Below are 115,343 nucleotides of genomic sequence, written 5' to 3' on the forward strand. Positions count from 1 at the left end.
TGCATACCCATGTGCCGCTTGAAAATGCATTCCTGGTGCATGGCTGGGAGGTAAAGCTGAACAAGGAACATGATGTCGCCGTTGCGCCCGTGCATCGCTTAGGGATCATTTTCCTGAGCCTGCTGGTACTGATGCTGATACTTTCTATGGTGTTGGTCAGGCCGATTGCCAAGCGCATTACCCAGCCGTTGGAAGCGCTGACTCAGTTCGTCAAGAAACTGAGACAGCCTGATGCAGTGCCACCCCCGCTGAGCGGCCCCTCTGAAGTGCAATCCCTGCACCAGGCTTTTACTCAAATGGCCGCAGAGCTGGAAGCTTCAGAGCAGCAATTAACGCGTGCCGCCAAACTGGCCGTGGTCGGTGAAATGGCTGCGGCCATGAGCCATGAGGTACGCACACCGTTAGGCATCATGCGTTCGTCCGCGGATGTGTTGAAGCGTGAACCCGCGCTGAGTGAAGATGGCCGCGAAGTGCTGGGATTCATTATTTCCGAGACCGAGCGCCTGAATAAACTGGTCACGACATTGATTGATTCGGCCAGGCCGCGGGCACCAAGCAAAACACCTCTCGAGCTGCAGTCGCACTTGCAACATGTATGCGATATGCTGCAAAAGCAGGCACAGGATAAACACATACAGCTGTCATTGGACGCGCCGGTCCCCGTCACTATCGCCGTAGATCAGGACCAGATGACACAGGTCATGGTCAACCTGATCATCAATGCCATCCAGATATTGCCCGAGTATGGCCAGGTGGTCATTTCCCTGACACGAGATGCACAGTATGCCTATCTGTCGGTGGCAGATAATGGCCCCGGGGTGCCACCTGCCCAACAAGGCCATTTATTTGAAGCCTTTTTCACCCAACGCGCAGGCGGTGTCGGGCTGGGGTTGGCGGTGGTCAAACAAATCGTCGAAGCCCATGGTGGTACAATCTCTTATAGTAGTAGCCCATGGCAAGGCGCCCAATTCAACCTTGCCCTTCCATTTGAGAGTGCCTAGCGTCCGAGCCTAACACCATGTCAGCCCCCATTACTATTCTTGCCGTTGATGATGAGCCCAATATGCGGCGACTGCTGGAAATCAGCTTGCGCCAGGCGGGTTACCGCGCCCTGTCAGCCAGCCATGGTCGTGAAGCGCTGGAGATGATCCAGCAGCAGCAGATAGACCTGGTCGTCAGTGACTTGCATATGCCGGGCATGAACGGTCTGCAATTGCTGGAAACCCTGCGCAAGGAATATGAACACCTGCCGTTCATCATGGTCACTGCGCAGGGCGAGATCAAAACGGCAGTAGAGGCCATGAAGCTGGGGGCCAGCGATTATATTTTGCGCCCGTTTGAACTGGAAACGCTGGAAGTGGCGATTGATAAAGCCCTGACCCTCAAACGCATCACCCAGGAAAACACTTTTTTCAAGGAAACCCAGCAACCCGATGTCACCAGCCTGGTGGGCAATAGCCCGCCCATGCAAACATTAAAACAGATGATTCAGCAAGTAGCGCCTGAGCGGGCTACCGTATTCATTGTCGGTGAAACCGGGACAGGTAAAGAGCTGGTTGCCAAAGCACTGCATGAGGCTTCCACACGCAAGTCAGCATTGTTTGTCGCCGTCAACTGCGCGGCGATTCCGGCGGACATCCTGGAATCCGAACTGTTCGGTCATGAAAAGGGGGCTTTTACCGGCGCCGTCAAAGAGCGTGTTGGGAAATTCGAGCTCGCTAATGGTGGCACATTGTTCCTGGACGAAATCACTGAAATGCCCATTCAGTTGCAATCCAAATTGCTGCGCGTGTTACAGGAAAATGTCATTGAAAAACTGGGTGGCAACCGGCAGATTGCGCTGGATGTACGTGTGGTGGCCGCGACCAACCGTGACCCCATGCAAGCGGTCAAGGAAGGCAAGTTACGTGAAGACCTCTACTACCGTCTCAATGTCATACAGCTTCAGGTGCCGCCACTGCGTGAGCGCGGGCAGGACGTGAGCTTGCTGGCCGATTATTTTCTTGTGAAGCGTCAAACCAAACTCAGTGAGAGTGCGCGTCTATGCCTGCAAGAATATCGCTGGCCAGGAAATGTGCGGGAATTGGAAAATATTCTGGAACGGGCTGCCATCCTGGCTGGCAATCAAACCATACAGCCGCAGCATTTACCCGCAGATATTTCGCAGCAAATTACAGTCTCTGGCGCAAACACAAACAGTGACAACTCCGACAATAATGACTTATCTATTCCGCGTGCCACAGAAGCCATAGAGCGCCGCCTGATCTTACAGGCACTGGACGCTTGCCAGGGCAATAAAACCAAGGCTGCCAAGCTGCTTGAAATCAGCGAGCGCTCACTTTGGAACAAATTAAACCAGTACGATTTACGCTAGAGCCTCCCAACCACCTTATGCCGCCCACAAATAAGCATCCATCGCCAGGATGCCGTAGGTATTTTCTGGGGTAAAGCGCACGACCGTCCCCTTGCCGCTACCTGCAGCCACAAATAAGGGCATCAAATGATCTTCTGTTGGGTGCGCCTGCTTCCCCCGTGAGCACTCTGCCCGGTAATTGAGCAGGCTTTTCCATTGTTGCGCTTGAATGCGCGCTGCGATCCAGTCTGCAAATGCGGTGACATAAGATAATGGCGCCGCATCGCGGTCGCCGGTAAAAAAATCTGCCAAATTATGCGTAATCGCCCCAGAAGCGAGAATCAACACGTTTTGCGCATGTAATGTTTGCAGGGCCTGTCCCATCGCAAATTGCTGGGCAGGCGAACTGCGGCTTTGTATCGACAATTGCGTGACCGGTATACCTGCCTCTGGATACATCAGCATCAGTGGCACCCATGCCCCATGATCCAGCCCGCGCTGGGGATGTATTTGCACAGGGATCTCATGTGACTGCAATAATGCAGCCACATGCTGCGCCAGCTGCGGTGCACCAGGCGCCGGATATTGTTGCGCATACAAGGCCCGAGGAAATCCGGCAAAATCATGGATGGTTTCCGGCTGGCTGGCCAAACTCACGGCCGGCACCCGCGTATCCCAATGCGCTGACACCACCAGGATAGCATCCGGCTGCGGAAAGCTGGCGGCGATGTCCGCCAGCACACGCCCGGTGTTCCCGGGCTCCAGGGCCAACGTAGGCGCGCCATGCGAAACAAACAGGGTCGTCATTGCCGGCTAATCCAATTAACGGCGACGGTTATCCACGCTGAACGCACCCGCACCAAACGCAACGACCATCAATAGACCACCGGCAATGGTGAAGTTTTTCAGGAACATGATTTGTTGCATTTGATCAGCCATATTGTTGTGGAACAAAAAAGCTGCTGCAATGGTAAACACCGCAATGCCTGCTGCAGCCCAGCGCGCTTTAAAACCCACCAGCAAGGCGATCCCTAATACCAGTTCGACAAACACCGCAATGGCATAGGCCACTTCTGGCAAGGGCGCACCCACACTTTGAATGTAGCCGATGGTCCCGGCCGGATTGGCCACTTTCCCTACACCACTCAGTATAAAAATCAGTGATAACAAAATACGACCAGCGGCGCTGGCGGCGGATTGAAATGCGTTCATGTGATGCTCCTGTAAGTATGTTGTGAGATGCCATATCAGCCTGGCATCACTCCCTGAGGCTTTTCAGCTGATGAGGCATTGTATAACTAAAACAAAACAATGATAATCATGCCAATTATGGTAAAACTGTCTCATACAGGTTGACAATCAATGGCATCTATCGAAGAAATGCAGTTTTTTGTTGAAGTGGTCAAGCATGGCAACTTCACCAGTGCCGCTCATGCGTTGGGGATCTCCAAACAGCTGGTGAGCCGCCGTATTATCGCGCTGGAAGCGCGACTTGGGGCACGGTTACTTTTACGGACAACCCGCAAACTGTCCCCTACCGAAACAGGCAAGCTATTTTTCCAGCGTGCACAACAGATATTACAAGCCATCCATGATGCAGAACTGGAAATCAGCAACCGCTCGGATGAGTTACGCGGCTTACTCAAACTCTCTGTTCCGCTCTCTTACGCCAACCTGAGGCTAGCCCCAGCCCTGACGGCGTTTATGCAGCAACACCCGCATGTGGATATCTGGCTCGATGCAGACAACCGGCATGTGGACATGATTAGTGAAAGCTATGACATGGTCATTCGGGTGACCGATCAACCTGAAGAAGGCATGGTGGCGCGCAAACTCGAAGATGCCGCTTTGCGCTTTTGTTGCAGTCCGGAATACATTGCACGCAATGGCATACCGGAAACGCCCCAGGCACTGGCAAAGCATGCCTGCCTGACACACCGCGCCAGCGAATGGGTGTTTAGCGATCACGACCAGATACACCGCATTCCGATTCATGCCAAGCTAAGATCCAACCATGGTGAGGTATTACGTGAGGCTGCCCTGGCTGGCCTGGGCATTACAGGATTACCCGCCTTTTATGTGCTGGATGATTTGCACAGCGGGCGCCTGGTGGAAGTGTTGGCAGAATTCGTCATGCAACAGGGAGGAATTTACGCCATGTATCCCTATCATAAGCAGGTGTCTGCCAACACCCTGGCGCTGATCGAGCACCTGCGAAACTGGTTCCAGCCTGCGCAGTCCTGAACAGCCGGCTGTGTTGCCAACGTGTTATTCAACCAGCAACACCCGCTTACCGCCATCCACGCTATAACCGCCAGGACCAAAGGCAATCACGACCAGCAAACCGCCGATGATGGTGATGTTTTTGAGAAACATAATGACCTGGACCGGATCGGCCATGTTGCTATGAAACATTAACGCCGTCACAAAGGTAAATAACGAGATCCCGGCTGCTGCCAGTTGTGCCTTGAAGCCGACCAGCAGCGCCAGACCCAGCCCAAGCTCTACGATGAGTGCAACCACATAAGCCACCTGCGGTAACGGCAAGTGCGCACTTTCGATATAGGCGATGGTCCCAGCAGGATCCATGACCTTGGCAATGCCGCTAATAATGAAAATCAGGGATAACAAAACACGCCCCAGAAAACTGACCCAACGCTGCCGTACATTCATACTGATCGCTCCTTGTCGTTATTGAACGCGCTGTCTCTCACCTCACGGGCGAGAAAACCTCGGTATGATGCATGCCGGTGACAGATTCATGCCGTTTTCACTTACCCAGCAACTCAGCCCCAATTCTGACCACCGGTGTATCACATTTGTTACTCTGCACCATTCTGTGAAGAAATGCCAGCATGATTTGACATTTAAAAATAACGGTGTTAACTTAACTACGTTATTTAAATAAATGATGGTGTTGAATGCCCCCAAAGGTCAAATCCGACGTTGAAAAACAAGCTGTGCGCACCGCCATTATGGACGCGGCCAGGGAGCTTTTTATTCATCAAGGGGTAGAAGCCGTGACCATGCGTGCCGTGGCTCAGCGTGTCGGGTACTCGGCGACGAGTCTTTACCTTTACTTCGGCGACAAAGAGCAACTGATCCGGGCCGTGGTAGATGCCGACGTCATCAAATTGGCGCAGTCTTTAAAATCAACATTGGATATCAGCGATCCACTACAGCGTTTTTTACAATTTGGGCAGCATTATGTGCAGTTTGCGCTCACCAACCCGAATCACTACCGCATGATGTTTATGACCCCGCATCCTCCATGCGACCCGGCATTTTCCAGCATAGAGCAGGACAATCCCGAACAGGACGCTTATGCACAATTGATAGGCGTGGTCACAAGCGCCTGGCATGCTGGCGTGTTCAAACCATCCCTGACCGATCCTGTGCTCATCGCCCAGACCGTCTGGGCGGCCATGCATGGCTTGTGCGCCCTGCAAATCAACCTCGCAGAGGATGCCTGGATCAACTGGCGGTCCCTGGAGGCGCGCCTTCAGGCCATGGTGGAGATGTGTATGCATGGATTAATGAAAGAAGCTCAGCATGAATAAGACTGTCATTAGCAGCTTGTGCCTGGCCGTCATGGTCAGCGCCTGTCACCAGCCGACCGAAGCCCCACCTGCCCCACGCCCTGTCTGGGTGATGAGCGTCGGTGAAGCAGGCGGACTGGTCGCCGCCAGCTATACCGGTGAAGTCAAATCCCGTTATGAATCCAATATTGGCTTCCGTATTGGCGGCAAAATTATTTCACGTGCGGTCAACGTGGGCGACCTGGTGAAAAAAGGCCAGCTCATTGCCCAGCTCGACCCCAATGACACACGGCTCAATGCCCAGGCGGCACAGGCCGAGGTGCAAACTGCCCAAGCCAACCTGGCGCTCGCACAGGCAGAACTGGAACGCCGCCAGCAGCTATACCGGCAACAATTCATTTCAAAATCCGCACTGGATAGCTACGAAACCCAGGTCAAGACCACGCAGGCCCGTCTCGAGCAAGCCAGATCACAGGCGGCTGTCAGCCTGCATCAAACTGGTTATACACAATTAGTCGCTGATAGATCAGGTGTCATAGGCATGATCCAGGCCGAGCCTGGGCAGGTGGTGTCTGCCGGGCAAACCATCGCCCAAATTTATGACCTGCAAACCCTGGAGGTTCTGATTGCAGTTCCGGAGTCCCGGATAGACAGCCTTCACGTGGGCGATATCGCCCGCATTACCCTCAATGACCTGCCGCAAAGCTATCAAGGCCGCATACGTGAAATCTCGCCAGCAGCCAATAGCCAGACCCACGCCTTTGACCTGCGCATTCAGCTACTGGATGCTGACCAGCAAATGAAATTAGGCATGACTGCGCAAGTGAGCTTTGCACAACAACATTCTGCACAGTCACTTATCGTGCCCGCGACGGCAGTCACACAGCAAGACGGGCACGCCAGCGTCTGGATCATAGACGCGCAACAAAAAGCACATGTACGCCAGGTAACGACAGGTGCATTGACAGAAAACGGCATCGAAATCACCAGCGGTTTACAGCCGCAGGAGACGATTGCCACCATAGGCGTACACACACTGACCGAAGGCATGCCAGTAAAACCCGTCACACCAGGGCCTGAGGTGCTGCGTTAATGAGCGAACCACAACATATGCCAGGCCATGATAAGAATGCTCAGGAGACGCAGCGTTTCAACCTCTCCACCTGGGCGCTCAAAAACCAGGCACTGGTGCTGTATTTTATTATCCTGACCTTATTGGCCGGCGTGTTTGCCTACACGCACCTGGGGCAATCCGAAGACCCGCCATTTACTTTTAAAGTCATGCTGATACGCAGCAGTTGGCCAGGTGCATCGGCACAAGAAGTCGAGCAGCAAGTCACGGACAAAATCGAAAAAAAGCTGCAGGAAATCCCCTCCATTGACTACACCAGCAGTTATTCCCGTCCCGGTGAATCGGTGGTGTTTATTGTCATCCGCGATAATACTTTTTCAGAGAAAATCCCCGAATTGTGGTACCAGGTACGCAAAAAAATAGGTGATATCCGGCATACCTTCCCCAGTGACCTGCAAAGCCTGACCTTTAACGACGAATTCAGTGATGTGTATGGCACCATGTACGCCATCACGGCCGATGGCCTCAATCCGCAACAATTGAAACGTCAGGCCGAATGGGTACGCGCCCGCCTGCTCAAATTGCCGGACGTTGAAAAAGTGGATCTGTTTGGCGAGCAGCCACAAAAAATCATTATTGAACTCTCTAACCAGAAACTAACGTCATTAGGCATCAGCCCTGCCCAGCTGGCGCAAATGCTGCAACAGCAAAACAGCGTCATCGGCTCCGGAACATTTGATGCAGGCCCGGAAAGAATCCGGCTGGATGTGAGTGGCCGCTTACAAACGCTGGAGGAGTTACGTCAGTTTCCCATCCGGGCTGGTAACCAGAACCTGACCTTGGGGGAGATTGCAACCATCAAACGCGGCTACGCCAACCCACCCGCGCAGCGCATCCACTTTAACGGCCAGTCCGCCTTGCTGATCGGTGTCAGCATGCAACAAGGCGGCGATGTGATTGCGCTGGGCAAAGCCATGCAGCAAACCATCACCAGCGTACAAAAACAGCTCCCGGTAGGCGTCAATCTGCAACTGGTCACCTCCCAGCCCGACATTGTGCAGCACTCCGTGCAGGACTTTGTCCGATCACTGTCCGAGGCACTCATTATTGTGCTGGCAGTGAGCCTGCTGTCGCTGGGCTGGCGCACCGGTATTGTTGTGGCAGTGGCTATTCCCATCGTGCTGGCAGGCACCTTCCTGCTCATGGACTGGCTGGATATCGGCCTGCACAAAATCTCGCTGGGCGCCCTGATCCTCGCCCTCGGCTTGCTGGTGGATGATGCCATTATTGCCGTGGAAATGATGGCTGCCAAAATGGAACAAGGCTGGGAGCGCATGCAGGCTGCATCATTTGCATTCACTTCCACCGCCATGCCCATGCTGACTGGCACCCTGGTCACGGTGGCAGGCTTCCTGCCCATTGCCACAGCGGTGTCTTCCACCGGTGAATACACACGCTCCATTTTCCAGGTCTCAGCCATCGCACTCTCCCTTTCCTGGGTCGCCGCCGTGATTGTGATTCCTTTTCTGGGCTACCATTTACTGCCAGATGCCAAGACCCATCACAGCGAAGCAAGCGCTCACAACCATGTGTCAATTTACGAGACCTCTTTTTACCGTCGGCTGCAAAGCACCGTTGCCTGGTGCGTACAATACAAAGGCAGTGTGATCATTGCCACCATTGCCTTGTTTGTCGTGGCGATGCTCAGCTTTGGCAAGGTACAACAACAGTTTTTCCCAGATTCCACCCGGCTGGAAATTATCGTCGACCTGCGCCTGGCCGAGAATGCCAGTGACCAGTCCACAGAAACCGCCGTCAAAAAACTGGAGCAATGGCTACAAGGATGGCAACGATCACATGGCGCGCTGCAAAACGTGGTGTCTTATGTTGGCTCCGGCGCACCGCGTTATTACCTGCCACTGGATGTACAACTGCCACATAGAGCTTTCGGGCAATTGGTGATCCTGACCAACAATCTGGAACAGCGCGAAGCCCTGCGCAATGACCTGCTCACGCTGTTTGAACATGACTTTCCACAATTACGCGCTTCAGTACTTCGCCTGGAAAACGGGCCGCCTGTAGGTTTCCCGGTGCAGTTCCGAGTTGACGGACAAAATCTGCAGGCCATCCGGGAGGTCGCGCACAAGATTGCCGATGCCATGCGCGCCAACCCCAACCTGCGCAATGTACAACTGGGCTGGGAAGAACCGAGCAAAGTCATTCACGTCGATATCGACCAGCATAAAGCCAGACTGCTGGGCGTCAGCTCGCCAGACATCGCCCAATTGCTGAATACCCAATATTTTGAGCAAGTAGTGAGCGAGTTCAGGGAGGGTAACGAACGCATAGATCTGGTCATGCGTAGCACGCAAGAAGAGCACACCAAACTCTCGCAACTGGCCCAGCTGACGGTATTAAGCCAGCGTGGTGAGCGTGTGCCGCTGGCACAGATCGCCAATATTCACTACGGCTTTGAAGAAGGCGTGATCTGGCGCCGTAACCGCGTGCCGTCACTCACCGTGCGCGCGCACTTGCGTGGCAATATGCAGGCACCGGTGGTCTCAACACAAATACAGCAAGCCATACAGCCCATCCTTCAACAGCTTCCAGCAGGCGTCACGGTAGAAACCGGCGGCGCGATTGAAGAGTCCGCCAAAGGGGCTTCCTCGGTTGCCAAAGGGGTGCCGCTGTTTTTAGCCGCGGTCTTTACGCTGTTGATGCTGCAACTGCGCAGTATTTCAAATGTGCTCCTGGTCGTCCTGACCGCGCCATTGGGCATGATAGGCATTACCTTTGCCCTGCTGATCTTCAACATGCCATTTGGCTTTGTCGCCATGCTGGGCAGCATTGCGCTGTCAGGCATGATCATGCGCAACTCCGTCATCCTGGTTGACCAGATCAAGCAGGATATCGCCGAAGGCGCTTCGCTTGAGCAAGCGGTCGTACAATCCACCGTACGCCGCTTCCGGCCGATTGTATTAACTGCCGCCGCAGCAATTCTGGCCATGATCCCGCTCACGCGCAGCGTGTTTTTCGGCCCCATGGCGGTGGCGATCATGGGCGGGCTGGCGGTGGCGACCATCCTGACGATTTTGTTTGTACCGGCACTGTATACCTTCTGGGAAGGATTCACAGCCAGGTTCATGCAATCCAGGCGCAATAAACTATAATAGGGTTTATCAATAATCAAACTGGGATTCAAGACATGACAGATCAGGCAACCGCACGTTTTAACATGATTGAGCAACAAATCCGCACCTGGGAGGTGCTGGACCCACAGGTACTGGCCACTTTGAACAACATGCCACGCGAAGCCTTTGTGCCAGAAGCTTACCGCGGCCTGGCGTTTGCCGATATTGAAATCCCGCTCGCGCAGGGCCAGCAAATGCTGAGCCCGAAAATTGAAGGCCGCTTTTTACAGGCCCTGCAATTGCAAGCCAAAGACAAAGTGCTGCTGATCGGCGCAGGCAGTGGTTACCTGGCCGCATTGATGGCGCAACACTGTGCGCAAGTCACCGCGCTGGAAATCTTCCCTGAGCTGTGTGCCATGGCAACGCAAAACCTGACCAAGCAGGGCATAAAGAATGTGCAAGTGATTGAACTTGATGGCCACAATGGGTATGAGTCACAAGCCCCGTACGATGCCATTGTGTTCACAGCCTCCAGCCCGATTGAACCTGAAGGTGTACGCTACCAGTTGAGCATCGGTGGCCGCATGCTGATTGTCCTGGGCCAGACACCTGTGATGCAGGCAACATTGATCCAGCGTCTTGCCGAGCATAGTTACAAGCAGGATGTGCTGTTTGAAACCTGCCTGACAGAAATGCAAAACGCCACTCAAGCACAAGCTTTCTCATTTTAAAACGCCGTACCATGCCACTCATGCGTCTATCCCGGTTAATTGCCCTTGCCAGCTGCCTGTGGTTACCCCATGCCAGCTGGGCTGCCTCACAAAGCCTGATCGACATTTATCAGGAAGCCAAGGCCAATGACCCGGTACTGGCCTCAGCCGGCAGTGCCAACCAGGCGGCGCAAGAGATCATAGAACAGGCGAAAGCAGGCTACCGCCCGGTGGTCAATTTAACCGCGGGCGCTACCGCTAGCCAAACCGACCTCAAAATCATCGGTACGCAGAACCCCTTACGCGGTGGTCGCAATAACTTTGAAGGTTACCAATCCCGGTTTGAGGCCAGGCAACCGATTTTCCGCAAGGAAAACCTGGAGAGAATCGATCAAAGCAAAGTACAGGTCAGCATTGCCGACAAGCAATATCATCTTGCACAACAAAACTTGATGTTGCGCACAACGCAAGCCTACTTTGACGTGTTGCTGGCGCAAGACCGCATTACCTTGATCGATGCACAGAAAAAAGCCATCCTGAGCCAGTTGCAACAAGCCAAAGCCACCTTTGAAGTGGGCACTGCAACCATCACCGACGTCAATGAAGCCCAAGCACGCTACGATCTGGTGGTCGCACAAGAACTCTCCGCGTTAAACGAGATGGAAATTGCCAAGCGCACCCTGCAGGCAATCACCGGCAAATTGCCCGACCATTTGGCCTCCGTGCGCGAAGACATTCAAATTACGCCTAGCCTGAAGTCTATTCAGGAGTGGCAAGAGGTTGCCAATCAGAGCAACCTCAATATCCAGATTCAGCAGGAAACGGTACAAGTCAGCGAAAAAGACATCGAAATCGCTCGTGCCGGGCACTACCCGACCCTGGACGCAGTCGCCAGCTACCTCGACAGTTATTCCAACGGTGGCCAAAACGGCTTTGGTGGTGACCTGACCAACGCCACCATAGGCGTAGAACTTTCCATGCCGCTATACCAGGGCGGCGCGGTCAGCTCGCGCGTGCGCCAGGCCGCTTATAACCGCCAGAGAGCGCTGGATGACTTGCAAAACGCCTTGCGCCAGACCTCACTTGAAACCCAGCGCGCCTACCTCAACCTGAGTACCAGCATTGCGCAGGTAAAAGCCCTGGAACAAGCGCTCAAGAGCAGCCAGAGCCAGCTTGATTCAACGAAACTCGGCTACGAAGTGGGCGTGCGCACCAGCGTAGATGTGCTCAATGCCCAACAACAGTATTTCAGCGCCAACCGCGACCTGTTGCAGGCCCGCTATAACTACCTGGTGAATATCATCCGCCTAAAAACGGCCAGCGGCATCGTCTCTGAGGCCGACTTGCAAGACATCGACCAGCAACTCGCCAAGAGATAAGCCCATGAAGCCAGCCATCGCCAGCACAGACGCCGTTTGGATGTTAATTGACGTACAAACCCGCCTCTGTGACGTGATGCCACCTGAGGCCATGGCCAATGTGATCAAAAACATCCAGCGCCTGATTCAAGGCGCACAGCTCCTGAATATCCCGCTCTGGGTCACTGAACAATATCCGGAAAAGCTTGGCGACACCCTGCCTGAGCTGCAAACACTATTGCCAGACTATACCCCGCGCATTCCCAAACTTGCTTTCTCAGCCTGGCACGAATCTGCTTTTCAGGAATCCTCCGTCAGCGTCGCCCCACAAGTGGTGCTGTTCGGGCTGGAGACCCATATTTGCGTGCTGCAAACCGCACAGGATGCACTGGCCGCGGGCAAGCAAGTATTTGTGGTAGAAGACGCCGTGATTTCACGCACAGAAGCCAACCGTAACAACGCTATAGCCAGAATGCGGAGCGCAGGTTGCATCATCACCAATACCGAATCTATGCTATTTGAACCCATGCAAGGTGCGACACATGCGCAATTCAAGGCAGTGTCGGCGCTGATTCGGTAAGACATCACCGCATTCATGTTTTATTGAGTGGCTAGAATTCCCTCATGCGGTAATTAGCCTACACAATTACCGCAAAATTTGCGGTAATTATTGACGCTCGTCTCGCCCCATGTCATGATCACCGCATGACTAGCGGTGATCATCAAAAATATCTCTGGCAATCGGCAGACTGGCCGCACTGGACATTTGCGTCTGCAACCCTTATGCCGCTGTTATCGGAAGCCAACCTGGCGCGCGGTAAGTTGCTGGGTGCCATCCAAACATTGGGATTTACACTTGCTGAAGAAACCAGTTTGCGTACGCTCACCAACGACGTGGTTAAATCAAGCGAAATTGAAGGCGAGCATCTTAACAACGAAGTGGTGAGATCATCACTTGCACGAAAACTAGGCCTGAACATTGGTGGCTTGACACCATCGACCAGACAAGTCGATGGTGTCGTGGAAATGATACTAGATGCCACGCAAAATCACGTGCAACCACTGACACATGCACGCCTGTTTGGCTGGCATGCCGCACTCTTTCCTACCGGTTATAGCGGTATGCATAAAATTACAACCGCAGCCTATAGAACCGACGCAGATGGTCCCATGCAGGTGGTCTCCGGCGGTATAGGGCACGAAACCATACATTATGAAGCACCACCTGCCACAATCATCGCTGAAGAAATGCAGTTGTTTTTAGACTGGTTTAACCAATCAGCTGACACAGATCCATTGCTCAAGGCAGGACTGGCACATCTGTGGTTTGTCAGTTTGCATCCATTTGAAGATGGCAATGGCCGTATTGCCCGTGCGATAGGCGATATGGCGTTGGCAAAAGCCGACCAATCAACGCAACGTTTTTATAGTTTATCAACGCAGATACAACTGGAGCGGGAAGACTATTATCTGCAACTGGAAATGGCACAAAAAGGCACCATGGACATTACAAACTGGCTGCACTGGTTTTTAAGCTGCCTGCTTAGGGCTATACAACAGGCCAGTCAAGACCTCCAAGGTGTCGTCTATTTGACACAAGTGAGCCAACGCAGTCCCAACGGCGCGCTGAATGAGCGGCAAATCAAAATGCTTAATAAGCTCATGCAAAATTTTGAAGGCCACCTCACCACCGGCAAATGGGCCGCTTTGACCAAATGCTCAACTGACACCGCTTTGCGCGACATTACCGAACTGGTCACCATAGGGGTGCTGGCCAAAGCGGGTGAATCTAAACGAGCAGCGCACTATGTGCTGACCTGGGAATAAGCATTTGCAAACGAGGCTGTTAATGAATCAAATCGAATGGAATGACTTTACCAAAGTTGAGTTACGCGTTGGCCGCGTGATTTTGGTCTCGAGATTGGCATGCACAAACTCAGCGCCGTTATTTTGCTTTTACAAACATAATCATTTAAGATTTTGACAACCCTAACTTTCTGAGTTGCAATTGTTTCCATGAAACCATCCCAAGCGCTTAATCAACATAGGCAAGCCATTCGCCAAATTGTGATGTCGCATCGTGCGTGCAATGCAAGAGTGTTTGGCTCTGTGCTCCATGGGGAAGACCAAGAGGGCAGTGACCTTGATTTGCTGGTAGAACCCACCTCAGAAACCAGCCTGATGGATATTGCAAAGATTCAGCATCAACTGCAGCAGTTGTTAGGTGTCTCAGTGGATGTGCTTACCCCCAATGCCTTACCAGATAGCTTTAGAGAAAAAGTGCTTTTAGAAGCATTGCCAGTATGAAAACGGATCCATTACGTGTTCCTATAGTATTGAATAAGTTGAGAAATTAGCTATCTCTTACTAAACACATCGTACCAATTTATCAATTTCGAGAGTGCCTGATCCAATGCTTCTGGCTCAGGGACATCTACAGGGGACTCACTAGATTGACTGTGTTCAAAGCATGAAAAGTCGCCCATTAGTTCCTCAATAAGCTCACAGTCTTCACTGGTTATTTTAGCTAGCTTATGAAGCTTACCTTTGGTATGAACCTCTCTACGATGCCTTGTTACAACATCTGCAAGTAATTCAAACTCCACCACTCTCTCAAGGAGAATTCTAAAGTCGCTACAAATTGCTTTAGCTAATGGATAATAACTTTGATAACCAGACTCTTCAAAAACCTTTCGAGCCGCAGTGAGCTTACTGCCTTTCAAATCCTTAACTGCATTAATTGGTTTTTTTGCGAAAAGTGGAAGGTCACCATGCTCTCCACTACCCCAACTCTCTCGCCTTATATGGCGATATTCGGCATTTCCTTTATCGATCAGCTGACCCAATAAACTCAGACGGTGTGTAAAAACAATAACTTGTCTATCAGCACTCAACTCAACCAATCGTTTTGCAGTGTATTCCTCATAAGTCTGGTCCAGTGAGGAAATAGGATCATCAAATATGAAAGGGGCTGAATTAGGTTTACTTGTTACATCGGCAAGAAAAGCCGCCATTGACACAATACGCTGTTCACCTTCACTTAGTACGCTAATTGCCTTACTGCGACTATGCTGAGTATTTAATCCCTGAAGTTGAATTTTATGTTTCACACGTCCTAGCTCAATTCGTGTTTTTACCAGCTCCACGCTTACTCTATTAGCCCCCAATGCTTTTAACTCAGCTTTAAATCTACCAACGAAAGCATCAGTAACAGCAATTTCGGAAACTTGACCTGCCTTCAAAGAAACTGGCCTTGGGTTAACGGACTTTAGCCATTCATCAATTTCATGCTTCCTTTGTAACTCTGCAATTTCATCTTTTATTGTTTGAATGTATCCGCTCGCCCATTTTTTAGCTTTCAGATCCATGATCTGTTTTTGTAAACTTCCCTTATCAAAACTCTCAGCATCTTTTTTATGCTGCTCAACCTCCGAATTGATATCCGTAATATTTCTTTCTATTTCCTCAAAAATATCTTTTGGTAGGTCATAATGTAATCTCGTGGTCCGCTCTTTATCTTTTCCATTTTTGACCACTTTTTCAATCTCTGCCCAAATCTCCGTAAAAATTGGACGCCACTTTTCCAGATCTAATTGAGCAGCCTGAAGTGCCGTTTCCAGTTCATTTGGATTTGGTTTTGTTGGGAGGTTATCTAATGCTTTCTGATTCATCGATTCGGCAGCTGTTGCAGAAGATTCAAGCTCTCCGATGACGTAATTTTCAAACTTGGCTAATCGCGTCTTTGCTTCGGATCCCAAATCTTGCTCACAAAGCACACATTTTGCACCCTGTTCTATATTAGGGAATTGAGCATCTGGATAAGCATTTTGCAATGAGTATTTACGAGCAGCCTGCCACATTGCTTTCCATAAATCATCACCAAACCCATCAAAGCTAGTCTCGGCTTCGATAGCCTCTGCAGCTTGTCTTGCCATATTACGCTTTTGAACAGCTTCATCTTCTAATGCGTTAAGCAACTTTACAGCTGCCTCACTTACAGACATTACAGCAGTTTTAACTTGGTTTAAAAGCTGCGACATCTGAGCAACACGTCTATGTTTTTTTGTAGCTAGTTCTGATGGTGACTCGGAAAGACGCTCCTCAGATAGTGCCAAATTTTTGGTATCTTCTTCAGTAAAATCGAAATAGCTTTCAATAGTTGCAATGTTTGTATCATGTTTCAGCCGATCATATATCGCAGATATATACTTACTATCACCATACTGAGTTGGCCGAGTTGGGAGCTTGGTTTTAATTGAATCTCGCTCTAATTGAAGTTTTTGCTGCAACCTTTGAAAAATAATAACTAACGTCTCAAACAGTGCAACTTCGTTAGGGACATAACTTACCTCTTGCTCTTTATCGATATAAAAAATACCCGTTTGGCTATCGTAGACATCTACAGACATTAATTCATTTATAGGTTTATCATTTGCCTGCCAAATAAAAGTTTTACTTTCCCCATTCACATTTGCGACTACTGTGCATTGCCGCTTTTCAGGGTTACCTTTAAAAACATTCGGTAGTAAATCTGCTGCATTAGGTTTGCCACAAATTTTTTTGAGAATACGAGCATAACCTGATTTACCTGACCCATTATGCCCATACACCACTGACAGATTAGATGAGAATGGAAGTGGAGATCGAGGCGCAAGAGCATCAATCCCTTCAATATCGCCAATAGACAATATGCGTAAATCTACATCAGCATTTGAAGAACTATTTAATAAACCAATTAAATCAATTTTATTTTTATTAGATTGTCCTTCGTTGGTTTTTAATAGTGCCAAGAGTTCATTAATTACTGAGTCGTTAATCTCTGCTTGAGTACAAATTATTTTTACAGCATTCTGCACCCAAAACGGTTGTGACTGGACCCAGTGCATTATGTCTTTATTCACATCATTCATATCAGAGTTCTTCCGAGTAATCTTATCCGATTGTATTGCCAGTTTTATGAACTGGTAAATTTACTAAGTCCTGAAAGATTAAGAGTTGATATTGCGTAACCTTTCTGCAAAGGTTGTGCCTTTTACAGACGTCCTCAACTTAGGGGGTGTCTAACTCACCTTGGAATTATATGCACCTTCGCATGCGTCACCCCCGTCTGTGACGAGATCGCATTTACACAAGCTTCCACTTCGGCAATCTTCCCTTTCAAGATCACCGTCTCCATGCAGTTGTCATGATCCAAATGCACATGCTGGGCAGTGATAATCACATCATGATGGTCGTGCTGTAGTTGATTCACCCGGCTGGCGAGCTGGCGTTCGTGGTGGTTGTAGACATAACTGAGCGACGCGACACAATCGGCCTGGGTATGGTTGGTGTTTTCCATCACAGCTTCATCGAGTGCTTTGCGCACTAAATCCCTGAAGGCTTCAGAGCGGTTGACGTAAGCTTTAACGGCGACCAATTGGTCAAAAGCATCGGCTAGGTCATCTTCAACCGAAATTGTAATGCGTCGCATAAGGTTTCTCTGGATGGTAAGTGAAAGGTCGCCCGTCATTCTTGGGCGTTAACCATTCTAAGGATACACGGAATAAGTGGCTGCGCGAGCAAATTGCTGCGTTGCGCGCTACTCGAAACCTTGCTGTACACCTCGTACTATCTCGGTTCCTGCGTTCCGTGCGCCTTGCACTTTATCTCGCTCGCTCACTTATTCCGTGTATCCCTAATATACCGAAAAACCTTTTGTGAGCGTTACGCTAGCGTAGGCAAAAATAAAACTCGCACAGTATCCATGCGAGTTTTATTCAGAGGTAATTTGTTTTAGAAATTATAGGTGACAGTTAACCTTGCTGACCTAGGTTCCACCGGATGAAAGTGTTTGTCATTGACCGGGGTTGCTTCACCAGCCAGTTGTGATTCGTAGTAGTAGTCGATATCGCTGGCTTTACGGTCAAACAGGTTAAACACATCAAGAGTAAACGTGGTGCGTGGGTTATAGCGATAGCCGACGCGCGCGTAAGTGAGGAAGGTGGAGTTGGAGCGCACCGAATTATCTTCAACGAGCGGCCTAGGCCCAAAGTAGCGTAACTGCACACTGCCAAACCAGTTACCCCAATTCGTCACCGTGGCGCCGAGTGAGGCGACTTTATTGATGGCGCCGGGAATATATTGTCCGGCAGGATCTGTGTGCGTAAAGCGGGCTTTTGAGAGGGCGAGATCCATATCCAGCAACAGCCAATCGTTGACGACGTAGTGGTTATTCCATTCCACCCCATAGCGTCGGCTGGCGCGGCTGGGTTCGGTTTCACCGGCATCGCCGACAAACACCAGCTCAGAATCAATATCCAGTTGCCAGATGGCCAGTGAGCTTTGCAGGCCAGGTATCCACTCTGTTCGCATACCCACTTCACTGCCGCGCGTACCGACCAAAGGCGTGACCGGGCTGGCCGGGTTGCCATTGGGCAGTAACGTTTGCGTGGTGCCGCGGGCGTCGTTACTGTGAAAGCCTTTGCCGATATTGTAGAAAAACTCTGTATTTGCCCATGGCCCAAAAATCACCGAGAGTTTGGGCGAGGTGATGCCATCGCCTTTATTGCCAGAGTTACCATTGATGCTGCTTTTCACATCAAACTGGTAGCGGTCGTAACGCAGGCCAGCGACGGTACGCAGCTTTTCATGCCACCAGACGGTGTTTTCAGCATAGAGGCCTGCGCTGCTTTCTTCTACCATATCCGAACGAATCAGTGACAAACGTTGCTTTTGTGCCGTGTTGTACAGCGCGACTGGGGAGAGTTTGTCATAGCGTGTTTGTACGCCCAGTTTGTTTTCCATCGGCAAACCCGCCAACTCACCCAGCCACGATTTACTGAGATTCACGCCCAGCATGGTGCGTTTTTCACTTTGGTTAAACTGATCACCATTAATGGGATCATCCTTGAGATAGGTAAAGTTGCTGTAGAGGTCTAACTCGGAACGCACGGCATAGGCGCTCATTTGCCAGCCGCCATGCTGGTCACGGTGTTGTTTGTTAAATGACAGGCTGTAGCGTGATGAATCGCCACCATCGGTGGGGTCAATCGCATCAAAGCGGCCAATCTGCCCGGAACGGACAGCACGCAACGGAATCTGGTCAGTGCTGCTCCAGCGGTTGTGATAGGCCATCGCAGTCAACGTCATGCTGTCATGCGCATCGCCTTCACTGTATCGCAAAACGCCATTGTATTTTTTAACGCCCTCGGCCACCTGCCACGGCCCATCGTAATGATTCACGTCTAACGCGTACAGCAAATGTCCGTCTGCCACGGCTACCGAGTTTGCCAGCAACATGCGCTGGTAATCGTAACTGCCCACGGTCAAGCTGGCGATGCCTTGCGGCAATTGATTGAGAAGATGTAACCTCGCCGCACCAGCAGAGGAAAAATCCCCTTCTTCGGCTGAATAGGGACCTTTTTTGTAATGGATATGACTCACCAGCTCAGGGATGAGGAAGTTTAAATCGGTATAGCCTTGGCCGTGTGCATGGGTGCGCATATTCACGGGCATGTCATCCACATAAGTTGCAAAGTCAGTACCGTGGTCAAGATTGAACCCGCGCAGGTAAAACTGGTTAGCTTTGCCACTACCGCTGTGCTGGGTCACGATCATGCCGGGGACAAACTCCATGATTTCACCCACGCGTGAAATAGGCCGGTTTTTAATCAGGCTGGCATTGACCTTGCCTTCACTGGCGGCATCTGAGGAGCCCACGGCATTGTCATAGTGCCCGCGGACTTCGACCTCATCTAGGTCCACTGTTTCTGTGGCATAGCTGGGCATGCTTGCAAACAGGCCCACCAGTGCCAAAGACATGCCTGACTGTTTTTTCATAGGGATCACTCTCTTATCGTATGATTTTTTATTAATTGTTCATACGATGGCATTATCCACTAAAATCAGGGCTGGTCTTATACGTAAATTGACGAAGAGGAAACTGTCAGGAAAAAGTCATGGACGTAAAAAAAGCCCGCTTGCGCGGGCTTTTGATTGCTTAACGACTTATTCAGCCGGTGGTGTTTCTTCTTTTGCTGGTGGATCGATCAGGGCTTTCATGCTCAAACGCACTTTACCTTTGTCATCCAACTCAACCACTTTCACTTTCACAATGTCACCTTCTTTGAGGTAATCACTCACTGCTTTTACACGCTCGTGGGCGATTTGTGAAATGTGTACCAAGCCATCTTTGCCTGGCATCAAAGTCACCACAGCACCAAAGTCAAGAATCTTGACCACTGGACCTTCGTAGATCTGGCCAACTTCTACCTCAGCAGTGATCTGTGCGATACGGCGTTGTGCCTCAGCACCTTCTTCTGCACTGGTACAGGCGATTTTCACAGTACCGTCATCTTCGATGTCGATGCTGGTGTTGGTTTCTTTGGTCAGTGCCTGAATCACAGCGCCACCCTTACCAATCACGTCACGGATTTTGTCCGGATTGATCTTCATGGTGATGATACGTGGAGCAAACTGTGACATTTCGGTGTTCACGCCAGACACGGCTTGTTTCATCAGGCCCAGAATGTGCGCGCGGCCTTCTTTGGCTTGTGCCAGTGCCACTTGCATGATCTGTGCAGTGATACCAGTGATCTTGATGTCCATTTGCAGGGCAGTCACACCTTTGTCGGTACCGGCCACTTTAAAGTCCATGTCACCCAGGTGGTCTTCATCACCCAAGATGTCAGTCAGGACCGCTACACGGTTACCTTCTTTAATCAAGCCCATCGCCACACCAGCCACGTGTGCAGTCAATGGCACACCGGCGTCCAGCATAGAGAGGCAGCCACCACAGACAGACGCCATGGAGCTGGAACCGTTAGACTCAGTGATCTCGGACACGACACGCAGGGTGTAGTCAAAGTCTTCTTTCTTAGGCAATACGGCTTTCAATGCACGTTTAGCCAGGTTACCGTGGCCGATTTCGCGGCGCTTTGGTGAACCGACACGGCCTGTTTCGCCAGTGGCGAACGGAGGCATGTTGTAGTGCAGCATGAAGTTTTCGTAGTATTCGCCAGCCAGCGCGTCAATGATTTGCTCATCTTTGCCTGTGCCCAGGGTGGTCACGACCAGCGCTTGCGTTTCACCGCGAGTGAACAAAGCAGAGCCGTGGGTGCGTGGCAATACGCCGGAACGGATAGTGATCGGGCGCACAGTGCGTGTATCACGGCCGTCAATCCGTGGCTCACCATTCAGAATCTGGCTACGCACGGTTTTGGCTTCCAGCTTAAAGAACTCGTCTTTAATCTTGTTGGCTTCTAAGGTAGAAGTTTCTTCAGTGATCAAAGTGCTCATGACGCGGGACTTGATTTCGTCCAGCTTGGCAGAGCGCTCGCCTTTGGATTTGATTTTGAATGCAGCATTGATGTCTTCAGCAGCAATCTCTTCAATTTTTGCAATCAGCGCAGTGTCTGGCTCTGGCGGTGTCCAGTCCCAGGCATCTTTACCGGCTTCAGCAGCCAGTTCGTTGATCATTTTGATCACAGGTTGCATTTGCTCGTGACCGAACACAACAGCACCCAGCATCACGTCTTCTGGCAATTCTTTGGCTTCGGATTCCACCATCATCACGGCAGTTTCAGTCGCAGCAACCACCAAATCCAGTGCGGACTCTTTCAGTTGTGTTGCTGTTGGGTTCAAGACGTATTCACCATTGATGTAACCCACTTTTACCGCACCCATTGGACCGTAGAAAGGGATGCCAGCCAGCGCAACCGCAGCAGAAGCACCAATCATGGCCGGGATGTCAGCATCAATTTCCGGATCCAGGGACAACACGGTCGCGACGATTTGCACTTCGTTATAGAACGCATCTGGGAACAGCGGACGCATTGGACGGTCGATCAAACGGGCTGTCAGCGTTTCTTTTTCGCTAGGACGGCCTTCACGCTTGAAGTAACCGCCTGGAATGCGGCCAGCCGCATAGGTTTTTTCCTGGTAATCCACGGTCAATGGAAAGAAATCCTGACCTTCTTTGACTTCGGTTTTTGCAGTCGCAGCCACTAGGACCACGGTATCGCCATAGCTCACCATGACGGCGCCATCTGCCTGGCGTGCGATTTCCCCGGTTTCAATGGTCAGGGTATGCGCCCCAAGCTGGAGGCTTTTTTTCGTAATTTCAAACATTGTTTTTCCTTTATCTACCATGGCTATTCACTACCCAATAGCCAATTTCTCTACAATTATGCGGTGACTTCCATCAGCACGCTTTTTTGTTCCAAATAGGCACAAAACGCACTCACAGAAGCCACCCCGGTTGGTGAGAATAAAATCCAAAAGATTCAAAATCTGAGGATTTTTAAAACAAAAAAGCCGAGGCAGTCACCATGCCATCGGCTTTTATTTCGTTAAAAGTGAACTGGATTAAACGTCACTTTTAGCCAAATTATTTACGCAGGTTCAAGCGCTCAATCAGCGTTTGATAGCGGCTAACGTCTTTACCTTTGAGGTAGTCCAGCAAACGACGACGCTGGCTAACCAAGGCCAACAAGCCACGGCGTGAGTGGTTGTCTTTTTTGTTGGATTTGAAATGCTCGGTCAGGTAAGTAATACGGAATGTCAACAGAGCTACTTGCACCTCTGGACTAGCCGTATCGTTAGGGCTGCGTTGAAAATCTTTAATGATTTTTGCGGATTGTTCTGCGGTAATCGCCATCTTTATTTTCCTTGAGTTAGCGTCAATATCGTCGCAGCCAGACAACCCATTTGCCTACCGCACCGACATTCGATTTACACGAAACGCGCATTATAGCGGCAAGTGCCAACCTTGCATAGGCTTTTATTACATTAAGCTTCTGTTTTTACGAATTAATTTAGCTGGCGCCCCCCTATTGTAGCCTTACAGAAAGTCATCATAAAAGTCGGCAGCGGCTGGCACGGCCCCGCGAACACCGCAAATAGCCGCGGCAAAACTGGCCGCACGCGTCAGGATGGTCTGGCGCGACCAACCGGCCAGCAACCCTCTAATCACCACCGAGGTATACGCATCCCCGGCGCCGACGCTATCGACAAATGCAGTGCTCAGGCGCACCGGTGGTACGCGGAAGCCCTGACCAAAGCGGTCCAGCCAGAAGCTGCCCTCTTCGCCACAGGTGACAAACATCTCAGTCAAGCCAAACACCATTAACAACCGCCGGGCCAACTCATTAATATCCGCAGAGCCAGGCACGCCTAGCAGCTTGCAGACTTCTGGCAACTCTTCATGATTGATTTTCAGGATATCAGCCGCCTGCAACGCCATGCGCACGCTCTCTGCGTCATACCAGGGTGCCCGCAGGTTGATATCACAGAGCACGGTAGCGGGCTTGCAGAGCGCCAACCATTGCGCCGCCACTGCCTGCATGGGCGCATGCCGCAAAGCCAGCGACCCAAAATACACCAGCCTTGGAGGATATTTCAGGGTGAGGGTCTCGACGGGTGGCCATTGCAGGTCATCATAGGCCTGCTGATCCAGAATCTCGAAATGGTGGCCTTGTGGACCGAGATGCACCTTGACTTGCCCGGTTGGCAAACGCGCTGACTGCTGCACGCCTTCTGCTGACAGGCCACTCGCCTGCATTTCAGCCATCACACGCTCACCCAGGCTGTCTCTGCCTATCCCTGTGAGTAAATGCACGTGCAAGCCAAAAGCATGACAGTGACGGGCAACGTTATAAGGCGCGCCGCCTATCACGGTTTGGTCGGGAAACACATCCCCCAGCACTTCACCCAAGATCATGATCGAATCTGACATACTTTCACCTTTAATTGCCAATTATGCTCACTCTTGCAGCCGTAGCCTCGACTACCCTTAAATTTGGGACCTAAAGCAATCAATATTGTTGCACAACTCATGTAAATCCATCGCGAGCGGGCATCACGTGCGACGATAAGAGACGCGTCCGGCAAGCAGATCAGGATTTTTTTTATCTTTTGTGTGCATTCTTAGTGTTCTTTGCTATAATGCGCGTCTTGCGATTCGGGACTAGCCCAAATTGCTGTTGGCCAGATAGCTCAGTCGGTAGAGCAGAGGATTGAAAATCCTCGTGTCGGCAGTTCGATTCTGCCTCTGGCCACCAATCCTTACCAGCCTTTCGGCACTTCTTTTTCTGGGTTCGTTGATGTCATTAAAACACTTAACACCGGATGAGTTACACCCCCTGCTCAGTGATCCATCATTGCTGCTTGTTGATATCCGCAATGACCACGAACTCGTCTCAGGCATTTTGCCGGGCGCGCTGCACGTTCCTTTAGGCAACCTGACCGCTGTATTTGACCAGTTTCCGCAAGACAAGAAAATTGTGTTTTATTGCCGCAGTGGCGTGCGCTCTATTGCCGCAGGCGAATTTGCGCTGGCACAAGGCCACACCGACGTTTCGCATCTGGCAGGCGGCATCTTGGCCTGGGCGAATGCAGGACTACCCATCCAGGCTGCTTGAACTCAACCCTCAGGAACACTCATGCACTTTGACAAAGAAGTAGACGCCCGCAACCTGAATTGCCCGCTGCCGATCTTGCGCTGCAAAAAGGCTTTGAATGAGCTAACCGCTGAACAAGTGCTTAAAATTACGGCCACCGATCCCGGCTCAAAAAAAGATTTTGATGCTTTTTGCCGCCAAACTGGCCACACACTGCTAGACATGCAAGAAGCCGACGGCGTGTTTACCTTTCTGATCCGCAAGCGCAGCCAGTAAGTCGTTGCCCGCAGACAGGCGCTTAGCCGCCAACCTCGCCCGCGCCCTGCGCACTTTCTTCAGCACAAAAAAAGGGCTTCCGAAGAAGCCCTGTGAGTAACGACGCTAACCCTTGGGTTAACGTGGTCTGCATGCAGAACAACAGTTGCCAAACTGGCTAGTCAGGGACTCAATCTGACCTACAGTTTGCCAGCATGGCTTCCGGCAAACTGTATGCTCCAGACGCAATCGTTGTTATCTAAGTAGGCTTACGGCTGCTAAATACAAAACTTTAGGGCGATCCCTAAAAATTTAATAAAAAAGCCCGCCTATACTGGCGGGCTTTTTGCAAATTTAGCGCACGTGGCACTCAATTTACTTGACGTTTTCCAGACTGCCCATCGCTTTCGGGAAAGTGACGACGCCCCAAGGCATGTTTTTCACTTCCACCTGATTAGTGACTTCCAACTTGTCAGCATCAATCACAAATACCGCATCGGACTTTCCGCAGGCCAACAGGATATTCTTGTTGTCTGGGGTAAAGCTGAAATGCCAGCAACGGTTACCAGTAGGCACTTCCTTGATTTTTTCAAAGCTCTTGGCATCAAACACTTGCAGGAGCTTGGCCTTATTAGTTGCGACAAAAATACGCTCACCCTTGCTGTCGTAGGCAATGCCGTACGGCGTTTCAGCCGTATCCACGGTACGGACAACGTTAAAGTCTTTGTCCATCACCATGAATTTGTTGCCAAACTCCAGGGTGGCCAGGTAAGTATTACCATCTGGAGACACCTTGATGCCGCGAGGACGGTCGCCATATTCATGGGTAGCGATGGTTTTAACCAGCTCACCGGTCTCAATGTTATGCACAGTCACAGTGTTATCGGCTTCATTGGTAATCACCAGCTGCTTGCCGTCTGCCGAAAATTCCAGGCCTTCAGTTTCCGGGCCACCGGTGATTTCCCGGATTTTTTCACCCTTGGTCAAATCCACCACAGCGATTTTGGCCGGGATTTTTTCGTCATCGTCATCATCGTCGTCATCTTCTGCCGGTTTTTCGCCAGGTTTGGGTGGAGGGCCTGCCTTGGAGCTTGGCTCAGACGAAACGAAGGCAAAATTTCCACTGACACGCACAAATTCCGGATTCTTGCCGACCTCGATTTGTTTGACCACTTCACCTGTTGCCGTATCTATCACTGACACACTGCCGTTTTCACGCGTAGCAACCACCAGTTGCTTGCCATCATCCGTCACAGCCAGACCTCGCGGCCCTTCGGCCTTGACATCAAACTGCTTGGTAATTTTCATGGTTGCCAAGTCAATGACATTAACACCTGCGTCTTGTGTAGACACATATGCCACAGCGCCAGCAGGGCTTTCGGCAGCTGGTGCCGCGGCTTCTGTCGCAGGCTCTTCTTGTTTGTTACAGGCGGCGACTGTGGCAACCAACGCCAGCAATAACAAACTCATGCGCGTACGACGCGCCAAAGGTGAAGTTAACATTTGCATCTATCTCCTGATTTTTTAATTAAAGCTTATGGGTGCAGCAAGAATCATACTCATAAACAAACCTTTTAATTTCGGCATGCTTTAGCCCATCACGGCAAAAACTGGTTGTAAATAACCACCATCCGGCTCTTTTCAACCACCTACCCCAAAAATAAGCGGTAGGCCGGATTCTGGCTTTCATTCCAGCAAGGGTATCCCAGTTGCTGCAGGAATCGCTCAAAAGCCTCTTTCTCTTCTGGCGGCACCTGCATTCCAACCAGCACCCGGCCAAAATCTGCCCCGTGATTGCGGTAATGGAACAAACTGATGTTCCAGTTGTGACCCATAGATTCAAGAAAGTTCATTAAAGCGCCTGGTTTTTCCGGGAACTCGAAGCGGTAAACCACTTCATTTTGCGCTTGCGGCGCATGTCCGCCAACCAAATGGCGCAAATGCAGTTTGGCCATTTCATTATCGGTTAAATTGAGTGTGGGCAAGCCCGCCGACTCCAGTTTGCTGGCGATATCTGCTGCTTCGGCCGGGTTATGAACGGCAACCCCCACAAAAATATGCGCCTGGCTGACATCAGAAAAACGGTAATTGAACTCAGTGATATTGCGGTTACCCAACAGGCGGCAGAACGCCTTGAATGCGCCCGGTGTTTCTGGAATCGTCACGGCAAACACCGCTTCTCTATGCTCGCCCAGCTCGGCACGCTCGGCAATGAAGCGCAAGCGGTCAAAATTCATATTGGCCCCCGAGGCCACGGCAATCAGCGTTTTACCTTGCAGCTGATGACGCTCTGCGTAAGCTTTCAACCCCGCTAGCGACAGGGCGCCTGCTGGCTCAAGAATGCTACGGGTATCTTCAAACACATCTTTAATGGCAGCACAGATCTCATCATTATCAACGACAATCATCTCGTCAACATATTGCTGTACCAGGGCGAATGTATGTTCACCCACCTGCTTGACTGCCGCACCATCGGCAAACAGGCCTACCTGCTCCAGCATGACACGCTGCCCGGCTTTGACTGACTCCGTCATGGCTTCGGCATCTTGTGCCTCTACACCGATCACTTTGATCTCCGGGCGCACCGCCTTGATATAAGCAGCTATCCCTGCCAATAACCCACCACCGCCCACACAGCAAAAAATCGCTTCTATCGGCTCTGGGTGATCCTGCACAATTTCCAGCGCAATCGTGCCCTGGCCAGCGATCACATCCGGGTCATCATAAGGATGCACAAAGGTCAGGCCTTCATTCTTTTCTACTTCGAGCGCGTGTGCATAGGCGTCGGAATAACTGTCGCCAAACAACACCACTTCAGCCCCGCGCGAGCGCACGGCATTGACCTTGATCGCTGGTGTTGTAGTTGGCATGACAATCACGGCGCGGCAACCCATTTTTTGCGCACTGAGCGCGACCCCCTGTGCATGATTTCCGGCGCTGGCACAAATCACACCGCGCGCCAGTGCCTCCGGCGAAAGGTTAGCCATTTTGTTGTAGGCGCCACGTAGCTTGAACGAAAACACGGGCTGCATGTCTTCGCGTTTGAGCAATATCCGGTTTTTAAAGCGTGCCGACAGGTTAGGCATTTCATCCAGGGGCGTGTGCCTGGCCACAGCATACACTTGGGAGTGTTCGATTTTTTCGCGGTAGTTGATGGTCATGAAATGCGTTTGGATTTTAAAACCGCATGGTTGCAGTGTATGATAGAGAATTGTTTGTATTATAAAGAATTAATCAAGGATTGAAGCAGATGGCGATGGATAAAGCACAACAAGACGCACTCAAACTGGAAGTAGCAAAAGCGGCTGTGACTTACGTGAAAGATGGCATTATCGGTGTGGGTACCGGTTCAACTGCCAACTTTTTTATTGATGAACTGGCCAAGGTCAAACACAAAATTTCTGGCGCAGTTGCCAGCTCCGAAGCCACCGCGCAACGCCTGCGTAACCACGGTATCGAAGTATTCGATTTGAACAGTGTAGACAGCCTGGATATTTATGTAGACGGTGCGGATGAAATCACCGAACACATGCATATGCTTAAAGGCGGCGGTGGCGCCTTGACCCGTGAAAAGATCGTGGCAGCGGTGGCCAAATCTTTTATTTGCATCTGTGACGAAAGCAAATTCGTACCAGTCTTGGGCAAGTTTCCTCTGCCAGTAGAAGTATTACCGATGGCACGCAGCCATGTGGCACGTGAACTGGTGAAACTGGGTGGCCAACCACAATTGCGTGACTTCACGACGGATAACGGCAACCTGATTCTGGACGTGCATGGTTTGACCATCAGTGACCCAATCGCCATGGAAGCCAAAATCAACCAGATCGTCGGCGTGGTGACAAACGGTTTATTTGCTGCCCGTCCAGCCAATGTACTCCTGTTAGCGACTCCAAACGGCGTCAAAACGCTGACAAAATAATTGGAAATTAATCACGTTAAAAATTATCACACTGTTGTCATATTGTGCTGCTAACCTGCATCGGCACAATTATTAGGAAAATTTGTCATGCAATTCGAACACACCTCTAAGCAATATGACGTTGAACTGGAATCGGTACGCGCCAAGGTTCTGGAAATGGGGGGGCTTGTTGAGCAGCAGATTGTCAATGCGCTGGAGGCACTGACCAGTGCCGATGTGAACCTGGCAAAAGATGTGATGGAGCGTGACACCCGTGTCAATGCGCTCGAAGTACAGGTCGATGAAGACTGCAGCCATATCATCGCGCGCAGACAGCCTGCTGCGCGTGACTTGCGCATGATTATGATGATGGTGAAAACCATCACCGACCTGGAACGAATTGGTGACGAAGCAACCAAGATTGCCCGTACGGCACAGCGTATTTATGAGCAGGACCGCATGTACAAACCGCGCTTCAACGAGATCAAATCCATGGTCGCGATTGTGCGTGAGATGTTGCGTACTTCACTGGATTCTTTTGCCCGTCTGGACGTCAGCCAGACCGTAGAAGTCGCCAAGCAGGATGAGCAGGTGGATGAACAGTTCCGTGCCGCCATGCGCCAGCTGATTACATTTATGCTGGAAGACCCTCGCACCATCTCCATGTCACTGGAAGTGCTGTTTGTGGCCAAGGCGATTGAGCGTATCGGCGATCATGCAAAAAATATTTCTGAATATGTCGTGTACATGGTCAAAGGCAAGGATATCCGCCATACCAGCCTGGAAGATATCGAACGCGAGACGCAATCTTAACCACACATAATAAAAAGCACTCCCAGGAGTGCTTTTTTGTTTGGTATAAACTCAATGACAAAATTAAGATTGTGGCGGTACGTAACCGCTGGCAACATCTGCGCCATCGCCAAAAAAGTATTTTTCAGTTTGCTCCGCCAAATACTTCCGGGCACTCGGGTCGGCCAGACTCAGGCGGTTTTCGTTAACCAGCATGGTCTGTTGCTTAAGCCAACCTGCCCAAGCCTCTTTGGACACGTGCATATAAATCTTCTTGCCCAGTTCACCGGGATAAGGCGGAAAATCCATGCCTTCCAGCTCTTTGCCCAGTTTCACACATTGCACCATTCTTGCCATGTTCGATCCTCACTATACTGCTAAAAGCGCTATCATAGCGCATGTTAAAATCTGATGTCGCAATTTAGAGATAAACCATGCAAAACAATCAATCATCCAGCCACCAGGAAAGTCCTTTTAAAGGCAAAACTGGCATTCGCCGTTTAATCAATGCCTTTGGCTATTCCATGGATGGTTTTAAAGCCGCCTACCAGCACGAAGACGCTTTCCGCCAGGAGGTTTGGCTGTCCCTGGTGCTGATCCCGCTGGCGTTTTATCTGGAAGCCGAAGCCTTGCACCGTATATTAATGGTGGGCAGCGTATTGCTGGTGATGATTGTGGAGTTACTTAACTCTGCGGTAGAAGCCGTGGTTGACCGTGTTTCAATTGAGCGCCATGCATTGGCCAAGCGCGCCAAGGATATTGGTAGCGCGGCCGTATTATTGGCGCTGATCAACCTGTGCGTCGTGTGGGGATTGATTCTGTTTGGTTAAGCAAGCCATTTAGAATATAAAAAAGGTTGGCAATGCCAACCTTTTTTATTTAACTCGCCCGGTTAAAAATCTGCCCTGGCACCCACCAGAACTGACCTCGCACCCGCCGGTGAAATATCCTTGAGGAAAGAGGCGTGTTCACGTATCTCGTCATTAAGCAGGTTATTGGCCTTGGCAAACAGTTCCACATGATACTTAACCGGCAACTTGTAAGCGACCAGCGCACTCAGGTTAGTATAACCATCCGTTTTGAGCTCGTTCTCCGCCACATCGTTTTGTTTGAATGCATGCAACACATCCATGCGCGCATTCCAGTTACCCAGGCGGTAATCCAGTCCGCCACCAAGACGCAATGGCGAAATACGCGGCAAATAGTCATTATTGCGCGTATCTTTGGCATGCACATAGTCCCCGCGCAGTCTCAATGCCCACTCGTCATTCAGGGCAAATTTGCCCTCAAGCTCCAGCCCCTTGAACAAAGCAGGCACGGCTCTGAATTCAGCTTCTGGCAATAATTCACCATCGACTAACCTGTCGTTGCCAGTATTAAACAAACCGATAAAGTTTTTAAACTTGGTCGCATAAGCACCCAAGGTGATGCTATGGCCACCAGATTTCCATTTCAGTTGCGCATCAATGCCATTTGAACGCTCTTTCTTCAACGCGGTACTACCTATTTCCACTTGGCCAGTCGCAATATGTGGCCCATTTGCAAAAAGCTCGAAGTAACTGGGCGCACGCTCATTATGGGAAAGGTTTACCGTGGCGACCCATGACTCATCAATGGTATATAACCCACCTAAAGCAAAACTGTTCGGGCTGAAACGTTTGTTTTGACCTGCTCCAAAATTATCGTTATCTGCAGATCTGACGGATGTCTCGCCTGTACGCCCACCAAAGGTAATCTTGTGTTTATCAATAGCATACTCTTCGTAAACATAGAGAGACTGGTCCTGTGTCGTCACACTGGGGACAAATGCCTCCTCACCCAGCGCCATAAAACGTGTGTTTTGAAACTGATAGCCCACAACCCCATTGAGCCCCATGAATGTTTGATGTGTTCCCTCAAGGCTACCCTGCATCCCTCGATTTCTAAATGTCGTCCCAACATCACCATTCTCTAGTTCGACATGCTTGTAGTTGGTATAGGCCATCCTAAGCTTGAGTTTTTCTATGGGACCCTTCAAGTCTCTGATTTCGCCTGCCAGTTCTGTGCGCTTGTTATTCATGTCAATTTTGACATCATCTTCAGCCACGGTACCGTAGTAGTTATTCGAGTCGGCATATGACAGGCCCAGATAACCCTTATCGAAGGTCCAGGATGCCCCCATTGCACCACCATTGGCAAAGCCAGCGCTATTATTCAGCGTCTTTTTGCCTTTGCTATCACGCTCGGTGCCATCGGCCAGACTTTTACGCTTTGAGACGGCATAGCCAGGAATATCAAGGTTGCTTGTTTCACGGCTATAAACATCTGCATGCAATGCAAACAGTCCATTCCCCACGTCCACCACAGCGGCACCGTTACGCGTATTGTCTGGTCCACCAAAGCGTGCCTCGGCACGTCCGGTATAGCCATTGAGCGACTCCTTGGGAATCCGATGGTCAATGGCATTCACAACGCCGCCCATGGCGCTCCCGCCATACAGCAATGCCGCCGGACCTCTCACCACATCAATTTGCTCAATGATCAATGGGTCTATGCCGACGGCATGGTCGAAACTCAGTGAAGAGGCATCAAGCACGCCTACGCCGTTTTGCATAATGCGGACACGTTCAGCATCGAGGCCACGGATAATTGGGCGTGAAGCATTGGGCCCAAACTGGGTCGCCGTGACACCAGGGATTCCATTCAGCGTCTCGCCGAGCGTACCATGGCGGCGCAGGCTGAGCTCGCGGCCACCGAGTACGGAAACGGGTACAACCATATCATCTGAAGCGACCCCCAGCGGATTGCCCGTCACAGGCACCTGATCAAGGTCGATGATGGTAGAGTTGTCTGCTGCTGTCGCGGTCACAGGTGTAGTCAGTGCCGCCATCATGGCCAGCCAGAGTGGTTTATGACGCCAAACTGAGGGCGCCAGACGGTTTGTCATATTCATTTTTTATTCCAGACATACGCGAACAATGCAGACATGCACTGCGCGCAAAACAATGGGGTCCAGGCTCGGCTATGCCAGCTGGAGTTTATTCACTGATCAGGCTGAAATACTGAAAGGGGGTGCGCGCGCGGAGTAGATTGCAACGCGACTGGTTGAATCCACTGTGGCAACGGCGGTTGAGAGTAGAAAGCTTGCTTGCGGTGGAAGGATCCACTGCGGGGATTGCGTTAAAGCGCCCGCAGCATGCGCGAGACTGATACACAGCGTACAAGACTCATTGCCCTGATGATTTTTGTCTGGTTGAGACTGCTGCTGCGTCAGCTCCTGAATGTGGCTGATTTCATGCGTGACCATCCCTGTCTGCGCAATGGCAAACAGAAACGCCAACAAGAATGACACATAAAAACGCTTTAACATATTGAATATATTAACATATATTTATGACAACCGAATGAACCATTAAGGCTGTGTCACAAGTGTACTGATGATGGCTTCGACCGCATTGGCATTATTGGCTGGCACATATCCGCCTTCCAGCATCCATACCATACGCCCTTGCGCATGTTCTGCCGCTAATGCCTTGATGGCTTTTGCCACCGTCGCATAGCCTGCCTCAGAATACTGCAGTGCCCCTAGCGTATCGCCTTGATGCGCATCCAGCCCGGCTGATACCATGATCAATTCGGGGCGAAACGCTTGCATCGCCTGCGCCAGCGGCTGCTCAATGGCCTGTAGCAGGCGACGCTCATTGCTACCCGGCGCGATATCCACATTCATGGTGTACCCCAACCCCAGGCCGGTTCCGGTTTCGCCAGGTCTACCGCTGCCGGGATACAGTGGGTGCTGATGCGCACTGAAGTAAAACACGCTGTTATCTGCATAGAAAATATCCTGCGTACCATTGCCATGATGCACGTCGATATCGACAATTAAAATGCGTTGGATACCGTATCTTTGCTGCGCATAACGGGCCGCGACTGCGATGTGGTTGATCAGGCAAAACCCCATGCCTCGGTCACGCGTGGCATGGTGACCGGGTGGCCTGACCAAGGCAAACGCGGTAGGCGACTGCTGAGTCATCACTGCATCCACACCTGCCATCACCGCACCTGACGATAATGTCGCAACGGTCAGGGAATGTTGTGACAACATCGTATCGCCTGTACTCAGTAGGTGATGCTGGCCAGGCTTGACGCTTGCCTGCTCTTTATCAAGCAAATCCAGGTAGGCAGGGCTGTGTACACGCAGTAAATCTTGGCGCGAGGCTGCTGTAAAAGATGGCCAGCGTAAAAAAGCGTTTAATTGCGGATTGTTTTTTAAATGCTCCACAATCATATTCACGCGGCTCGCCCGTTCAGGGTGACCTGGTCCCGGGTCATGTAATTCAAAACGTGTATCGTAAAGCATGGTCATCGCAGCTTTACGCTGGCTACCAGATGTTGTGTAGCCGTCTTCTGCCTGAGCAGCCGAATAAGGCAAACAGGGTAGCAGCAGAGTCATCAATAACGCTTGGGAAATACGCATGCGCATGAGCGCGCCCCTGAAACAAAGTATCTGACGATTGTAGAAACTTGCCGCAGTCATGGCAAGCAGGCAGTCTTTGCCTAGGGGCTTGCGAAAGATTAAAGGTTGACCACGCGCTTGGGCGCGATACGTCCATCGCGCTGCTGCTGGCCTACACCTAGAAACAGGCCTGCCTCGCTGTAGATGCGTAACTCGCCCGCCGGGATATTGCCGGACAACCACACTGGATTGCCTTGCTTGAAATAATAAGCCGCATCCTCATGCAACTCAATTTTCGGTAACGCGCTGATGGCGGTATCTACAGGCAACAACAAGGCATCGCGTTGTTCCACCGTCATTTGCTCAAGCGCTTCAACGGTCACCGTATGCGCAATCTGGTACGTTGCTGTTGCGGTACGACGCAAAGCGGTCAAATGCGCACCAACGTTCAATGCCTTACCGATATCTTCCCCCAGGGTGCGGATATAAGTGCCCTTGCTGCAACACACTTCAATCTCGGCACTATTGTCAGCACAAGCCAGCACGCGTAAATCATAAATCGTGACCTGGCGTGGTGCACGCTCGAGTTCTAGTCCATCTCGCGCATACTCATACAATGGCTTGCCATTGACCTTGAGCGCGGAATACATAGGCGGCACCTGCGTAATTTCACCCATAAACTGCGGTAACACGCGATCAATCTCTTCGCGCGTCACCTGGCAATCTACGTGGTTGAGCACATCGCCCTCTTTATCTCCAGTCGTCGTTGTCACACCAAACTTAACCGTGGCGATATAGGTTTTGTTTTCGTCGGTTAAATGCTGGGCAAACTTGGTCGCTTCCCCAAAGCAAATGGGTAGCACGCCTGTTGCCAGAGGGTCTAATGTACCAGTATGGCCTGCTTTCTGCGCCTGGTATAACCATTTGACCTTTTGCAAAGCCTGGTTGGAAGAAAAGCCATACGGTTTATCGAGCAACAACACGCCGTTAACGGCGCGTTTTATGCGTTTTGTCTGCATAGCTTAAGCGATTAAAAGTTATTCTTGCGGAGGGGTATCGGACAAGGCGTCATGAATGAGCTTATCCATATGCATGCCACGGTCTATGGATTCATCATAGACAAAATGCAGTTGCGGCACGGTACGTATCATCATGCGCTTACCCAATTGGGAGCGCAAAAAGCCGGCGGCTTTTTCCAGCCCAGCCTGCAAACCCTTGCTGTTTTTTTGCGCCGTGTAAAAGACTTTGGCATGTGCCATGTCGCCAGCCACCTCAACACCGGTCAAGGTAACCATTTGCACACGCGGGTCTTTGACCTCAAACATGAGCAAATCCGCCAGTTCACGGCGCATTTGCTCTGAGACGCGGTCGTTTCTTGAAAATGCTTTAGCCATTGATTGTGTCCTGACTTTAAAAGACTAAATGAGGCTAGGCGTCAGCAAAAAAATGGAGCGTGGCATATGAGACATATGTAAGTGAACATTTTTTGGATGACAACAACGCATCATGACGTATTTTAAAGTCACAGTGTACGTGCCACTTCAACGACTTCATACACTTCCAGAATATCGCCCACTTCGATGTCGTTGTAATTCTTGAGTGACAAACCACATTCGAAGTTGTTCTTCACTTCCTTCACGTCATCCTTAAAGCGTTTCAGGGAATCCAGCTCACCGGTATGGATAATCACATTGTTACGCAACAAACGTACTTTTGAGTTACGTTTAACCACACCATCCTGTACATAACAGCCCGCAATCGAACCCACTTTGGAAATCTTGAAGACTTCACGGATTTCGACCGTACCGATCATCTGCTCTTTCTGCTCTGGCGCCAACATACCACCCAGCGCAGCCTTGATCTCATCCACAGCCTCGTAAATGATGTTGTAATAACGCAGGTCCACGTCCAAGGTTTCGACCAGTTTACGAGCACCCGCATCGGCACGCACGTTAAAGCCAATCAATACCGCTTTGGAAGCCGCTGCCAGGTTCACGTCGGACTCACTGATTGCACCCACCGCAGTGTGAATAATATTGACGCGTACTTCGCTGGTAGACAATTTCTGTAAACTGGTCGTCAAGGCTTCGAAAGAGCCCTGAACATCTGACTTGATAATCAGGTTCAGTGTTTGCACTTCACCTTCAGCCATTTGCTCAAACATGTTTTCCAGTTTGGCCGCCTGCTGTTTAGCCAATTTCACATCACGGAATTTACCTTGACGGAACAAGGCAATTTCACGCGCTTTGCGCTCATCGTTCAATACAATGGTTTCTTCGCCGGAACTAGGCACATCAGACAAACCCAGGACTTCGACTGGAATCGAAGGACCAGCTTCCTTGATATCGTTACCGCTCTCGTCCAGCATTGCGCGCACACGGCCAAAGGCAGTGCCTGCCAGCAACATGTCGCCACGGCGCAAGATACCGGATTGCACCAACACGGTAGACACCGGACCACGTCCTTTATCCAGGCGGCCTTCAATCACCAGACCTTTAGCCGGCGTATTCAGCGGTGCTTTGAGCTCCAGCACTTCTGCTTGCAGCAGTACGGCTTCGAGCAACTCATCAATGCCTTTACCAGTCTTGGCAGAGACTTCACGGAACATGGTCTCACCACCGTACTCTTCCGGGACCACTTCATGCGTAATCAATTCGTTTTTGACACGCTCCGGTTGTGCTTCCGGTTTATCAATCTTGTTGATCGCGACCACGATAGGCACGTTACCGGCTTTGGCGTGGTGAATCGCTTCAATGGTTTGTGGCATCACGCCGTCATCGGCAGACACCACCAGGATCACAATATCGGTAGCTTTGGCACCGCGGGCACGCATGGCAGTAAATGCCTCGTGACCTGGTGTATCGAGGAAAGTCACCATGCCACGCGGGGTTTCCACGTGGTATGCGCCAATATGCTGAGTAATGCCACCGGCTTCGCCAGACGCCACACGGCTGCGACGAATATAGTCAAGCAGAGAAGTTTTACCGTGGTCAACGTGACCCATTACCGTCACCACTGGCGGACGCGCTTCCATTACCGCTTCTACAGTATCAGTTTCTTCCAGGAAACTTTCTGGATCGTTGGCTGCCGCCGCCTGAGCTTTATGCCCCATTTCTTCCACCAAAATAATGGCAGTATCCTGATCCAACACCTGATTAATCGTCACCATCATGCCCATCTTCATCAGGGCTTTAATTACCTCAGCTGCTTTTACCGACATCTTGTGTGCCAGATCTGCCACAGAGATCGTCTCAGGCACCATCACTTCTTTAATGATCGGTTCAGTCGGGGCATTAAATGCATGTTGATCATCTTTGCTGGATTTGTGATGTTTGCCCTTAGGGGTACGCCAGCCCTGATTGGCTCCACCAGCATCACCACGAGTTTTAATGCCGCGTTTTTTATTCTCGTTATCGTTCCAGTCGCGGTTATCTGTCTTGGCCTTTTTATCTTTGTTTTCCGGCTTGTCTGTCGCTTTGGCAGCAGGTTTGTGCAAGGTGCCTTCAGACAACTTTGTGGCTGCAGGTTTATTCTTCGCAGCCTCGGCTTCTGCTTGACGCTTGGCCTCCTCTTCGGCACGACGCTGCGTTAACGCCTGCTTACGCTTCACATCTTCGGCTTGCAAGGCAGCCAATTTGGCCGCACGCGCCGCTTCCTGTTCACGCAAAGCGATTTCTTGTGCTGACAACACGACTGCTTTTTTCGCGACAGCAGGTGTCTCCAAAGCAGGCACTGCCTCGGTGGCTGGAGGCTCCACTGGCGCAGGTTCGGGCTCAGGCACCACTTCTGGCGTTTCTTCGACAGGTGGCAGCTCTACCACCTCTTCGACAGCCGCTGGCAACTCTTCTACGACTTCTGGCGCAACCTCTTCCACCTCTTCAAAAGAGGCAGTCTCTACCGGTTGATCGTAGCCAATTTCAGGACGTTCCAGCACACGTTTCTTACGCACTTCAACCTGAATGGTACGGGCTTTGCCCGAGCTATCCAGTTTTTTGATTTCAGTATTCTGTTTGCGGGTCAGAGTAATTTTGCCTTTAGGGGCAGTGCCTGCGCCATGCTCCTTACGCAAGTAATCCAGCAAGGCAGCTTTGTCACCTTCTTCCAAAAAATCATCCACAGACGTTTTGTTAACGCCTGCGCTTTTCAGTTGCTCGATGAGCAAGGTCGTTGGCAGACCCAGTTCTGCGGCAAATTGTGCGACGGTTGAAAGTGCCATGTACTGCTCCAGTTCAATTACTTTATTTTTTAATTAAGATATTTGCATGATGCTTGACCGCATAGTTTATTTAAACCAAGGGGCGCGTGCAGTCATAATCAAAGACTTGGCGAGCTCTTCATCTATTCCGGTCAGGTCAACCAACTCATCCACGGCCAGTTCGGCGAGGTCTTCGCTGGTATGGATATCGCTCGCAGCCAGTTTATGGGCTGTGTCTGCATCCATGCCTTCCAGTGTCATCAAATCGTTAGTGTCTTCTTCAACTTTTTCTTCTTTGGCAATCGCCTCAGTCAGCAAGGCTGCACGTGCACGAGAGCGCAATTCATTGATAGTATCTTCATCAAACGCTTCGATTTCGGACATTTCTGCCAGTGGCACGTAAGCGATTTCTTCCAGCGTGCTAAAGCCTTCTTGCACCAGAATATCGGCTACTTCATCATCCACATCCAGCTTTTCCATAAACAGCTGGCTGATTTTGGCATATTCATCCTGGCTCTTCTGCGCAGCGGCTTCTTCCGTCAGGATATTCAGGTTCCAGCCTGTCAGCTCAGACGCCAGGCGTACATTCTGGCCATTACGGCCAATCGCCACTGCCAGCTGCTCTTCATTTACAACCACGTCCATGCTGTGCGCGTCTTCGTCCACAACGATAGAAGTCACTTCAGCAGGCGCCAATGCATTGATCACAAACTGTGCCGGATCCATGCTCCACAACACGATGTCCACGCGCTCGCCGCCCAACTCCGAAGTCACCGCCTGTACGCGTGAACCACGCATCCCAACGCAAGTCCCGACAGGATCCAAACGCTGGTCATTGGTTTTCACTGCAATTTTGGAACGTAAACCTGGATCACGGGCTGCAGAACGGATTTCCAGCAAACCCTCTTCGATTTCCGGTACTTCCAGTTCAAACAAACGCTTGAGGAACTCAGGCGCCACGCGTGACAAAATCAGTTGTGGGCCGCGGCCACCACGGTCAACGCGAGATAGATAAGCACGTACACGGTCACCTACACGCAGATTTTCTTTCTGAATCATCGCCTCACGTGGCAACAGGCACTCAATACGGCCCACCTCAATGATGGCATTGCCTTTTTCCATACGTTTGATCACACCGGTGACCAAGCTCTCACCACGTGCCAGGAAGTCCTGGATCATTTGCTCTCGCTCAGCTTCGCGCACTTTTTGCAGAATCACCTGTTTGGCGGCTTGCGCACCGATACGGCCAAAAGAGATAGACTCCAATGGCTCTTCATAGTAATCACCAATCTGTCTGCCAGCAGCTCTTTCGTCCTCTTCGTCAAATTGGTAAGCAGAGCTTTCCAGCAAGTCGTATTCTACATACTGCCAACGTCTGAAGGTTTTGTAATCACCCGTCTCGCGATCAATCTCAACACGGATATCAGCACCTTCTTCATGGTTCTTCTTCGTTGCTGAAGCCAACGCCAGCTCCAAAGCGGTAAAGATCACCTCTTTATCCACATTTTTTTCATGGGCCAGGGCATCAACCAACAACAATAATTCACGACTCATCGTAATCTCCAACTCACCGTACGGATTAGCTAAAACAAATTAATCAAAGACAGGGTTCAAACGAGCCTTGTCTATATTATCCAGCGACAATCTATAAACCCAGTCATCACACTCAATGACCACCTTGTCTTCTTCAACCCCTTTTAACAGCCCCAGAAACGTTTTTCTTGGCAAACTGGTTGCCGTCGCTTTGGGACCATCATCCTTGATACCGACACGCAATTTGATTTGGGCGCGCTCACCGGCAAACCGCACGAAATCGCTCTCTTTGCGCAAGACACGATCCAAACCGGCTGAAGATACTTCCAGACGGTCATAATCAATATCCAGCTCAACAGTCAACACATTCCCAAGCTGATTACTCACTAACACACAGTCATCTATCGTCACGCTGTCTTTGTTATCTTTTGGCGTCAATTTGTCGATAAATACGCGCAGCAATTTGCCGCGATTGGCCGCTTCAAAATCAACCAATTCGTATCCCAACTGGGTAACTGTCTTTTCAACCACCGAATGCAAATTCTGCATGCGAACCCTTAATTCAAAACGTTACGTCCAAAAACAAAAAATGGGCGTAACGCCCATCTATCATTTTGATTATACCAAAAATCCTTTTAAATTCAAAGTCAATCTAGACTAAGCAAAGGAATATCTGTAGCTACAACTCTTTTTGCCAACCGCATACTTGATAGCCCACTTGGGTCAATGACAACACAGTACGATTTTCTTATGATAACTACAAAACAAGGGAGAAGAAGCAATATTAATAACCGATCAAACGGTGCATATTTATAGCAGGACAGATTTCATGGCAGTCTATTTTGAGTTACTCATCATAGACCTTCACAACCCGGTGCTTGCACCGGGTTTTTTTATGCCTACGCGTTTACTGATAGTAGTACCGCTCAGGGCATGAGGTTTCTACTACATACAGAGAAGATTGTTGATCTTTAGAAGAGTAATCGCTAAAGAATAGTCATGTCTAACTACGCGGTGCAATAAAAAACCCAGCACAGTAGTGCTGGGTTTTTGAGTAAGGAGCTTGGGGATGACCTACTTTCGCATACGAAGAGTACACTATCATTGGCGCAAGTTCGTTTCACGGCCCTGTTCGAGATGGGAAGGGGTGGTTCCAAACCGCTATTGTCCCCAAACATAACTGGTAATGTTATGCCTGACATATCCCTTGGGATATGTGACATGCAGAGTGCTGACATGAGTCAGCCTGCTTTAACAAATTGGAAGAAGTAAAGGAGTTTTCTTTTTCAAGCTTCAATGGGCAGGGTATGAAACACTGTGTGTTTCTTGTATCTTGATGATTGCCAAATCATTTGCTTTGAACTACACCTTTAGACTTAGGTTTAAGTTTTAAGGTTATAGGATCAAGCCTCACGAGCAATTAGTATCAGTTAGCTTAATGCATTACTGCACTTCCACACCTGACCTATCAACGTCCTGGTCTTGAACGACTCTTTAGCTGGCTTAAAGCCAGAGGCAAGTCTCATCTCGAGGCGAGTTTCACGCTTAGATGCTTTCAGCGTTTATCTCTTCCGCACTTAGCTACCCAGCTATACCATTGGCATGATAACTGGTCCACCAGAGGTGCGTCCACTCCGGTCCTCTCGTACTAGGAGCAGGTCCCCTCAAACTTGCAGCGCCCACGGCAGATAGGGACCAAACTGTCTCACGACGTTTTAAACCCAGCTCACGTACCACTTTAAATGGCGAACAGCCATACCCTTGGGACCGGCTACAGCCCCAGGATGTGATGAGCCGACATCGAGGTGCCAAACTCCCCCGTCGATATGAACTCTTGGGAGGAATCAGCCTGTTATCCCCAGAGTACCTTTTATCCGTTGAGCGATGGCCCTTCCATACAGAACCACCGGATCACTATGACCTGCTTTCGCACCTGCTCGACCTGTCCGTCTCGCAGTCAAGCAACCTTTTGCCATTGCACTATCAGTACGATTTCCGACCGTACCTAGGTTACCTTCGCACTCCTCCGTTACTCTTTGGGAGGAGACCGCCCCAGTCAAACTGCCTACCATACACGGTCCCCAGTCCGGATTACGGACCTAGGTTAGAACCTCAACAACATCAGGGTGGTATTTCAACGACGCCTCCACGCGATCTGGCGACCACGTCTCTCAGGCTCCCACCTATCCTACACAAATCTTGTCAAAGTCCAATGTAAAGCTGCAGTAAAGGTTCATGGGGTCTTTCCGTCTAGCCGCGGGGAGATTGCATCTTCACAAACATTTCAACTTCGCTGAGTCCCGAGAGGAGACAGTGTGGCCATCGTTACGCCATTCGTGCGGGTCGGAACTTACCCGACAAGGAATTTCGCTACCTTAGGACCGTTATAGTTACGGCCGCCGTTTACTGGGACTTCAATCAAGAGCTTGCACCCCATCATTTAATCTTCCAGCACCGGGCAGGCGTCACACCCTATACGTCCACTTTCGTGTTTGCAGAGTGCTGTGTTTTTATTAAACAGTCGCAGCCACCTTTTCACTGCAACCCCATCATGCTTCGTGAGTAAATCACTACACACTACCGGGGCGCACCTTCTCCCGAAGTTACGGTGCTAATTTGCCGAGTTCCTTCTCCCGGGTTCTCTCAAGCGCCTTAGAATTCTCATCCTGCCCACCTGTGTCGGTTTGCGGTACGGTCTTATACAACTGAAGCTTAGTGGCTTTTCTTGGAAGCATGGTATCAATCACTTCGTCTGCAAGCAGACTCGTTATCACGTCTCAGTCTTAGCTCTCCGGATTTGCCTAAAGAACCAACCTACACGCTTGAACCGGGACATCCAACACCCGGCTGACCTAACCTTCTCCGTCCCCACATCGCATTGTATAGAGGTACAGGAATATTAACCTGTTTCCCATCAGCTACGCATCTCTGCCTCACCTTAGGGGCCGACTCACCCTGCGCCGATGAACGTTGCGCAGGAAACCTTGGGCTTTCGGCGAGGGAGCTTTTCACTCCCTTTATCGCTACTCATGTCAGCATTCGCACTTCTGATACCTCCAGCATGCCTCACAGCACACCTTCGCAGGCCTACAGAACGCTCTCCTACCATACTAGTAAACTAGTATCCGCAGCTTCGGTTACGTGCTTAGCCCCGTTACATCTTCCGCGCAGGACGACTCGACCAGTGAGCTATTACGCTTTCTTTAAATGATGGCTGCTTCTAAGCCAACATCCTGGCTGTCTATGCCTTCCCACTTCGTTTTCCACTTAGCACGTCATTTGGGACCTTAGCTGGCGGTCTGGGTTGTTTCCCTCTTGTCCACGGACGTTAGCACCCATGGACTGTCTCCCGTAATTGAACTTCTCAGTATTCGGAGTTTGCAATGGTTTGGTAAGTTCTTATGAACCCCCTAGCCATAACAGTGCTCTACCCCCGAGAGTTAAATACGAGGCACTACCTAAATAGTTTTCGGAGAGAACCAGCTATCTCCAAGTTTGTTTAGCCTTTCACCCCTATCCACAGCTCATCCCCAAATTTTTCAACATTTGTGGGTTCGGACCTCCAGTACCTGTTACGGCACCTTCATCCTGGCCATGGATAGATCACTTGGTTTCGGGTCTACACCCAGCGACTAAGACGCCCTATTCGGACTCGATTTCTCTACGCCTCCCCTATCGGTTAAGCTTGCCACTGAATGTAAGTCGCTGACCCATTATACAAAAGGTACGCAGTCACCCCTTACGAGGCTCCCACTGTTTGTATGCATACGGTTTCAGGATCTATTTCACTCCCCTCCCGGGGTTCTTTTCGCCTTTCCCTCACGGTACTGGTTCACTATCGGTCGATATCGAGTATTTAGCCTTGGAGGATGGTCCCCCCATGTTCAGACAGGGTTTCTCGTGCCCCGCCCTACTTGTCGTTACCCTAGTTCCACAAACGGGATTTCGTATACGGGACTATCACCCACTACGGTCGGACTTTCCATTCCGTTCTACTATCGCGTCTGCTAAAAGTAACAGGCTGTTCCATGTTCGCTCGCCACTACTTACGGAATCTCGGTTGATTTCTTTTCCTCTGGGTACTTAGATGTTTCAGTTCTCCAGGTTCGCTTTACTCTTCCTATATATTCAGAAGAGAATGACCTTACGGCCGGGTTTCCCCATTCGGACATCTCCGGATCAAAGCTTATTTGCCAGCTCCCCGAAGCTTTTCGCAGGCTATCACGTCCTTCATCGCCTGATATCGCCAAGGCATCCACCATATGCACTTATTCACTTGACCCTATAACGTTAAAACCTAAACCCTTTTAAATCTAGATTTCGTCGTGCATGAGACACGCGTTACAGGTAATTCTAAAGCACTATCAAACCTCGTTAGATTCGCTACATCGCTGCAGCTTCTCAACTTGCGTTTAATATTTCTGATTTTGCAATCAATCGATATTACTTCCGGTTAAAAAGTAATATCGCCCATTGAATATAAGTTGTCATCACACAACTCATATTCCTTTACTTCTTCCATTTTGTTAAAGAGCAGTCTTTAGTTTTTTAAACTATCGTTTAAAAACCAGAAGCAAACATTATTCATACAACACTTGCTTCTAATCTCTAAACTGCAACAAAGATACCAAGTCATTGGTGGAGGATGACGGGATCGAACCGACGACCCCCTGCTTGCAAAGCAGGTGCTCTCCCAGCTGAGCTAATCCCCCAATATTCGGTGGTGGGTCTGGTTGGGCTCGAACCAACGACCCCCGCCTTATCAAGACGGTGCTCTAACCAGCTGAGCTACAGACCCTAAGGCGGTTTGCCTAAATCTTTGTTGCTGCTTAAATTCAAGATGACTGATAAGCGTGAATGCTTGAAGCCGAGTGATCTTCTCTAGAAAGGAGGTGATCCAGCCGCACCTTCCGATACGGCTACCTTGTTACGACTTCACCCCAGTCATGAATACTACCGTGGTAATCGTCCCCCTTGCGGTTAGACTAACTACTTCTGGTAAAACCCACTCCCATGGTGTGACGGGCGGTGTGTACAAGGCCCGGGAACGTATTCACCGCGACATGCTGATCCGCGATTACTAGCGATTCCGACTTCATGCTCTCGAGTTGCAGAGAACAATCCGGACTACGATCGGCTTTCTGAGATTAGCTCCCCCTCGCGGGTTGGCAACTCTCTGTACCGACCATTGTATTACGTGTGAAGCCCTGGCCATAAGGGCCATGAGGACTTGACGTCATCCCCACCTTCCTCCGGTTTGTCACCGGCAGTCCCATTAAAGTGCCCAACTAAATGATGGCAATTAATGGCAAGGGTTGCGCTCGTTGCGGGACTTAACCCAACATCTCACGACACGAGCTGACGACAGCCATGCAGCACCTGTGTCCACTTTCCCTTACGGGCACCTAATGCATCTCTGCTTCGTTAGTGGCATGTCAAGGCCAGGTAAGGTTTTTCGCGTTGCATCGAATTAATCCACATAATCCACCGCTTGTGCGGGCCCCCGTCAATTCCTTTGAGTTTTAATCTTGCGACCGTACTCCCCAGGCGGTCTACTTCACGCGTTAGCTGCGTTACTCATGGATTTTACTCCACCAACAACTAGTAGACATCGTTTAGGGCGTGGACTACCAGGGTATCTAATCCTGTTTGCTCCCCACGCTTTCGTGCATGAGCGTCAATATTATCCCAGGGGGCTGCCTTCGCCATTGGTATTCCTCCACATCTCTACGCATTTCACTGCTACACGTGGAATTCTACCCCCCTCTGACATATTCTAGTCTTGTAGTTTCAAACGCAGTTCCCAAGTTGAGCTCGGGGATTTCACATCTGACTTACAAAACCGCCTGCGCACGCTTTACGCCCAGTAATTCCGATTAACGCTCGCACCCTACGTATTACCGCGGCTGCTGGCACGTAGTTAGCCGGTGCTTCTTATCAAGGTACCGTCAGCCTCACACAGTGTTATTGTGTAAGTTTTCTTCCCTTGCGAAAGAGCTTTACAACCCGAAGGCCTTCTTCACTCACGCGGAATGGCTGGATCAGGCTTGCGCCCATTGTCCAAAATTCCCCACTGCTGCCTCCCGTAGGAGTCTGGACCGTGTCTCAGTTCCAGTGTGGCTGGTCGTCCTCTCAGACCAGCTACTGATCGAAGCCTTGGTAGGCCATTACCCCACCAACTAGCTAATCAGATATCGGCCGCTCTTATAACGTAAGGTCCGAAGATCCCCTACTTTCCCCCTCAGGGCGTATGCGGTATTAGCTAATCTTTCGACTAGTTATCCCCCATTACAAGGCACGTTCCGATATATTACTCACCCGTTCGCCACTAATCCCCCTAGCAAGCTAAGGTTCATCGTTCGACTTGCATGTGTAAAGCATTCCGCCAGCGTTCAATCTGAGCCAGGATCAAACTCTTCAGTTTAATTCCTAACTATTACTTTTTACCTCTTTACAGAGGCGGTATTCGTTTCGCTTATATCTCAAATTCATTTCAAGGTATGTGTGTAAACTACACTGTACATACTTGTCATAAATCTAAGTGTAAAGCATTTGTATTTTCTGAGTTTCTACGCATTAAATGCGCTTCACTCAACTACAAACACCCACACTTATCAGTCATCCTAATTTTTAAAGAACATCAGCTTTTCGCTGCTTTCGTTACCGTTCTTGCGTAACGAGGTGCGCATTATATAGGGCTGAGCTTTGCGGTCAACCCCTATTTTTGCGTTTTTACAGTTTTGTTACAAATTGATGATTATTTCTTGAAAGCTGCCTTGATACGCAACCAAGTTTGGGTCAAGACGTTGCCATCCAGATGGTAATGCTTATGTAAAGGCTGCTTGACTTCCCAGCTTACCTTAAGGCCCGCAGGAAAGATCACAAAGTCGCCCTTGCCAAAACTGACCGGCGCGCCGCCGACCGGGGTCACCACACATTGGCCTTCTAATATATAAGCCTGCTCCTGCTCGTGAAATATCCAATCAAACGTCGACACTTCTTTTTTCCAGGTCGGCCATTTGGAGACGCCCAAGGCCTTTAGTTGTGTTTCGGCAGGATTGTGTTGAACTTGAATTTGCATGAAGGACTCCTTGTATCAAAGCGGGCATTTTATAGGAAGCCCGCTTTAGCCGTCAGGGTTTTACAGAGTAAAATAGATTTTTAATGACGATTTGTTAAGAGTGCACGATGCGTATCAGCCAAGTAGAGGCGATAGAACGATTGCAACGCGGTGAAGTGGTCGCCATCCCGACTGAGACTGTATATGGCCTGGCGGCAGACGCTCGCAATGCCATGGCGGTGGCCAAGATCTATGCCACCAAACAGCGGCCAGCCAATAATCCGCTGATTGTACATATTGGACGTATTGAGCAAGTGAATGACTGGGCCAGCGCGTTTCCACCGTTAGCGCAAAAGCTGGCCGCAGCTTTCTGGCCTGGCCCACTGACATTAGTGTTACCTGCACGGGAAGAGGTCTCTATGGCTGTACGTGCTGGCGAACCGACCGTGGCTTTGCGCATACCGGCCCATCCGGTTGCGCTTGCCCTGCTGAACGAGAGTGGCTTGGGGCTAGCGGCTCCGTCGGCGAATAAATACACGCAATTAAGCCCGACCACTGCAGACCATGTAGAAGCGGGACTAGGCGTAGACATTCCCGTCCTGGATGGCGGCGCTTGTCAGGTCGGTATAGAGTCGACCATTGTGAGTGTACATGAAGATAAGTGGATGCTATTAAGGCCAGGCATGATAGACGCGGCCGCTATTTCGGCGATTGCAGGCCAACCCGCGGCAACCCAGACTGAGGTCGACCTCCCCAAAGTGCCCGGGCAGCATTTGCTGCATTACTCCCCCCGCACCCCCTGCCTGCTATTTTCCTCCACACAGGCCATGCGAGACTATGCTCAACAGCATCCAAAGAGTGCTGCCTTATTATTTAGCGGTGATTTAAACCTCACCGCTAAAGAAATTCACCTGCCTGCAGATCCAGCGCTGGCCGCCGAGCAGCTTTATGCGGCATTGCATACCTTAGATGCGGTACAGGCTGAAATAATATTAATAGAGTCGCCGCCTGCCACAGCCGCCTGGGATGCCTTACGAGACCGCCTGCAACGCGCAGCCTACCAGCCCCTGCCAGCAAAATGATTGAGTCTGCCAGGCATGGCTGGCACAATAGCGTGCATAGCCGATTCTTTTAACCCCTTTAAGACCAGATTTTAAATAATGAAAAACATCTACAGATTCATCATCTTGGCGGGCACCAGCGGATTATTGTTTGGCTGCAAAAGCGTTGAATTACCCAGTGTGTTCGACAAAGGCACCAAAGAAGTTCCTCGTTATGGCAAAGAGGCTCTGCATTACCAATGTGAAAACTACCAGTCTTTTGGGCTCAAACTTTCTGAAAATGGCGAAGAAGCCTGGGTGATGTTACCCGACCACGAAGTGGCACTGATGCGCGATGCCACCGACAAGCAACACTATCATTATGGCACCATGGATTTGCACTTAAATGGTGACCAAACCACGCTGGATGACAGCGATCACTTGCACTTAAAAGCTTGCAAGGCGCCCGAGCGTAAATAACGCACCTCTCATGGCTGCCTTCATGGGCAGCCCTTCCGCTTTTCCCTCGACTACCGCTTTCCTATAGATTGTTGTCATCGCATTGCTGCGACTGCACTTCATCAATACGCCATTTGTGCCAATAGCCACGGATTCAGCCAACATACTTTTCACCTCCGCTGCTTGCTGATTCAAAGGCAGCCAAACAGCACCTTGCCCGCCCGCCAGCAAGCCACTCCAGTAAAAATCATATTAACTAATTGATTTATATACGTTAATTTTCTGGCACAGATTCTGCAAAAGCTCACTCTGGAAAGCAACCATTTCATCATTATCCGGTTGCCTGATCTCCATTTATTGATAACTGATCATCACAGAGTGAACACATGAATATAGAAACCATTAATCCTAGACTACGACAAATTTCTCTCTACACCAGCTTGGCCCTGCTGAGTACACAAGCTTTTGCCGAGGCCACGCTGCAACGCAACGAAAACCAATTTATCAATATCGGCATTGCCTCTCGCATCAGCTTTAGCTCGATTAAAGATGCCGCGCCGAATGGCAAAAACCGCTCGAATGACTTTGAGGTTGAAGAGGCACGTTTATATACCAACGGCAAGGTGCATGAGAACGTCTCCTTTGAGTTCAACTTCGCACGCAATTCAGCAGACAACAGAGTTGAGTTGCTGGATGGTCATCTGGGCTTGGAGTTTAACAACTACGCGCATGTTTGGGTGGGTCGCTTCTTACCGGCAGCGAGCCGCGCCTCCGCTGCTGCACCGATGTATTCCACCACGTTTGACTTCCCGATTGCCGAGTTAGGCTCTTACCAGTTTGCTGGTCGGGATAATGGTGCAGTCTTCTTCGGTACAGACAAGAGCGAGGCCTTCAAATACTACGCTTCAGCCACTAACGGTCGCCAGGGCGGCTCCAATCAGGCCGACAATCTATCTTATGCCACCCGGCTGCAATATAACTTCTGGGATACCGAGCCAGGCTTTTATAACCTGGCCAGTTACGATGGCAAAAAATCTATTTTATCCGTCGGCGGGTCTTACCGTTACCAGAAAGATGGCGCAGGGACGATCCTGAACAAAGGCGACTCCAAATACTGGAACCTGGATGCACGCCTGGAAAAACCATTGAGTGATGGCGCCGTGCTGGGGGCAGAAGCCTCCTATTACAACTATGACAATGACAATACCGGCGATACCGTCTTGCCAGAAGCCAAAGGCTTTTTTGTGAATGGCAGCTATACCTTTGCCGAAAAGGTGGGCATAGGCAAATTCCAGCCCAAAGTGATTTACCAGGAATTTAATAATGACACCACCGGCTTGGACCGCAAACGCGTGGATATCGGCGTGGGTTACCTGATTGACGGTGACAGTAACAAGCGTATTGATGTGTTTTACTTTAGAGAAAACCGCAATACGCTCCCGGATATTGATGGCATTAAAGCCATCTTCCATGTGGCACACTTTTTTTAATTGTATCCTGCAACAAAAAACGGCCGTTGAGGCCGTTTTTTTTATTAGCTTGAATGTTATGAAACTTAGCGACTCCCCAGATAAGAGTCACTTAAGGCCTGGCTACTGGCAATGGTCTGCGCATCGCCTTGTTGCGTAATATGGCCACTTTCTAGTACATAGGCATGGTTCGCGTAACGCAAAGCCACCGTGGCATTCTGCTCCGCCAGCAAAAAGCTCAAGCCTTGCGTTTGTTGCAACTGGTGCACGATTTCAAAAATCTCCTCGACAATCTGCGGAGCCAGCCCCATGGAAGGCTCGTCGAGCAGAATCAGCTTGGGATTTGCCATCAATGCACGGCCAATGGCGACCATTTGCTGCTCCCCGCCTGAGGTATAGCCCGCATAGTTTTTACGCAATAACTTCAGGCGCGGAAAAAAGGCATACACTTTTTCCAGGTCCTGCGCCAAGCTTTTCCCTGACGGTCTGCGGATAAACGCGCCGGTCAGCAGGTTTTCCTCAACAGTTAAATGGCCAAAGCAATGCCGGCCCTCCAGCACCTGTACCAAGCCTTGTGCCACCAACTGGCCCGGTGTGGCCCTGGTGATTTCTTTACCGGCATATACAATCCGGCCTTGTACGATCTCGCCGCGTTGTGCCGGGGCCAGGCCAGAAATCGCTTTCAGGATGGTACTTTTGCCTGCGCCATTTGCGCCAAGCAAGGCCACAATAGACTGTGGTTTAACCTCTAAAGAAATATGCTTGATGGCAAAAATGACCTTTTCATAGATCACCTCAACATTGTCCAGCTGCAACAAAGGCTCAACCGCAGTGAGCGCTTGCACTGGGATCGTATTTAACTGTGCTTGTGCCATGTTTGACTCCTCAATTGACTGTCGTCGGCAAGGTGCAGGGCCTTGCCCACGGCAGCAAACTGTAAAGGCACACCGCCATGCGGTGTGCCTTGTGCATCGTTGTACAACCAGTGTTTAGTTGGCAGCAACAACTTCTTTACTGCAATCGCGTGGGGTGATGCCTTTTTCCTTGGCATACTCATGGGAAGATTTTTCAATAATCGGACGCAACAACTGGCGGTCTGCCTGCACCCAGTCAGAAATCACTTTCCATTTGCTGCCATCCCACTGCTGGAAACGGACGGCACCGCCGCCCTCATGGTCAGCGCAACTCAGTTTGAGCGGCTGTACCAGACCCAGAGCGCCCAACTCTTTAAGGCGCGCATCATCCAGTTTGAGGTTCTCAAAGCCCCAGCGTACCTCTTCACCGGTCAATGGGCGTTTGCCAAATTTAGCTTGTGCGACACGCACGGCTTCAACGTTGAGGATGCCATTGACCACGCCCAGGTTGTAATACACATTGCCAAAACGTTTAGGATCTTGCAGATTGCCTTTACCGGCTTTGATCACGTATTGGTTGATGCCTTGCAATACCGGGAAGCTGGTGCCGGAAGGATGGGTAGTGATCGAGATAAAGCCTTTGGCAGCATTGCCAGCAGGTGCCGCGTCATCTTCAGAGTTGCTCCAGATATTGCCGATGATATGGTCGGCCGGAAAACCGGTTTTTTGTGCAGTTTTCAACGCCACCGGGTTCATCACGCCCCAGCCACGTAAAATCACCCAGTCCGGCTTGATGCGGCGGATGGTCAGCCATTGCGACTGTTGCTCGTTGCCCGGATGCGGCATTTCGAGCAAGGTCAGATCAAAGCCGTATTTCTTTGCCAGCAGTTCCAGAATCGGACTGGTTTCCTTGCCGTAGGGCGAGCCGTGGTACAAGGTGACAATTTTTTTGCCTTTGAGCTTGTCCAGACCGCCAGATTGCTGGGCGATATAGTTCACAATCGCAGACACTTCGCTGTACGGGTTTAATTGCAGCGGGAAGGCATAAGGGAACACGCTGCCATCGGTCGAATCGGTGCGGCCGTGGTTAATCGTGATCAGCGGCAATTTGTCTGTGGTCGAGCGCTCCAGGGTCGCGTAGGCAATGCCCACGGACAGCGGATTGGTCGCTGCAGCAGGCGCGCCGTTCAGGCCTTTTTTCAGGCGCTCGTAGCACTCCACGCCTTTTTCCACGACGTATTCGGTTTCGCACTCACTCCAGGTCAGCTTGACGCCATTAACGCCGCCCTCTTTGGCATTGATGTATTGCAAATAGTCGATAAAGCCGCCAAAAAATCCTGAGCCGCCTGCCGCATAAGGGCCAATCCGGTAACTCTGCAGCGGGAAATACTGCTCATTGGCGGCTTGCACTTGCGTAGACAAGCTGGCAACCCCCAAGCCCAATGCCAGCCACAGCCAGCGATGTTTGCTTAAAAAGTTCACTTAAATACTCCTTATAAAAATATAGAAATCTCTCTTAATCGTTCTTGGTTATATAAAAGACCGTGTGAGGCTGTTTAACACATGGAAGTCTCCTTCAATCAATTCGTCAGGAACGGCCTAGAAACGTAGCGGCCAGACCCGCAGCCGTTGTTTGACGGTTTGCCAGACCTTGGCCAAACCGTTGGGCTCTTTGATCAGGAAAAAGATGATCAAGGCGCCAAAAATCATTTTCTGAAAATTCTCCAGCTGGCCAGGATCAATCGCTCCGGCCAACAGGCTGGTGGTCAGGTTGGAAAGCAGAATGGGGAACAGCACAATAAAAGCCGCGCCCAGAAAGTTGCCGAGGATACTACCCATGCCGCCAATAATAATGATGAACAGGATTTGGAATGAGCGTGACAAATCAAAGCCATGTGGTTCAACGGTGCCCAGGTAAGTGAATGCCCACAGCGCACCGGCAATCCCCAGGTAAAACGAGCTGATGGCAAAGGCCAGCAATTTGGTTTTGGGCACCGAGATGCCGATCACGGCGGCAGCGGTGTCCATGTCGCGTACCGCCATCCACTTGCGTCCGAGCTCACCACTGACAATGGTTTTTGCCAGCCACCCCAGCGCCACGACGACCGTTAAGGTCAGCAGATAACGTCCCGCCGGTGTACTCAAATCCGTGCCTAATATCTGCAAGGGCGGCGCTGTAATGACACCAGAAGAGGAGTTGTTGGAAAACCAGGAGAATGTGGTGAACACCCATTGCACAAAAAACTGTGCAGCCAGTGTTGCCACAATCAGGTAAAAGCCCTTGATGCGCAAACTCGGCAGCCCAAACACCAGGCCGACGCCACCTGCGGTCAACCCGCCCAATATCAGGCTGGCAATCAATGGCAAGCCCTCTATCCGCAGGTGAAAGTTGTAGGTGGCAAACGCACCTACCGCCATAAAGGCCGCAGAACCCAAGGAGAGCTGACCCGCATAGCCAGTAAGCAAATTCAGGCCCAAGCCAGCCAGCGACAGCACCAGCACTGGGATGAGGATGGCACTAAACCAGTAGTCGTTGCCAATGGCAGGGACGACCAGGTAGGCGAATGCCAGTAAGGCCGCAAATGCCCAGCGCTCCTGTTTGAGCCGGAAAAAGCGCTTGTCCAGCCGATACTCTGTGATGAATTGTCCTGCTTCTTTATATAACATGCTAACCCTGCCTGCTCTCTATTTTTTAAACACGTTCAATCGCTTTATCACCAAACAAGCCATAGGGGCGGACCAGCAGAAACAACATCGCCAACACATAGGGAAACCAGTTTTCAATGCCGCCGCCTATCAGCGGGCCGATGAAGACCTCAGCCAGTTTTTCGCTAGCGCCGACGATCAAGCCGCCAACAATCGCCCCTTCAATCGAGGTAAATCCGCCAATAATCAGCACTGGCAAGGCTTTGAGTACAATCAGCGACAGCGAGAACTGCACGCCGACGCGCGCGCCCCACAACATGCCGGCGACGAGGCCGACAAAACCAGCCACCGCCCAGACAATCAGCCACAAGCGTTGCAGATGGATGCCCACCGCCAAGGCCGCCAGTTGGTCATCTGCCACAGCGCGCAAGGCAATGCCAATGCGGGTTTTATTGAAGAGGACACCAAGCAGTGCGACCAGGCCGCCCGCAATCGCGGCAGCAAACAAATCGAACTGTGACAGCAAAATACCAAACACTTCATACGGCTCGTCATTGATGCCAATCTCCAGCGCATGCACTTGTGCGCCCCACACCGCTTGCGCCAGCCCCTCGACGATATAGCTCAAGCCCAGGGTGGCCATGAATAAGGTAATTGGCGAACGGTTCACCAGTGGCCGCAACACCAGCCATTCGATTAACCAAGCCAGCACCGCCATGGTCAGCAAGGTCAACACAAAGGCGCCCCAGAACGATACGCCGCGTTCGACCAGGCTGACAAAGGTCAATGCCGCGAACAGCACCATAGACCCCTGGGCAAAATTGAACACGCCAGACGCCTTATAGATGAGCACAAAGCCGATGGCGACTAGCGAATACATGACGCCCGCCAGCAAGCCACCGGTCAAGACTTCCAGAAAGAAACTCATCTCAATTGATCCTTGTATTGCCTCAGTGTTTGGTGCCCAGGTAGGCGGCGATCACATCGGGGTTAGCGCGTACTTCATCCGGCGTGCCATCGCCGATTTTCTTGCCATAATCCAGCACCACCACATGGTCTGAAAGCGTCATCACCACGCCGATATCATGCTCAATCAGCACAATCGTGGTGCCAAACTCGCGGTTGGTTTCGCGGATAAACTGGCTCATCTCCGCTTTTTCATCGGCGTTCATGCCCGCCATCGGTTCATCTAGCAACAGCAGTTGAGGCTCGGCAGCCAGCGCACGGGCCAGCTCAACGCGCTTTTGCAAGCCATAGGGCAAACTGCCCACAATGCTATTCCGCCAGGGTTGCAGTTTGAGAAAAGCAATCACGCGCTCTGCTTTCTGCCGTTGCGCCAAGGCATCCGCAGGCGCGCGGCCCACATTAAATACCTGCTCCAGCCAACTGCTTTTGACCTTGAGGTTGGTGCCGGTCAGTACGTTGTCGAGCACGGACATGCCTTTAAACAGGGCTATATTCTGAAACGTGCGCGCCACGCCGCGTCTGGCGGCCCATTGCGGATGCATGGCACGACGCACTACATCCTGGTAGCGGATACTGCCTTCATCTGGCTTGTAGACGCCATTAATCACATTCAGTAATGAGCTTTTGCCAGCGCCATTGGGGCCGATCAAGGCACAAATTTCGCCCTCATTGACGGCAAAACTGATATTGGTAATGGCTTTCACGCCCTTAAACGACAATGAAATCCCGTCTAATGCCAGTAATGGCTGAGGTGCAGCAAGGGTGGTACTCATATCGCGGCCTTCCATGTCGCTAATCCCAAATAACTGTGCAAGTCATTGGACTGATGTGGAATCACTTGCAACTGGCTGGTCTGCCAGGCAGAAGCTTCTGGCCAGGCACGCACATCAATGCCAATATCACTGAAAAACTGTGTGGCCTCTGGCGACAAAGGCTCGCCTACCAGTAATGGCACGCGCGTACGCCGCAGACCCAGCACATCCTGCAAGGGCAGAATCACCAGCCAGCGCGCCAGCGTTGCGACCAGCGGCAGCCGGTTACGGGCTGCAAGCAGTGCCCAACCCACCAGCCTATGCTGCCAACTGCCCGGCAAGGGCCAGCGGGATTGGGTTAATGCATACAGGCGCTGATAAGTGGTTGCCGTGCCAGCGACCAGCGTAGGGCCGAGTTCGCGCCTGTCGGTATCCCGGGTCGCCAGATTTTCTGGGAAATTCAGCGTAAAGCCTGCCAATAGCCACGGCGAAAGCAGATATTTGGCATGGCCGCTGGCGGCAAATGCACGCGCCGCCAATGCCTCTTCATGCGCAGTGAGCACCTCTTGGCTGATCAGTTGGCGGCCATTCCTCAGCAGTTCGGCATGGCTTAATTCGCTGTACTCCAGCGCATAGGCGTCACTTAAGCGGTAAAAGCGGAAGGCGATTTCCGCAGTCTCAGCCACGGGTGAAATGTTCTGGGTCTCAGGCGTGGCCACAATCTGCGCATAAGCAACCAGCGCAGGATGCTGATAGCCCGCTAGCCCGCGCGCATCGGCATAAATCACCAGTGCGCTATCAGGCTTGGCTGCCAGGACTTGATCCACCTGCGCCTGCGCCTCGGCAAACACAAATTGCGGCCGCAAGGTATGCAATAAATCCAATAACTGCGGCTGCGCAAAGGCCGGATCCAGTGGCGCCGCCACGCCGCCCAGCCAATGGGCAGCTAGCGACAACAGCAAGGCTTCTGGCCGTGGTTCACTGAGCAAGAACAAGGTATCGCCCTGGCGAAAGCCGTGTTGCTGCAAATAGTGCGCTGTGCGGGTGACGTCCTCTTTCACCGCAAGCCAGGAGGCCTGCTGCCAGAGGCCCAGCTGTTTATGCCGAATTGCAACACGATGCGGGCGCTCCACGGCCTGCAAAGCGAGCAAGTGAGGTAAAGTCTCTGCCATTGCCAATTTCCTGCCGGGTTGAGTTAAGCCGCTTTGGCCAAGGTTTTAGCTTCCAGCTCACGCACCAGTGGCAGTACTTTTTCACCAAAATAAGCGACCTCTTCCTGAAAGTGCAAAAAGCCCGCCAATACTAAATCTACGCCCACCGCCTTCAAAGCCACAATGCGCTCGGCAATTTGCTGGGGTGTTCCAATCAGATTGGTTTTAAAGCCATCGTTATATTGCACCAGGTCTTCAAAGCTCGACTTCGCCCAATTACCTTCACGCTCCGGGCTGGCAGCGCCGGCATTTTTCACTTCATGGCCAAAGGCATTTACCGCCTCAGGGTTGGCTTTATCAATGATTTCCTTCAAGACGGCGTTGGCTTCTTCTTCGGTATCGCGGGCAATCACAAAGGCATTGACGCCGATTTTGACGTGATGCTTGTTGGCCGCAGCTTTGGCACGGATATCGTCCACCTGGGCCTTGATCCCTTCCACGGTGTTACCGTTGGTGAAATACCAGTCTGAAACCGCCGCCGCATTATCCCGCGCAGCACGCGAGCTGCCACCCTGGAAGATTTCAGGATGGGGCTGCTGCAAGGGTTTTGGTTTCAGCGTGTAGTTGCTAAAACGGTAAAAGTCCCCGCGATAAGTAAAGTTATCCTGGGTCCAAATGCCTTTCAACGCCTCAATAAACTCGCGCGAACGGCGGTAGCGCTCGTCGTGATCCAGCCAATGCTCGCCAATCGCCGTAAACTCCCCGCGGAACCAGCCGGAGACGATATTCACCGCAATGCGGCCTTGGGTGAGAATATCAATGGTCGCCAATTGTTTGGCGGCCAACACCGGATTCCAGGGACCAGGCAAAATCGCCGCAATCACTTTAAGTTTGGTCGTCGCCGCCAACAAGGCATGCGAAAAAGATACCGACTCATGCTGGAACTCGGCACCGTAACCGGCTGTAAAACGGATTTGGCTCAAGGCATATTCAAACCCGGCTTTTTCGGCAATTTGCGCCAGCTTGCGGTTGTAATCGATATCCCAACTGGTGCGCTGCTCAATGTTACTCACCACCAAGCCGCCACTGACGTTAGGCACCCAATAGGCAAATTTAATGTTTTCGGTACTCATGTTCATATTCTCCAAAAAGTGTTCTGCGTTACACGGCTAACAAGCGTTCATCGCTTTGAAGCTCACGATGCTTAAGCAAAGGCAGGGCACGTTCTACTGCAAGCTCAATGCGCGCTTTCACTGCCTCACTCTTAATTTGATAGTTTTCAAAATCCGCTTCAACCGCATACACGCCGATCGGCAAGGTGACTGCCTGGAAAAAGCTGAATAATGGACGCAGCTCATGATCAATAATCAAAGCATGGCGCTCTGTACCGCCAGTCGCCGCCAGCAACACAGGCACATCCACCAAGGCTTCGAGGTGTACCAGGTCAAACAAATGCTTGAACAAACCACCGTAAGAGGCGCGGTAAACCGGTGTCGCCACCACCAATAAGTCAGCGGTTTCAATCGCCTGGATATCTTGCTGAACCTTCACTGGCAAGGCTTTGGGATCATAGGAAGCGACCAGGCTGCCAGCAATTTCGCTTAACTCCACTACGTGCAAATCAATCGGGATTTGCTGCCCCAATTTTTGCGTGATCGCCTGCACCAGCGCAGCGGTTCTGGAAGGTAATTTATAGCTGCCGGAGACAGCAGTGACTTTTAAAGGACGGCTCATCATGACTCCTCAAATAACGGTGACTAATGTCGTTTGTTACGATGACTCGCAAACGACTCGCTTGCTAGAGTATTAGCACCATCCATGCCAGGTCATAATTTATTTATATTTCAAACACTTATATAAAAAATGTCCTTTTTATAGGTGTTGAATTCCAGCGCTAGTTGCTGATCAACTGCTGCTAAATCAGCAGTTTTCCGCGGCCACACTGCACTTAGTCATGAAATCCTCTTTTGATCGTTGCTGATTTAGCAGCAGCGATTCAGCAACAAACTGTTTCTATAGAGGCGATGGCCGCAGCTAAAATTTAAATTTTTATTTAAATTCAAAGGCTTACTTATTGGCATATTAAATGCAACAGAATTAGCAGACGCGTGGCTGAAGCGACATACCCGCCACGCCTTTATTGATCCCTTTTTGAACAAGGAAAGACTATGACTGCACAAGCAAATAAAATTGCGCATTTGCCTGTAAACCTGCCGCGGCAACCCGCGCATGTGATTAAAAGTGACGCAGAAGCCTTAACCGTCGCCAAACAGGTGGCCAGCGAAATCGCCAAAGAAGCCGCCCTGCGCGACCAGGAACGCCGACTGCCACGTAAAGAACTCGACCTGTTTTCAAGCAGTGGCTTGTGGGGCATTACCGTGTCAAAAGAATACGGCGGTGCCTTCGTCTCCAACAAAACCCTGGCAGAAGTGATTGCCACCGTGGCCGAGGCAGACCCCAGTGTCGGCCAGATTCCACAGAATCATTTATATATGGTGGAAGGCTTGCGCCTGGATGGCTCAGACTTTCAGAAGAAATACTTTTTTGAGCTGGTGCTGCAAGGGGTGCGGTTTGGTAATGCGTTCTCCGAGATTGGCACCAAGAGTGTCAATGACGTGAAAACCAAACTCACACCCACCAATAGCGGCTACTTTTTAAACGGCAAAAAATTCTATTCGTCTGGCGCGCTGCTGGCAGACTGGGTGCCGGTCGTCGCCAAAGATGAGCACGACAATACCGTGGTGGCATTTGTCCCCGCTGGTGCAGAAGGCCTGACCATTATTGATGACTGGTCCAGCTTTGGCCAACGCACCACCGCCAGCGGAACGACCATCCTGGAAAATATTTTTGTGCCCAGCGAATATGTGTTGCCTCACCACCTGGCGTTTGACCGCCCGACCACCATGGGGCCGATTGCGCAGATTATCCAGGCGGCGGTGGATACCGGCATCGCCCGCGCAGCGTTTAAAGACACGCTGCACTTTGTACGCAACTACACTCGGCCATGGATAGATACCGACCTCGAACACGGCTATGAAGATCCGCATACCATTAAGGATATTGGTGACTTGCAGATTCGCCTGCATGCCACCGAGGCTTTGCTGGCACGCGCGGGTGAATACATAGACGAAGCGCAACGTAACCCAAATGAAGACACTGTAGCCGAAGCCTCGATTGCGGTGGCTGAAGCCAAAGTGCTGAGTACCGAAACTGCCTTGCTGGCGGGTAGCAAACTGTTTGAACTGGCAGGCACACGCTCAACTCTGGGTGAATACAACCTGGACCGCCACTGGCGTAATGCACGTACGCATACCCTGCACGATCCGGTGCGCTGGAAATACCATGCCGTCGGCAACTACAGCCTGAACAAGGTGAAACCGCCGCGCCATCCCTGGATTTAAATGTTGAGTACTGAGAATGAAAAAGCCCTCAGATGAGGGCTTTTTGTTTTGAAAGAATCAGCCAGTTAACCGCTATAAACCATGGCTGCATCAAGTAATCGGCTTTGCTGGCGTGGAATAGCCTGTAAGCCCGGCAGCGCGTAGTTGAGGTCACGTGCACGATAGGCTTTCATATCGGCAATGGTGATGATTTTGAGGCCGTGTGTTTTGGCGAACTTGAATAAATCCGGGCGTCTGGCCATGCTGCCATCGTCATTAACGATTTCGCATAAGACGCCGACCGGCTGCAGGCCAGCCATGGCGGCGAGGTCATGCGCCGCTTCGGTATGACCGGGCCGCTCGAGCACGCCTCCACGGCGAGCGCGTAGCGGGAAGATATGGCCGGGGCGGTGAAAATCATGGGCCTGAGTGGTGGGATCCGCCAGCTTGCGCAGGGTCAGGGCACGGTCAGCCGCCGAAATGCCACTGGTGGTGCCGTATTTGTAATCCACGCTCACGGTAAATGCAGTGCGGAACGGGTCGGCGTTATGTGTCACCATTTGGGGTAAGTCCAGGGCTTGCAGACGTTGCGCGGGGATGCCGACGCAGACCAGTCCGCTGCTGTGCTTGACCAGAAAGGCCATTTTTTCAGTGGTGATTTTTTCGGCGGCGATAATCAGGTCGCCTTCATTTTCGCGGTCGGTATCATCGACCACAATCACAAACTCGCCGTTGGCGATCGCCTGGATGGCACTGGCCACCGTATCAAATGCTTGGTTTTTTTCTAACATCATGACTCCTTACTTACTCGGCAATGCTCAGATTCAGCACCCTGGCCGCATTCTGATAAAACACTTTTTCCAACACCGCATCCTTAAAGCCTAGCGCGGCAAAGTCTTCTACCGTTTGTTTCATCGGCCGGAACGGATAAGAGGTGCCGAACAGTAACTGGTCACCCAAAAACTGGTTGGCGGCCTTTACAAACAGCTCAGCTCCAGGCTGAAAAATATACATATCCGGCACCAGGTACAGGTTGGGATAGCGGAAGGCGGCACCGACAATCTCGTTCACAAACGGGTAATAGCCGTGAAAACAAATAATGTTCAATTGGGGATATTTGCGCGCCAGCCGTGCCACCGCATTCGGGTGTGCATAGTCAAGATCCGGCGTCGTTGGGCCAGACATCACGCACACTGGTACGCCATATTGCTGGCAAGCGTCATAGACTGGGTCAAACAGCGGGTCATCCACCTGCCGCGCAGGCTTGCCAAAGCCCGGCTCTATATTGATGGCTTTAAAGCCATAATGATGGATGGCTTTTTCAATTGCCGCCAGGGTGCTGTTAACGCCGTGGCTTTCAATATCCACCGAGCCCAGGCCAGCCAGCTTTGGGCTGTGTTTGACCAGATCGGCTATCTGCTGGTCATCAATGGTCAGGTCGGGCGTTTCACGGCCGACCACCACAGCAATGTCGATACCTGCGTCGTCTATTTCTTGCAAATAGCCCTCAATGCTGTACGAGCGGCGGAAATGTTCAGGCTCTAACGAACCCACGCGTTGATTCAGCCATTTGGCCGTTTCATAGGCAGGCGTGTTGGGCGTGGCGCCAAAAAAGTCATGCAAAAACGCAGGACGGTTACGTAAATCTATAATTTTTTGTTTCATAACGATTCTTTAGTGATGGAAATACATAAGCAATGAGCGAACGGGATGAAGAACAAGGCGCACGGCACGCAGAAACCGGAATGTACATGGCGTACATGAGGATTTTGAGTACCGCGCAACGCCGTTATTCGCCCGCGCAGCCATTGATCACGTTTCCTATGAGTAAAAGCTAGGGGTGGGATATTGCCCATTCAGCGCCCAATCCCCCAACTCTTTAAATTTGTAATCCACCGGGTCATGCAGGGTATACACGCGCAAATTACGCCAAAAACGGTCCATGCGCAGCTTGGCTGTGGTGCCACGGGCGCCAGCCACTTCAAAAATTCGCGTAGTCACATCCAGCCCGGCGCGAGTGGCCTGCACTTTGGCCGAGAATACGGCCAGCGCCACCTCTCCGCGCTGTGCATCTTCCAGAGCCAAGCCTTGCTGCCAGGCGGCATCGAGCAAAGTTGCGGCATGGTCAGTCAACACCGATGATGCGTGTAAGCCAGCCCAAAACTCACCGTAATGCAACAAGGTATAAGGATCTTCAAACACATTGTTTGCCAGCGAGCCAGACCAGACCCGGCTACTGCCACGTGTGTAGTTTGCGCCTTCGGCCAAAGCGCCTTCGGCAATGCCTAAGTAGATATTGGTAAAAATCAGCTGGGCCACCAAGGAGCGCAAACTGGCAAACGGCGAACTGAGCGGTCCAGGCTGCATGAGCAATTCATGATCTTCTACCTGCAGCTGGTGGAATTCGGCACTGCCACTGTCGGTCTGGCGCTGGCCGATGTTGTCCCAATCGCCCTTGAGCGTAATCCCTGCGCGACTGGTCGGCACCGCAGCCACCAGAAATTTGCCGCTGCCCTCTTCAATCGCGGAAACGATTAAGAAGTCAGAATCCATGGAACCGGAGCAAAAACTTTTTTGCCCATGAAACACATAGCCGCCGTCGACCTTGCGCGCCACCGTACGCTGGTCCAGCGGATTGAGGGCATTGCCCCACCACAGGTTCTGTTGTGCAGTGAGCTTGAAATAATGCTGCCATTGCGTCTCACTGCCATATAAACGGATGGAGGCCAGCATCAAAAACTGGAACGCAAACACCTGCGCGATCGAGCTATCTACGCGCGCAATCTGGCGGATGATCTGGTAGGTCTGCGCCCAATTGGCACCCAATCCCCCCCACTGCTGTGGAATCCACAAGCTGAGCAAGCCACTATCGCGCACGGCTTGCCGCTGCGCATAGGGCGTACCGCCTGCTACATCGCGCTCAACCGCGGTTTCTGCCAGATATGCGCATAGTTGCGCAGTACGCTGTTGCGGCGTACCGTCAAACACAATGCCATGCTCCGCCTCAACGGCGGGCTGGCGTAAATTCAGAGCCAATGTCATCTTCCCCCCTACGCCGCATGCTTAACGCTGGCTGCTGCGCCAAATGGACCGGTGAGGTTGGTACTGATACTGACCTCATGCGGTGCCTGTTGCTGGATGGGTAAAAGCGGGAACAATAATTCAGCGACACGGTAAGCCTCCTCCAGATGTGGGTAGCCTGAGAAAATAAAATAATCAATGCCCAGCGCCTGATACTCTTTCATGCGGTCGGCCACTTCTTGCGGATTGCCCACCAGCGCCGTCCCTGCGCCGCCGCGCACCAGGCCCACACCAGCCCACAGATTCGGCGAGACTTCGAGTTGGTCACGTCGCCCGTGGTGTAACGCGGTCATGCGTTTTTGTGCCACAGAATCAAAATTGGCCACCGCTGCCTGGGCGGCCGCAATCGTGTCATCGGTCACTTGCGAAATCAGTGTGTCTGCGGCTTGCCAGGCTTGCTCGCTGGTTTCACGCACAATCACGTGCAAGCGGATACCAAACCGGATATGGCGGCCTTTGGCTGCCGCAGCCGCACGGATGACCTTGATTTTTTCGGCCACGGCGGCAGGCGGTTCGCCCCAGGTTAAATGCACATCAATATGCTCGCTACTGAGTTTGATGGCGGCCTCAGAAGCACCGCCGATAAAGAGCGGCGGATAAGGTTTTTGCAGACTACCTGTCGGCAAGCTGGCCCCCTTCACGCGTAAATAATCACCTTCAAAATCCACGCGCTGCTCGCTCAGCACTTTGCGCCAAATGCTCAGGAACTCCTCCGCCTCCGCATACCGCGCATCATGATCAAGAAAGCTACCCTCGGCTTGCTGTTCAGCCGGGTCACCGCCCGCCACCACATTAATCAGCAGCCGTCCACCTGAAATGCGATCCAGCGTCGAGGCCATGCGTGCCGACACCACCGGTGAAATAAACCCAGGCCTTGTGGCGACTAAAAACTTGAGCTGGCTGGTTTCATTGATCAGCGCCGAAGAAATGACCCAGGCATCTTCGCAGGAGCGGCCTGACGGCACCAGCACACCCCCATAGCCCAGCCGGTCAGCCGCCTGGGCAATCTGCTTGAGATAAGAAAACGTGGCCGGTCTGGCGCCCTGGCTGCTGCCAAGATACCGTTGATCGCCATGCGTGGGTAAAAACCAGAATATTTGCATCGACACCCCTCTACAACTCATTCACTCGAAATAACAGATTGAAAATTGCAAAGTCCATGCCACAAATAAAAGGCTTGTAATTCAGTCACTTAAAAAAAATATTTTTTTGAGTGCTGCAAAATCAGCAACTTGCGCAGCAGAGCTGCTGATTTTGCAGCACCCCTGCATCAATTGCAGCAGACGGAGGTTGAGCAGTGGCATAAGCATGCTTCATGCAGTAATGCGCAACCGTCAGCCTCCTTCCCTTAACTCTCTGATTTTATGTGTTTTATTGTAGCGATTCTCCACGCCGGATTAGCTGTAGTGTGACTTCGGCCTGTTTGGCATGCATTCTGCTAATTCAGTCATGGAATCAAATTATTATTTCTAATGAAATATTCATTTATAACCTTAAAGAATATAAATAGCGCCATTACTTATTGGCACGAAATGTTTGCCTGGATTACTGTATCCAGGCTTAACCCTATGAAAAAACAGTGAGATCCTCACGATGGCAAATTTACTTGCAAACGATTTTTACGCGACTGAACACGATACGCAGTTTGAGCAACAGCGCCTGTTAACCATGCCTAACTCGCGGGCGATGTCGACTTCAATTCGGGCCACCGCCCAAGTATTTGAAGATTCGAAGTCAATTGCCTTGCTTAATCGCATTAAGCAAATTGCCCCCAGTGACGCCAACGTCTTGATCATCGGCGAAACCGGCACAGGCAAGGAGTTGATTGCCCGCCATGTGCACGCCTTGAGCTACCGGAAATCCAGGCCGTTTGTCGCCGTGAATTGCGGGGCTTTCTCAGAGACGCTGGTCGAAAGTGAATTGTTCGGCCATGAAAAAGGCGCGTTTACCGGTGCGGTGACGGCCAAGGCTGGCTGGTTTGAAGAAGCCAACGGTGGCACGCTATTTTTAGACGAGATTGGCGATTTACCGCTCAGTATCCAGGTGAAACTGTTACGTGTGCTACAAGAGCGGGAGGTCGTGCGGCTGGGCGCACGCAAACCGACACCGATTGATGTGCGGCTGATTGCAGCGACCAATGTACGCCTGGAAGAAGCCGTGCTGGCTGGTAACTTCAGGGAGGATTTGTTTTACCGCTTGCGCGTTGCGCATCTGGAGCTGCCGACCCTGCGCAACCGGCCCGGCGATATTTTGCCGCTGGCGGATTATTTTGTCGGCGAATATACGCGGCGGCTGGGCTATGCGAGTATCCGGCTTGATGAATCTGCCAAACAGAAACTGTTGCAACACAGTTGGCCAGGCAATATCCGCGAACTGGAAAATGTGATTCATCACTCTTTGCTGATTTGCCGCAATAATGTGGTGCGTAGTGAGGATTTACATTTGTCCTCGATCTCGCTACATCGTCCCAAAGCCGGTTTGCAGGCTTTGCCACACGAAACAGAGAGCGATTCGCTGGAAGCTTCAATGTTGCAGTTGTTTGAATCAGGCAAAGCACAGCTCTATGACTATGTGGAAGACACGTTGGTGCGCACGGCTTATCAGCATTGCCATCACAACCAGGTGCAAACCGCCAAGCTGCTGGGCTTGAGCCGCAATGTGCTACGCGCCAAACTGATTAAAATGGGAGCGATCAATGCACTCAAGTAATCTTGCTTTGCAACTCGAGGCAGCAGCGCTGGTTGTACCACAGGCCAAAGCGCTTTTGCCCACCGAATATGGCCATTATCAAATGTACGCGTTTATTGATCGCAGAACCGGTATAGAGCATATCGCCCTGGTACTCGGTGAGGTCACCGGGCAGGAGCATGTATTAACACGAGTACACTCGGAGTGCCTAACCGGCGACGTGTTTGGCTCGCAACGCTGCGACTGCGGGGAGCAGTTCAAGCAGGCGCAACGCCTGATACAAAAGCAAGGAAATGGCGTGATTGTCTATTTACGAGGCCATGAAGGGCGCGGCATCGGGCTAAGCAACAAAGTGCGTGCATATGCTTTGCAAGAGCAGGGGATGGATACGGTCGAAGCCAACCTGGCACTAGGTCAGCCAATTGACAGCCGAGAATATGATATTGCAGCTGGCATCTTGCAACATTTACAGGTACGTTCTATTCACCTGCTCAGCAATAATCCCGGCAAAATGGAAGGATTGGCTGCTTTGGGCATCACTGTAAAGACTGTACTCCCCCTGGAAATTGAAGGTAATCCACAAAACGCTGCCTACCTCGCTACCAAAAAGCACAAACTCGGTCACCACTTAGCCTTGGTTGCTGATAGCTTTGGATTGAATCCATTCAATTGATTTTAAATATCACTCCTTTTTATTTTGCAAAGCCTGCGCGATATTCAGCAAACTGATGGTGAATCCATCGTCGAAATAGAAGCCAGTCCAGGCGTTGCCGCATTGTCCTTGACGAATAATGCCGGAACCGGTCCCGCCAGTCTCTACATTATTGAATATCCCGCTGGCCAAGATTGGGCTGAACTTGCCCCTACAGCCAGCAACGCCACAAACGCTGGAATATCCTGTGCCTAACCTCGTCAGGAATCATCTGCCACACACAGACGGTTTCCAGTCCGTTGGGAGGTAGTCTGGCAAATGCCCTAGGCAACCAAATACATTGGATATCACCGTGCTGAGCATCCTGAATTTGGGAATATTGAATAATGTGATTTCCACCATAGTCAGTCCCTTGTTATCAGAAATAGGCAGGGTACTACTAGACCCGCTACTCAATCTTTTAGGGATTCGCGTCGGTGGCATGAATGTGACGCTAAATGATGTGCAATATCGCCAGGCCAAACCATTGGCGATTTAAATATCTATTTTTGGAGCGCGTTAATCACCGATGTAAAAGCCTTGTAAAAGCGGCAATATCAATATTATTCCTTGACTCTAGTGGAAGCTAAAAACCAAATAGCAGCGACTTATCTAAATCTAAACGTCAAGGGGCAAGACTTCTTAGCCTCGCCCCTTTTTCAGCATTGATTAGTCGCTTTATGTCAGAACGAAGACGTTCCTGGAATCCAGGTAGTCCCTGCGAGCGGCACCTTGGCCATGGCTGCGGATTCAATCGTGAGTGCCACCAAATCCTCAGGCTCCAAATTATGCAAGTGAGATTTACCGCAGGCTCTCGCAATCACCTGAGCTTCCATGGTCAGCACAGAGAGATAGTTTGCAAGACGACGACCAGCTTTCACCGGATCTAATCGCTTCATCAACTCTGGATCTTGAGTTGTAATCCCTGCGGGGTCCTTACCTTCATGCCAATCATCATAAGCGCCAGCGGTGGTCCCAAGTTTTTGGTATTCCTCTTCCAGATGTGGATCGTTATCGCCCAACGCAATTAATGCAGCAGTGCCGATAGCAACAGCATCTGCGCCCAACGCCAAGGCTTTAGCGACATCAGCACCATTTCTGATACCCCCCGAAACAATCAGCTGAACTTTACGGTGCATACCCATATCTTGCAGTGCCTGAACAGCTGGTCGAATGGCCGCTAGAATCGGGATGCCCACATGTTCAATGAACACCTCCTGGGTGGCAGCGGTCCCCCCTTGCATACCATCGAGTACCACAACATCGGCGCCCGCTTTAACCGCGAGTGTGACATCAAAATATGGACGCGTAGCACCGACCTTCACATAAATTGGTTTTTCCCAATCTGTGATCTCACGCAGTTCAGCAATCTTAATTTCCAAGTCATCTGGACCAGTCCAGTCTGGATGGCGACATGCAGAACGTTGATCGACGCCTTTAGGCAAGCAACGCATTTTCGCGACACGGTCACTAATTTTCTGGCCCAGCAACATCCCCCCGCCACCAGGCTTCGCGCCTTGGCCAATCACCACTTCAATGGCATCCGCTTTCCGCAGATCATCTGGATTCATGCCATACCGGGAAGGCAAGTATTGATAGACCAGAATCGAAGACTGACCACGCTCCTCAGGCGTCATACCGCCATCCCCAGTGGTTGTACTGGTACCGACTGCGCTTGCCCCACGGCCCAGAGCCTCTTTTGCTGGCCCAGACAGCGCACCAAAGCTCATGCCCGCAATCGTTACTGGGGTCTTGAGATGGATAGGTTTTTTGGCATAGCGTGTTCCGAGGACCACATCTGTGCCACATTTCTCACGATAGCCTTCCAGTGGGTATCTACTGACAGAAGCTCCCAAGAATAATAGGTCATCGAAATGTGGCAATTTTCGTTTAGCTCCCGCGCCACGAATATCATAAATGCCGGTGGCTGCTGCACGGCGAATTTCTGACATCGTTCCCGGATCAAACGTCGCAGAAAAACGCGGTTCTGTTTGCGGAGTTTTTTTAGAGGTGTCGCTCATGATTAATATGCCCCTGCGTTATCAACATGGAAGTTATAGAGAGTGCGTGCAGAGCCAAATAATTTGAAACTATCCGGATCCACCTCTGAGTGCCCTGATTTGGCCAGAAGATCCACTAAAATATTGCGTGACTCCTGATCCATCTCCTTCTCTTCACAATCGGCACCCAAGCTCTTGACGTTACCGCGCACAAAGAGTCGAGCTTCGTATAATGAGTCGCCTAATGCCTCACCTGCGTCTCCAAGCACCACCAGATTGCCAGCTTGTGCCATGAATGCGGAAAAGCTGCCCACAGAACCGCCAACCACAATATCAGCCCCTTTGAGCGAGATGCCGCAGCGAAGCCCGGCGTCACCGTCAATGATTAACAAACCACCTTGCGCCGTTGCGCCAGCAGCATTAGAAGCGAAGCCTTTCACATGTACCACGCCGGACATCATATTCTCCGCCACACCAGTAGATGCACTGCCGGTCACAGTGACTGTCGCCAGCTGGTTCATGCCTGCGGCGTAATATCCGGCGTGACCATCGATTGTGACATTCACCTCAGCATTCAGGCCGACTGCGATGTTGTGAGCCCCATTGGGGTTGCTAATGACCACGCTTTTACCACTCAACTCTGCTGCAGGACGATGCAGATATTGATTCACGGTTCGCAACTCGGTATTTTCCAAGTCAAATTTTAGACTTTCCATACGTACATCTCCTTTGGTGAAGGTTCAAAAACGTGAGCATTCTTCACATCAGGAAGGTGGGCTAAAGAGCGAAACTCTGAAGCGATCGCGACATAATCATCATGCTCCGCGACCACGGCAGGCTTACACGCAAATGGATCCCTCACCAAGGCCAATTGATCTTTGGTACCCATCAGCAATGTATAGAACCCATCCAGCTCGTCGAAACCATGTTCCAGGGCGGTTTTCAAATCGTCACCTTCACGCATACGCCACTCAAGGAAGCGACAGGCTGCTTCAGTATCATTGTCGGTTTCAAAATTGATCCCTTCATGTTGCAGCTTGCGACGGAGGCTGTTGGGGTTAGAAAGCGATCCATTGTGCACCAGGCACCAGTCTGTACCTGCTGTAAAAGGATGCGCATGCGCTGGCGTGATGGCAGATTCAGTCGCCATCCGTGTATGGCCGACCAAATGCGTGCCACTCAACGCTGGCAAATCATAACGCGCAGCCACATCCGCAGGCAGGCCGGTATCTTTGTAAACGTCGATCGATTGCCCCACAGAAAGGATATGGATCTGCGGATAGGCTTGCTTGATCCAGTTTTTTACTTTTGTGCTGTCAACTGCGGAGGTGAGAATTGCATGATTCCCCTTCACCGCGAGCGTGACCTGGTCTGAGTGCTCTGAATTAAACGCTTGCTCCAATGCCTTCCAGCTAAAATCTGCCGTCGGTGCATACAGGCTATATTTCAACGCATTTGCATCCACAGGCGAGGTAAACACAGCCATGCCAGCAGAGTCCGGCCCTCGCTCTGTCATCCCAATCAGCATCGGCATCATCAATTGGCCGATATTTGCGCGCATACTCTGGTTTTTAACCAGTAATCCTACAATCCCACACATCATTTTCTCCTATCAATACTTCATGTTCGATGACCAATGCGTCACTCACATCAAACAATTAAAAGAACTCAACATACCTATCAATTTCCCACTGGGAGACATGCCGTTGATAATCTATCCACTCCATGCGTTTGATCTTTAAAAACTCTTGGGCCAGATTTGCCCCTAACGCCTCCATGATGACCGGATCACTCTCAAGCGCATCCAATGCCTCCCCCAGATTCTGGGGAAGGATGCCTATCTTCAACGCTTGAAGTTGCTCGGGGCTGTAATCGTAGAGATTCTCATCATGTCCCTTGCCTGGGTTTAACTGACGGGCAACGCCATCCAAGCCCGCTGCGATCACGGCTGCGGTTGCAAGATATGGATTACAGCTGCCGTCAGGAAGCCGCAGCTCTAAGCGGCCATAAGGAATACGCACCAAAGTTGAACGGTTATTGTTACCGTAACTGATATACGCTGGCGCCCACGTTGACCCAGTTAATGAGCGCCCTACGACCAGTCTTTTGTACGAATTGACGGTCGGATTACATAACGCGGTCAGTGCCGGGGCATGCGCAAGAATCCCGCCCAGGAAATGGTAAGCCAGGCTAGACAGCCCCAGACCAGAGGGATCATTGTCGTCTTGGAACAGGCTTTTTTCTCCGTCCCCTATGGACATATGCATGTGCATACCATTGCCTGGCCGATTGCTAAATGGCTTAGGCATGAACGAGCAGATCATGCCCATCTCATTGGCGATTTCACTCGCAGCCATCTTGAATAAAATGTAATCGTCTGAACTTTTGAGGCATTCGGAGTAGGTGTAGTTAATTTCAAACTGACCATTCGCATCCTCATGATCAATTTGATAAACATCCATCCCTGCCGCAATCAGCGACTCAGTTAACTTACCCAGATACTCAGAGTGTCTGGTAATGCCTTTATAGTCGTAACAGGGTTTTTGCAAAGTATCAGTTTCATCAAACGGCAGAATCTGACCCTGTTCGTCACGACGCAGTAATGAGAACTCTGGCTCTAATCCTGTGTAGAAGGTCCATCCACGTTCGTTCAACCGGGCAATCTGCTTCTTAAGAACGACGCGTGCATCATATTCATGCGGTTTATTGTTAACATGCCCATCGCACACCACTCGCGCATAACCAGGTTGCCAAGGCACCAAGCCGATGGTGCTCAGCTCACCAACCGCCATGTAATCAGGGCCATTGGGTGCAATGCCTGTCCCCCAAATTGCCCCCCCAGCAAAGCCTGCGCCTTTAGTCAGGATATCGTTGAGATGCTCAGCCGGCACTGACTTCACCTTAGCTACCCCATGAATATCGACGAATTGAGCAAGGACGTACTTGACCTTGTTTTCCTGCAAAAACTTTTGTGCTTCCTGCAAAGACTTCATTGAGTGCCTCACCTAAAATTTATTAATTAAAATTCGAAACGATCAAGAACTAGTTATCATCTGTTTGAAGTGAACATCCAGGCCAACCGCGCCGCCGCCAAACTCCCCGGCGATTTCGGTGAGCGTGCTCCACATGTAGTTACCATAGCTACCATCGCACCATAACCGGTAGACCGGCTCCCCATTCAGCAATTGGCGGATTAAAGTCACAGACACGCCAGCCACACTGGTCATCAACACAGCGTCAGCAGCAAACACACTTTCACTCAGGTCCAGTGCACAAATTTCACTAAATGCACTTTGGAAATGCACGCCACTCAGAATGAATGAAGCGTCATAACGCGCCACTTCATAAAGATGCTCTGGTGCATCATTCGCATTGATTGCCATCTGCCCCTGCTGGAAACCTTCTAATAAAAACTCACTCCGCCCCAGTCTTAACACCATTCCGCCAGCATTATCTTGATTCCAGGTATTGGGGGCTTGGGGTACGGTAAAGCCTTGGGATTCGAGCCACTCAACGGCCTTTGCGCCTTTAATACCTACTCTGGAAAATGCGCTCACATCACAAATACCGAGCTTCTTCATCCGTTGCATCTCGATATCCGTATTTTCATAACTTAGAACGATTTCCATCCCGTTCAAGATTGCTTTCTTCATCGTTAACCCTGACTGCGCAAAACTGACGGGGGAGAGTCGATCAAATACCATTTCCATATTTAATCCCCTTCAACAAATAGTGACTGGACAACATAGGCTTCCACCATCTGGCCGCTGTCAGTTCTTATATTCAAGACATCACCCAACGTTGTATTCGCTGGGGATACATATGCAAACCCGATGAATCTTTGCAGCGTAGGACTCAACGATAGACTGGTGACCCTGCCCTCAATCTGGCCACTCTTGCTGATCACTAAATTACATTCACATGGAACAGGACCCTGGAAATCTGGCTTAAACGAAAAAGCCACTAGTTTTTTTAGCAGAGGACGTTTGCGGATAATTTGCAAACTGCGTTTACCGATAAAGAAAGGTTTATTGAGATTGATGGCCCAGTCAGCACCAAGCTCAAACGGGTTTGTTAGACCGTCGGTATCATGTCCCACTAATGGGTGGCCCATTTCCAATCGAAGCAATCTTTGTGCCTCTGTACCAAATGGTTTAACACGCTCATCAAGGCTTCCACTGTCTAGCAGCAAATTCCACACCTTAAGCACAGATGAGGCAGGCACATGGATCTCGTAGGCCTGGTTAGAGACAAATCCAACGCGAATCACACGTGCCTTTATTTCTCCTATGGACGTATCAGCCACAGCACCTAATAAAAACTGGTCTTCAGAGAGGTCCAAAAGGGTGATCTTCTGCAGCACCTTTTTGGCCGATGGCCCCGCAATGTTCACCGCGCCATAGGCGCCGGTGACATTGATGAAGGTCACGTTCAGGCCCCAAATCTGATTCCACCGCTGCATCTCACGGTAAACCGCGGCTGCATTGCTGGTACTTGCGGTCACATAGAAGAAATTTTCTGCGATCCGGCAAGCGACACCGTCATCTACCATCACCCCTGATTCGTCCAGCATTAAGGCATAGCGGGAGCGCCCAACCCTTTGATCTTTAAAATTACCCGTGTAGAAACGTTCTAAAAATTCAGCGGCATTGGCGCCATGGATCTCTATCTTGCCCAAGGTACTGACATCAATGATGCCCGCTGCACTTCTGACGGCTTTTGCTTCGTTCTGGATAGACTGCTCTTTGGTTTGCCCATCCACTTTGTAGTAGGCTGGACGTTTCCATGCGCCGACATCTGTGAACACTGCACCGTGTTCTGCGTGCCACTGATGCAGCGGGGTATCTCGATGAGGATGCAACCCCCTGCCTGCCAAATGACCTATTGGTGTTGGATGAAAGAAGGGCCGTGCAGTCGTCGTGCCAATTTTATTGACTGGAAGACTTCTGATGCGCGCCAGAATACGAATCGCATTCATGTTTGAATGTTTGCCCTGACTAGGCCCCATGCCAACGGTCGTGAAACGCTTCATTAATTCGATGTTATCGAAGCCTTCCTGAGCCGCATGAATGAAATCTTTTACGCTGATATCCTCGTCGAAATCCACAAAGTTTTTACCTTTGGGATGCATCACAATCGGATAAGGATGGCTAGGCGATGAGCCAGAAAAACTTTCTACGGTGGTGTCGTTTCCAACATACCCCAAATACTTCAGGGCATCAGAGGCAGCACGGGCGCCATCCTGGAGGCGTTGATTCAAGCCAAAAACACCGTTGACCTTACCTGCAGCGAAAATGCCATTGGTCAGTCTTGACGGTACGAATTGGTGTATTTGATCGTCATAACGCATGCCGGTGCCAGCCTGATAGAGCAATGCAGCAGCAGGCGCCCAGCCTGCACACATGACGATACCGTCACAGTCAATCTGTATGGATTTCCGAATATCGGCCTGCGCAGAGGCTTCATCGTAATCCGCCACAATCGCGCCTTTAACACCTAACTTGCCGGATACCGGCAAAGCTTCATAGATGCAAGCACCGTTATGGATTGGTATACCTTTATTTGCGACCACACTGGCAATGGCATCCGTCTCTCCGCCCGCCCGCATATCAACAATTGCCGCGACCTCTACACCAGCTGCAATCAGATCAAGCGCCACCCGGTAACCATGGCTATTAGCGGTGACGACCACCCCCTTCAAGAATGGCTTAACGGCATATCGTGCCATCAGACGTTGCGCGGCTGAACCAAGCATGACACCCGGTAGATCGTTGTTTCTGAACACAGGAGGTTGCTCAAAGGCGCCACTGGCAACAATCACTGCTTTAGCACGTACTTTTGTGATTCCAGATTCGTCTACGACCGGGATGAGATGATCAGAATAATATCCGGCTGCATAAGCGTTAGTTTTCACTGTTAAATTACGCAGGCTTTGTGCGTCACTCAACATTTTGACTAACTGTTCGTGATGCTCTGAATTGCCTGCATTGTCGTAAGCCAAACTTCCGCCGGGGTTAGCATTTTCATCCACCAGAAGAACCTCTAAGCCTTTACGGGCCGCAGTCAAAGCAGCAGACAACCCTGAAGGGCCTGCGCCAATCACAAGGAGATCGTAATGCGAATGCTGTTTCTTTTTTAAGAGCCGCGGATAGTTAAAGTTCACCACGCCTAAACCAGCTGCGTTGCGAATGATGCGCTCCCAAAAGGGAAACAAACTACGTGGGGTATGAAATGCTTTGTAATAAAAGCCAACGGGTAAGAGCGCCGATATCGAATCAAGAAAACGCTTCTTATCCGCCATCACCCCGCCATCAACATTCACTACTTGCAGTTTCATCCCGGCTTTAATCTGGACAACATCTGCTCGGATATTGGTATCGACACCATCCGTCACCATGATGTTGACGTCATGATTTGCCAGGGTAAAAATGCCTCTGGGCCTATGGTATTTAAAACTACGGCCTAATACTTTTTCGCCAGCAGCCCACAAGGCGCTGCTAATCGTATCCCCTTCAAAACCCTCATATTCTTTACCTTCAAATGAGAATTTAATTTTGTTGTTCCGATTGATCCACTCACCGGAAGTATTTTGCAACCGCATGCTCATTGCGCACCTTCCTGTTCGTATAAATAAGTACGTGCTACGTTGTCGGTTAAGGTGTCTCTTTCTGCCACAAACCAAGTTCCGCTAGGAGAGTGATACCACCATTCTTTTTTTAACCCTGGTGCACCATTGCGGTTATAAACATAATCGGCCCATTCTTTGTCGCTGCATTCAGCCGGGGGCATATCACGTAGTTCACCACCAAAGACAAATTCGCTTAGCGGTCTCACGCCATTAATCGGGCAAGTAAGTAATTTCATTTGCAATCTTCCTGATGCTTAGTGACCGACCGAAGCCGCACCTTTTTCGCCAGTCAATTCGTACTCTTCAAATCTTGAAAGCCTGAAAGGCTTGATGAGATCTGGCGCCATATCGTTAGCAATCGTGGCAGCCATCGTTTTCCCACTGATCGGTGTGGCCTTGAATCCCCATGTTCCCCAGCCTGCATCGAGATAAAAGCCTTCCACCGGTGTCTTGCCCATAATGGGAGAGAAGTCAGGGGTCATGTCTGCCATCCCGCCCCACTGCCTGACGATCTTCACATTGGAGAGGAATGGGAACATGTCTAACATGTGAGACGTCAGTCCCTCCACAAAGTCTAAAGAAGACCTGGTCGAATGAACCTCATAGGGATCCAACGAAGAGCCCATGACCAATTCGCCCCGGGAAGATTGACTGACATAGACATGCAAACTACCGGAAACCAGGATTGAATCCAGCCAGGGCTTCATTGGCTCAGTCACACAGGCTTGCAAAGGATGAATGACAATCGGAGTATCAATGCCAGCCATTTTGCAGATGCGGGGAGTGAACCCTGCCACCGCTGAAAGCACTCGGGGCGTAGAGATATACCCTCGGCTCGTTTGTACTCCTTGAACTTTACCGCCCTTGATATCGATGCCAGTCACCTCTGTACTCTGGAAGATATCGACACCTAATCTATCGGCGCCGCGGGCATAACCCCAGGCGACAGCGTCATGCCGAGCCACAGACCCTGGTCCATGATACAAAGCCCCTAAAATGGGCGCATGGCCACTGCAGCTGATGTCTAGCTGAGGACAGGCTTTTGAGATCTCATCCGGACCAACAACATAACTATCCACGCCCACATGTTTATTGACCTCAGCGCGCCAACGCATTGTCCGCATCGCTGATTCTGTATGCGCCAATGTGAAATGGCCGCGTGTTGAATAAAATAGATTGATATCTAACTCTTCGGACAAACCTTCATATATTTTGACGCTGGCATCGTAGAAGTTCACGCCCTCTGGGGTCAGGTAATTAGACCTGACTATGGTGGTATTGCGGCCGGTGTTGCCGCCACCCAAATAACCCTTTTCAAGCACGGCAACGTTAGTGATGCCATGATCTTTCGCCAAATAGTAGGCTGCAGCCAAACCGTGTCCGCCTCCACCAATAATGACTGCGTCGTAACTTTTCTTAGGGGTCACGTTCTCCCTAAAAAACCGAGTCTCTTTGTACTCTTTACTCAACGCATATTTAAGCAATCTTAGAGGCATTTAACGCTCCGCAACGATCCAACATCAATCTCGACATGAAAATTTTATTCCCAGCAGGAAACAACAATTCCATTTATACGCATTGCAAAAACCGCTGTCAACGGCTTTATGAATATTTTTTTCCTCACAGGAATAAATTTACCTATTTTGCAATGATTTGGTGCATAATTTGGACTAATGAACAGATTTAGAGCATGGGGATATGCTTAAAAAAGTGGTTGAGGGTGGGTTAATGACTAGGAAAGAGTTAGTCAATTAATTTTCCAGCAGAAACTTGATTGACTGAACCTGTGATAATTGAACGAGAAGTATGGATATGGGAGTTTTAGCCGCCAATGACCTCTGATTTGAAAAAAAATGTTGTCCCTATGACTGAAACAGAATCCAAACCTTTGGGTAAACACTTGGGGAATGTCATCAAAGAGGTCAGAAAACAACATGGCCTGACCATTGCCGATGTCGCTGAGAGAGCAAATATTAGTGTTGGAATGTTCAGTAAAATTGAGAATGGTCATGTATCGACCAGTCTTGAAACATTGGAGCAAGTAGCTAACGCACTTGGCGTAACGCTTTCAAGGCTGTTCCGCGACTACAACGCTCCCTCAGGAAATGCACAATTCGTTAAAAAAGGGCATGGTATGGAAGTGGTACGCCGCGGCACAAAGCTCGGCCACACATACCATTTATTAGCCTATGACCAAGGACCTCAAAAGACTTTTGAGCCTTTTTTGATCACGCTGGAAGATCAGGCAGAAGAATTTCCCCCTTTTGAACATGGCGGGACCGAATTTATTCATATGCTTGAGGGGGTATTAGAGTACAAGGTAGGCTTGGAGACTTTCTTACTTGAGCCAGGCGACTCACTGACCTTTAGAGGAGACCAGCCGCATCAGCCAGCCAGGCTCATAGAGGTCCCCATCCGTTTCCTGGCCATTATTCATCACGACCCAGCTGATCATGCAGGAGGCAGCGAATGGCCGCAGTCATAAGTATTCGAGATGCACAAGAAAAAGATGCCGCTCAATTAGCCAACCTTCTACATGCACTATTCAGCATAGAAGCCGATTTCAAACCTGACATGGAGAAACAAAAAGCTGGTTTAAGTATGCTGATATCACAACCAGAACATGGGGTAATCAAGGCGGCATTTACAGAAGACGGGAAACTGATTGGGATGGTTAGCGCGCAACTAGTGATTTCCACTGCACAAGGAGCATTCTCTGCTTGGGTAGAGGACATGATCGTCCATGCAGAATTTAGACAGCAAGGAATTGGTAAAAAACTACTGCAGTCAGCATTAGATTGGGCAAAAGAAAAAGGAGCTACTCGGGCTCAGCTGTTGGTCGATATTGAAAATGAACCCGCGATAGGATATTACCGGCACCTGGGTTGGGAAAGTACACAGTTAAATGCGAGAAGATTATTTTTATAAATTTTGAACTAGTCATCACCTTGAGAAAAGTGAGTAATAGCATGATTGATCGGGCGTGATCAATTGTATTAGTCGCTTTATTTTGGTGCTTCAAAGAATAAAAAAGGCCCTGTAAAAACAGGGCCTTATCTAATTTTAATCAACAATATTTATTATTGTGTCGATCAAAATGGTTATATTCACCATAAATTACGTGCAATAAACTCAAGCCATTGAAATAATTACAATATTCATAGATTGATCTATACATAAATGAATTAAATGTAAATTAAAAAGCTTTAAATTGCCATTATTGCTATTTTAATTAACAATAATTCCTATCATCGCTATTCTCAAAACATAAATCTGTTTAGTCTATAACAACTGTAACAGGTCGAGTGTTTGCAGGAAAAACCCGATCCTCAGATAGAAATTTGATATATGTTTCCTGTATCAAATCATCAGATGACATGGATGCCAATCCATGTGCATAGATTTCCGACATATATCTGATTCGTTTGAAATCAGCTGGCGATAATTTCGTCAGCACTGCCTCTACTTCCGTCCGGTTTAAGCTCATCTCAGATACTTCCCCATTAGATGCTAGAAGCTGTGACTGCTCAGAATGCATTTGCGAACATACATTGAAAATATTTTTTTCCATGTTCGTAAATCAAGCCACATCAGTCTCAGTTCATGTGTAGCAAATCATTTTCTTTTCGGTATTTGGCGCAGCACTACAATTGTGTATTCCATTGATTTTGAGCAGTCATTCCAGCGTGTTGAGCAGTCGTTCCAGTTCTAATGAGCAGCAGCCAAATACATCTGTCGTCTGCAATTTAACTCCAGATCCAAGATTAATATAAATCAACAACTTAAAAATAGTCTTGCAAAGCTCTATTCCAAGCCATTTGCAAAATAAGTTGAGATTTGGCAAATTTTTTGCAAACTAACTTGAGATTTAACCCTAGCAAACTCGCCCCCCACATTAGCAAACAAAGCCGGATTACAGCCTACCTTTCAAGTCTCAACTCAGCAAGTCAAAAAAATAAAGGCCGCATAGATTGAAATTAGAGGTCAAGTAGACTCGAGGCTTGTATTAAAAATCACTTTAACAATCAGCCCTGTCGATTTAGGTTGTTTATTGATTAATATGATTTCAGCATGATGCTTCTGAGCGATCTCCTGAGCGATTGAAAGACCTAGCCCAGACCCTGATGGTTTGTTACTCTGAGCGCGATAGAATCGCTCAAACACTTTGTGAATATCCTCTGGATGAATACCTGGTCCTGAGTCTTCAATTTCTATTTCAATCGCATGATGCTGTGATCTTATTTGAATATTTATCAATCCATCCTCGGGGGAATAGTTGATTGCGTTCACTAAAAGGTTATTGAATAGAATCTCAATTTCATCAGCTACTCCAAAAATATGGATATCTTCAGAGTAGGTCATGCCAACATCCAGTCTTTTTGCTATGTATATAGACCGAAGATCATTTAATACCCTGACGATAAGCGCATTCAAGTCTACTTTGCTAACTGATCCTGGTCGTCCATCAGGTTCGACCTTTGATAAGATCAACAATTGCTCTACTAAACGTTCCATTCGAGTGAGACTGTCAAAAACACGCGGTAGTCGATCTTGCAGTTCTTTTTGATTGGCATGGCTTAGTGACGAGAGCTGTAGCCTCAAAGCGGTGACTGGTGTTCTGAGTTCATGGGCTGCATCGCTGATAAATCTTTTTCTGAGCGTAATAAATGCATTCGCATTTTTCATCCAAACATTTAAAGATCGAATGATTGGAATCAACTCCTTTGGCTGATTATTTTCATGAAATAGATTCAGCTCATCCACATTTCTTTTGGCCATTTCTTCTGACATCACAGTCAGCGGCTTAAATGTTTTTTGAATGATTAACAACGTCAAAATAATTAAAAAGGGCACCACCAGCAATTGGGGAATAATCAGCTTGATGGCTACATCTCGAATGGTTCGTTGGCGTAATTTATAGTCCTGAGCTACTACGCAAGTCAGACCCTCTTGGCTTAAAATAAAAATGCGCCAGCGTTTGTGATCTAACCATTGTGTGAATAGACCAGATTTGTCGGTTTTGGCTGCAAAGACGCCTCGATGCGACTGGTAAATAATCTGGTTATTTTGTTTAATCTGGATAAGATAATCTTGCTCTCCATGCAGCTTGGATTTTCTGAGTCCAGAAATGAAGTTCTGCTCGGGTGCCGCATTTCCAGCAAAATTCTCAATCATAGCCGATGCTAAATGCTCCATATTCGCGTCATATAGCTCGCCTAACTCGTCTTCTGCGGAGTGATAGGATAAAAAAGAAAGCAGCCCAATAATGAAGACGATGCCCAAAGAAAGATAAATAGTCAGTTCAAACTTAATAGAACGCATTTACTTTTCCTTTTTGTCAGGAAAGGCATAACCTATGCCTCGAATGGTCTGAATGATGTCAGGGCCAAATTTCTTGCGGATATGATGCACATGCACTTCAACCGCATTACTGTCGATTTCTTCACCCCAGCCATAGAGCTTCTCTTCCAATTGTGATTTAGAAAAAATCATACCTGGCTGCGACATCAGGTGATACATAATCGCAAATGCTTTAGCGGATAGCCGTTGACTGACTGTATCCGCAGATAATACATAACTGGCTGTATTCAATATGACGCCATTGACTTCCAGCTGATTGGTGAGACGTTCCTCTTTGCGCCTGAAAATCGCCCTCAATCTGGCTTCCAGTTCTTCGATGGCAAATGGCTTCAGCACATAGTCATCTGCGCCTGCATCCAATCCTTCAATGCGCTGTTCGATGGCATCCCTGGCTGTAATTACGATCACTGGCGTTTGATTGCCGGCTTTTCTGAACTCAGTGAGCCATTCAATTCCGTTTTTTTTGGGCAATCCAATATCTAGCAAAATAGCATCGAACATCTCCTGCATAATGGCTTGTTCCGCCTGCATCGCATTTTTCACCCAGTACACGGCGTGTGTACGCATGGCCTGTTGCAGTCCTTCGCCTATCATCTCATCGTCTTCTACTAGCAGAATTTTCACTTTGCCTCTCTCCATGACATGTGCGAGCAGATTAAACATTGAATCTTAAGGTTGCCTTAAGAAAACCACTGCAATATGCAGCCTCACATTATCCATTTTCCCTGTGTTATGAATCGAATCAGCTTTCTCAAGTGTGCGTTGTTGCTGATGCTGACCGGGCTGGCGGCCTGTCGAAGTCCTCAGTCTATCAAACCCCAAGCGCTTGTCGCCAATATCGTTGAACAAGACCAATCATTGCGTGCCAGGCAAACTCAGCAACGTAATGAAACAGATGACTTTCTTTCTGAGCATGCGGCGGTGATGCTGGCGTTGCATCAAAATCCTGCCTTTCAGGCGCAATTAACTGAATTAGATATAGCTCAGGCAGACTTGCAACTCGCCAATCAAATCAGCAATCCTTCCGTGTTTTATGCATTTGGCGTCGTCAACAAACCTTATCGGTATGCCATTGAGTTCCCACTGGAGGCGCTATTGCTCAGGCCATTAAGGCTCAAACAAATGCAAGCGCAATCACAACAGACGCAACTTCAGTTGATGCAAACGGGATTTGCCCTCGTTCGCGACACACGCGCTGCATACGCACAAGCCGTTGTCAGCCAGGAAAAAGTCAACCGACTGGAAGAGGCGTTACGCGTGAATAAGACGATCACCAGATTAGCTAAAACACGTGAGCACCTAGGTGATAGCAGCGCTCAGGACTCGCTGATTGCAGAAAATGAATTGTTACTCGTCGAGCGGGACTTGCAATCTGCAAAAATTGAAGCAGGCATCGCACATACACAGCTCATGCATATGCTTAATCATGTAGATGACAAACGTCAATTATCACTCAGCGACGCACTCTTGCCTTCCTGCTCTGCCGAAGATATTAGCCAATTGAAAAGTGCCTCCATCGCAAGCAGAGCGGATGTGTTGGCTGCTGATGCCGCGATTGAGGCGGTGAGAGAGAAGCGCCGTTTGAATGGATTAAACTGGTTAGCGCCTGCAGCCATTGCTGATGCGACCAGTGGCCAGACCAATGGTCACGTGCTGGCGCCAGCCATCAGATTCAATTTGCCCATTTTCAATCAAAATCAGGCACAGGTCGAACGCGTCGATGCGGAGCTAGTAAAAGCCTTGCACGAGGCTGAAGCGACCAAACTGAAGGCCTCATTGGATATTCAGGTCAGCCACCTCAAGTACCAGCGCGATTGCCAAGAGTGGCAGCAGTTGCAGGCAGCGTTACTTCCTAATTCAGTAAAAGTCATCCATGACGCTGAGACTGCCTATCAGAATGGTGAGATTGCCTATTTAGGTGTGCTGGAGAGCAGCAGAAAATACCTAAATCTTAGACTGCGTGAGACCCAACTTAAAGCCGACATGATCCTGAGCTGGTCGGACCTCATGCGCAGTACCAGTATTCCCCAAAATCTCACGACTAATCATCATTGAAAGAATCATCATGTCGATCAATCACCACATGATAGCCATTAAGTCACATCACGTCAGCACATGCCTCATAGGCATATTAATGCTGTGCCCTGTATTTGGTATATCCGAAACCATCAGTGTCAACGAAAATCAGTTCAATCAGGTCGCGTTATCAAGCAACGCCATCAAGAAACTGGGATTGGACGTCCAAGAAATACGCTTAGCAAAAGCGCTTTCTTCAAAGTTATATCCAGCACAAATCGGATATGCACCTCAAGCACTCACTCACTACATCACGCCCTTTAGTGGGTATGTCGAGTTGAATGCTAAATTGCATTTGGGAGATCAGGTCAAAGCAGGTCAGACCTTATTCAAAATCAAACCTGTGGTGACCCCGGAAACGCGACTCAGTTTGCTCACCAATCTTTCAGATACGGAAGGGCAGCTCAAATCTTCGCATGAACAAGTTGAAGCCAATCGTTTGGTTTTTAACAGAGCCAGACAGTTATTGTTGCAACACGTAGGCAGTCAAAAGAATGTCGATGATGCGCAGGCTAATTTAGCGATTGCGGAAACCAACTTCAATACCATCAAGCAGAAACAGTCGCTGCTTAAACAAGCTGTGGCAGATGGAGCGAGCGGCGTATATGAGATCAAGGCAGCCAAAGAAGGTGTCATTACTCATCTTAATTTTACTTCTGGCCAACTCCTGGGTGCAGGCAGTCAATTAATGGACATTGGGAGTACCAATCAATTGCTGGTTACCGTTTTCGTTCCACAAGCGCAGATTAAAAATCTGCAATTAAATGATGCCTGGATTGCAGACCGTGACATCAGCGATAAAGAGATCCCATTAAAGAAAATCCTGCTGCCCCCAGAAGCCGATCTGCAAACAGGGCTGCGCAAGGTCATATATGCAGCCTCCCAGATGGGAGAGCTCGCCGCCATGCAAAAAATCAGTGTCAACATTCTTGAGCGAGAACCAACACAGATGGTATTAGGCTTACCCTGTTCGGCGATTGTGCTCGATATGTATGGCGGTGAGTGGATTTACCTCAAGGAGGATAAAACGCATTTTCGCCGTGAACGTGTCTTTGTCTCTGACAACACTTCACACACCTGTGTGGTGAATAAACCACATCTTCAAGGAAGATTTGTGGTGTCTCACGGCGCGCAAGAATTATTTGCGCTGGAAACCGGCTATACGCACTAGGGGTGGATGGAATATGTTAAAAAAACTGACGATGCGTGCAATTCAATTACGCCATCTTGTCATTGCCCTGGCAATCGTGCTTATTCTGGCTGGTTTGCGGTGGATTCCAGAAACGCCTATGGATGTCTTCCCGGAGTTTTCCCCAGTCAAAGTGGAGATTCAAACAGAAGCACCAGGGCTATCTAGCCTGGAAACAGAGCAACTGATTTCCATTCCTGTTGAGCATGCCATGAATGGGATCCCGCATCTGAAAACATTGCGTTCAAAATCAGTGCTTGGTCTCTCTTCTGTGGTGATGCTGTTTGATACCAATACACGGATTGATCAGGCCAGACAGGCAGTACAAGAGCGACTATTGTTAGTCAGCCAACGCTTGCCCGCAACCGCCAAAACACCAGTGATGCTACCCCCGTTATCTTCCCTTTCCAGGGTATTAAAAATTGGCTTAACTTCAGATCGTTTATCCGTCCAAGAACTCAGCACTCAAGCATTGTGGACAATACGGCCTCGCTTGATGTCTGTTCCAGGTGTGGCCAATGTGGCGATCTGGGGATTGCGCGAGCCTGAACTGCATATTCAATTTGATCCAGTCAAACTTGCAGAGTATCAACTCTCAGTTTCCCAGGTCAGTCAACAGATTACGTCTGCAATCAATTCAGAAGGATCCGGTTATCTGGATACAGATCAGCAAAGACTGGCAGTCACTTATGACCGGCCCACAACCTCACAAGAAGCATTCAAAGACATGATCGTGGGCATCAATCATGGCATCCCCATTACGCTTGGACAAGTTGCTGAGGTTGAGTGGCATCATGCGATGCCTATTGGTGATGCAGTGATAAATCGCGGAGACGGCTTATTGTTGATTGTTGAAAAACAACCGGATGCCAACACGCTGAAAGTGACTGCAGAGATTGATCGAGCACTTAAAGAATTAAAACCCGGTTTAAAAGAGATGACTTTGGATGCCTCCATATTTAGACCCGCCTCCTTTATTGAGCAGGCCATCGATCACTTGAAACAGGCCATGATGGTTGGCATTGCGTTGGTTGCAATCCTTTTATTCTGGTTTTTACGCAGACCTGGGCCTGCACTGATTAGTCTTGTTGCCATTCCTGTATCGCTGGTGACCGCTATCCTGATGCTTACCTGGCTAGGTATCTCGATCAATACCATGGTGTTGGCAGGGCTGGTGATTGCATTGGGCGAAGTCGTTGATGACTCAATTATTGATCTGGAGAATATACTGCGTGCAGTAGAAACGAATCAGAGCAGCCAGCACCCAAAATCACTACTAAAGGTGATAGTTCAAGCTTCTTATGAAGTCAGAGGCGCAGTGATCTATGCCACGCTGATTGTCATGTCAGTGTTCATCCCGGTATTTTTCCTGGAAGGCATTGCTGGAGCATTCTTTAAACCACTGGCCTATGGCTACTTGTTTGCGATCTCAGCCTCACTGTTGGTCGCCCTGATATTAACCCCTGCGCTTGCCTATTGCTTGTTTAAGAATGGGCGCCATATTTCTTATGCAGCTTCACCAAAGTCTGACTTATTAAACAAATGGTTATCTCACATACTGGAACAACCCAAAAAAATCGTCTTTGGTGCAATGGTTTTATTATGTTTGATCATGTGTAGTGTGCCATTTCTGGGGTCGGAATTTATTCCAGCGTTTAAAGAGCGCGATTTTTTAATGCACTTTGTTTCGCGCCCAACCACATCTGTTGAACAGATGAAAAAAATGACTGTTCGCGCCAGTGAGGAATTGATGCAAATTGATGGCGTCAGAAACCTAGGGGCGCATATCGGTCGTGCAGAAGTCGCCGATGAAGTGGTTGGTCCGAATTTTGGTGAACTCTGGGTTAGCATTGCGCCAAATGTCCCTTATGAAGAAACGGTACAAAAAATCAATCAAACAATCTCTGGATACACCGGAATTTTTACGGATGTACAAACCTATCTGAAAGAGCGCACCAAGGAGGTCATGTCTGGTAATAGTGCCAGCATTGTGATCAGATTGTTTGGCGATGATCTGGAAACGCTAAGAAACAAAGCCGAAGAAATACGTCAAGCAATGGCTGATTTAGATGGAGTGAAAGACCTCAAGGTAGAGGCACAGGGACTGGTGCCACAAATTCATGTGCGTATCAAACATGCCAAGGCTGCGCAATATGGGATCAATGAGGCTGAAATTAAGCAGGCACTGGCTTTGATGACGCAAGGCAAAGTGCAGGGCGAAATACTGATGGATCAGTCGCGCTTTAATGTGCGTCTTATCAGCAATCATCCAGTACGTGATAACTTGATGTCTCTAAGAAAGTTGCAAGTAGTTAGCCCAACAGGTGCCATGGTGCAGCTCTCAGATGTGGCAGATGTGTATGTGCAACCGACACCAAACGAGGTAAAAAGAGAGTCCGCTTCACGGAAAATTGACATCTCTGCCAATGTTGCAGGAAAAGACATCGGTAGCGTTGCAAGATTGATTGAAAACAAGGTCTCACACATCCAGTTGCCCGCAGGCTACTACATTAAATTTATGGGCGAATTCACTGAGCAGAGGTCTGCCACTCACACGCTAATAGCATATACATTCTTGGCGCTAATGGTGGTGTTTATATTGATTAAAATATCGCTTCAATCAGTGCGATTGACATTGATGCTATTTGCAATGCTTCCGGTTGCAATTGCAGGCGGTGTTCTGGGAATATGGTTTTCTGGCGGAGTAACTTCTCTGGGTGCCATGATAGGACTCATTGCCGTGATTGGGATTGCAGCTAGAAACGGTATTTTGATTATTTCAAATGTTCAGCAACAGTCTCAGAACTCACCGATAACAAAGGATATTCTAATTTCTGCTATATCAGGCCGCGCTAGAGCAATCGCCATGACAAGTTTAGCAACAACGATGGCTTTAATGCCGATTATATTTAAAGGTCCAATTTCAGGATATGAAATTGAGTACCCGTTGGCTTTGGTTGTTGTCAGTGGTTTGTCGTTTGCAGTGATGGCCAATGTGCTGGTGTTACCGTCTCTACTGTTGATCACTAAGAGCCGGAATGGGGCATCTCTTTAAAATTAGCTTTGGATATCCGCATAAATCTAGTTAAGCTTTATGCTAGTTGCTTAATCATGCGCTCCAAAAAGATAAACGATTTATTAAGCTGAATCTCGAATTGTCAGAAAACACCTTCTCGTTGTGAATTTGCGATTACGACACCTATTAACTATATGATTTTATTGAAATTGAATCGCCACTGATTCACCAGACACTTTTAAGCTGTAATTAGACTTCATAGGCTTTTCTAGACGATTATCATGTTCAATTCATGCTCACTTGACTGAGGGGATCAAAGCCAATATTATGCGATCAACAACTGACCCATAGTATATTGTGGCTTGACCACTCTGACCTTGGGGGGAAAGGCCAGCGAAAGCTGGTTTTTTCATTTCTAGACTAGCTCCCAATACAGCATCTTTCCTTCCAAACTTCGCAGATAATCTGCTCAGCATCAGTCGAAACTACGAGGTTATAGTTATCTTTTGTTTTTACTTGAAAATTCCAAGGCTTTCATTGCAGTCTGCGCGGCTGACTTAACATATTCATCGCTAAATAACTTATAAAGCTGGGTATCTGGTTCAAATGCTAGTTGCGCTCTTATAAATAATATTCCTACATCCAAATCCTCGGCTTTAAAATAACTTGCTCTCACTTTACCTAAGGCTTTTGCCACTAATTCGACCCCTTCCAAATCCTCTGGTTTAGTTAACTCTTGAGCACAACATCTCCTGAGTACAACCCATAAAGCGTTCCACAGTTTGTTAATGCATGTTTTGTCATCAGGTAGGTTGATTAAAATGAGGACAAAAACCAGTCCAATGCTTTCTTTCGTTCCTAAAGTAACTTCATCTTTGAAACGCACAGCCTCTACCCAGCGAGTCCATAAACTGGTAAGTACAGATTGAGCAGCATTACCATGCACTATGAGATAAGTCATATTCGCAATGAAATGATCGGAAATTTCATCATATGTTTTACTGAATGACCAAACCCCAGTCAGCATTGAATTTAAAGTTTCAGCTTCAATGAAAGCTTTCTTCTCTTCACTTTCCGTTGAAGCTTCTTGTAGATCTTTTGGTATCGATGCGAATAAATATCGGGGTTGGATAATCACCCTACCTAAATGTAAATCGCACATTTTGCCTATGTAGGTAGCAACTTCCTGTGGAGATAAAAGCTGGAGATGCTGATCGGCCCAGTGTAGGAAATCTAAAGTCGTAATTCGATTGGTAAATAAGGACTGATTATCTACTGGACAAACATGAGCACTCTCAATGATGTCATCGCACATGTAGAATCTTCCAGTTTGTAAAAGCGCACATTTTTCCTCTATATGCCAAGGAATGAAATGTGCACTCTCATTACTCTGCTCTAAAGGAGGGTGAATGATCTTCTCAAAATGATTCTGAAGTTTCTCAAGAATCTGAGTGGCTATTTGGTTTTCAATTATTGATGAATGCAAGCTACGGGAGGCTTGCAGTTTCATCAAGACACTTCGAGCAATAACCACTTTGGTAAATGTCTTAAGAAATAAATCCAGAAGACCTAGTTCGTTCATTAATATCAATGAAATCAGACTAACTACAATTTCAGTATCGGCCGTCAATTTAGGGATTTTTGGAAGGTATTCTTGCAAATAAAGAGCCAGATGATAGCCCTGACGCTCTTCACTGACGTACTTATTTAAATTCCAAAGTGTGAAGATATCAGAAACATTTCTCAGGTATCTTCTTGGACGCCAGGTAAATGGAATTGCCACTTCTCCTCTATCCATTTTCCTCTCTAATGCAGTGCCCATTGCCAGGCTTTCGGGTGTTTCCCCAATCGCTTTATTGAGTGCATCTAGAATTTCCTGACCTGAGCCATCTGCAGGTATATTGGCTCTCCAAATTACCTTTGATTTTGGAAACTTTGCACTATACGCATCCATCCGAATTCTTAACGCTTCAGCTTTGGTCTCATCTATTTGGACAGCACTGAATGATGTAATCATTAAGTAAAACTGAAGAAATTGACCTTCATATTCCTCATCATTTTGATCAACCAACGACCCGTATTTCCAGATAAGACTTTCCGCTTCGTCTAGATGGTTACCCATTGCAAACAGTAGTTTGATTAGCGTTTCAATTATTGAGATTTGGGCGTCTTTAGATTTCGAAGTTGCTAACGCGGACCGCATTTGGGTTACAGCGGTTTCAAAATAACCCATGCGTATTGCTATGTTGCAGAAATATTGTCTGGCATTGCTTGTTGCAGTCCCATCCTGTAACAGCATCTGAATTGTCGAGAATGCTCTTTCAGGTTGGCCATTTACTTCAAATGCGATACCCAGCAATGATTTAATTTGATGATTCTCTGGGTAACTTTGGCTGGCAGCATCCAAGACTTCTACTGCTTTGACATGGTTGCCTATGGTCAACAAGGAATGCGCATATATAAGTATTTGATCCGGGAGGAAGCTATCTTTTGTTAGATAGGCTTCTGCTACCTCGACAGCCAATGCTGCTTCTGCTTTATCCAAAGGATAAGTATTGTCTAAAAGGTGCAATCCCATTCTGTATGGGCGTCCGTTCTTCAGCCAATATTCTTTTAACTCAATTAATGCATCAAGTTTTTTAAGTTGAGCATGATTAACCTTGATTGAGCAATCAAGCAAAGCAAGGCAATCTTGCCCTAAAGGGTGTGCACTTAGCTCATTTCTAATTCTCTCAACAACTTTTGGTTGAAATGAAATATCTGCTGCCAAACCTAAGACCAGCAAGGATGAAAAATATGAGTCATTTTTCACTGAGTTTTCGTATAAAGACTCATTGAGAAGTTCAAGTGCGGCTATGGGGTTGCCATCTGCATTGATGGCAGTTGCGATGAGTAGGTCTTGGTTTTCAAATTTAGGAAAGTCTTTGGCAATTTCAGCCAAATTGAGTGCAATCTTTGGCTGCCCGAATTGAATTGCCAATCTTGAAACCATCTCCCTAGTCTTCGTGAGATGTGGTTTTGCTAATGCAAAATCTGTTAGCAATGAAAGGCTGGAATCCATCTTTTCGAATATCATGGAGCTGATAGCAAAGATATCCAAAACATAGTCAACATTGGTAGGCCAGTTTAGTTTTTGCGCCTCTTTCATTGCCTTCAGACTCCAATCATAGGCATCTTTCAAAGCAATCTTATCTATTTTTGGTAAGCCAACACTTGGTACAAATAATTCCTCATCTTCTCTTCTAGGGACGTCTCTTAAAGCACGCTCAAAATATGCTCTGGCCTTGAGTAAGACCAACCAAAATTTGGCTTTTGGTTGCATAATTTGAATAGAAGAAAGCTCTTCAATTTCATCAATTGCACGGTTCCAATCATGTTCAATAATAGAAATTGTGGGGATTGTTAATGCGATTTTTTCCTGTGGGTATCCTTTAATAATCTTACGAGCTTCATCAAACCTACCTGACATTGCTAACAGTCTGGCTTTCATGGCTGTCACATAAGGGCCGGTATGTGGCTTCAACTCTTCCAGCAGTGCGAGGCGTTTTTCTTCTCCCGGCTTACTGAGGTCTAAAGCTTCCATTTGGATTTGATACAAGCCAGAGAGTACCTCATCGTTATTAGTTAACAGTCGAGATGCTAATCTCATGAGGACATGGGCTTGTTCTTGATCTGAGGTTTCTTCTAAAGCTCTTGAAAGTAAATATGCACGGATTCCTGAATCTGTTGGATCTGATTCAATTTCTCCAATTGATGGCGATCTAATAGCTTTGATGACAGCGGTATAGTCACCATTTCTTAAGTTGTTGAGTTGGAATTGGTACAACTCTGCTTGAGCAGAAGATTCAATCAGCCCTTTAATATCCGATGGACCGTCATCAATCATGTAGATGAGCTGCTCTTTAGTACCACCCGTTCCATACATTGCGGTAACGGTGTTCGAATTTAATTCTCGAACGCGTTTTAGCTCAGCTCTTGCATCCCTCAAATCATCTAAATAAGGCCGAACTAAAGGGATTATGTCGAGATCTTCATGAAGTTTTATTTTAGTGGGGATTTTGAGGGTAACGGTTTCCTGATCGTTTGGAATGGACGGTAAAATGTTTTCAAGATCTTCGTTAACTAAATGAAAATAAATCGGGGCTTCCCAGATCTTGTCAGTCTCAGTGAAATCAACAATTAATACTACAGTAGGGGCACCGCTGCCATGCCAAAGTTTAAGTGTTCGGACATTGAAAGAGTGCGAGATAAAATCTTTATTAGCTGACAGGTGACTAACTTGTGTAGTGCCTTTCAGCTGAATATTGATGTAGAACTGCCCGCCATCTTGCTTGTTTGCAAAAATTAGAGCCTCAAAGTCATACCCGTAATCACTTCCATCTTTACGAGATAGGGACCAAAGATCAGGTCTTTGAGCAAAAATTGCGGCCTCAGCTCTTTCTCCAATTGATTGGGCTAGGCTTCTTTTTGGTCCCTGTATATTTTCGCTGGACATGCTGATAATTAAATTTTTAGTGTATTTGAGTTTGTAATCGCAATATTTCTGAGGCCATAATGTTTTAAATTATTAAATGACAGACCTAAAGGTTAAATTAATTTAGATCAATTACGGTCACTTCAATCTCATTAACTTTGGAAATCTTCTTGAACCTATGGTCATGGTGTTGACAGGCTAATTCCACTCGTAATTAAAAAACTATAAAAGGTGTTGTCCAATTGCTCTTAACCAGGTCCTCACCTCATCATTAGTGTCGGTTGCCGTCAACAATTGAGCAGTCATTAAATCAACAGCTGCACGATTCAAACGTCTTTTTGCCTTACTACATTTTCTACTTCGATTTTCACCATCAAGTAACGCCCAAGGAGTAGGAGTAGCAGCTGCTGTATGGAGTAACTCAGCTACGATTTCTGGAACATCATCAAAAGGCTGAATCTGAGGCATAACGATTCCAAATTCGGCTGAAATCGCGTCGCAGTGAAGGTAATTTTCCATCTCTTTAAAATTTGTAGTGAAAGCTTGAGCATGGGGAGCTCTAGCATTTACGGCAGCGGCTGCTACATGATATTTGGGTTGCTGGGGAGGTGGATTATCCCTGTCCATTATATGAACCTCAGGGATAGCTAGACCTTGTAGTCTGTTGGTCCATATTTCTAATGTTGAGCCTCCCATTGGAATAAATACTAGGAGTCCACTTTGTTCAGCTAAAGTAAGATTTGGAATGTCTGATTCAACAGCAGACAAAATGGCGGAAATTCTCTTTAAGAACTCAATGTCATTCGGACCCTCGACGCCTACAAAAACTTTCACATCATGGTTTGGCAATATTCCTAGAGTGTCTTTTAATCGTAATGCAGCCGCCTCATCGTTCGTTGCTACTGACCGTATTAAATGTTGATCTATTTCTATGAATCTAATTCGATCTTGATTGATTTTCCTGGCTAACAATGGATTGTGGGTCGTCATAATGATCTGAGTGGAAGGAGACTCTGCTAAATCAAGCAGTGCTTCCAACAGAAGTAGCTGGTTTGATGGATGCTGAGATGTCTCAGGCTCTTCTATTGCAAGAATGACATCGGGTGCTCCTCGGCCACTTGCAAGTTGCTCAGCTTTTGCACGAAAAAAATTAATAAGAAAAAGGCGCCGTACTCCACTTCCACGTTTATTAAGTGGAACCTGATTTTCTGCAGTTAGCGAAACGCTGAAAACCTTGGACCAATTAAGTGCTGAAAACACTGGATTTAGCTCTGCGGCAAGTGCAGGATCCATCTCTCTGATTTTATCAATTGTGGCTCTAGTCACCGTCTCAACTTGTGCTTTAACCTGAGCTCCAATAGCATCTAGAGCTTGTTGTTGGTTAGCTAAAGCCTCTTTAATCGCAAATTTTAGAGGATCTTGAGCTTCAGCATCCTGGTCAGTGCTAGGGCGATCTGCTCGGAATAGTTGATACAGTGGAAGTGAATTTTGCAGCGACTTCCAAATCGTCTCTTTGATCTCAAGCTGTACCTCTGAAAGGCCAAGTGCCACGCTATCCACAGAGTCCCAAATTGCATTGCGAATTGCAGACTTTATAGTCTGATTGATCCCGTCGAGCTGCACTCCTAAAGTTCGTGCCCGTTGCCGAAGCTGTGCAATACTCAGGTTGAATAGGTCGTTAAAATTTTCAGCAGAAGGATGTAACGCCGTCACATACACCTGTTCGCATTTAGGCGATGTCCCGGAGTATGATTTCCTTATTTCTAATTGGCTATCTGCATTTAATAGATACTCCCGTTGCGGTGAGATGATGGCATCAGTATCTACAACAATTTGAGGTTGCAATTCACTAAAGACACATGTGATCTCAACTGGCGTTCCATTTGGGACCCCAATTGATCTGTCTTCAGAATCAATTTTATCTAAATTGAAAAAAGCATCTAAAGCTTCCAATACAGTTGATTTACCCGCATCGTTTCTGGCAATAATGCAAGTTAACTCATCAAATGTCATTACAAACTCTTCTCGATAGCATCGAAAATTTCTAATTTTTATTTTAGCGAGTTTCAAAGTAACCATCCTTACAATGGAGCTTCAAACATGATGCCAGATTTTTTTAAGTCGCAATAGTGATGTCAAAGCTCCCTGAAATCATTAATTAGCTTTGAATTAACTGACACGATGAGAAAATGTTGATTAAATCAATCACTTTCCTTTCGCCCTTTAAAAATCAACCAGGGATCTATCGATGACTCTAGCAACTTGCTCCATATCAACACCCGAATTTATATAAATATAAGTTTATTCTTGTTACAAGAATAACTTGATTGTTGTTACAATAATTATATGAGAAATGATGAGTATGAAAACTTAGATAAACGACCAGGTGCTGGACGCAGAATTTACGACAGTCCAGTGTTGTGGATTAACGATTAAGCCATGATTTCAAATGATGAACAAGCCTATTCCTCTTAGTCAAAATCCCTCAATAGTTCGCATACCATTTTACGAGGGTAAGGTTAGAGCTGGGCAATCTCGCTTTGCTTCTGCAGCACAAGACTATGAGATGAAGGAGCTTGATCTCAATGAGTTGCTAGTCACGGACCCACCTGCAACCTTCATCGTTCAAGTCGCTCAAGACTGCGATTCTATGCTTGATGCCGGCATTCTGCCTGGTTCAAAACTTGTGGTTAATAGGGCGTTAGGACCTAAAGCCAAATCATCAAATATTGTGATTGCTATCGTTGATGGTGAGTTTGTCGTAAAGCGCTTATACAAAAGATTTAAGATTGTCCGCCTCCTGTCTGAGAACAAGGCAAAGGCGTATCCACCTATTGAGTTTACAGAAGGACAAGAGCTCGTTATTTGGGGTGTGGTACAACATGTCATCAATTCATTCACGTAAACGAGTTTTTGCTCTCGCTGACGTTAACTCTATGTATGCCTCCTGTGAGGAGGTATTCCGTCCTGATATCCAAGGGAAGCCTGTCGTTGTGCTATCCAATAACGATGGATGCGTAATCGCCCAAAATAAGCTGGCTAAAGAAACTTTGGATATTTATATGGCACGTCCCTGGTTCGAGATTAAAGAGATGGCCGAAAAGTTGGGCACAGTCGTGTTTTCGTCCAATTATGAACTCTATGCCAATATGAGCAATCGCTTTGCAGCAGTGTTGTCCAGGTATTCACCGCGCATGGAGAAGTATTCCATTGATGAGGTTTTCTTGGAAATGACAGGTATCAAAGCCAACTACACAGATTACGGCCAGGAAATTAAACGAGATGTACGCGATTCAACTGGCTTGCCCATTTGCGTAGGTTTTGGCCATAGTAAAACCCTGGCAAAACTCGCTAATCATTGCGCTAAAAAGCAATCACACTGGAATGGAGTTTGTGACCTCACATCAATGTCTGAGGATGAAGTAGATACCATCCTGGCAGAGTTGCCTGTAGGTAAAGTCTGGGGCGTAGGAAATAGGCTTGAAGCCAAATTAAATGAGGTTGGTGTATTTAACGTACTGCGCTTAAAAAATGCAGACCCTAAACGAATCAGAGACAAGTTTGGCGTGTTGCTTGAGCGTACTGCGAGAGAGCTAAGTGGTGAAGTCTGGATTGAAATGGAAGATGAGCTTCCTGAAGCCAAACAGGTCATGAGCTCACGCTCGTTTGGCGTGCGCGCTTCAACGATGGAAGATCTAAGCCAGGCGATTGCGTTTCATGCAGGCATCGCTGCTGAGCGCATGCGCAGTAAAGGTTTATATGCCAACGGCGTATACGTATTCGCTCAGAATAGTCCTCATGATCAAGCAGACTTTTATCCTGGGCAACTTGCGGTAGGTTTTCCAGCACCAACCAACTCAACGACAAAAATTACTAAAGCTGCATTATGGCTTTTGAAGAAAATATATAGACCTGGTATTTATTTTCAGAAATGCGGAGTTATGTTGCTGGACACTGTTTCAAGTGGTGGTTTGCAAAGCGATATGTTTGGCTTTACTGAAGGTGATCCAAAATCTGAAGCCCTGATGGAAGTGATTGATCGTATCAAACAGAAATACCCAAACAGTCCAGTTAAGTCTGCATCTGAAGGAAAAGTTCAGGCCTGGAAAATGCAGCGTAACTATTTAAGTCCTAATTACACTGGCAATTGGAATGACCTGTTAAAAGTAAAATAAATGCTCCTATTATTTCATTCTTTTATCGGATTTATCACAGCAATTTTTCTTCGCTTTGAATTAACTCCATCAGTCTAGTGGCATCTACTTCACCATCTTTTAGCAAATACGCATGACATAGCAAAGTTAGAGGATGGACTCCAATAACTGCAGATATCTCCTCAAGCTTTTCAATTGTGATTGATTTCAATCCACGCTCAAGAGAGCTGATATAGGTCCTGCTGGAAACAAGCGCAAAGTCTTCTTGAGTTTTGTTTTTACTTTTTCTGGCCTTCCTAAGCGCGATCCCAAAAGCCTCATTAATATTCATATGCACGTACCTAATAGGGGTACATGCATCTTGTTAAAATGAACACTATAGGACTACAATCTATAGTGTTCATTTTTGGATATATTAATGTTTTCTGTTCTTAAAGATGTCCCTCCAAAACTTATCTTTGATGATGTCGAGTTATACGACTCTATTGAACTCGAAACTTTTACTCCTTGGTTTATGTGTCAAGTAACTGAGTATGATGAAATCTTTAAGTGTTCATTCGGGAATATGAAATTCATAAGTAGTATCGAGGCTCTTATAGATTTAAATACCTCTAACAAAATAGACGAAATCTATCTTGTTAGCCCTGCTAGGTTAAACAAAAGTGAAACATGGAGATCAGATTTACTTCACTCAATACTAACAACCAATGCTCCTAATGATGATGAGCACTGTAGAATTTTTAAATTCGTATTAATGTCAGGTGAATCTTTCATCGACCCTCCTGAAACTCAGTTAATTGATGAAAGCATCAATTTCGAACAACTTCTAGACTTTGAGCATTTGAGAAAAAAACTTCGCTTGGACAAAGTGTAATTTCCGCTTACTAATGAAATCACAACCTTCATCACCCGATCAACTCAATGATTTAATAACTTTGGTTATTGATACCTTTGGTTCAAAGTCTGTGGCAGAGTCTTGGCTCAATTCATATAATGACTCGTTAGGTGCCGCTCCTATTGATGCTGCCCAATCATGTTCAGGATTTCTAGATGTTCAGAAAGTACTAAGTGCCATAAATCATGGCGGAGCGGTTTAAGCGTAAGCAGTTCACAAAATCCGGTTCGGGAAAAATGAAGTAGCGGCTGAGAAAACCAAGTTACTGCATTTGACTTTCGTCCTAAACAATCTCTTGGCCTACAGGCTTCATATTCTCCCACATAGCCATGTCAGAGGGAGCCTTATCATTCTGATCACATTGGCTCAGAAGATCAGTTAATTTGTATTTTGGTTTCATCACCCGAAAAGCCTTTGGATCAACTACTACCGTATCTCCAATTGTGGCGCCGATTTTGAATAGCATCTTCGCTGGCAATTTCAACGCTGCGCTATTGCCCCACTTTTGAATTTTCAGTTTCATATTGCTTTACCTTAAATATCCAGTCCAACTCTAATGATTAGCGTTTTGATTGAATTAGCTGACACGACTTATGTGTATTCCATTCATTTTGAGCAGTCATTCCAGCGTCTTGAGCAGTCGTTCCAGTCCTAATGAGCAGCTCATACCTGAGTTTGATTGCAAACGACAGGATATTAGGCATAGCCCTATTTTTTCTAGCACTTTTATAAAAATAGCTCTTACTCCGCTCTTGGTAATTTACTAGAGCAAATTAATAAAAGGTTAGGTAAGGACGGTTTTCACCAAGGCGTGAGGCTGGGCTCACTGATTGACCATTTCAAATGAAAAAACCAGCTTGCGCTGGCCTTTTCCCCCAATGTCAGAGTGGGCATGCCACAATATACTATGGGTCAGTTGTTATTTGAGATAGTATTATTTTTGAGTTATTTGGTCAATTTTTATTACTCTGCACCATTACCGTTGATTAACTCAGCCATCCATTCTGAAAATACCTTAACTGCTGGCGAAAGAAAACGTTGATGTGGGTAGAGTAAAGTCACTGGCACAGGCGGTGGGCACCAGTTTTGCAACACCGCAACCAATCTCTTTTCTTTTAGGTGGTCTGACACAAGCCTTTCTGCAAGTTGTGCCATTCCGTATCCCTCAAGACATTTTGATATAAAGCTCAGTTTCATTGACAGCGACCACACCCTTCAGCTGAACAGTTCTTTTTTCACCATTTCGTACAAAGCTCAGTTCGCCCGCATGTCTGTTGTTACCTGAGAAGTAATGTATCGCCTGGTGGCTTGCCAGATCATCAGGGGATTGCGGATTACCATGCTTTTTTAAATAGGCCGGTGAAGCACAAGTGACCCATCTGAAGTGACCGAGGGGGCGGGCAACCAGCGTGGAGCTCTCCAAGTTTCCCACGCGAATCACGCAGTCCACGGCTTCCTTAATCAGATCTACTTGCCGATCGCTCACGCCTATCATCAGATAGATATCCGGGTAACGTTGCTGAAACTCTTTTATATTTGGCATGATCACCGAGTGCGCAATACCTGCATGTCAATCCGTAAAAGACCTTGCGGCTGTTTGATGGCGTCGCTAAGGCTAGCTTCGGTATGCGCTATCAGATCAAGTATTTCTCTGCACTGTGTCTTGCGACATTCAGCATGGTTATTATTCCCTATTTAACTTGTCTTGAGCCCATCCATCAGAAACAGCTTGTTCGATGTCCTCAAGGGAGGTGACTTTATCAATCTTATCTGCCAGCACTCCTTAAAAATTTGCGATGTCACCATTCCTCAATTTAGATTCCCGTTCATTCCGTAAAACTTCAGCTATTTCCCGCTGACTTTGTCGTAATAACAATATCTCATACTCGGTATATGGCTACTTTTAAAATTAAGACACCCAAACCGCCTAAGCCACCAAAACCACCAGACCGACTACAGAATTTGCAAACGTTACGTCCGCTGGGTAAAACAAAATGGGTTAAAGCACATTGGCGTTGGAATTATGGAACACATCAATGGGAATGGGTTTTAGGCCATTGGAGTAAGTAACAAAACGGCTTGCGTATTTGCAAGCCGTTTGTCTTAGTTAAGAGCAATATCCAAAGTCTAAGCCACAACGATACTAATGGCCAGAATGGTTAATTGGTTTTCTGACATTGAGTTCCAACTCACCTTCAACATGAGGCTTTTGACGTTCAACCTTGGTTAGATCCATTTCAACTGCATGCGCTACAGTGCCGCTAGGATTTTTATAATCACCTGGATTTTTATAGTCATTTTTAGCGAGTCCATCTCGGACTTTCACGGTCGTAAACATCCCACCCATTTCAAGTGATCCAAACTGTCCGTTGCCCATCATCATTGGCAATGTATTTTTGGGTAATGGCATATCCATCATCTCAGACATATCTGTCATTTCAGACATGCCCGTTTCTCCCATAGGCATATAGTCAGGTACGAGGTTAGTGATTTTCTTCATCAGATCACCCTGTTTCACACCTATCATAGTGGGGAAACTGTGCCCCATGGCATTCATGGTGTGATGGCTTTTGTGACAGTGAAATGCCCAATCGCCAGGTTCGTTTGCAACAAACTCAATAGCACGCATTTGACCAACGGCAACATCAGTGGTTACTTCAGGCCAACGTGCGGTTTTTGGCACCCAACCACCATCTGTTCCTGTTACTTCGAACTCATGCCCATGTAAATGGATGGGGTGATTTGTCATAGTCAGGTTCCCTACGCGAATGCGCACACGGTCATCTTTACGCACGACAATTGGGTCTATGCCTGGGAAAGCCCGGCTGTTCCAGGTCCATAAGTTGAAATCGAGCATGGTGTTCACTTTAGGGGTGAAGCTTCCAGGCTCGATGTCATAGGCGTTAAGCAAAAATACAAAATCGCGATCCACCGGCATGAACTTTGGATTTTTCGGGTGCGTGATCCAGCTGCCCATCATGCCCATCGCCATTTGCAACATTTCGTCCGCGTGGGGATGATACATAAAAGTGCCCGGCCGCTTGGCCTGGAATTCATATACAAAGGTTTTACCCGGCTCAATCGCAGGTTGAGTGAGACCACTCACCCCATCCATGCCATTAGGCAAACGCTGGCCATGCCAATGCACACTGGTTTTTTCAGGCAGGCGATTGGTCACAAAAATCCGCACGCGATCTCCCTCAACCACCTCAATTGTCGGCCCAGGGCTTTGACCATTGTAGCCCCAGAGATTGGCTTTCATACCCGGTGCAATTTCTCTGACGACAGGCTCCGCAACAAGGTGAAACTCTTTGACACCATTGTTCATTTTCCAGGGAAGACTCCAGCCATTCAAAGTAACTACCGGTTGATACGGGCGCCCTGTACCAGGATAAAGTGGGTCTTGTGTATTTGCCACCTCGGAGGTGATGATTTCCGGAATAGCAGCTAATGCAACCTTGCTGACAGCACTGACGGCAACGCCAGCCATGCCTAGACCAGCATATTTAAAAAAGTTTCTTCTATCCATAGTTGTCATCTTATTGACCTTCCATCAAACGAGGACTAGCGACTAAAGTAGCTTGCAATTCAGCATCAGCTAACCAGAAGTCACGTAATGATTCGATATAGCCTTTTACGCTTTGTACTTGCGCTCTGGCATCGCCGAATAATTCAAATGGGCTTGTGAGCATGCCGTTATAGCGCAATTGATCTTCATACAATATGCGTTTGCGTAATGGCACAATCTCATCGCGAATGTGACGAGTGACATCATGTTTGGTGCGATAGGTGTTATACCGTTCTCGTATCTCAGATTGCGCATTGGTCACCAACTGTGCAGTTTCCTGTACGGACTGCATGTAAATTGACTCTGCCCGTGGCACCTTGGCCTGGCCCCAGTCAAACAACGGAATCTCGAAAGCGATATCGATGCCTTTCTTGTAAGGATCGCTTCTTCTGCCTTCCAAAACACGTGCCGGGCCTAACTCGATCACATTGATGAATCGCGTGGTTTTGGTCAGTCCTAGCTGCTTAGCCAAAGCATCCATTTCAGAGCGCTTAACCAGCAGGTCCAATCGTTGTTCATAGGCATTTTGTTCAAAGGCTTGTAACTCTGAAAGAGACTTAGGCAGATCAGGTAACCGAGATTGGATTTTGATCTGTGACGCTTTCACACCTAATTGCCTGGCCAAAGCCTCATATGCCCTCACTTCAGCATTCTTTGCATTAGCATATTCAAGTGCGGCATCGGCATAGAAGCTCTGCTCACGTGATTGCTCCAAGCGATTCCAGTTGCCGGTTTCATGCAGTCGTTTAGCCAACTCAGCACTGGCTTCTGCAGACTCTTTCACTTGTGCGCTGTATCTAGCCAATTCAGTAGCGGCAACCGCATTAAAATAAGCGGTACGTGTCTGATAGGCGAGTTTCAGGACTTCAATGGCGGTAGATGCTTGTGTCTGGGCAAAGCGTCTTTTTTCAACCTCTACCGCTTTAGGCATGGTGATCAATGAGAAAACGTTGAACGTGAATGCCTGCTCGATCTTATACTCGCCACCATTACGCGCATAAAGCATAGAGAAGCGTGGATTAGGCAATCGGCCTGCCTGTACAAGGTCGGCTTCTGAGATGCCCAGCTCGTAGAATGAAGCTTGTAGGCCTTTGTTGTTATAAAGCGCCACCTGTACTGCACCCTCTACATCCAAAGGTTGTGCGAGCAATGCTTGGGTCTTGTCCTGCAGGGACTTTGTAGACTCTTCTGTCTTAGCCCATTCATATTCTTGTTTCAGGTGCGGTTGAGTTTGTTTTTGTACCTCATCCATGCCGCCATCTTTTGAGAAGGTCGCGCACCCACCTAATAACAAGCTTACGGCAACAAGAATGGCACTGCGTGCTCTGAGATTTCCAATATTAGTGCTCATGTGAATCTCCTTCAGATGATGATTCATGTTGATGACCTGAATGGTTACCTTGAGCTGGTATTGCTGATTCACTTGCTTCACCATGATGATGTCCGGCATGGTTATGGCCGCCAGATGCAGGTAAAGATAGAACACCAATGCCATGCCGATAGACCACTTCACCACCCAGCCATGCCGTTGTCGCTACAGACAGGGATAAACCAGCCAGGCAAACTAATACAGGAATGGACATCGGGCTATCCTGACGCGATTTCAACGAGTGCCAGATTGCAACGAGCACCAATCCAGCAGCAGTAGGGATTGCCCAGGCTCGATGCAACAACATGGCAGCATGGCCGGCATCATCGTGATTCATAGGTGAGTTGAATGCCAGCCAACCAAAACCAACGGCAGCCACAGCACTGACAGCGGCTAGTATTAATATGTAAGATCCTGCAGCGGCTAATGAAGTCGATGATGCAGATTGCCGGAACAAGCGAGCAGCTAGACCGAAAATGAAGGCCACTATCGTCAACGCAATTGGAAAATGGACGACTGCCGGATGCAAATTAGGAATAATTTGGAAACCGGTGTGTTCTGAGGGCGCTTCTGGTTTAACAGCTTCTGAAGACTCATGGATATGGCTTGAGTGACCTTCTTCCGTAAGCTCACCCTCAGCATTTCCATGCTCATGGGTCATTGATACAGCTTCTTCACTCTCACTTCCTGAATGATTCATATTTTGCATGGCCTGATGATCCATACCAGCATGGTTCATCATTGCATGGTCGTGAGTGTGTGCCGACATTTCAGATGAGGATGATTTGTGAACCATGTTTGCCATGCTGTGGCCCATATCTTCAGCCTGACTATTCATGTCATGCATTTTGCTATGGTCCATCCCCGGTATGCTGTTATGGTCCATGCCTTTCATATTGCCATGATCCATGGGGGGCATCTGCGACTCTGAGTCATGTGAAGCATGCGTATCGCCATGAGACATACTATGTCCCATCGCTTCATGATTCATTGGTTGATCCGAGGAGTGCTGCATCCCCGGCATTTGATGTCCTTGGTCTGCAATCGAAGAATCTAGCGATTTCCAATCTGTTTGATTGTCACTATTTGTCGCCTTGTAATCTTCAAATGTGGACTGATATGGCGCGGAGCTTTCTTCCGCAAATGATGCGCCAATACCCAATGCTAATGCCATCGCAAGACACAATAAATATTGATAGAGAGAGGCAAGCCAGGCTCTCTTTAGGGTAGGAAATTTCATATAAACCTCTCATTTAGAGTTCCCAACATTTATTGGGAACGCATTCTTTTGCCTGCCCAGAGCATGCAAAAGCATAAGTGTGCTGGCTAAAGACCTGAACGGGCTTTAGCCAGTAACATACTAAACGAGGAGAAAGCGCGGGGGTCGCTCAGGCCCGGAGGATATATGGCTAGTGAAATCTGGAACGATAAAACCGATTGCCGTACCTGCAACAATCAAATGATGCTTCAGGTCGTCACCCGACGCTGCAAAGGCGAAACCTGAACAGCAGACTGAACATTTGGAACAATGATTACAAGCGTGCTTGGTATCATCTTGATGTTTGTGAGCATGACTATCCACAGCACCCTCGTGGTGTTCATGGCTATGACCACTTACACTTTCATGGTTGTGCTGGCTTTGTGGCTTCTCACAATTCATCATGCTGACCGATGCAAATCCCTGCACCGGTAGAATGATTGCGATGAGCCAAATAGCGAAGATCTGGATGAGCTTTCTCACGATGGGATTATGATAACCCTAAATTAAAAATGATTCAGTGCTAAACTGAAATTTTTCTTTTATGAATTACCCTATGTTTGATTAAGCGCAAGTTGCTCTAGAATGGGGCACTCTGGGCGATCATCCCCATGACAGCAATGCACAAGCTTTTGTAGCTCCGACTTAATCGACATCAGGCTTTGAATCTTCTGGTTTAAGGCCTCAACATGGGAATTAGCCAACTCCCTCACTTTGCTGCTTGGCCGATGTGGGTCTTGCCATAAGCTTAATAATTCCTCAATTTGCTTGATAGAAAAGCCTAAATCGCGGGAGTGTCTGATAAAGCTCAGCGTATGGATGTCTTTTTCAGAATATTGACGATATCCCGCAAAAGTTCTTGAAGCGGCAGGCAGTAAACCAACGCTTTCATAATGCCGAATCATTTTGGTCGAGATACCTGACGCTTTCGCAGCTTGCCCAATATTAAATAAACTCATCGTTCATGCCCAAGTGATAGGTAAAAAGGCCTGCTGATATTGCTCAGCAGGCAGATAGAAATTACTTAGTTGCAGGTGGAAAACCAGCATCTATAAGCGCTGAAACGATCTCGTCTTTTGTAACGCTGGTTTCAACTTTGACCGTCCTGGTTGGAGGATCGGTAGTAATGCTCGCTTCTGGGTCTATGGCTTTAATGGCACTTGTCACACCTCTTGCACATCCACCGCAGGTCATATTTTCAATATGAAATTCCATCATTAACTCCTTAATCAGTAATGGGTAGTGATATAAGCTTAAAGGTTCCAACAATGGCAAGGTCAAGCATTATTACTCACAGATTTTTGGGACTGTTGTATTCCACTAGAGGTGGTTTGAATGTCCTTAAGCGCAAGGCATTCCCTAAAACGAACACGCTGGATAAAGCCATTGCTCCGGCAGCAAATACTGGTGAAAGTAATATGCCCCAAGCAGGATAAAGTGCACCAGCCGCTACCGGAATCAAAGCCGTGTTATAGGCAAATGCCCAGAACAGGTTTTGATGAATATTCCCTATCGTTGTTCTAGATAAAGCAATCGCATTCGGTACCCCTTGCAGATTGCCGGACATTAAGACTACATCTGCTGATTCTACAGCGATATCTGTACCAGTCCCGATTGCCAAGCCCACATCTGCTTCTGCCAGAGCGGGGGCATCATTAATGCCATCCCCCACAAAAGCAATCTGCCCGTAAGCAGCTTTCAAGCGACGTACAGTGTCAACTTTCCCCTCAGGCATAACCTCAGCAATAACTTCATCAATGCCAAGCTGGCGGGCGATTGCATGTGCGGTCCTGGCATTGTCACCAGTAATCATAGCCACTTTGAGACCTAACTGATGTAGTGCGGCGATTGCACCCGGTGTCGAAGTTTTTATAGGGTCATCGACGGCGATAATGCCCGCCAAGCGACCATTAATTGATGCGTATAAAGGTGATTTGCCCTCTTTACCCAATCGCCCAGCAGTTTGCGCAAAGACGTTCAAATCTAACCCCAGTTGGCGCATGAATCGATCCGCTCCTACTTCAACGAGAGCACCTCCAACACGGGCTCTTACGCCCATACCTGTCACAGACTCAAAGTCTGTTAACGCCGGTAGAGTCTGCCCATTTTCAGTGGCAGCGGCCACAATAGCGCGTGCAATTGGATGCTCAGATTTAGCTTCAACCGCCCCGACTTTTGCAAGAAGACTATTACGCTCGAAACCCTCCGCTACTTCGATGTCGGTAAGTACTGGCCGTCCTTCTGTGAGCGTACCCGTCTTGTCCACCGCGACAACTTTGGCATCCTTGAGTAATTGTAATGCCTCACCTTTTCTGAATAAGATGCCCAGTTCGGCTCCTCGCCCAGTTCCAACCATAATTGAAGTCGGCGTGGCCAGGCCCATGGCACACGGGCATGCAATGATCAATACTGAAACTGCATTCACCAGTGCAAAGGTCAACGCAGGGGATGGACCAAAAATCATCCAACTGATAAATGTGAGCAATGCCGCACCCATGACAGCAGGTACAAACCACATAGTCACTTTATCGACGAGCGCCTGTATGGGTAGCTTGGAGCCTTGTGCCTGCTCTACCATACGGATGATTTGAGCCAGCATGGTTTGATTGCCAACAGCTGTCGCACGTACCTCCAACATCCCTTTCTGATTGACGGTGCCACTAACTACAGAACTACCTAGAGCTTTCTCAACAGGTATGGGTTCACCAGTGATCATGGATTCATCAACAAAACTTTTACCATTGGTGACTTCACCGTCTACGGGCACTCTCTCACCAGGTCGTACTTCGAGCACATCATTGAGGACCACTTCATTGATAGGGACATCCAAAAAGCGATGATTGCGCATGACATGCGCTTCTTTGACCTGCATTTTTGACAGGCGCTTGATTGCTTCGGAAGTCCGCCCCTTGGCACGGGCCTCCAAAAATCTGCCAAGTAATATCAAAACGACAATGACTGCAGCCGCTTCATAATAGACATTGACCGCTCCTTCAGGCAACAGTCCGGAAGCAAAGGTCGCGACCATTGAATATCCAAAAGCTGCAGCGGTACCTACTGCTACGAGCGAGTTCATGTCTGGAGCAAGCCTAAACAGTGCAGGAAAGCCTTTCTGGTAAAAGCGTCTACCAGGGAAAGCCAATACCAGAGCCGTCAATACAAACTGCATGTACCAACTAGTTTTCATACTAATAGTATCCATGATTAATTCATGAACACCTGGTATCAGATGCGCACCCATTTCCATTAAAAACACTGGTAACGATAGTGCTGCTGCCAGAATGAGGTCCCGCTTCAATTTGAATAATTCACTCTCTTTTTGACTTTCTGCTACAGCCTGTAAGGAGGATAGAGAGTCAACGACCTTAGCTTCGTAACCGATACGCTCGATCGCGGAAATCAATTCTGCTGGGGCAGCAGAACCATATATGGAGGCACGTTCAGTGGCTAAGTTAACTGTTGCTTCAACGACCCCTGGTACAGATCTGAGGGCTTTCTCAACACGCCCAACACATGACGCACATGTCATGCCAATAACATTGAGCTCTATCTTGGATGTTGGAACTTCATAACCGACTTTATGAACAGCTTCGATCAAGGCTGTGCGATTTACCTCTTCGGTAACGTGAATAGTCGCTCGCTCAGTTGTCAGGTTGACTGAGACACTTTCTACGCCAGGGACCTTTGTTAAGGCGGCTTCAACACGCCCAACGCAGCTGGCGCATGTCATCCCTTCGATAGGAAGTGAGATATTTTGGATGGCATCACTTAAAGTCTTTTTAGACATGCTCATAATCCGGAAACTTGTATTAACTATATTTCCAGTCTAAAGCTTCCCTCCATGGGAAGGTCAACTGATTTATTGTAAATTAAAGAATCCTATTAGTTAGCACTTTAAGCTGGATCAAACAACGCCTCCATAATTGATTGCATTAAGAATTCTTTCAACCTCTACAAGACCAGCAGTTGATTCGCACATTGTTATGGGAGTCATGCCTAAAATAGGGTGGTATTGATAAAGCCACTTTGAGCCGTAATGATACATAGTTGGCATTTGTGATTATTGCTCATTAGAGGATGAATGCTCAAACGAATTGGAATTACTGCTCTATTTGAATCGGAATTGGTGCTCAGCAATTATTGGAATCTATGCTCATCTTATGATGGCGAACACAACATTAGGAATGTTGATTAAATCAATTATTTTCGTTTAGCTCTTTCATAGTCTACCAAGGGCTTATCGATGACTCTAGCAACTTGCTCCATATCAACACCCATTCGATATAAGTTATGTTGCCACCTTACGAACTGTTCTCGGGTTGCAGCGATTTCTTTTTCCAATCTTAGATTGGCAGCTTCCAGAGTTTGAATCCTCTCATATGCTTTTTGGAGTGCCGTATCGCCGGTACCAAATTTATGTGCAGGAGACTCTTTTAGTTTTATTTTTTTACTCGAAAAAGCCAGTTTAATTTCATCATATGACAGAAGGGTATGGCGCGAGATCTCTTCTTTGAATTGCAACTCACGAGAAACTTTCTGGCATAAAATTTCCCAGGTTAGCTTCCCCTTCCAGGCATCAATAATTTTGATAATCGATCTTTTGGTATCATCATCAACTAATATTTTAGGCATCTAACGACCCCAATAACGTCATCTGCAATCCAATGTGGTTATTATCAACTACTGTGCTGTTGAGTTCAGTGGTCTGCCCTTTAGCATAAAGGGCACGTCTAGTAGGGCTGGGGTCATGAGCCACAGGAATACGAATTATAGAACCGTTGGGAACATCAGGATTTTTCAAATTTTCGATAATAGTCCTGATGTGTGCGAACTTCCATCCCAAGTGTGTTACCCATCGATCAGCACCAAAAGTTAGATCCGTCGCAGCAGCTTTAGCTGATTCCAATTGCTCAGCTATCAACAGCTCCATTTGTTCCAAATTTTCGAGAGTATCAGGAAGTCCCTTCATACAAACATGCTCCTTGCACGTTATACACTCTCCTGTTTTTGTGCACGGAGTTTGAGCAAAATTGTGTACACAAAATCCAATTCCTGTGAAGTCCGCAACGCCCTCACGGTTCACACCTAGTGATGGCAAAGGTACGGGTAAACGGTCTGAAAATAAGGCTAACGCTGTAGGTGGAGATTTGTGATCTATCTCCATTACTTTATTTTTCAAGCGATCTTTTTCTGATTCGGTTCTTCCATCATAGGCTCTGTTTTGAGTGACGTCAGCTCTGCCTGACCACATGGCTAACAAGTAGTCATCCATCCCACCATTCATGGCATGTGTATTCAACCAAACTCTAAGTTGATGAGAGGTGATTGAAATTTCTGAGCCATCTTCATCTTTGATGCCAAATCGCTCCCATAAGGTACTCTTATTTTTTATTCTTTTGCCTAACTGGTCATTAATTTGGTTTACGGAAACAGAGGTCCAACTAAACTTCTTAAGTTGAAAATCCTCATGCAATTCGTTCTCTCGAACCAAACATAAGCTTTCCCATACAGGCCTTCCTGTTTTGGGATTTTTTGGCCAACTTCTTGTTTTATATTGCGCTTGAACCAACTTTCCTAAGCGATTGTAGGTTATATCACCTGTTTTTCTTAAATCTACAATCCACTTCTGAGTAAAGTTTTGCCACCTGAGTGTTCCGCCGCTATGACTTAGATGATTTAGCCCCATGGCCTTGGCAAACTGAGCAACAGTCAATGGAGTGCCCTCATCAAACTCAGGAGTGGTTATGCAGTCTTCATGCAGCATGAATTGATCTGGGTTATCAAAAGCGAATTTAGCTGCATCTCTTGCAGGTTTTCCAATTTCAATTAACCGTTGGAATGCCTCTTTAACGATATCCACCATTACAGTGGGAACCCATTTTTTGGTATCACCATATCCCTTACCGGAATACCATGAGACGTAATATCGCCCATCCTCCTCTTGAAGAGAGTTAATAGTTAAATTGTTTATTTCATCCCCTCTGCCGGGAGCAAAACAAAGTAGCACCAATACACTTGTATAAAATTGATCTTTTACAGTCACAGCTCGCGCAAAACAATCAGCGAGACTTAGCATTTGGTGCATAGTGGGACAACGCTCTTCACGCCACTTTTTTGATTCATCATCTAGCTGTTCGATCTTGTCGCGCCCGCGGTTAAATGGATTTTTCCAACCTAAGAGATTAGGTAGTATTTCTTTTTCAATGAGCCATTTACAAAGGTCTTCAAACTTACCGCCAAAATGATATTTCTTTTTATCTGATAGGTTTGAGAGCGCTATCTGCTCTTCAAGCCGTTTTTGGATATTCTCATCCAAACTCATGATGGAAACTGGTTGATTGCTTTTTGCCTCTTTTAGTAAATCATGTAGTACCCTGAATACATATAGCCAATCCCCAACGTTTTTTGACTCTTGAATCGTTTGTTGTTGTCGAACAAATGCTTTGGCGAAATCAATAAATGGAGTTTCAAATGGCCTATCAATCTTGTAGGGGTTAAGGGAATATCCAAACACCATAGCCATAGATCGTTCATGCGTTGTTTTCCACTTTCCCGCAAACCATCCTTTCCCATACTCATCTTCCTGGTCTGAATAAAGAGTCAGCTCGTCTCTTGCGAATCCAATGAACTCATCAAGATTTTTTTGTCCCTCTTGAATATGCTTAGGCAACCAAATCAAAACGTTATTCATTTGCGCTTCCTTTACCCTCTAACTTTGCTGCATCACAAAGTTGTACTACTTGCTCAATAGCAAGTAATAGCCTATCGGTAGATTGGATAACAAACTCACTTGCCCCTCGCTGCCTTAATGCTTCTCTCTCACTCAGGACGGAGTCTAAAATCTTTTCATGGTGTCCATGAATCCAGGGCTGAAACTTTGAACACAGATAGCATTGCCTTCCGCCAGATGCACAAAAACCGAACTCCCCACAACTGCCGACGCCTGAACCATCATTCGACCTAATCCTACTTCTCGGGTCATTTGCACGAATTGCGTCTCTTTCACTATTAATCAGAGTACCTGCAAATGCTTGTGCTAAAGGCGCCAACACAGAGGTCATGGCTTCGTCGATAATGTCTAGGACTTCACTTGTATTCTCAACATAGGCCTTTACGTTCTGTATATCTTTATGACCTAGAATCTTGGCAATATGATAAGCGCCCAACCCACGTCTGCTAGCATTAGTGCCAAGTGTGTATCTAAACCGTCTGCTCCTTAAGCTTAAATATTCACCATCAAGCCTTGGTGTTCTAATATTGCATTTAGCTGAAATCGTAAGCATCAAGGTACGTGCTTTATCTGATCGCATAAAGATAAAATCAGGAGTTGTCTCTAGACTTTGATAACACTCTTCCAAACTTCGAAATGACCTAACTGCTTCACGAGAAATAAAGATCGGTGTTAAATCAATCAGCTCCTTTGGTACTGGCTTACCAAAGTGACCTTCGATGTATGCAATCGAAGCTTCTGCTTGATTAAATAAAAGCAAAGCCAGGTCCTCATCAATTTCGATATCATCGAATACCTCTCTGAACCCAGCATCCCTTTGTTTACCTGCAATTCGCTTCAGCTGATAAACCTCGTTGCCAGCAATTGTTCTCGAAAAAGAAATATCACCTTTTATCAAACTGCGTATTTGAACCGGGCGGCTACCTAAATACATATTGGCTATGAGCCAAGTAAACTCCTCTAAATCCAACTTATCCGCATCATAGGAATTTACTGCCCATGTAAGAATAGATTGTTGCTCTTGTAATGAATAAGCGCCAGTGTGGGGGCACCCTTTAGAAACTGCCTTGCCTTTAACATTACCTTTTAATACAAGCGCGTCTATAAATGGAACGACATCTTTATTCAATCCAGGATATCCACGTTCATCCCAATCTAGAATAAATGCTTTTAAGATGCCTAATTTGTATTCGTTAAGTTTATCCAAAGTCCCTAAGTAATTCTGAATACAAGAAGCACTTAATGAGTTAGATAACGTGGCCTCCAAAAGCGTTTTCAGCGCATGAAATATATTTGACGTGTAGCTGGCAGACATCTCTGAAGCAAAAACAGCCAAGGTTCTTCTAAACCCCTCTTCGAAGTTAGACTCTAAAGATAGTCCTTTCAACAGATGCCAATTTAAAGTTAAAGACCCATCTAACTTCCAACTATTAGAAAAAATATCGATCTCATAACCCATTTTGCTCAAACAAAATCGTTTACCATCAATGCTCTTATTAATTGCCAAGGCTGAAGACATCTAAATACCTCTCGCATTTTTCATTGTTTGGCTCATAGCTTCCATCATCTCTTTATGAACTTTTTGAGCTTTTCTCTTAACGTGCCTCTCCGTGTAAGGACGTGCAGACTCCTGACTAGAATGCCCCATTAAATACATTCTAATTTCAATTTCTTGCTGTTCGCTAATCAACTCTCTCTTTAATTCAGCCACTCTTTGCGGCAACTTCCTAATCTCGGCTTCTGCAATTTGTTCATGTAGCTTTCGATTGTGAGCATCTATTTTTTCAGAAAGATTTTCGTTAAATAAATGTCGAAAGCCATGCCGCTTAACCAACTTAAATCCCTCGGTGTCAATCACTTTGACCGGAACTATTACCCGGTTGTAAAAAGTTGAATTCGAAACTGGCTTTCCTTTGGATTGGCCTTTATGGCTAACAAAGATGTATGGGTGCTTTTTGGATAAAGAAAATTGTGATCTTATTTTATTTATGTATCTGTCGATCTCATCTCTTAACCAGCCCGGGATCGCAATGGCTCTGGATTTTGTTTTTGTAACAGGCTGATTTTTACGACTATCAGCAGGATCATCATGCCTACGGTTTACTGTTACCTTTGGACTGTTGATATCGTAGTCAATGTCATCCAGCGTCAAAGATAGAATCTCTCCGGATCTTGCGCCAGTCCAAAACAGCAACTGGACTAATATAAAATTTCTAACTTTTAAGTCATAACTCTTAAATGGGTTTAATTCGGACTCTGGATTGAATATTTCCAAGAATTTATCGAACACCTCTTTTTCAGCATGAGGAAGCCGCTTGTTATTCCTACTGAATTTAGATTTTGGATAATTTGCCTCTAAGCTTTTGGCAAGTATGTTTAGCTCTGCAATAAGGGATTTAGAATTGGTTTTCCTCTTCAATATTGCTTGCCCAACAAACATTAGAAATGCTCGTGCATCTGTCATTCTGCGTTGTTGATAATTACAACTAACTTGGCTTAAAGCTGAACTTCTGGCTAGCCTAAGTTGATCAAATGAAGAAACTTTTCTTCTAGACTTTTGTTTTAATTCTTTATCTATATATTCGGACTTTAAACCACAGTGTTCTGTAAAGCTTTCTACAAACCTTTTGTCTGGAACTATCGAATTTTGAAAATCCTGAATGAGGTCTCGATCATTAATCCTTTCCCATTTATTCAAATGCTTTATATTTCCAAGGCAAGAAATAATCGAACTTTGAGTTTGTTTTCTAAGTGCCTGGCTAGTGAATAGGGTTACCCAAAAGTCTGGTACTCCTACTTCATCAATTAACATTGGAAATCGCTCACCATTCGAAAAAATGTTTTGAACTAAGGTTTTCATTTGTTTTGATCTTTAATAAACAAAAAACATGGTAGTAGTTTACAAAATCACACCCCTTTTTTTATAAACATTTTTTTCGCTGCTAAAAATAAAAAAGCCCTGTAAAAACAGGGCTTTGTAAACTTAAAATCTACAATTTTAATTATTGTCAGACTCAGAAGGGAATATCGTCGTCAAAATCATCAAAATTACCGGCCGGCTTACTCGCGGCTGGCTGGAAAGCATTCCGGTTAGCACCGGCATTTCCACCGCCCATCGCTGGCTGCTGGCGTGGAGGGGCCTGGTTGTAATCATCCATGCCACCACCCTGGTCCATGTCGCCACCATCAAATGCTGTACTTCCACCTTCACGGCCAGTGCCTAACATTTGCATTTGGTCTGCGACGATTTCGGTGCTGTAGCGGGTGACACCATCTTTTTCCCATTTGCGGGTTTGCAGACGCCCCTCAATATATACTGGGCGGCCTTTTTTCAGGTATTCGCCAGCGATCTCTGCCAAGCGGCGATACATGACAATGTTATGCCATTCGGTTTTTTCCTGGCGCACGCCGGATTTGTCTTTCCAGTTTTCGGTGGTGGCGATGCTGAAGTTAGCCACTGCCTCACCGTTTGGCATATAGCGCACTTCTGGGTCACGCCCCAGATTACCCATCAAAATCACTTTGTTGACTGATGCCATGGTGTCACTACTCCCCTATTCGATTCATGATTGCTTGCGACAATGCCGCCTGAAATTCTTTGCTGCGCTGATTTTCCAACTTCACCATGAGCATGGTTTCTGAAGGAATGGCGACCACTTCATACACGCCTTCCATCGCGCGGATATCCTGCACCAGGATGGCGGCTTGCTCATCATTATACCCTTGTATGTGGAACATTTTTGTTTTGACACTGGGGGGTGCCTGCATGCCAAGCGCCAGAGCAAACCAGACCACCATCAAAGCAGCACAGAAGACAAATACAGTGGGACTGCCATAACTGTGTGATAGCCAGCCACCAAGCGCAGCCCCCAAGAACATGCCAAAAGACTGAGCGGTATTATGAACACCCATGGCCGTGCCTTTAGCAGCCACTGGAGCCATTTTTGAAATCAGCGAAGGCAATGAGGCCTCAAGAATATTAAACGCCACAAAATAAGAAAAGAGCGTTGCCACAATGCCCCATAAGCTGGTCAGGCTAAACATAAAGGCAATTTGCGTCAGCAACATCAGGCCGACTGCGGTAACAAACACTGGTTTCAGTTTGGCCTTTTTCTCGGCATAAATAATCGCAGGCACCATCAGGATAAACGACAGTACCAGCACCGGCAGGTAAATTTGCCAGTGCGTGTTTTCGTTCATGCCAGTGCTGTTTTTGATGGCAAATGGCACCACCATAAACATGGCCATTTGAGCGCCATGCAGGCAAAAGGTACCAAAATTCAGGCGCAATAATTGGGTGTCTCGCAACACTTCACGAATTTTGGCCGGGGCGGCCTGCGCATCCGAGTGAAAGTGCGCATGCAATGGCTCGGGCACGGCAAACTTCACTACGGCAATCGCTGCGATCGACAACACAGCGGTCAGCCAGAAAATGCCTGACACGCCTATCCATTGGTTTAAAATCGGACCCGCCACCAGTGACACTGCAAACGTCACGCCTATGGTGGCGCCTATCATCGCCATCGCCTGTGTGCGATGCTCTTCGCGCGTGGAATCTGCCACTAGGGCGGTGACAACGGCAGAAATGGCACCCGCACCCTGAATGGCACGGCCGACAATCACCACATAAATATCTTGCGCGGTAGCGGCAAACACACTGCCTACCGCAAACATTATCAACCCCAGGTAAATGAGTTTTTTGCGGCCAAAACGGTCAGACGCCATGCCAAACGGCAACTGGAAAATCACCTGCATAAACCCATAAGCACCCAATGCCAGCCCGATCAAGGCATGGTTATCGCCGCCCTGTAATGTTTCGGCATAAATCGCAAAAATAGGCAGAATCAAAAACATGCCCAGCATACGTAGCCCATAGATAGAGGCAAGGGCCGCAGTCGCGCGGGTTTCTATCTGGGTCATTTTTTCGGAGAACTGCATGAATCTTTTAAGAAAACTTGGCTTAATTTTGAATAATTGCGTATATTATCAGGTTGGCTGTCTGTTCGTGAAAGTATCATGGAATTTATCAAAATTCGCGGGGCGCGCACCCATAACCTCAAGAACATCAATCTGGATATTCCACGCAACCAACTGGTTGTGGTCACTGGCCTCTCCGGCTCCGGAAAATCTTCACTAGCTTTTGATACCTTGTATGCAGAAGGGCAGCGCCGTTATGTCGAAAGTTTATCTGCCTATGCCCGCCAGTTTTTGGCGCGTATGGACAAGCCTGACGTCGACCTGATTGAAGGCTTGTCGCCTGCGATTTCCATTGAGCAAAAATCCACCTCACACAACCCACGCTCCACCGTGGGCACAGTGACTGAAATCCACGATTATTTGCGCCTGCTGTATGCGCGCGCTGGCGATCCCGAGTGCCCGGATCATGGCATCAAACTCGAAGCACAAACGGTCAGCCAGATGGTGGACAGCGTCCTCAAATTGCCGGAAGACACCAAGTTGATGATTCTGGCGCCCGTAGTCTCTAACCGTAAAGGCGAGCAGCTGGATTTGTTTGATACGCTAAAGGCACAAGGTTTTGTTCGTCTGCGCATAGACGGCAAAGTCTATGAAATGGACGAACTACCGCAGTTAGCCAAAACCACCAAGCACAGTGTAGACGTCGTGGTAGACCGCCTAAAAGTGCGTGAAGACATGAAGCAGCGCATTGCAGAGTCATTTGAAACCGCGCTACGTTTGGCTGACGGTAAAGCCATTGCGCTAGAAATGGATAGCGAAAAAGAACATTTGTTCTCGGCCAAGTTTTCCTGTCCGGTATGTGACTACTCACTGGCAGAGTTAGAGCCGCGTTTATTCAGCTTTAACAACCCCATGGGCGCCTGCCCCAAGTGTGATGGCCTGGGCAATGTCACCTTCTTTGATCCTAAACGTGTCGTTGCTTTCCCGCACTTATCGCTAGCAAGTGGCGCCATCAAAGGCTGGGACAAGCGTAACCAGTTCTATTTCCAAATGCTGGCCAGCCTGAGCCAGCACTACAACTTTGATTTGGAAGCGCCTTTCGAGAATTTGCCGGAAGACGTTCAGCAAATCTTGTTATTCGGCTCTGGCCGGGAACAAATTACATTTAAATACCTCAATGAGCGCGGCACATTCTTCAGCAAGTCGCATACCTTTGAAGGCATTATCAATAACTTGCAACGCCGCTATCGTGAAAGCGACTCCACCGCCGTGCGCGACGAACTGGCTAAATATATCAATGCCACCGCCTGCCCGGAATGTGCCGGTACGCGTTTGCGCAAGGAAGCACGTCACGTCAAGGTCGGTGATCGCAACATTCACCAGATCTGCGAAGTGCCGCTCAAGCAAGCACTGCATTTTTTTGAAACATTGCAACTGAGTGGCCAGAAGCTGGCGATTGCCGACAAAATCGTCAAAGAGATTGAAAGCCGCTTGAAGTTTCTGACCAATGTGGGTTTGGATTATTTATCGCTATCACGCTCAGCCGAAACTCTCTCTGGTGGTGAAGCACAGCGTATACGCCTGGCTTCGCAAATCGGCAGCGGCCTGACTGGTGTCATGTACGTGCTGGATGAACCTTCGATTGGTCTGCATCAGCGCGACAATGACCGTCTGCTTGAGACACTGAAACGCCTGCGCGACCTTGGCAACAGTGTGATTGTGGTCGAGCACGACCAGGACGCGATCCAGCTGGCTGATTTTATTGTTGATATTGGTCCTGGCGCTGGTGAACATGGTGGCAATATTGTGTCGTTTGGCACCCC

General features: G+C 48.4%; 94 protein-coding genes, 3 tRNA genes, 3 rRNA genes and 1 pseudogene (2 of these 101 running past the window's edge). 35 read left to right on the plus strand and 66 right to left on the minus strand.

Annotated features, from left to right (window positions below; genetic code table 11):
• Together ACJ67_RS13525 and ACJ67_RS13530 are read left to right on the plus strand one after the other, a co-directional pair.
• On the plus strand, positions 1 to 1,001 hold the 3' portion of the coding sequence (locus ACJ67_RS13525) for a sensor histidine kinase (protein ID WP_049639517.1). 628 nt of this gene lie to the left of the window's left edge; 1,001 of the gene's 1,629 nt are visible here — the last part of the coding sequence; its start codon lies off the left edge, out of view; the stop codon is at positions 999 to 1,001.
• A 17-nt stretch (positions 1,002 to 1,018) separates the two neighbouring features.
• Complete coding sequence (locus ACJ67_RS13530) at positions 1,019 to 2,374, plus strand: sigma-54 dependent transcriptional regulator (RefSeq protein WP_049639518.1); 1,356 nt, start codon at positions 1,019 to 1,021, stop codon at positions 2,372 to 2,374.
• A 15-nt stretch (positions 2,375 to 2,389) separates the two neighbouring features.
• Here the strand turns inward: ACJ67_RS13530 and ACJ67_RS13535 are convergent, their stop codons facing one another.
• Both ACJ67_RS13535 and ACJ67_RS13540 read right to left on the minus strand, forming a co-directional pair.
• Positions 2,390 to 3,160, minus strand: coding sequence for a class III extradiol ring-cleavage dioxygenase (locus ACJ67_RS13535; protein ID WP_049639519.1), 771 nt, complete (start codon positions 3,158 to 3,160; stop codon positions 2,390 to 2,392).
• 15 nt (positions 3,161 to 3,175) lie between these two features.
• Positions 3,176 to 3,565: a DoxX family protein gene (locus ACJ67_RS13540; RefSeq protein WP_049639520.1), complete on the minus strand. Its 390-nt coding sequence runs from the start codon at positions 3,563 to 3,565 to the stop codon at positions 3,176 to 3,178.
• A 150-nt stretch (positions 3,566 to 3,715) separates the two neighbouring features.
• Between ACJ67_RS13540 and ACJ67_RS13545 the strand changes: the two genes are divergently transcribed.
• On the plus strand, positions 3,716 to 4,597 hold the full coding sequence (locus ACJ67_RS13545; RefSeq protein ID WP_231587192.1) for a LysR family transcriptional regulator: 882 nt from the start codon (positions 3,716 to 3,718) through the stop codon (positions 4,595 to 4,597).
• Positions 4,598 to 4,621: 24 nt separating this feature from the next.
• Here the strand turns inward: ACJ67_RS13545 and ACJ67_RS13550 are convergent, their stop codons facing one another.
• Complete coding sequence (locus ACJ67_RS13550) at positions 4,622 to 5,026, minus strand: DoxX family protein (protein WP_049639522.1); 405 nt, start codon at positions 5,024 to 5,026, stop codon at positions 4,622 to 4,624.
• 248 nt (positions 5,027 to 5,274) lie between these two features.
• Here ACJ67_RS13550 and ACJ67_RS13555 point away from each other — a divergent pair, with 248 nt between their 5' ends.
• The 8 genes from ACJ67_RS13555 (at position 5,275) to ACJ67_RS13590 (ending at position 14,470) form a co-directional block, all read left to right on the plus strand.
• A complete protein-coding gene (locus tag ACJ67_RS13555) occupies positions 5,275 to 5,913 on the plus strand; it encodes a TetR/AcrR family transcriptional regulator (protein ID WP_049639523.1) in 639 nt (212 codons plus the stop codon).
• On the plus strand, positions 5,906 to 6,985 hold the full coding sequence (locus ACJ67_RS13560; RefSeq protein WP_049639524.1) for an efflux RND transporter periplasmic adaptor subunit: 1,080 nt from the start codon (positions 5,906 to 5,908) through the stop codon (positions 6,983 to 6,985). Before ACJ67_RS13555 ends, ACJ67_RS13560 begins: the two co-directional genes overlap by 8 nt.
• Positions 6,985 to 10,134: an efflux RND transporter permease subunit gene (locus ACJ67_RS13565; RefSeq protein ID WP_049639525.1), complete on the plus strand. Its 3,150-nt coding sequence runs from the start codon at positions 6,985 to 6,987 to the stop codon at positions 10,132 to 10,134. The genes ACJ67_RS13560 and ACJ67_RS13565 overlap by 1 nt, the downstream gene beginning before the upstream one ends.
• 35 nt (positions 10,135 to 10,169) lie before the next feature.
• On the plus strand, positions 10,170 to 10,826 hold the full coding sequence (locus ACJ67_RS13570) for a protein-L-isoaspartate O-methyltransferase (RefSeq protein WP_049639526.1): 657 nt from the start codon (positions 10,170 to 10,172) through the stop codon (positions 10,824 to 10,826).
• Between the two features lie 11 nt (positions 10,827 to 10,837).
• Positions 10,838 to 12,184, plus strand: a complete 1,347-nt coding sequence (locus tag ACJ67_RS13575) for a TolC family outer membrane protein (RefSeq protein ID WP_049639527.1) — start codon at positions 10,838 to 10,840, stop codon at positions 12,182 to 12,184.
• A gap of 4 nt (positions 12,185 to 12,188) precedes the next feature.
• Positions 12,189 to 12,743, plus strand: a complete 555-nt coding sequence (locus ACJ67_RS13580; protein ID WP_049639528.1) for an isochorismatase family protein — start codon at positions 12,189 to 12,191, stop codon at positions 12,741 to 12,743.
• A gap of 125 nt (positions 12,744 to 12,868) precedes the next feature.
• Positions 12,869 to 13,990 carry a Fic family protein gene (locus tag ACJ67_RS13585; protein WP_049639529.1) on the plus strand — a complete coding sequence of 374 codons (1,122 nt, stop codon included), beginning with the start codon at positions 12,869 to 12,871 and terminating at the stop codon, positions 13,988 to 13,990.
• Positions 13,991 to 14,179: 189 nt separating this feature from the next.
• The gene (locus ACJ67_RS13590; protein WP_049639530.1) at positions 14,180 to 14,470 is read left to right on the plus strand and encodes a nucleotidyltransferase family protein; all 291 of its coding nucleotides are present in this window, start codon (positions 14,180 to 14,182) and stop codon (positions 14,468 to 14,470) included.
• A gap of 50 nt (positions 14,471 to 14,520) precedes the next feature.
• On the opposite strand, the gene ACJ67_RS13595 is transcribed toward ACJ67_RS13590, so the two are convergent.
• The 6 genes from ACJ67_RS13595 to ACJ67_RS13620 form a co-directional block, all read right to left on the minus strand.
• Entirely contained in the window at positions 14,521 to 17,073 is a 2,553-nt protein-coding gene (locus ACJ67_RS13595) for an AAA family ATPase (RefSeq protein ID WP_049639531.1), read from the minus strand.
• A gap of 155 nt (positions 17,074 to 17,228) precedes the next feature.
• The gene (gene nikR / locus ACJ67_RS13600) at positions 17,229 to 17,633 is read right to left on the minus strand and encodes a nickel-responsive transcriptional regulator NikR (protein WP_049639532.1); all 405 of its coding nucleotides are present in this window, start codon (positions 17,631 to 17,633) and stop codon (positions 17,229 to 17,231) included.
• 302 nt (positions 17,634 to 17,935) lie between these two features.
• Entirely contained in the window at positions 17,936 to 19,981 is a 2,046-nt protein-coding gene (locus tag ACJ67_RS13605) for a TonB-dependent receptor (protein ID WP_049639533.1), read from the minus strand.
• Positions 19,982 to 20,149: 168 nt separating this feature from the next.
• Complete coding sequence (gene pnp, locus ACJ67_RS13610; RefSeq protein ID WP_049639534.1) at positions 20,150 to 22,270, minus strand: polyribonucleotide nucleotidyltransferase; 2,121 nt, start codon at positions 22,268 to 22,270, stop codon at positions 20,150 to 20,152.
• 259 nt (positions 22,271 to 22,529) lie between these two features.
• Positions 22,530 to 22,799 carry a 30S ribosomal protein S15 gene (gene rpsO / locus ACJ67_RS13615; RefSeq protein WP_018987602.1) on the minus strand — a complete coding sequence of 90 codons (270 nt, stop codon included), beginning with the start codon at positions 22,797 to 22,799 and terminating at the stop codon, positions 22,530 to 22,532.
• 183 nt (positions 22,800 to 22,982) lie between these two features.
• Entirely contained in the window at positions 22,983 to 23,876 is an 894-nt protein-coding gene (locus ACJ67_RS13620; protein ID WP_049639535.1) for a PfkB family carbohydrate kinase, read from the minus strand.
• A gap of 249 nt (positions 23,877 to 24,125) precedes the next feature.
• Here ACJ67_RS13620 and ACJ67_RS13625 point away from each other — a divergent pair.
• The 3 genes from ACJ67_RS13625 (at position 24,126) to ACJ67_RS13635 (ending at position 24,816) form a co-directional block, all read left to right on the plus strand.
• Positions 24,126 to 24,201, plus strand: a tRNA-Phe gene (locus ACJ67_RS13625).
• A gap of 42 nt (positions 24,202 to 24,243) precedes the next feature.
• A complete protein-coding gene (locus ACJ67_RS13630) occupies positions 24,244 to 24,561 on the plus strand; it encodes a rhodanese-like domain-containing protein (protein ID WP_049639536.1) in 318 nt (105 codons plus the stop codon).
• Positions 24,562 to 24,582: 21 nt separating this feature from the next.
• Entirely contained in the window at positions 24,583 to 24,816 is a 234-nt protein-coding gene (locus tag ACJ67_RS13635; RefSeq protein WP_049639537.1) for a sulfurtransferase TusA family protein, read from the plus strand.
• 354 nt (positions 24,817 to 25,170) lie between these two features.
• Here ACJ67_RS13635 and ACJ67_RS13640 read toward each other — a convergent pair whose 3' ends face one another.
• Together ACJ67_RS13640 and ilvA are read right to left on the minus strand one after the other, a co-directional pair.
• Positions 25,171 to 26,304, minus strand: a complete 1,134-nt coding sequence (locus tag ACJ67_RS13640) for a glutaminyl-peptide cyclotransferase (RefSeq protein WP_369799086.1) — start codon at positions 26,302 to 26,304, stop codon at positions 25,171 to 25,173.
• Positions 26,305 to 26,444: 140 nt separating this feature from the next.
• Positions 26,445 to 27,956, minus strand: coding sequence for a threonine ammonia-lyase, biosynthetic (gene ilvA, locus ACJ67_RS13645; RefSeq protein ID WP_049639538.1), 1,512 nt, complete (start codon positions 27,954 to 27,956; stop codon positions 26,445 to 26,447).
• Between the two features lie 95 nt (positions 27,957 to 28,051).
• Here ilvA and rpiA point away from each other — a divergent pair, with 95 nt between their 5' ends.
• Together rpiA and phoU are read left to right on the plus strand one after the other, a co-directional pair.
• Positions 28,052 to 28,714, plus strand: a complete 663-nt coding sequence (gene rpiA / locus ACJ67_RS13650) for a ribose-5-phosphate isomerase RpiA (protein WP_156171714.1) — start codon at positions 28,052 to 28,054, stop codon at positions 28,712 to 28,714.
• 87 nt (positions 28,715 to 28,801) lie between these two features.
• Positions 28,802 to 29,506, plus strand: coding sequence for a phosphate signaling complex protein PhoU (phoU, locus tag ACJ67_RS13655; RefSeq protein WP_018987609.1), 705 nt, complete (start codon positions 28,802 to 28,804; stop codon positions 29,504 to 29,506).
• A 63-nt stretch (positions 29,507 to 29,569) separates the two neighbouring features.
• On the opposite strand, the gene ACJ67_RS13660 is transcribed toward phoU, so the two are convergent.
• Positions 29,570 to 29,842, minus strand: a complete 273-nt coding sequence (locus ACJ67_RS13660; RefSeq protein WP_026295596.1) for an oxidative damage protection protein — start codon at positions 29,840 to 29,842, stop codon at positions 29,570 to 29,572.
• A gap of 77 nt (positions 29,843 to 29,919) precedes the next feature.
• On the opposite strand from ACJ67_RS13660, the gene ACJ67_RS13665 reads away from it, so the two are divergent.
• Entirely contained in the window at positions 29,920 to 30,315 is a 396-nt protein-coding gene (locus ACJ67_RS13665) for a diacylglycerol kinase (protein WP_049639540.1), read from the plus strand.
• Positions 30,316 to 30,377: 62 nt separating this feature from the next.
• Here ACJ67_RS13665 and ACJ67_RS13670 read toward each other — a convergent pair whose 3' ends face one another.
• The 14 genes from ACJ67_RS13670 to ACJ67_RS13730 all read right to left on the minus strand — a co-directional run bounded on the left by ACJ67_RS13670 (position 30,378) and on the right by ACJ67_RS13730 (position 46,729).
• A complete protein-coding gene (locus ACJ67_RS13670) occupies positions 30,378 to 32,417 on the minus strand; it encodes a TonB-dependent receptor (RefSeq protein WP_049639541.1) in 2,040 nt (679 codons plus the stop codon).
• Between the two features lie 96 nt (positions 32,418 to 32,513).
• On the minus strand, positions 32,514 to 32,834 hold the full coding sequence (locus tag ACJ67_RS14735; RefSeq protein ID WP_082164063.1) for a DUF2946 family protein: 321 nt from the start codon (positions 32,832 to 32,834) through the stop codon (positions 32,514 to 32,516).
• A gap of 42 nt (positions 32,835 to 32,876) precedes the next feature.
• Entirely contained in the window at positions 32,877 to 33,947 is a 1,071-nt protein-coding gene (locus tag ACJ67_RS13675) for a histone deacetylase (protein WP_231587193.1), read from the minus strand.
• A gap of 92 nt (positions 33,948 to 34,039) precedes the next feature.
• A complete protein-coding gene (gene truB / locus ACJ67_RS13680) occupies positions 34,040 to 34,939 on the minus strand; it encodes a tRNA pseudouridine(55) synthase TruB (RefSeq protein ID WP_049639542.1) in 900 nt (299 codons plus the stop codon).
• An 18-nt stretch (positions 34,940 to 34,957) separates the two neighbouring features.
• The gene (rbfA, locus tag ACJ67_RS13685) at positions 34,958 to 35,314 is read right to left on the minus strand and encodes a 30S ribosome-binding factor RbfA (RefSeq protein WP_018987617.1); all 357 of its coding nucleotides are present in this window, start codon (positions 35,312 to 35,314) and stop codon (positions 34,958 to 34,960) included.
• 128 nt (positions 35,315 to 35,442) lie between these two features.
• Positions 35,443 to 38,136, minus strand: coding sequence for a translation initiation factor IF-2 (gene infB / locus ACJ67_RS13690; RefSeq protein WP_049639543.1), 2,694 nt, complete (start codon positions 38,134 to 38,136; stop codon positions 35,443 to 35,445).
• 66 nt (positions 38,137 to 38,202) lie between these two features.
• Entirely contained in the window at positions 38,203 to 39,669 is a 1,467-nt protein-coding gene (gene nusA / locus ACJ67_RS13695) for a transcription termination factor NusA (RefSeq protein WP_049639544.1), read from the minus strand.
• Between the two features lie 39 nt (positions 39,670 to 39,708).
• A complete protein-coding gene (rimP, locus tag ACJ67_RS13700; RefSeq protein WP_049639545.1) occupies positions 39,709 to 40,197 on the minus strand; it encodes a ribosome maturation factor RimP in 489 nt (162 codons plus the stop codon).
• Positions 40,198 to 40,709: 512 nt separating this feature from the next.
• A 5S ribosomal RNA gene (gene rrf, locus ACJ67_RS13705) occupies positions 40,710 to 40,823 on the minus strand.
• Between the two features lie 224 nt (positions 40,824 to 41,047).
• A 23S ribosomal RNA gene (locus tag ACJ67_RS13710) occupies positions 41,048 to 43,930 on the minus strand.
• 354 nt (positions 43,931 to 44,284) lie between these two features.
• Positions 44,285 to 44,360: transfer RNA gene (locus tag ACJ67_RS13715), tRNA-Ala, on the minus strand.
• A gap of 9 nt (positions 44,361 to 44,369) precedes the next feature.
• A tRNA-Ile gene (locus ACJ67_RS13720) sits at positions 44,370 to 44,446 on the minus strand.
• Positions 44,447 to 44,533: 87 nt separating this feature from the next.
• Positions 44,534 to 46,072, minus strand: a 16S ribosomal RNA gene (locus ACJ67_RS13725).
• The 16S, 23S and 5S rRNA genes sit together here with 2 tRNA genes alongside, the layout of an rRNA operon.
• A 333-nt stretch (positions 46,073 to 46,405) precedes the next feature.
• Positions 46,406 to 46,729: a cupin domain-containing protein gene (locus ACJ67_RS13730; RefSeq protein WP_049639546.1), complete on the minus strand. Its 324-nt coding sequence runs from the start codon at positions 46,727 to 46,729 to the stop codon at positions 46,406 to 46,408.
• Between the two features lie 107 nt (positions 46,730 to 46,836).
• Between ACJ67_RS13730 and ACJ67_RS13735 the strand changes: the two genes are divergently transcribed.
• The 3 genes from ACJ67_RS13735 to ACJ67_RS13745 all read left to right on the plus strand — a co-directional run bounded on the left by ACJ67_RS13735 (position 46,837) and on the right by ACJ67_RS13745 (position 49,697).
• A complete protein-coding gene (locus tag ACJ67_RS13735; protein ID WP_049639547.1) occupies positions 46,837 to 47,790 on the plus strand; it encodes an L-threonylcarbamoyladenylate synthase in 954 nt (317 codons plus the stop codon).
• Positions 47,791 to 47,868: 78 nt separating this feature from the next.
• Positions 47,869 to 48,228, plus strand: coding sequence for a hypothetical protein (locus ACJ67_RS13740; RefSeq protein ID WP_049639548.1), 360 nt, complete (start codon positions 47,869 to 47,871; stop codon positions 48,226 to 48,228).
• A 365-nt stretch (positions 48,229 to 48,593) separates the two neighbouring features.
• Positions 48,594 to 49,697 carry a porin gene (locus tag ACJ67_RS13745; RefSeq protein WP_049639549.1) on the plus strand — a complete coding sequence of 368 codons (1,104 nt, stop codon included), beginning with the start codon at positions 48,594 to 48,596 and terminating at the stop codon, positions 49,695 to 49,697.
• A 65-nt stretch (positions 49,698 to 49,762) separates the two neighbouring features.
• Here the strand turns inward: ACJ67_RS13745 and ACJ67_RS13750 are convergent, their stop codons facing one another.
• The 8 genes from ACJ67_RS13750 to msuE all read right to left on the minus strand — a co-directional run bounded on the left by ACJ67_RS13750 (position 49,763) and on the right by msuE (position 57,782).
• Positions 49,763 to 50,551, minus strand: coding sequence for an ABC transporter ATP-binding protein (locus ACJ67_RS13750; protein ID WP_049639550.1), 789 nt, complete (start codon positions 50,549 to 50,551; stop codon positions 49,763 to 49,765).
• 114 nt (positions 50,552 to 50,665) lie between these two features.
• Positions 50,666 to 52,012: an ABC transporter substrate-binding protein gene (locus tag ACJ67_RS13755; protein WP_049639551.1), complete on the minus strand. Its 1,347-nt coding sequence runs from the start codon at positions 52,010 to 52,012 to the stop codon at positions 50,666 to 50,668.
• A gap of 117 nt (positions 52,013 to 52,129) precedes the next feature.
• Complete coding sequence (locus ACJ67_RS13760; RefSeq protein ID WP_049639552.1) at positions 52,130 to 53,197, minus strand: branched-chain amino acid ABC transporter permease; 1,068 nt, start codon at positions 53,195 to 53,197, stop codon at positions 52,130 to 52,132.
• A gap of 25 nt (positions 53,198 to 53,222) precedes the next feature.
• On the minus strand, positions 53,223 to 54,104 hold the full coding sequence (locus ACJ67_RS13765; protein WP_049639553.1) for a branched-chain amino acid ABC transporter permease: 882 nt from the start codon (positions 54,102 to 54,104) through the stop codon (positions 53,223 to 53,225).
• A gap of 22 nt (positions 54,105 to 54,126) precedes the next feature.
• Positions 54,127 to 54,915: an ABC transporter ATP-binding protein gene (locus ACJ67_RS13770; RefSeq protein ID WP_049639967.1), complete on the minus strand. Its 789-nt coding sequence runs from the start codon at positions 54,913 to 54,915 to the stop codon at positions 54,127 to 54,129.
• Positions 54,912 to 56,066 (minus strand): AMP-binding protein, encoded by a 1,155-nt coding sequence (locus ACJ67_RS13775; protein WP_049639554.1) that lies wholly within the window; start codon positions 56,064 to 56,066, stop codon positions 54,912 to 54,914. The genes ACJ67_RS13770 and ACJ67_RS13775 overlap by 4 nt, the downstream gene beginning before the upstream one ends.
• A 23-nt stretch (positions 56,067 to 56,089) precedes the next feature.
• Positions 56,090 to 57,178 carry a dimethylsulfone monooxygenase SfnG gene (gene sfnG, locus ACJ67_RS13780; RefSeq protein ID WP_049639555.1) on the minus strand — a complete coding sequence of 363 codons (1,089 nt, stop codon included), beginning with the start codon at positions 57,176 to 57,178 and terminating at the stop codon, positions 56,090 to 56,092.
• A 28-nt stretch (positions 57,179 to 57,206) separates the two neighbouring features.
• On the minus strand, positions 57,207 to 57,782 hold the full coding sequence (msuE, locus tag ACJ67_RS13785; RefSeq protein ID WP_231587194.1) for an FMN reductase: 576 nt from the start codon (positions 57,780 to 57,782) through the stop codon (positions 57,207 to 57,209).
• 431 nt (positions 57,783 to 58,213) lie between these two features.
• Here msuE and ACJ67_RS13790 point away from each other — a divergent pair, with 431 nt between their 5' ends.
• Positions 58,214 to 59,446 carry an SfnB family sulfur acquisition oxidoreductase gene (locus ACJ67_RS13790; RefSeq protein WP_049639557.1) on the plus strand — a complete coding sequence of 411 codons (1,233 nt, stop codon included), beginning with the start codon at positions 58,214 to 58,216 and terminating at the stop codon, positions 59,444 to 59,446.
• 65 nt (positions 59,447 to 59,511) lie between these two features.
• On the opposite strand, the gene ribB is transcribed toward ACJ67_RS13790, so the two are convergent.
• The 4 genes from ribB to ssuD form a co-directional block, all read right to left on the minus strand.
• A complete protein-coding gene (ribB, locus tag ACJ67_RS13795; RefSeq protein ID WP_231587195.1) occupies positions 59,512 to 60,219 on the minus strand; it encodes a 3,4-dihydroxy-2-butanone-4-phosphate synthase in 708 nt (235 codons plus the stop codon).
• 10 nt (positions 60,220 to 60,229) lie between these two features.
• A complete protein-coding gene (locus ACJ67_RS13800) occupies positions 60,230 to 61,090 on the minus strand; it encodes an amidohydrolase family protein (protein ID WP_049639558.1) in 861 nt (286 codons plus the stop codon).
• A gap of 156 nt (positions 61,091 to 61,246) precedes the next feature.
• Positions 61,247 to 62,467, minus strand: coding sequence for an acyl-CoA dehydrogenase family protein (locus ACJ67_RS13805; protein ID WP_049639559.1), 1,221 nt, complete (start codon positions 62,465 to 62,467; stop codon positions 61,247 to 61,249).
• Positions 62,468 to 62,475: 8 nt separating this feature from the next.
• Entirely contained in the window at positions 62,476 to 63,609 is a 1,134-nt protein-coding gene (gene ssuD / locus ACJ67_RS13810) for an FMNH2-dependent alkanesulfonate monooxygenase (RefSeq protein ID WP_049639560.1), read from the minus strand.
• A gap of 565 nt (positions 63,610 to 64,174) precedes the next feature.
• Between ssuD and ACJ67_RS13815 the strand changes: the two genes are divergently transcribed.
• The 4 genes from ACJ67_RS13815 (at position 64,175) to ACJ67_RS15065 (ending at position 66,384) form a co-directional block, all read left to right on the plus strand.
• Positions 64,175 to 65,215: a sigma-54-dependent Fis family transcriptional regulator gene (locus ACJ67_RS13815; RefSeq protein WP_231587296.1), complete on the plus strand. Its 1,041-nt coding sequence runs from the start codon at positions 64,175 to 64,177 to the stop codon at positions 65,213 to 65,215.
• A complete protein-coding gene (gene ribA / locus ACJ67_RS13820) occupies positions 65,202 to 65,867 on the plus strand; it encodes a GTP cyclohydrolase II (protein WP_049639562.1) in 666 nt (221 codons plus the stop codon). Before ACJ67_RS13815 ends, ribA begins: the two co-directional genes overlap by 14 nt.
• A gap of 118 nt (positions 65,868 to 65,985) precedes the next feature.
• A complete protein-coding gene (locus ACJ67_RS15060; protein WP_231587196.1) occupies positions 65,986 to 66,156 on the plus strand; it encodes a hypothetical protein in 171 nt (56 codons plus the stop codon).
• A gap of 42 nt (positions 66,157 to 66,198) precedes the next feature.
• Positions 66,199 to 66,384: a hypothetical protein gene (locus ACJ67_RS15065; RefSeq protein ID WP_231587197.1), complete on the plus strand. Its 186-nt coding sequence runs from the start codon at positions 66,199 to 66,201 to the stop codon at positions 66,382 to 66,384.
• A 184-nt stretch (positions 66,385 to 66,568) separates the two neighbouring features.
• Here ACJ67_RS15065 and ACJ67_RS13830 read toward each other — a convergent pair whose 3' ends face one another.
• From ACJ67_RS13830 to ACJ67_RS13865, 8 genes are read right to left on the minus strand one after another with little or no spacing between them, the layout of a single operon-like run.
• Complete coding sequence (locus ACJ67_RS13830) at positions 66,569 to 67,906, minus strand: FMN-binding glutamate synthase family protein (protein WP_018987292.1); 1,338 nt, start codon at positions 67,904 to 67,906, stop codon at positions 66,569 to 66,571.
• Between the two features lie 2 nt (positions 67,907 to 67,908).
• Positions 67,909 to 68,601 (minus strand): protein glxC, encoded by a 693-nt coding sequence (locus ACJ67_RS13835; protein ID WP_049639564.1) that lies wholly within the window; start codon positions 68,599 to 68,601, stop codon positions 67,909 to 67,911.
• Positions 68,589 to 69,485 carry a glutamine amidotransferase family protein gene (locus ACJ67_RS13840; protein ID WP_049639565.1) on the minus strand — a complete coding sequence of 299 codons (897 nt, stop codon included), beginning with the start codon at positions 69,483 to 69,485 and terminating at the stop codon, positions 68,589 to 68,591. The genes ACJ67_RS13835 and ACJ67_RS13840 overlap by 13 nt, the downstream gene beginning before the upstream one ends.
• A 58-nt stretch (positions 69,486 to 69,543) precedes the next feature.
• The gene (gene glnT, locus ACJ67_RS13845) at positions 69,544 to 70,878 is read right to left on the minus strand and encodes a type III glutamate--ammonia ligase (protein WP_049639566.1); all 1,335 of its coding nucleotides are present in this window, start codon (positions 70,876 to 70,878) and stop codon (positions 69,544 to 69,546) included.
• A gap of 42 nt (positions 70,879 to 70,920) precedes the next feature.
• The gene (locus tag ACJ67_RS13850; RefSeq protein WP_049639567.1) at positions 70,921 to 71,595 is read right to left on the minus strand and encodes a hypothetical protein; all 675 of its coding nucleotides are present in this window, start codon (positions 71,593 to 71,595) and stop codon (positions 70,921 to 70,923) included.
• Between the two features lie 2 nt (positions 71,596 to 71,597).
• Positions 71,598 to 74,492, minus strand: a complete 2,895-nt coding sequence (locus ACJ67_RS15195) for a 2Fe-2S iron-sulfur cluster-binding protein (protein WP_049639568.1) — start codon at positions 74,490 to 74,492, stop codon at positions 71,598 to 71,600.
• A complete protein-coding gene (locus ACJ67_RS13860; protein WP_049639569.1) occupies positions 74,489 to 74,749 on the minus strand; it encodes a sarcosine oxidase subunit delta in 261 nt (86 codons plus the stop codon). The genes ACJ67_RS15195 and ACJ67_RS13860 overlap by 4 nt, the downstream gene beginning before the upstream one ends.
• A gap of 18 nt (positions 74,750 to 74,767) precedes the next feature.
• Positions 74,768 to 76,009, minus strand: coding sequence for an FAD-dependent oxidoreductase (locus tag ACJ67_RS13865; RefSeq protein ID WP_049639570.1), 1,242 nt, complete (start codon positions 76,007 to 76,009; stop codon positions 74,768 to 74,770).
• Between the two features lie 335 nt (positions 76,010 to 76,344).
• Here ACJ67_RS13865 and ACJ67_RS13870 point away from each other — a divergent pair, with 335 nt between their 5' ends.
• Both ACJ67_RS13870 and ACJ67_RS13875 read left to right on the plus strand, forming a co-directional pair.
• Entirely contained in the window at positions 76,345 to 76,998 is a 654-nt protein-coding gene (locus tag ACJ67_RS13870) for a helix-turn-helix domain-containing protein (RefSeq protein ID WP_049639571.1), read from the plus strand.
• Positions 76,983 to 77,441, plus strand: a complete 459-nt coding sequence (locus ACJ67_RS13875) for a GNAT family N-acetyltransferase (protein ID WP_049639572.1) — start codon at positions 76,983 to 76,985, stop codon at positions 77,439 to 77,441. Before ACJ67_RS13870 ends, ACJ67_RS13875 begins: the two co-directional genes overlap by 16 nt.
• Positions 77,442 to 78,497: 1,056 nt before the next feature.
• On the opposite strand, the gene ACJ67_RS13885 is transcribed toward ACJ67_RS13875, so the two are convergent.
• Both ACJ67_RS13885 and ACJ67_RS13890 read right to left on the minus strand, forming a co-directional pair.
• Positions 78,498 to 79,835 carry an ATP-binding protein gene (locus tag ACJ67_RS13885; protein ID WP_049639574.1) on the minus strand — a complete coding sequence of 446 codons (1,338 nt, stop codon included), beginning with the start codon at positions 79,833 to 79,835 and terminating at the stop codon, positions 78,498 to 78,500.
• The gene (locus ACJ67_RS13890; protein ID WP_197080628.1) at positions 79,836 to 80,537 is read right to left on the minus strand and encodes a response regulator transcription factor; all 702 of its coding nucleotides are present in this window, start codon (positions 80,535 to 80,537) and stop codon (positions 79,836 to 79,838) included. It abuts the gene before it with no gap.
• 69 nt (positions 80,538 to 80,606) lie between these two features.
• Here ACJ67_RS13890 and ACJ67_RS13895 point away from each other — a divergent pair, with 69 nt between their 5' ends.
• The 3 genes from ACJ67_RS13895 to ACJ67_RS13905 are packed head-to-tail and all read left to right on the plus strand — an operon-like array spanning position 80,607 to position 86,194.
• Positions 80,607 to 81,929, plus strand: a complete 1,323-nt coding sequence (locus tag ACJ67_RS13895) for a TolC family protein (RefSeq protein WP_049639575.1) — start codon at positions 80,607 to 80,609, stop codon at positions 81,927 to 81,929.
• A 10-nt stretch (positions 81,930 to 81,939) separates the two neighbouring features.
• The gene (locus ACJ67_RS13900; RefSeq protein WP_082164066.1) at positions 81,940 to 83,121 is read left to right on the plus strand and encodes an efflux RND transporter periplasmic adaptor subunit; all 1,182 of its coding nucleotides are present in this window, start codon (positions 81,940 to 81,942) and stop codon (positions 83,119 to 83,121) included.
• Between the two features lie 13 nt (positions 83,122 to 83,134).
• The gene (locus ACJ67_RS13905; protein WP_197080629.1) at positions 83,135 to 86,194 is read left to right on the plus strand and encodes an efflux RND transporter permease subunit; all 3,060 of its coding nucleotides are present in this window, start codon (positions 83,135 to 83,137) and stop codon (positions 86,192 to 86,194) included.
• 460 nt (positions 86,195 to 86,654) lie between these two features.
• On the opposite strand, the gene ACJ67_RS13910 is transcribed toward ACJ67_RS13905, so the two are convergent.
• Positions 86,655 to 90,650 (minus strand): DUF4365 domain-containing protein, encoded by a 3,996-nt coding sequence (locus ACJ67_RS13910; protein ID WP_049639577.1) that lies wholly within the window; start codon positions 90,648 to 90,650, stop codon positions 86,655 to 86,657.
• Positions 90,651 to 90,851: 201 nt separating this feature from the next.
• Positions 90,852 to 92,699: an ATP-binding protein gene (locus tag ACJ67_RS13915; protein WP_197080630.1), complete on the minus strand. Its 1,848-nt coding sequence runs from the start codon at positions 92,697 to 92,699 to the stop codon at positions 90,852 to 90,854.
• 379 nt (positions 92,700 to 93,078) lie between these two features.
• Between ACJ67_RS13915 and ACJ67_RS13920 the strand changes: the two genes are divergently transcribed.
• Positions 93,079 to 93,534 carry a LexA family transcriptional regulator gene (locus tag ACJ67_RS13920; protein WP_049639579.1) on the plus strand — a complete coding sequence of 152 codons (456 nt, stop codon included), beginning with the start codon at positions 93,079 to 93,081 and terminating at the stop codon, positions 93,532 to 93,534.
• Positions 93,512 to 94,804 (plus strand): Y-family DNA polymerase, encoded by a 1,293-nt coding sequence (locus ACJ67_RS13925; RefSeq protein WP_231587200.1) that lies wholly within the window; start codon positions 93,512 to 93,514, stop codon positions 94,802 to 94,804. The genes ACJ67_RS13920 and ACJ67_RS13925 overlap by 23 nt, the downstream gene beginning before the upstream one ends.
• Before the next feature lie 34 nt (positions 94,805 to 94,838).
• On the opposite strand, the gene ACJ67_RS13930 is transcribed toward ACJ67_RS13925, so the two are convergent.
• Positions 94,839 to 95,114: a helix-turn-helix domain-containing protein gene (locus ACJ67_RS13930; RefSeq protein WP_049639581.1), complete on the minus strand. Its 276-nt coding sequence runs from the start codon at positions 95,112 to 95,114 to the stop codon at positions 94,839 to 94,841.
• 87 nt (positions 95,115 to 95,201) lie between these two features.
• On the opposite strand from ACJ67_RS13930, the gene ACJ67_RS13935 reads away from it, so the two are divergent.
• Both ACJ67_RS13935 and ACJ67_RS14745 read left to right on the plus strand, forming a co-directional pair.
• Entirely contained in the window at positions 95,202 to 95,657 is a 456-nt protein-coding gene (locus ACJ67_RS13935; protein ID WP_049639582.1) for a hypothetical protein, read from the plus strand.
• A gap of 13 nt (positions 95,658 to 95,670) precedes the next feature.
• Positions 95,671 to 95,880 (plus strand): MbcA/ParS/Xre antitoxin family protein, encoded by a 210-nt coding sequence (locus ACJ67_RS14745; protein ID WP_082164068.1) that lies wholly within the window; start codon positions 95,671 to 95,673, stop codon positions 95,878 to 95,880.
• A gap of 81 nt (positions 95,881 to 95,961) precedes the next feature.
• Here the strand turns inward: ACJ67_RS14745 and ACJ67_RS13940 are convergent, their stop codons facing one another.
• The 15 genes and pseudogenes from ACJ67_RS13940 to ACJ67_RS14005 all read right to left on the minus strand — a co-directional run bounded on the left by ACJ67_RS13940 (position 95,962) and on the right by ACJ67_RS14005 (position 113,541).
• Positions 95,962 to 96,201, minus strand: a complete 240-nt coding sequence (locus ACJ67_RS13940) for a hypothetical protein (protein ID WP_049639583.1) — start codon at positions 96,199 to 96,201, stop codon at positions 95,962 to 95,964.
• Between the two features lie 440 nt (positions 96,202 to 96,641).
• A pseudogene (locus ACJ67_RS15150) lies at positions 96,642 to 97,221 on the minus strand (LysR substrate-binding domain-containing protein).
• Positions 97,222 to 97,821: 600 nt separating this feature from the next.
• The gene (locus ACJ67_RS13950; RefSeq protein WP_369799092.1) at positions 97,822 to 99,207 is read right to left on the minus strand and encodes a multicopper oxidase family protein; all 1,386 of its coding nucleotides are present in this window, start codon (positions 99,205 to 99,207) and stop codon (positions 97,822 to 97,824) included.
• A gap of 10 nt (positions 99,208 to 99,217) precedes the next feature.
• Entirely contained in the window at positions 99,218 to 100,597 is a 1,380-nt protein-coding gene (locus tag ACJ67_RS13955; RefSeq protein ID WP_049639585.1) for a TolC family protein, read from the minus strand.
• Entirely contained in the window at positions 100,587 to 101,855 is a 1,269-nt protein-coding gene (locus tag ACJ67_RS13960) for a DUF2231 domain-containing protein (protein ID WP_082164070.1), read from the minus strand. Before ACJ67_RS13960 ends, ACJ67_RS13955 begins: the two co-directional genes overlap by 11 nt.
• Before the next feature lie 572 nt (positions 101,856 to 102,427).
• The gene (gene cueR / locus ACJ67_RS13965; protein WP_049639587.1) at positions 102,428 to 102,832 is read right to left on the minus strand and encodes a Cu(I)-responsive transcriptional regulator; all 405 of its coding nucleotides are present in this window, start codon (positions 102,830 to 102,832) and stop codon (positions 102,428 to 102,430) included.
• A 61-nt stretch (positions 102,833 to 102,893) separates the two neighbouring features.
• Positions 102,894 to 103,088 (minus strand): heavy-metal-associated domain-containing protein, encoded by a 195-nt coding sequence (locus ACJ67_RS13970; RefSeq protein ID WP_049639588.1) that lies wholly within the window; start codon positions 103,086 to 103,088, stop codon positions 102,894 to 102,896.
• Between the two features lie 76 nt (positions 103,089 to 103,164).
• Positions 103,165 to 105,666, minus strand: a complete 2,502-nt coding sequence (locus ACJ67_RS13975) for a copper-translocating P-type ATPase (RefSeq protein WP_369799093.1) — start codon at positions 105,664 to 105,666, stop codon at positions 103,165 to 103,167.
• A gap of 111 nt (positions 105,667 to 105,777) precedes the next feature.
• Positions 105,778 to 105,927 (minus strand): MbcA/ParS/Xre antitoxin family protein, encoded by a 150-nt coding sequence (locus ACJ67_RS15155; protein WP_082164072.1) that lies wholly within the window; start codon positions 105,925 to 105,927, stop codon positions 105,778 to 105,780.
• A gap of 146 nt (positions 105,928 to 106,073) precedes the next feature.
• The gene (locus ACJ67_RS13980; protein WP_053092907.1) at positions 106,074 to 106,505 is read right to left on the minus strand and encodes a hypothetical protein; all 432 of its coding nucleotides are present in this window, start codon (positions 106,503 to 106,505) and stop codon (positions 106,074 to 106,076) included.
• On the minus strand, positions 106,498 to 108,564 hold the full coding sequence (locus ACJ67_RS13985) for a hypothetical protein (RefSeq protein ID WP_049639589.1): 2,067 nt from the start codon (positions 108,562 to 108,564) through the stop codon (positions 106,498 to 106,500). Before ACJ67_RS13985 ends, ACJ67_RS13980 begins: the two co-directional genes overlap by 8 nt.
• Positions 108,557 to 110,122 carry a site-specific integrase gene (locus ACJ67_RS13990; RefSeq protein ID WP_049639590.1) on the minus strand — a complete coding sequence of 522 codons (1,566 nt, stop codon included), beginning with the start codon at positions 110,120 to 110,122 and terminating at the stop codon, positions 108,557 to 108,559. The genes ACJ67_RS13985 and ACJ67_RS13990 overlap by 8 nt, the downstream gene beginning before the upstream one ends.
• On the minus strand, positions 110,123 to 111,463 hold the full coding sequence (locus ACJ67_RS13995; protein ID WP_049639591.1) for a site-specific integrase: 1,341 nt from the start codon (positions 111,461 to 111,463) through the stop codon (positions 110,123 to 110,125).
• 154 nt (positions 111,464 to 111,617) lie between these two features.
• Entirely contained in the window at positions 111,618 to 112,142 is a 525-nt protein-coding gene (gene ssb / locus ACJ67_RS14000) for a single-stranded DNA-binding protein (protein ID WP_018987282.1), read from the minus strand.
• 7 nt (positions 112,143 to 112,149) lie between these two features.
• Positions 112,150 to 113,541 (minus strand): MFS transporter, encoded by a 1,392-nt coding sequence (locus ACJ67_RS14005; protein WP_049639592.1) that lies wholly within the window; start codon positions 113,539 to 113,541, stop codon positions 112,150 to 112,152.
• A gap of 78 nt (positions 113,542 to 113,619) precedes the next feature.
• Between ACJ67_RS14005 and uvrA the strand changes: the two genes are divergently transcribed.
• Positions 113,620 to 115,343, plus strand: partial view of an excinuclease ABC subunit UvrA gene (uvrA, locus tag ACJ67_RS14010; RefSeq protein WP_049639593.1) — the 5' portion only. 1,111 nt of this gene lie beyond the right edge of the window; only the first 1,724 of its 2,835 coding nucleotides appear in the window; the start codon lies at positions 113,620 to 113,622; its stop codon lies beyond the right edge, outside the window.

The sequence above is a fragment of the Methylophilus sp. TWE2 genome (assembly GCF_001183865.1).
Taxonomy (GTDB): Bacteria; Pseudomonadota; Gammaproteobacteria; order Burkholderiales; family Methylophilaceae; genus Methylophilus.

Coding starts and splice junctions, on each gene's coding strand:
- ACJ67_RS13530 (WP_049639518.1), top strand. CDS start 1,019: ATGTCAGCCCCCATTACTATTCTTGCCGTTGATGATGAGCCCAATATG.
- ACJ67_RS13535 (WP_049639519.1), bottom strand. CDS start 3,160: ATGACGACCCTGTTTGTTTCGCATGGCGCGCCTACGTTGGCCCTGGAG.
- ACJ67_RS13540 (WP_049639520.1), bottom strand. CDS start 3,565: ATGAACGCATTTCAATCCGCCGCCAGCGCCGCTGGTCGTATTTTGTTA.
- ACJ67_RS13545 (WP_231587192.1), top strand. CDS start 3,716: ATGGCATCTATCGAAGAAATGCAGTTTTTTGTTGAAGTGGTCAAGCAT.
- ACJ67_RS13550 (WP_049639522.1), bottom strand. CDS start 5,026: ATGAATGTACGGCAGCGTTGGGTCAGTTTTCTGGGGCGTGTTTTGTTA.
- ACJ67_RS13555 (WP_049639523.1), top strand. CDS start 5,275: ATGCCCCCAAAGGTCAAATCCGACGTTGAAAAACAAGCTGTGCGCACC.
- ACJ67_RS13560 (WP_049639524.1), top strand. CDS start 5,906: ATGAATAAGACTGTCATTAGCAGCTTGTGCCTGGCCGTCATGGTCAGC.
- ACJ67_RS13565 (WP_049639525.1), top strand. CDS start 6,985: ATGAGCGAACCACAACATATGCCAGGCCATGATAAGAATGCTCAGGAG.
- ACJ67_RS13570 (WP_049639526.1), top strand. CDS start 10,170: ATGACAGATCAGGCAACCGCACGTTTTAACATGATTGAGCAACAAATC.
- ACJ67_RS13575 (WP_049639527.1), top strand. CDS start 10,838: ATGCCACTCATGCGTCTATCCCGGTTAATTGCCCTTGCCAGCTGCCTG.
- ACJ67_RS13580 (WP_049639528.1), top strand. CDS start 12,189: ATGAAGCCAGCCATCGCCAGCACAGACGCCGTTTGGATGTTAATTGAC.
- ACJ67_RS13585 (WP_049639529.1), top strand. CDS start 12,869: ATGACTAGCGGTGATCATCAAAAATATCTCTGGCAATCGGCAGACTGG.
- ACJ67_RS13590 (WP_049639530.1), top strand. CDS start 14,180: ATGAAACCATCCCAAGCGCTTAATCAACATAGGCAAGCCATTCGCCAA.
- ACJ67_RS13595 (WP_049639531.1), bottom strand. CDS start 17,073: ATGAATGATGTGAATAAAGACATAATGCACTGGGTCCAGTCACAACCG.
- nikR (WP_049639532.1), bottom strand. CDS start 17,633: ATGCGACGCATTACAATTTCGGTTGAAGATGACCTAGCCGATGCTTTT.
- ACJ67_RS13605 (WP_049639533.1), bottom strand. CDS start 19,981: ATGAAAAAACAGTCAGGCATGTCTTTGGCACTGGTGGGCCTGTTTGCA.
- pnp (WP_049639534.1), bottom strand. CDS start 22,270: ATGTTTGAAATTACGAAAAAAAGCCTCCAGCTTGGGGCGCATACCCTG.
- rpsO (WP_018987602.1), bottom strand. CDS start 22,799: ATGGCGATTACCGCAGAACAATCCGCAAAAATCATTAAAGATTTTCAA.
- ACJ67_RS13620 (WP_049639535.1), bottom strand. CDS start 23,876: ATGTCAGATTCGATCATGATCTTGGGTGAAGTGCTGGGGGATGTGTTT.
- ACJ67_RS13630 (WP_049639536.1), top strand. CDS start 24,244: ATGTCATTAAAACACTTAACACCGGATGAGTTACACCCCCTGCTCAGT.
- ACJ67_RS13635 (WP_049639537.1), top strand. CDS start 24,583: ATGCACTTTGACAAAGAAGTAGACGCCCGCAACCTGAATTGCCCGCTG.
- ACJ67_RS13640 (WP_369799086.1), bottom strand. CDS start 26,304: ATGCAAATGTTAACTTCACCTTTGGCGCGTCGTACGCGCATGAGTTTG.
- ilvA (WP_049639538.1), bottom strand. CDS start 27,956: ATGACCATCAACTACCGCGAAAAAATCGAACACTCCCAAGTGTATGCT.
- rpiA (WP_156171714.1), top strand. CDS start 28,052: ATGGATAAAGCACAACAAGACGCACTCAAACTGGAAGTAGCAAAAGCG.
- phoU (WP_018987609.1), top strand. CDS start 28,802: ATGCAATTCGAACACACCTCTAAGCAATATGACGTTGAACTGGAATCG.
- ACJ67_RS13660 (WP_026295596.1), bottom strand. CDS start 29,842: ATGGCAAGAATGGTGCAATGTGTGAAACTGGGCAAAGAGCTGGAAGGC.
- ACJ67_RS13665 (WP_049639540.1), top strand. CDS start 29,920: ATGCAAAACAATCAATCATCCAGCCACCAGGAAAGTCCTTTTAAAGGC.
- ACJ67_RS13670 (WP_049639541.1), bottom strand. CDS start 32,417: ATGAATATGACAAACCGTCTGGCGCCCTCAGTTTGGCGTCATAAACCA.
- ACJ67_RS14735 (WP_082164063.1), bottom strand. CDS start 32,834: ATGTTAAAGCGTTTTTATGTGTCATTCTTGTTGGCGTTTCTGTTTGCC.
- ACJ67_RS13675 (WP_231587193.1), bottom strand. CDS start 33,947: ATGCGCATGCGTATTTCCCAAGCGTTATTGATGACTCTGCTGCTACCC.
- truB (WP_049639542.1), bottom strand. CDS start 34,939: ATGCAGACAAAACGCATAAAACGCGCCGTTAACGGCGTGTTGTTGCTC.
- rbfA (WP_018987617.1), bottom strand. CDS start 35,314: ATGGCTAAAGCATTTTCAAGAAACGACCGCGTCTCAGAGCAAATGCGC.
- infB (WP_049639543.1), bottom strand. CDS start 38,136: ATGGCACTTTCAACCGTCGCACAATTTGCCGCAGAACTGGGTCTGCCA.
- nusA (WP_049639544.1), bottom strand. CDS start 39,669: ATGAGTCGTGAATTATTGTTGTTGGTTGATGCCCTGGCCCATGAAAAA.
- rimP (WP_049639545.1), bottom strand. CDS start 40,197: ATGCAGAATTTGCATTCGGTGGTTGAAAAGACAGTTACCCAGTTGGGA.
- ACJ67_RS13730 (WP_049639546.1), bottom strand. CDS start 46,729: ATGCAAATTCAAGTTCAACACAATCCTGCCGAAACACAACTAAAGGCC.
- ACJ67_RS13735 (WP_049639547.1), top strand. CDS start 46,837: ATGCGTATCAGCCAAGTAGAGGCGATAGAACGATTGCAACGCGGTGAA.
- ACJ67_RS13740 (WP_049639548.1), top strand. CDS start 47,869: ATGAAAAACATCTACAGATTCATCATCTTGGCGGGCACCAGCGGATTA.
- ACJ67_RS13745 (WP_049639549.1), top strand. CDS start 48,594: ATGAATATAGAAACCATTAATCCTAGACTACGACAAATTTCTCTCTAC.
- ACJ67_RS13750 (WP_049639550.1), bottom strand. CDS start 50,551: ATGGCACAAGCACAGTTAAATACGATCCCAGTGCAAGCGCTCACTGCG.
- ACJ67_RS13760 (WP_049639552.1), bottom strand. CDS start 53,197: ATGTTATATAAAGAAGCAGGACAATTCATCACAGAGTATCGGCTGGAC.
- ACJ67_RS13765 (WP_049639553.1), bottom strand. CDS start 54,104: ATGAGTTTCTTTCTGGAAGTCTTGACCGGTGGCTTGCTGGCGGGCGTC.
- ACJ67_RS13770 (WP_049639967.1), bottom strand. CDS start 54,915: ATGAGTACCACCCTTGCTGCACCTCAGCCATTACTGGCATTAGACGGG.
- ACJ67_RS13775 (WP_049639554.1), bottom strand. CDS start 56,066: ATGGCAGAGACTTTACCTCACTTGCTCGCTTTGCAGGCCGTGGAGCGC.
- sfnG (WP_049639555.1), bottom strand. CDS start 57,178: ATGAGTACCGAAAACATTAAATTTGCCTATTGGGTGCCTAACGTCAGT.
- msuE (WP_231587194.1), bottom strand. CDS start 57,782: ATGATGAGCCGTCCTTTAAAAGTCACTGCTGTCTCCGGCAGCTATAAA.
- ACJ67_RS13790 (WP_049639557.1), top strand. CDS start 58,214: ATGACTGCACAAGCAAATAAAATTGCGCATTTGCCTGTAAACCTGCCG.
- ribB (WP_231587195.1), bottom strand. CDS start 60,219: ATGATGTTAGAAAAAAACCAAGCATTTGATACGGTGGCCAGTGCCATC.
- ACJ67_RS13800 (WP_049639558.1), bottom strand. CDS start 61,090: ATGAAACAAAAAATTATAGATTTACGTAACCGTCCTGCGTTTTTGCAT.
- ACJ67_RS13805 (WP_049639559.1), bottom strand. CDS start 62,467: ATGACATTGGCTCTGAATTTACGCCAGCCCGCCGTTGAGGCGGAGCAT.
- ssuD (WP_049639560.1), bottom strand. CDS start 63,609: ATGCAAATATTCTGGTTTTTACCCACGCATGGCGATCAACGGTATCTT.
- ACJ67_RS13815 (WP_231587296.1), top strand. CDS start 64,175: ATGCCTAACTCGCGGGCGATGTCGACTTCAATTCGGGCCACCGCCCAA.
- ribA (WP_049639562.1), top strand. CDS start 65,202: ATGCACTCAAGTAATCTTGCTTTGCAACTCGAGGCAGCAGCGCTGGTT.
- ACJ67_RS15060 (WP_231587196.1), top strand. CDS start 65,986: ATGCCGGAACCGGTCCCGCCAGTCTCTACATTATTGAATATCCCGCTG.
- ACJ67_RS13830 (WP_018987292.1), bottom strand. CDS start 67,906: ATGAGCGACACCTCTAAAAAAACTCCGCAAACAGAACCGCGTTTTTCT.
- ACJ67_RS13835 (WP_049639564.1), bottom strand. CDS start 68,601: ATGGAAAGTCTAAAATTTGACTTGGAAAATACCGAGTTGCGAACCGTG.
- ACJ67_RS13840 (WP_049639565.1), bottom strand. CDS start 69,485: ATGTGTGGGATTGTAGGATTACTGGTTAAAAACCAGAGTATGCGCGCA.
- glnT (WP_049639566.1), bottom strand. CDS start 70,878: ATGAAGTCTTTGCAGGAAGCACAAAAGTTTTTGCAGGAAAACAAGGTC.
- ACJ67_RS13850 (WP_049639567.1), bottom strand. CDS start 71,595: ATGGAAATGGTATTTGATCGACTCTCCCCCGTCAGTTTTGCGCAGTCA.
- ACJ67_RS15195 (WP_049639568.1), bottom strand. CDS start 74,492: ATGAGCATGCGGTTGCAAAATACTTCCGGTGAGTGGATCAATCGGAAC.
- ACJ67_RS13860 (WP_049639569.1), bottom strand. CDS start 74,749: ATGAAATTACTTACTTGCCCGATTAATGGCGTGAGACCGCTAAGCGAA.
- ACJ67_RS13865 (WP_049639570.1), bottom strand. CDS start 76,009: ATGCCTCTAAGATTGCTTAAATATGCGTTGAGTAAAGAGTACAAAGAG.
- ACJ67_RS13870 (WP_049639571.1), top strand. CDS start 76,345: ATGACCTCTGATTTGAAAAAAAATGTTGTCCCTATGACTGAAACAGAA.
- ACJ67_RS13875 (WP_049639572.1), top strand. CDS start 76,983: ATGGCCGCAGTCATAAGTATTCGAGATGCACAAGAAAAAGATGCCGCT.
- ACJ67_RS13885 (WP_049639574.1), bottom strand. CDS start 79,835: ATGCGTTCTATTAAGTTTGAACTGACTATTTATCTTTCTTTGGGCATC.
- ACJ67_RS13890 (WP_197080628.1), bottom strand. CDS start 80,537: ATGTTTAATCTGCTCGCACATGTCATGGAGAGAGGCAAAGTGAAAATT.
- ACJ67_RS13895 (WP_049639575.1), top strand. CDS start 80,607: ATGAATCGAATCAGCTTTCTCAAGTGTGCGTTGTTGCTGATGCTGACC.
- ACJ67_RS13900 (WP_082164066.1), top strand. CDS start 81,940: ATGTCGATCAATCACCACATGATAGCCATTAAGTCACATCACGTCAGC.
- ACJ67_RS13905 (WP_197080629.1), top strand. CDS start 83,135: ATGTTAAAAAAACTGACGATGCGTGCAATTCAATTACGCCATCTTGTC.
- ACJ67_RS13910 (WP_049639577.1), bottom strand. CDS start 90,650: ATGTCCAGCGAAAATATACAGGGACCAAAAAGAAGCCTAGCCCAATCA.
- ACJ67_RS13920 (WP_049639579.1), top strand. CDS start 93,079: ATGATGAACAAGCCTATTCCTCTTAGTCAAAATCCCTCAATAGTTCGC.
- ACJ67_RS13925 (WP_231587200.1), top strand. CDS start 93,512: ATGTCATCAATTCATTCACGTAAACGAGTTTTTGCTCTCGCTGACGTT.
- ACJ67_RS13930 (WP_049639581.1), bottom strand. CDS start 95,114: ATGAATATTAATGAGGCTTTTGGGATCGCGCTTAGGAAGGCCAGAAAA.
- ACJ67_RS13935 (WP_049639582.1), top strand. CDS start 95,202: ATGTTTTCTGTTCTTAAAGATGTCCCTCCAAAACTTATCTTTGATGAT.
- ACJ67_RS14745 (WP_082164068.1), top strand. CDS start 95,671: ATGAAATCACAACCTTCATCACCCGATCAACTCAATGATTTAATAACT.
- ACJ67_RS13940 (WP_049639583.1), bottom strand. CDS start 96,201: ATGAAACTGAAAATTCAAAAGTGGGGCAATAGCGCAGCGTTGAAATTG.
- ACJ67_RS13950 (WP_369799092.1), bottom strand. CDS start 99,207: ATGGATAGAAGAAACTTTTTTAAATATGCTGGTCTAGGCATGGCTGGC.
- ACJ67_RS13955 (WP_049639585.1), bottom strand. CDS start 100,597: ATGAGCACTAATATTGGAAATCTCAGAGCACGCAGTGCCATTCTTGTT.
- ACJ67_RS13960 (WP_082164070.1), bottom strand. CDS start 101,855: ATGAAATTTCCTACCCTAAAGAGAGCCTGGCTTGCCTCTCTCTATCAA.
- cueR (WP_049639587.1), bottom strand. CDS start 102,832: ATGAGTTTATTTAATATTGGGCAAGCTGCGAAAGCGTCAGGTATCTCG.
- ACJ67_RS13970 (WP_049639588.1), bottom strand. CDS start 103,088: ATGGAATTTCATATTGAAAATATGACCTGCGGTGGATGTGCAAGAGGT.
- ACJ67_RS13975 (WP_369799093.1), bottom strand. CDS start 105,666: ATGAGCATGTCTAAAAAGACTTTAAGTGATGCCATCCAAAATATCTCA.
- ACJ67_RS15155 (WP_082164072.1), bottom strand. CDS start 105,927: ATGCCAACTATGTATCATTACGGCTCAAAGTGGCTTTATCAATACCAC.
- ACJ67_RS13980 (WP_053092907.1), bottom strand. CDS start 106,505: ATGCCTAAAATATTAGTTGATGATGATACCAAAAGATCGATTATCAAA.
- ACJ67_RS13985 (WP_049639589.1), bottom strand. CDS start 108,564: ATGAATAACGTTTTGATTTGGTTGCCTAAGCATATTCAAGAGGGACAA.
- ACJ67_RS13990 (WP_049639590.1), bottom strand. CDS start 110,122: ATGTCTTCAGCCTTGGCAATTAATAAGAGCATTGATGGTAAACGATTT.
- ACJ67_RS13995 (WP_049639591.1), bottom strand. CDS start 111,463: ATGAAAACCTTAGTTCAAAACATTTTTTCGAATGGTGAGCGATTTCCA.
- ssb (WP_018987282.1), bottom strand. CDS start 112,142: ATGGCATCAGTCAACAAAGTGATTTTGATGGGTAATCTGGGGCGTGAC.
- ACJ67_RS14005 (WP_049639592.1), bottom strand. CDS start 113,541: ATGCAGTTCTCCGAAAAAATGACCCAGATAGAAACCCGCGCGACTGCG.